At 71.9% G+C, this 100,318-nt stretch carries 82 protein-coding genes, 1 tRNA gene, 1 other RNA gene and 1 riboswitch; of the genes, 47 read left to right on the top strand and 37 right to left on the bottom strand.

What is annotated here, in order from left to right; all coding sequences use genetic code 11:
- The first annotated feature begins 310 nt into the window (after positions 1 to 310).
- Together A949_RS0104425 and A949_RS0104420 are read left to right on the top strand one after the other, a co-directional pair.
- Positions 311 to 1,609 carry an NAD(P)/FAD-dependent oxidoreductase gene (locus A949_RS0104425; RefSeq protein WP_019354802.1) on the top strand — a complete coding sequence of 433 codons (1,299 nt, stop codon included), beginning with the start codon at positions 311 to 313 and terminating at the stop codon, positions 1,607 to 1,609.
- A gap of 639 nt (positions 1,610 to 2,248) precedes the next feature.
- Positions 2,249 to 3,754 (top strand): NAD-binding protein, encoded by a 1,506-nt coding sequence (locus tag A949_RS0104420; protein ID WP_106428733.1) that lies wholly within the window; start codon positions 2,249 to 2,251, stop codon positions 3,752 to 3,754.
- A 58-nt stretch (positions 3,755 to 3,812) separates the two neighbouring features.
- Here A949_RS0104420 and A949_RS0104415 read toward each other — a convergent pair whose 3' ends face one another.
- Positions 3,813 to 5,447 (bottom strand): PH domain-containing protein, encoded by a 1,635-nt coding sequence (locus A949_RS0104415; protein ID WP_019354800.1) that lies wholly within the window; start codon positions 5,445 to 5,447, stop codon positions 3,813 to 3,815.
- 291 nt (positions 5,448 to 5,738) lie between these two features.
- On the opposite strand from A949_RS0104415, the gene A949_RS0104410 reads away from it, so the two are divergent.
- Positions 5,739 to 6,296, top strand: coding sequence for a DUF4232 domain-containing protein (locus A949_RS0104410; RefSeq protein ID WP_019354799.1), 558 nt, complete (start codon positions 5,739 to 5,741; stop codon positions 6,294 to 6,296).
- Between the two features lie 91 nt (positions 6,297 to 6,387).
- Here the strand turns inward: A949_RS0104410 and A949_RS32465 are convergent, their stop codons facing one another.
- The 5 genes from A949_RS32465 to A949_RS0104385 form a co-directional block, all read right to left on the bottom strand.
- Positions 6,388 to 7,239 carry a YihY/virulence factor BrkB family protein gene (locus tag A949_RS32465; RefSeq protein ID WP_019354798.1) on the bottom strand — a complete coding sequence of 284 codons (852 nt, stop codon included), beginning with the start codon at positions 7,237 to 7,239 and terminating at the stop codon, positions 6,388 to 6,390.
- Between the two features lie 358 nt (positions 7,240 to 7,597).
- Complete coding sequence (locus A949_RS0104400; RefSeq protein ID WP_019354797.1) at positions 7,598 to 8,206, bottom strand: hypothetical protein; 609 nt, start codon at positions 8,204 to 8,206, stop codon at positions 7,598 to 7,600.
- Entirely contained in the window at positions 8,206 to 9,522 is a 1,317-nt protein-coding gene (locus A949_RS35365; RefSeq protein WP_019354796.1) for a DUF6286 domain-containing Asp23/Gls24 family envelope stress response protein, read from the bottom strand. The genes A949_RS0104400 and A949_RS35365 overlap by 1 nt, the downstream gene beginning before the upstream one ends.
- Complete coding sequence (locus tag A949_RS0104390; protein ID WP_019354795.1) at positions 9,519 to 9,704, bottom strand: hypothetical protein; 186 nt, start codon at positions 9,702 to 9,704, stop codon at positions 9,519 to 9,521. Before A949_RS0104390 ends, A949_RS35365 begins: the two co-directional genes overlap by 4 nt.
- 156 nt (positions 9,705 to 9,860) lie before the next feature.
- Positions 9,861 to 10,400 carry an Asp23/Gls24 family envelope stress response protein gene (locus A949_RS0104385; protein ID WP_019354794.1) on the bottom strand — a complete coding sequence of 180 codons (540 nt, stop codon included), beginning with the start codon at positions 10,398 to 10,400 and terminating at the stop codon, positions 9,861 to 9,863.
- Between the two features lie 330 nt (positions 10,401 to 10,730).
- Between A949_RS0104385 and A949_RS0104380 the strand changes: the two genes are divergently transcribed.
- From A949_RS0104380 to A949_RS0104370, 3 genes are read left to right on the top strand one after another with little or no spacing between them, the layout of a single operon-like run.
- Positions 10,731 to 11,315 (top strand): RNA polymerase sigma factor, encoded by a 585-nt coding sequence (locus A949_RS0104380; RefSeq protein WP_019354793.1) that lies wholly within the window; start codon positions 10,731 to 10,733, stop codon positions 11,313 to 11,315.
- The gene (locus A949_RS0104375) at positions 11,312 to 12,124 is read left to right on the top strand and encodes a hypothetical protein (protein ID WP_019354792.1); all 813 of its coding nucleotides are present in this window, start codon (positions 11,312 to 11,314) and stop codon (positions 12,122 to 12,124) included. The genes A949_RS0104380 and A949_RS0104375 overlap by 4 nt, the downstream gene beginning before the upstream one ends.
- Positions 12,121 to 12,444, top strand: coding sequence for an Asp23/Gls24 family envelope stress response protein (locus A949_RS0104370; protein ID WP_019354791.1), 324 nt, complete (start codon positions 12,121 to 12,123; stop codon positions 12,442 to 12,444). The genes A949_RS0104375 and A949_RS0104370 overlap by 4 nt, the downstream gene beginning before the upstream one ends.
- Before the next feature lie 55 nt (positions 12,445 to 12,499).
- Here the strand turns inward: A949_RS0104370 and A949_RS0104365 are convergent, their stop codons facing one another.
- Positions 12,500 to 12,820 (bottom strand): hypothetical protein, encoded by a 321-nt coding sequence (locus tag A949_RS0104365; RefSeq protein WP_019354790.1) that lies wholly within the window; start codon positions 12,818 to 12,820, stop codon positions 12,500 to 12,502.
- Positions 12,821 to 13,187: 367 nt separating this feature from the next.
- Here A949_RS0104365 and A949_RS0104360 point away from each other — a divergent pair, with 367 nt between their 5' ends.
- The 4 genes from A949_RS0104360 to A949_RS0104345 all read left to right on the top strand — a co-directional run bounded on the left by A949_RS0104360 (position 13,188) and on the right by A949_RS0104345 (position 25,920).
- Complete coding sequence (locus A949_RS0104360; RefSeq protein ID WP_019354789.1) at positions 13,188 to 23,594, top strand: non-ribosomal peptide synthetase; 10,407 nt, start codon at positions 13,188 to 13,190, stop codon at positions 23,592 to 23,594.
- 84 nt (positions 23,595 to 23,678) lie between these two features.
- The gene (locus A949_RS0104355) at positions 23,679 to 23,882 is read left to right on the top strand and encodes an MbtH family protein (RefSeq protein WP_019354788.1); all 204 of its coding nucleotides are present in this window, start codon (positions 23,679 to 23,681) and stop codon (positions 23,880 to 23,882) included.
- 137 nt (positions 23,883 to 24,019) lie between these two features.
- Positions 24,020 to 25,102: an ATP-binding cassette domain-containing protein gene (locus A949_RS0104350; RefSeq protein WP_237735744.1), complete on the top strand. Its 1,083-nt coding sequence runs from the start codon at positions 24,020 to 24,022 to the stop codon at positions 25,100 to 25,102.
- Positions 25,090 to 25,920, top strand: a complete 831-nt coding sequence (locus A949_RS0104345) for an ABC transporter permease (RefSeq protein WP_019354786.1) — start codon at positions 25,090 to 25,092, stop codon at positions 25,918 to 25,920. Before A949_RS0104350 ends, A949_RS0104345 begins: the two co-directional genes overlap by 13 nt.
- Positions 25,921 to 26,110: 190 nt before the next feature.
- Here the strand turns inward: A949_RS0104345 and A949_RS0104340 are convergent, their stop codons facing one another.
- Positions 26,111 to 26,542: an arsenate reductase ArsC gene (locus A949_RS0104340; protein ID WP_019354785.1), complete on the bottom strand. Its 432-nt coding sequence runs from the start codon at positions 26,540 to 26,542 to the stop codon at positions 26,111 to 26,113.
- Between the two features lie 117 nt (positions 26,543 to 26,659).
- On the opposite strand from A949_RS0104340, the gene A949_RS0104335 reads away from it, so the two are divergent.
- Together A949_RS0104335 and arsB are read left to right on the top strand one after the other, a co-directional pair.
- Positions 26,660 to 26,974 (top strand): ArsR/SmtB family transcription factor, encoded by a 315-nt coding sequence (locus tag A949_RS0104335; protein ID WP_019354784.1) that lies wholly within the window; start codon positions 26,660 to 26,662, stop codon positions 26,972 to 26,974.
- Positions 26,971 to 28,071 (top strand): ACR3 family arsenite efflux transporter, encoded by a 1,101-nt coding sequence (arsB, locus tag A949_RS0104330; RefSeq protein WP_019354783.1) that lies wholly within the window; start codon positions 26,971 to 26,973, stop codon positions 28,069 to 28,071. Before A949_RS0104335 ends, arsB begins: the two co-directional genes overlap by 4 nt.
- Before the next feature lie 52 nt (positions 28,072 to 28,123).
- On the opposite strand, the gene A949_RS0104325 is transcribed toward arsB, so the two are convergent.
- Positions 28,124 to 28,480, bottom strand: a complete 357-nt coding sequence (locus A949_RS0104325; RefSeq protein ID WP_019354782.1) for an ArsR/SmtB family transcription factor — start codon at positions 28,478 to 28,480, stop codon at positions 28,124 to 28,126.
- 182 nt (positions 28,481 to 28,662) lie between these two features.
- Between A949_RS0104325 and A949_RS32455 the strand changes: the two genes are divergently transcribed.
- Entirely contained in the window at positions 28,663 to 29,973 is a 1,311-nt protein-coding gene (locus A949_RS32455; RefSeq protein ID WP_019354781.1) for an NAD(P)-binding domain-containing protein, read from the top strand.
- Positions 29,974 to 30,071: 98 nt separating this feature from the next.
- Here A949_RS32455 and A949_RS0104315 read toward each other — a convergent pair whose 3' ends face one another.
- The 8 genes from A949_RS0104315 to A949_RS32445 all read right to left on the bottom strand — a co-directional run bounded on the left by A949_RS0104315 (position 30,072) and on the right by A949_RS32445 (position 37,551).
- A complete protein-coding gene (locus tag A949_RS0104315; RefSeq protein WP_019354780.1) occupies positions 30,072 to 30,296 on the bottom strand; it encodes a helix-turn-helix domain-containing protein in 225 nt (74 codons plus the stop codon).
- Positions 30,296 to 30,919, bottom strand: coding sequence for a DUF2975 domain-containing protein (locus tag A949_RS0104310; RefSeq protein WP_019354779.1), 624 nt, complete (start codon positions 30,917 to 30,919; stop codon positions 30,296 to 30,298). Before A949_RS0104310 ends, A949_RS0104315 begins: the two co-directional genes overlap by 1 nt.
- Before the next feature lie 161 nt (positions 30,920 to 31,080).
- Positions 31,081 to 32,400: a hypothetical protein gene (locus tag A949_RS0104305; RefSeq protein WP_237735741.1), complete on the bottom strand. Its 1,320-nt coding sequence runs from the start codon at positions 32,398 to 32,400 to the stop codon at positions 31,081 to 31,083.
- 237 nt (positions 32,401 to 32,637) lie between these two features.
- Positions 32,638 to 33,639, bottom strand: a complete 1,002-nt coding sequence (locus tag A949_RS0104300) for a sporulation protein (RefSeq protein WP_019354777.1) — start codon at positions 33,637 to 33,639, stop codon at positions 32,638 to 32,640.
- 276 nt (positions 33,640 to 33,915) lie between these two features.
- Complete coding sequence (locus tag A949_RS0104295; RefSeq protein WP_019354776.1) at positions 33,916 to 34,497, bottom strand: TerD family protein; 582 nt, start codon at positions 34,495 to 34,497, stop codon at positions 33,916 to 33,918.
- Between the two features lie 139 nt (positions 34,498 to 34,636).
- Complete coding sequence (locus A949_RS0104290) at positions 34,637 to 35,212, bottom strand: TerD family protein (RefSeq protein ID WP_019354775.1); 576 nt, start codon at positions 35,210 to 35,212, stop codon at positions 34,637 to 34,639.
- A gap of 173 nt (positions 35,213 to 35,385) precedes the next feature.
- Positions 35,386 to 36,489: an acyltransferase family protein gene (locus tag A949_RS32450; protein WP_019354774.1), complete on the bottom strand. Its 1,104-nt coding sequence runs from the start codon at positions 36,487 to 36,489 to the stop codon at positions 35,386 to 35,388.
- A gap of 603 nt (positions 36,490 to 37,092) precedes the next feature.
- Entirely contained in the window at positions 37,093 to 37,551 is a 459-nt protein-coding gene (locus tag A949_RS32445) for a DUF4913 domain-containing protein (protein WP_026004331.1), read from the bottom strand.
- A 191-nt stretch (positions 37,552 to 37,742) separates the two neighbouring features.
- Between A949_RS32445 and A949_RS0104275 the strand changes: the two genes are divergently transcribed.
- From A949_RS0104275 to A949_RS0104255, 5 genes are all read left to right on the top strand, one after another.
- Complete coding sequence (locus A949_RS0104275) at positions 37,743 to 38,789, top strand: hypothetical protein (RefSeq protein ID WP_019354772.1); 1,047 nt, start codon at positions 37,743 to 37,745, stop codon at positions 38,787 to 38,789.
- Positions 38,790 to 39,016: 227 nt separating this feature from the next.
- On the top strand, positions 39,017 to 40,237 hold the full coding sequence (locus A949_RS0104270) for a hypothetical protein (protein ID WP_158687538.1): 1,221 nt from the start codon (positions 39,017 to 39,019) through the stop codon (positions 40,235 to 40,237).
- Positions 40,238 to 40,933: 696 nt separating this feature from the next.
- A complete protein-coding gene (locus A949_RS0104265) occupies positions 40,934 to 42,055 on the top strand; it encodes an endonuclease NucS domain-containing protein (RefSeq protein ID WP_019354770.1) in 1,122 nt (373 codons plus the stop codon).
- A gap of 465 nt (positions 42,056 to 42,520) precedes the next feature.
- Positions 42,521 to 43,207 carry a restriction endonuclease gene (locus tag A949_RS0104260; RefSeq protein ID WP_237735739.1) on the top strand — a complete coding sequence of 229 codons (687 nt, stop codon included), beginning with the start codon at positions 42,521 to 42,523 and terminating at the stop codon, positions 43,205 to 43,207.
- Positions 43,208 to 43,228: 21 nt separating this feature from the next.
- Entirely contained in the window at positions 43,229 to 43,444 is a 216-nt protein-coding gene (locus tag A949_RS0104255; protein ID WP_019354768.1) for a hypothetical protein, read from the top strand.
- A 151-nt stretch (positions 43,445 to 43,595) separates the two neighbouring features.
- On the opposite strand, the gene A949_RS0104250 is transcribed toward A949_RS0104255, so the two are convergent.
- Together A949_RS0104250 and A949_RS0104245 are read right to left on the bottom strand one after the other, a co-directional pair.
- Positions 43,596 to 44,195, bottom strand: coding sequence for a hypothetical protein (locus A949_RS0104250; protein ID WP_019354767.1), 600 nt, complete (start codon positions 44,193 to 44,195; stop codon positions 43,596 to 43,598).
- Between the two features lie 507 nt (positions 44,196 to 44,702).
- Positions 44,703 to 44,787, bottom strand: a tRNA-Ser gene (locus A949_RS0104245).
- Between the two features lie 119 nt (positions 44,788 to 44,906).
- On the opposite strand from A949_RS0104245, the gene ffs reads away from it, so the two are divergent.
- The 11 genes from ffs (at position 44,907) to A949_RS0104195 (ending at position 56,915) form a co-directional block, all read left to right on the top strand.
- An RNA gene (gene ffs, locus A949_RS35865) (signal recognition particle sRNA small type) lies at positions 44,907 to 45,001 on the top strand.
- 66 nt (positions 45,002 to 45,067) lie between these two features.
- Positions 45,068 to 47,497 carry a DNA polymerase III subunit gamma and tau gene (locus tag A949_RS0104240; RefSeq protein ID WP_019354766.1) on the top strand — a complete coding sequence of 810 codons (2,430 nt, stop codon included), beginning with the start codon at positions 45,068 to 45,070 and terminating at the stop codon, positions 47,495 to 47,497.
- Between the two features lie 180 nt (positions 47,498 to 47,677).
- The gene (locus A949_RS0104235; RefSeq protein ID WP_074998858.1) at positions 47,678 to 48,013 is read left to right on the top strand and encodes a YbaB/EbfC family nucleoid-associated protein; all 336 of its coding nucleotides are present in this window, start codon (positions 47,678 to 47,680) and stop codon (positions 48,011 to 48,013) included.
- Between the two features lie 341 nt (positions 48,014 to 48,354).
- A complete protein-coding gene (gene recR, locus A949_RS0104230) occupies positions 48,355 to 48,954 on the top strand; it encodes a recombination mediator RecR (RefSeq protein ID WP_019354764.1) in 600 nt (199 codons plus the stop codon).
- 59 nt (positions 48,955 to 49,013) lie between these two features.
- Positions 49,014 to 49,682: a DUF5063 domain-containing protein gene (locus A949_RS0104225; protein WP_019354763.1), complete on the top strand. Its 669-nt coding sequence runs from the start codon at positions 49,014 to 49,016 to the stop codon at positions 49,680 to 49,682.
- Between the two features lie 371 nt (positions 49,683 to 50,053).
- Positions 50,054 to 51,091, top strand: a complete 1,038-nt coding sequence (locus A949_RS37945; protein WP_019354762.1) for a hypothetical protein — start codon at positions 50,054 to 50,056, stop codon at positions 51,089 to 51,091.
- Between the two features lie 56 nt (positions 51,092 to 51,147).
- Complete coding sequence (locus tag A949_RS0104215; RefSeq protein ID WP_019354761.1) at positions 51,148 to 51,726, top strand: Uma2 family endonuclease; 579 nt, start codon at positions 51,148 to 51,150, stop codon at positions 51,724 to 51,726.
- Positions 51,727 to 52,397: 671 nt separating this feature from the next.
- The gene (locus A949_RS0104210) at positions 52,398 to 53,678 is read left to right on the top strand and encodes an aspartate kinase (protein WP_019354760.1); all 1,281 of its coding nucleotides are present in this window, start codon (positions 52,398 to 52,400) and stop codon (positions 53,676 to 53,678) included.
- 293 nt (positions 53,679 to 53,971) lie between these two features.
- Positions 53,972 to 54,601, top strand: coding sequence for a SigE family RNA polymerase sigma factor (locus A949_RS0104205; protein WP_237735742.1), 630 nt, complete (start codon positions 53,972 to 53,974; stop codon positions 54,599 to 54,601).
- Entirely contained in the window at positions 54,598 to 55,947 is a 1,350-nt protein-coding gene (locus A949_RS32435) for a hypothetical protein (RefSeq protein ID WP_019354758.1), read from the top strand. The genes A949_RS0104205 and A949_RS32435 overlap by 4 nt, the downstream gene beginning before the upstream one ends.
- 122 nt (positions 55,948 to 56,069) lie before the next feature.
- Positions 56,070 to 56,915: an SURF1 family protein gene (locus A949_RS0104195; RefSeq protein ID WP_019354757.1), complete on the top strand. Its 846-nt coding sequence runs from the start codon at positions 56,070 to 56,072 to the stop codon at positions 56,913 to 56,915.
- On the opposite strand, the gene A949_RS32430 is transcribed toward A949_RS0104195, so the two are convergent.
- A complete protein-coding gene (locus A949_RS32430; RefSeq protein WP_019354756.1) occupies positions 56,821 to 58,662 on the bottom strand; it encodes a S9 family peptidase in 1,842 nt (613 codons plus the stop codon). The two genes, A949_RS0104195 and A949_RS32430, sit on opposite strands and share 95 nt — an antisense overlap.
- A 261-nt stretch (positions 58,663 to 58,923) precedes the next feature.
- Here A949_RS32430 and cbiE point away from each other — a divergent pair, with 261 nt between their 5' ends.
- Both cbiE and cobM read left to right on the top strand, forming a co-directional pair.
- Complete coding sequence (gene cbiE, locus A949_RS0104185; RefSeq protein WP_019354755.1) at positions 58,924 to 60,231, top strand: precorrin-6y C5,15-methyltransferase (decarboxylating) subunit CbiE; 1,308 nt, start codon at positions 58,924 to 58,926, stop codon at positions 60,229 to 60,231.
- Positions 60,228 to 60,977 (top strand): precorrin-4 C(11)-methyltransferase, encoded by a 750-nt coding sequence (gene cobM, locus A949_RS0104180; protein WP_019354754.1) that lies wholly within the window; start codon positions 60,228 to 60,230, stop codon positions 60,975 to 60,977. Before cbiE ends, cobM begins: the two co-directional genes overlap by 4 nt.
- A gap of 38 nt (positions 60,978 to 61,015) precedes the next feature.
- Here the strand turns inward: cobM and A949_RS0104175 are convergent, their stop codons facing one another.
- Complete coding sequence (locus A949_RS0104175; RefSeq protein WP_019354753.1) at positions 61,016 to 62,167, bottom strand: cobalt-precorrin-5B (C(1))-methyltransferase; 1,152 nt, start codon at positions 62,165 to 62,167, stop codon at positions 61,016 to 61,018.
- A gap of 17 nt (positions 62,168 to 62,184) precedes the next feature.
- On the opposite strand from A949_RS0104175, the gene A949_RS0104170 reads away from it, so the two are divergent.
- Positions 62,185 to 62,931, top strand: coding sequence for a cobalt-precorrin-6A reductase (locus A949_RS0104170; protein WP_019354752.1), 747 nt, complete (start codon positions 62,185 to 62,187; stop codon positions 62,929 to 62,931).
- 117 nt (positions 62,932 to 63,048) lie between these two features.
- Here the strand turns inward: A949_RS0104170 and A949_RS0104165 are convergent, their stop codons facing one another.
- Positions 63,049 to 63,738 carry an aspartate/glutamate racemase family protein gene (locus A949_RS0104165; RefSeq protein ID WP_019354751.1) on the bottom strand — a complete coding sequence of 230 codons (690 nt, stop codon included), beginning with the start codon at positions 63,736 to 63,738 and terminating at the stop codon, positions 63,049 to 63,051.
- 537 nt (positions 63,739 to 64,275) lie between these two features.
- Here A949_RS0104165 and A949_RS0104160 point away from each other — a divergent pair.
- The gene (locus tag A949_RS0104160; protein WP_019354750.1) at positions 64,276 to 64,596 is read left to right on the top strand and encodes a DMT family transporter; all 321 of its coding nucleotides are present in this window, start codon (positions 64,276 to 64,278) and stop codon (positions 64,594 to 64,596) included.
- Between the two features lie 281 nt (positions 64,597 to 64,877).
- Positions 64,878 to 65,219, top strand: a complete 342-nt coding sequence (locus tag A949_RS32425; protein WP_051019384.1) for a DMT family transporter — start codon at positions 64,878 to 64,880, stop codon at positions 65,217 to 65,219.
- Positions 65,220 to 65,278: 59 nt separating this feature from the next.
- Here A949_RS32425 and cobJ read toward each other — a convergent pair whose 3' ends face one another.
- The 3 genes from cobJ to cobG all read right to left on the bottom strand — a co-directional run bounded on the left by cobJ (position 65,279) and on the right by cobG (position 69,182).
- The gene (gene cobJ, locus A949_RS0104150; protein ID WP_051019383.1) at positions 65,279 to 66,724 is read right to left on the bottom strand and encodes a precorrin-3B C(17)-methyltransferase; all 1,446 of its coding nucleotides are present in this window, start codon (positions 66,722 to 66,724) and stop codon (positions 65,279 to 65,281) included.
- A 254-nt stretch (positions 66,725 to 66,978) separates the two neighbouring features.
- Entirely contained in the window at positions 66,979 to 67,605 is a 627-nt protein-coding gene (locus A949_RS0104145; protein WP_019354747.1) for a precorrin-8X methylmutase, read from the bottom strand.
- Positions 67,606 to 67,622: 17 nt separating this feature from the next.
- Positions 67,623 to 69,182 (bottom strand): precorrin-3B synthase, encoded by a 1,560-nt coding sequence (gene cobG, locus A949_RS0104140; protein WP_019354746.1) that lies wholly within the window; start codon positions 69,180 to 69,182, stop codon positions 67,623 to 67,625.
- A 255-nt stretch (positions 69,183 to 69,437) separates the two neighbouring features.
- Positions 69,438 to 69,513: riboswitch (cobalamin riboswitch) on the top strand.
- 124 nt (positions 69,514 to 69,637) lie between these two features.
- On the opposite strand from cobG, the gene cobN reads away from it, so the two are divergent.
- On the top strand, positions 69,638 to 73,477 hold the full coding sequence (gene cobN / locus A949_RS0104135; protein WP_026004328.1) for a cobaltochelatase subunit CobN: 3,840 nt from the start codon (positions 69,638 to 69,640) through the stop codon (positions 73,475 to 73,477).
- Positions 73,478 to 73,595: 118 nt separating this feature from the next.
- On the opposite strand, the gene A949_RS0104130 is transcribed toward cobN, so the two are convergent.
- On the bottom strand, positions 73,596 to 74,306 hold the full coding sequence (locus tag A949_RS0104130) for a hypothetical protein (protein WP_019354744.1): 711 nt from the start codon (positions 74,304 to 74,306) through the stop codon (positions 73,596 to 73,598).
- Between the two features lie 46 nt (positions 74,307 to 74,352).
- A complete protein-coding gene (gene metG, locus A949_RS0104125) occupies positions 74,353 to 76,086 on the bottom strand; it encodes a methionine--tRNA ligase (protein ID WP_019354743.1) in 1,734 nt (577 codons plus the stop codon).
- Between the two features lie 371 nt (positions 76,087 to 76,457).
- On the opposite strand from metG, the gene A949_RS0104120 reads away from it, so the two are divergent.
- Positions 76,458 to 80,093 (top strand): DUF4132 domain-containing protein, encoded by a 3,636-nt coding sequence (locus A949_RS0104120; protein WP_019354742.1) that lies wholly within the window; start codon positions 76,458 to 76,460, stop codon positions 80,091 to 80,093.
- 156 nt (positions 80,094 to 80,249) lie between these two features.
- On the opposite strand, the gene A949_RS0104115 is transcribed toward A949_RS0104120, so the two are convergent.
- Both A949_RS0104115 and A949_RS0104110 read right to left on the bottom strand, forming a co-directional pair.
- Positions 80,250 to 82,019, bottom strand: coding sequence for a hypothetical protein (locus A949_RS0104115; protein ID WP_019354741.1), 1,770 nt, complete (start codon positions 82,017 to 82,019; stop codon positions 80,250 to 80,252).
- Between the two features lie 163 nt (positions 82,020 to 82,182).
- On the bottom strand, positions 82,183 to 83,016 hold the full coding sequence (locus A949_RS0104110; RefSeq protein WP_026004327.1) for a PIG-L family deacetylase: 834 nt from the start codon (positions 83,014 to 83,016) through the stop codon (positions 82,183 to 82,185).
- A gap of 1,573 nt (positions 83,017 to 84,589) precedes the next feature.
- On the opposite strand from A949_RS0104110, the gene A949_RS35860 reads away from it, so the two are divergent.
- The gene (locus A949_RS35860) at positions 84,590 to 86,326 is read left to right on the top strand and encodes an AIPR family protein (RefSeq protein WP_037705859.1); all 1,737 of its coding nucleotides are present in this window, start codon (positions 84,590 to 84,592) and stop codon (positions 86,324 to 86,326) included.
- 168 nt (positions 86,327 to 86,494) lie between these two features.
- Here the strand turns inward: A949_RS35860 and A949_RS32415 are convergent, their stop codons facing one another.
- The 5 genes from A949_RS32415 to A949_RS32400 all read right to left on the bottom strand — a co-directional run bounded on the left by A949_RS32415 (position 86,495) and on the right by A949_RS32400 (position 89,428).
- Entirely contained in the window at positions 86,495 to 87,823 is a 1,329-nt protein-coding gene (locus A949_RS32415) for a hypothetical protein (protein ID WP_037705858.1), read from the bottom strand.
- 327 nt (positions 87,824 to 88,150) lie between these two features.
- Positions 88,151 to 88,351 carry a hypothetical protein gene (locus tag A949_RS32410; protein ID WP_158687537.1) on the bottom strand — a complete coding sequence of 67 codons (201 nt, stop codon included), beginning with the start codon at positions 88,349 to 88,351 and terminating at the stop codon, positions 88,151 to 88,153.
- Positions 88,348 to 88,575 carry a hypothetical protein gene (locus A949_RS0104100; RefSeq protein WP_019354738.1) on the bottom strand — a complete coding sequence of 76 codons (228 nt, stop codon included), beginning with the start codon at positions 88,573 to 88,575 and terminating at the stop codon, positions 88,348 to 88,350. The genes A949_RS32410 and A949_RS0104100 overlap by 4 nt, the downstream gene beginning before the upstream one ends.
- A 159-nt stretch (positions 88,576 to 88,734) precedes the next feature.
- A complete protein-coding gene (locus A949_RS35360; RefSeq protein WP_019354737.1) occupies positions 88,735 to 89,190 on the bottom strand; it encodes a hypothetical protein in 456 nt (151 codons plus the stop codon).
- A 10-nt stretch (positions 89,191 to 89,200) separates the two neighbouring features.
- The gene (locus tag A949_RS32400; RefSeq protein ID WP_019354736.1) at positions 89,201 to 89,428 is read right to left on the bottom strand and encodes a hypothetical protein; all 228 of its coding nucleotides are present in this window, start codon (positions 89,426 to 89,428) and stop codon (positions 89,201 to 89,203) included.
- 149 nt (positions 89,429 to 89,577) lie between these two features.
- Here A949_RS32400 and A949_RS0104085 point away from each other — a divergent pair, with 149 nt between their 5' ends.
- Positions 89,578 to 90,345, top strand: a complete 768-nt coding sequence (locus tag A949_RS0104085; RefSeq protein WP_019354735.1) for a GntR family transcriptional regulator — start codon at positions 89,578 to 89,580, stop codon at positions 90,343 to 90,345.
- 13 nt (positions 90,346 to 90,358) lie between these two features.
- Here the strand turns inward: A949_RS0104085 and A949_RS35855 are convergent, their stop codons facing one another.
- From A949_RS35855 to A949_RS32385, 3 genes are read right to left on the bottom strand one after another with little or no spacing between them, the layout of a single operon-like run.
- A complete protein-coding gene (locus tag A949_RS35855; protein ID WP_158687536.1) occupies positions 90,359 to 90,802 on the bottom strand; it encodes an HAD family hydrolase in 444 nt (147 codons plus the stop codon).
- Positions 90,697 to 91,920 carry a DUF1932 domain-containing protein gene (locus tag A949_RS36110; RefSeq protein ID WP_019354733.1) on the bottom strand — a complete coding sequence of 408 codons (1,224 nt, stop codon included), beginning with the start codon at positions 91,918 to 91,920 and terminating at the stop codon, positions 90,697 to 90,699. Before A949_RS36110 ends, A949_RS35855 begins: the two co-directional genes overlap by 106 nt.
- Positions 91,917 to 92,222 (bottom strand): hypothetical protein, encoded by a 306-nt coding sequence (locus tag A949_RS32385; protein WP_019354732.1) that lies wholly within the window; start codon positions 92,220 to 92,222, stop codon positions 91,917 to 91,919. Before A949_RS32385 ends, A949_RS36110 begins: the two co-directional genes overlap by 4 nt.
- 55 nt (positions 92,223 to 92,277) lie before the next feature.
- Between A949_RS32385 and A949_RS37940 the strand changes: the two genes are divergently transcribed.
- The 9 genes from A949_RS37940 to A949_RS0104025 form a co-directional block, all read left to right on the top strand.
- Positions 92,278 to 92,424: a hypothetical protein gene (locus A949_RS37940; RefSeq protein WP_019354731.1), complete on the top strand. Its 147-nt coding sequence runs from the start codon at positions 92,278 to 92,280 to the stop codon at positions 92,422 to 92,424.
- Positions 92,425 to 92,590: 166 nt separating this feature from the next.
- Positions 92,591 to 94,804: a hypothetical protein gene (locus tag A949_RS0104060; RefSeq protein ID WP_019354730.1), complete on the top strand. Its 2,214-nt coding sequence runs from the start codon at positions 92,591 to 92,593 to the stop codon at positions 94,802 to 94,804.
- 140 nt (positions 94,805 to 94,944) lie between these two features.
- Positions 94,945 to 95,196: a hypothetical protein gene (locus tag A949_RS0104055; protein ID WP_026004325.1), complete on the top strand. Its 252-nt coding sequence runs from the start codon at positions 94,945 to 94,947 to the stop codon at positions 95,194 to 95,196.
- 17 nt (positions 95,197 to 95,213) lie between these two features.
- On the top strand, positions 95,214 to 95,408 hold the full coding sequence (locus A949_RS0104050; protein ID WP_019354728.1) for a hypothetical protein: 195 nt from the start codon (positions 95,214 to 95,216) through the stop codon (positions 95,406 to 95,408).
- A 17-nt stretch (positions 95,409 to 95,425) separates the two neighbouring features.
- Positions 95,426 to 95,896 carry a hypothetical protein gene (locus A949_RS0104045; RefSeq protein WP_106428730.1) on the top strand — a complete coding sequence of 157 codons (471 nt, stop codon included), beginning with the start codon at positions 95,426 to 95,428 and terminating at the stop codon, positions 95,894 to 95,896.
- 15 nt (positions 95,897 to 95,911) lie between these two features.
- Entirely contained in the window at positions 95,912 to 96,070 is a 159-nt protein-coding gene (locus A949_RS38445; protein ID WP_019354726.1) for a hypothetical protein, read from the top strand.
- A gap of 125 nt (positions 96,071 to 96,195) precedes the next feature.
- Positions 96,196 to 98,166 (top strand): DUF3987 domain-containing protein, encoded by a 1,971-nt coding sequence (locus tag A949_RS32380; RefSeq protein WP_019354725.1) that lies wholly within the window; start codon positions 96,196 to 96,198, stop codon positions 98,164 to 98,166.
- A gap of 372 nt (positions 98,167 to 98,538) precedes the next feature.
- Positions 98,539 to 98,853: a DNA-binding protein gene (locus A949_RS0104030; RefSeq protein WP_019354724.1), complete on the top strand. Its 315-nt coding sequence runs from the start codon at positions 98,539 to 98,541 to the stop codon at positions 98,851 to 98,853.
- 36 nt (positions 98,854 to 98,889) lie between these two features.
- Positions 98,890 to 100,318 (top strand): tyrosine-type recombinase/integrase (locus A949_RS0104025; RefSeq protein ID WP_019354723.1); only part of this gene is annotated, 1,429 nt, incomplete at its 3' end.

The following is a 100,318-nucleotide window of genomic DNA, read 5'->3' as shown; positions in this document are numbered from 1 at the left end:
CGCCCTCACGGAGCTCGGCACCGCGCTGACGGCGTCTTCCGCACCGGCCGCCTCCGGGGCTCCTCTCGTGGGGGCCACCGGACGGACCGTGTTCAAGAGCGTCGGAGTGGCCGTGCAGGACTGGGCCGTCGCCCGGCTTCTGGCCGGCAAGTTCCTCCGCTGATGGGCCCGTCGGCCGGTCACCGGCCACCGGGCCACCCTGGGCGCAGAGCCGCAGAGCCGCAGAGCCGCAGAGCCGCAGAGCCGCAGAGCCCGTGAGTCGAAGCAGCACACCCCCGCAGGACCGTCCCGATCGGCAGGAAGGACAGCAATGGCAGACAACGCAGTGATCGTCGGCGCGGGTGTCATCGGACTCGCCACCGCCTACCGCCTCGCACAGGACGGCCTCGCGGTCACCGTGGTGGACGGCGCCGACGGGGAGAGCGGAGCGTCCGTCCACAACGCCGGGTGGATCGTTCCGGTCCTGTCGGCGCCCGTACCCGCGCCGGGAATGGTCGGGCAGGCGTTGCGGTGGATGACCCGGAGGGACAGCCCCCTCTACATCCGGCCCACGCCGCGCCCGGAGCATGTCCGCTTCATGGCGAGCATGCTGCGGTACTGCCGCCCCGGACCGTTCCAGCACGGGGTGGCGGCCCTGGCCTCCTTGAGCGAGCGCGCCGTCCCGCTGTTCGACCGGTACGCGGCCGACGGCGTGCGGTTCGAGTACCACCGCACAGGCCAACTCATGGCCTTCCAGACGCTCGAGGCCATGCGCCGGTACCAGGCGGCCACGGCGCCGATGGAGCGGATCGGGCACCCGGCCGTCCCGCTGTCCGGTGACGAGCTGCGGGATCTCGAACCGGCCCTCGGCAGGCAGGTGCGGGCCGGCCTGCGCTGCCCCCAGGAGCGGCATCTGGACCCGGTCGACCTGGTCAGGGGGTTGCGGGACCGCTGCCGGGAACTCGGGGTGCGCTTCCTGCAGAACAGTCCGGTCACCGACATCCGGCTCCGCGGCCGGGCGGTCGCCTCGGTGCTCGCCGGTGGTGAGGAGCTCGGCGGCGATCTGTTCGTGCTGACCGCAGGGGCGCACACCGGTCGCCTCGCGCGGCTGGCAGGCTGCCCCCTGCCCGTTCAGCCCGGGAAGGGACACGGGTTCGACGACACCGGCGGCACGGTGGCACTGCGGCACTCGGTCTATCTCGGCGAGGCGAAGGTCGCCGTCTCACCGCTGTCCGACCGGCTCCGGTTCGCCGGGACGATGGAGTTCGGCAGCTTCGACACCGCCGTCGACCGGCGTCGCCTCGCCGGCATCGTGCGCTCCGCGCAGGAGTTCCTGCCCGGCTTCTCCCCCGGCTCGGCACCGCGCGGCTGGACGGGACTGCGGCCGATGACCCCCGACGGGCTGCCGGTCATCGGGCCGCTGCCGGGCAAGGACAACGTGCTCGTCGCGAGCGGGCACTGCATGCTCGGGGTGACCCTGGCCCCGGTGACAGCGGACGTCGTCTCGGCGTACGTCGCAGGTGGTCGGCAGCTCTCGGAGATCGCCGGTGCGGTGCGTCCCTTCGCGCCGCGACGCTTCCTCTCCGGACGCTCCGCCGCGACCGCCGGGAGCCCGGCCGCTTCCCGGTGAAGTCGGACCGGGCCGCGCCGGGTGGTCCGTGCCGCACTCGCCGACCCGGTCCACCGGCGCCGCGCTTCTTGAGCATCTGTCGTACCGGGAGCGTCAGGGGTGTGACATCTGTCCATGGTGCGGTGGCGCGGCCCGTCCTACGGTCGGAACGCGAGCCCCCGTCGGCCGACCCCGGCGTCCCGTGCTCCCCGTTCCGCGTTCGTCGTTCACCGTCTCTCGTTCGTCGTTTCCCGTCGTCCGACGCACTCCTGCCGCGCCTCTCGCGCGCACCGGAAGGAACCGGCCCCACCCCGCCGGTCCGGCCCCCTTCCCGCCCTCGACCGAGGTGCGGTGATGCCCGACGGCCGCCCCGACACGAGGGCGTCGCCGTGCCCCTGTGACCGGACGCCCGGACCCTCCGCCGATTCCGCCGGCGTGCTGCGCCGCCGAGCGGTCCCCCGATCCCCTGGAGCAGAGCCATGTGTGTGGCAAGCGGACGCCCCCTGCCCGGCGCCGTCCCGGTCCGCCGCCGACCGGACTCCGACCCCGGCGCCGACGGTGACCCCCTCGTCGAGGCCCGATGCCACTGCGGCGGTCCGTTCACCCCGTGTGCCGGCTGCCGGTCCCCGCGTTGCCTCGACTGCGACCCATACCGTTCCGATGACTGTGCCTTCCCCCTCTGAACCGCCCCGCGACACCGCCACCTCGGCAGCGCCGGAGGCGACAGACGCAACGGAAGGCCCGGAGAGAGAGCTGCCGCGGGCGTACTACGTCGTGATCGGCAGCGATGCCGCACGCAGAGTCTGCGGTTCGCTGCGGTCCGCCGGGCACCTCGTACGCCACCTGCGGCAGCCCTCGGACGAGGAGCTGCGCCCGGCACTGGACGGCGAGGTGGCGGGCGTCGCGGTGCTGTTCGACGACGACGTCGAGTCCCTGCGCTACGCGCTCGCGGTGGAGCACGTCCGCCCCCGGGTCCCGCTCGTGGTGACGGTCTTCGACCGGACCGTCGCCGAGCAACTGGCGCGCATGGTCCCCAACTGCCGGGTCACCTCGTCCGCCGACGTCGCCGCGCCCGTCCTGCTCGCCGCCTGCGTGCAGCCCGACCTGCTGGCGCTCCGGCAGACCCCGGACGGCCCCGTCGGCGCGCGCTGGGAGCAGGGCGCCGTCCGGCTGGCGGCGTACCGGGCGCCGCGCTCCCTGCGCTACCGGGCCCGACTGGGCAAGATCCGCGGCCAGTTGCGCCCGCACGACGGCAGTTCCCGGATCATGCTGGCCGGACTGGCCGGGCTCTTCGGGGTGCTGCTGGCGGACTGGACCTGGGCCGTGACCCTCCACCACCGGCCGCCCGTGGAAGCCCTTCTCGAAGCCGCCCGCACCCTGGCCACGGTCGGCCCCGCGGCCGCGCACGGTTCGACCGCCTACCTGGTGTTCGCCAGCGTCGCCATGCTGGTCACCATCGTCCTCACCGCCGTCTTCACCGCCGGGATGGTCGACCGGCTGCTGGCCCCGCGCGCGATCGGCATGGTCGGCTCCCGGGCACTGCCGCGAGCCGGCCACGTCGTGGTCGTCGGGCTGGGGCAGGTCGGTCTGCGGCTGTGCACCGGGGTGCAGGCGCTCGGCTTCGGTGTGATCGCGGTCGAGCGCGATCCGGCCGCCCCGAACCTCCGGCTGGCGAAGGCGCTCGGGATCCCCGTCGTCGTGGCCGACGCGCGGGACCGGTTCGTGCTGCGCAAGCTGCGCCTCCACACGGCCCAGGCGATGGCGGCGGTCGCCTCCGACGACCTGGACAACATCGCCGTGGCCGTGGCCGCGCGGGCGGTCGACCCCGAGCTGCGGGTCGTGGTCCGGGCGGGCGACCACGAGGCCATCGCGGAGACCCGCTCCCTGTTCAGCATCGGTATCGTGCGCGACCTCGCCAGCCTGAGCGCCGCCTACACCACCGCGAGCCTGACCGGACTGCGGCCGCACGGGGTGCTCGCGCAGGACTCCCGGCTGCTCGTGGAGGGACCGAGCGGATCGTTCAGCCCATGGCCGTACACGGGCCGCTGCGCGCACCACCAGGACGGCGTCCGGAGCGATGACGCGAACAGCCGTGGGGGCGTCGGCCGGAGCGGTGACGGGGACGGCGACCGGGGCGGACCGCCGACCGCGGACCCCGGCGGGTGATGCGGCCGCCGAAGCCGCCGGGCGCCGCCGGGTCCCGGCCCGTCGCCCCCGCAGATGGTCACACCCCGGAGTCCGCCGGAGCGCCCGCGTGGCGGCGCAGTTCCGCGACGATGCGGGCCAGGTCGGCCGGGGCGGCCGCGAGGCGGACCGGTGTGCCCGCGTCGTCGATCTCGGCGATGTGCCACTTCCTGGGGACCGCTTCGCCGTCGCCGCCCCGCGGACGCCGCACGTTCCGCACCGTCAGCCGTTCCACCGGCAGCGGCTTCACCGCGAACCGGCCCGGGCCGCCGTGCGGAGCCACCGCGGGCGGGCCGTCGCCGAGGACGACGTGGGTGCCGAAGCCGGTCGGGTTGTAGTCGGTGTGTTCCAGGAAGCGTGCGGACAGGAAGACGTCACCGCGTGCCGCGGACTCGCGGGGCGGGGAGGTCCCGGCCGGTGAGGTCCCGGCCGGTGCGGCAGCCGTCCCGGACTCCGTGCCCGTTCCGGTGCCCGCACCCGTTGCCGCGTCGGGCCGGCGGATGCGGCTGGCGTACCAGGCCCAGGCGAACAGGCCCGCGCTGACCGCCGAGCCGCCCGCCGTCCAGGCCGTCACCGCGGGCGAGGCCAGGAAGTCCAGCGGGTGGAGGTAGCAGAGCGGCAGCAGCCACCCGGCGGTGCCGGCCAGCGCGCCCGCGAACGGCAGTGCCGAGGGGATGACCTCGTCCTCCGGCAGCCGGCGCCCGCGCAGCCGCATCAGGATCCGCGCCCCGGGCAGGCCCGCCACCAGCACGCATCCGGCCGCCACCATCAGCACGTCCCCCGCGCCGGGGAAGTGCTCGCGCCATATGTGTCCCGCCCCCGAGACCTCGCGCACCTGGCGCCGCCAGACGGTCAGTTCGACCCGGTCACCGGCCTCGAAGTCGAGCGCGGCCTCCCGTGAGACGCCGAGCCGCTCCAGCGGACGGCCCTCGGTGAAGTACAGCCAGCTGCGCTGCTTGGGCTGGTTGGCGTCGGTGCGCTCGATCTCGGCCCGCAGCGTGGTGAGGCACTCGGTGCGCTCCGCGGCGGGCGTCGCCGCGGTGCAGGGGACGGCCGCCTCCCAGGCGCTCTTCTCCGTCTCGGCCGCCGGTACGAAGGCGAGCGCGGTGCCCGCGCCCGTCAGCAGCAGTACGCACAGGGCCAGTGACCCGGCCCAGGTGCGTCCGGCGGTCCGGGCCGAGATGACGGGAACGCGGTCGGTGCGTGGGGCCGAGGCGGGCGCGTGGCGGCGGTGCAGTGCGCGCAGTGCCGCCAGCTTGGCCTCGAAGTCGGGCAGCTCGGCCGCCGAGCGGCACATGGGCAGGGGCAGGAGGCGCTTGCGCCGACCGCGCAGCACCACCATGATGCGGTGGGTCTCCGGGACGCGCCAATTGTCCGTGTGCATGCGCCGGATTCGAAGATCGGAGATGTCGCTCCACGGTATGTGCCGCCGGCGCAGCAGCGAGCGGAGGTGCACACCGTCCGCGTCCGCGGTCACCCGGTGGCTGACCGCGTGGAGCAGCGCACAGCTGATCAGCGCGACGAGCAGACCGATCCCCGTCCAGGGGTTCGGAGGTGTCCCCAGGTGGATCGCGCGGGCCGCCTCCAGACCGGTCACGGCGGTGCCGAGCCCGGCGGAGAGCCACAGGGCGCGCCGCCACGGCGCGGGGCACGGCACTTCCCACGTTTCGGTCATGGCGGCGATTCTTCCTTGCCCCGGCCGGGGGCGCTGCTGCCCCCTGCGGCAGCCTCCGGCCGGGCCACGCTGCCGGTGCCTGGAAGGGAGCGCGAGCCGGCAGGGCCGGGTGCGGCGAGCGGGGGGCCTGCGTGCTTCCCCTGCCGCCCGTCGGCTCGTCGCGGGGGCGGCTCGTCGGCTCGTCGACGGCGGCTCGTCGGAAAAACTTCCGGGAGGTGTGAACTTTCCCCGCGGAGGCGGCATCCCACTCTGCGTATCCGCCAACGTGATCAGCAGCAGAGGGAGTTTCCGATGCTTTCGCGCCTTTCCTTCCGTTCTTCCCGTCTTGCCCTGGCTGTCGTCGGCGCGGCGGTCCTCGCGGCCTCCGGGGCGGCGACGGCTTCCGCTGCCGCCGCCCCGGACGCCGGTGCGCGCGCCGGGGCCGGTCAGCAGGACGGGTGGGGGCAGGCGTGCGGTACCGACGACCTGGACTTCACGGTCAGCACGGAGACCCAGGCCGGCGGCTACTACCTCGTCACCGCCAAGGCGAAGCCCGGTATCACGTGCTACCTGGAGGGCACCATCCCCTCCGCCTCCTTCGGCTCGGCCGCCGACACCCATGCGTCGCCCGCCGAGCAGGCGGTCACGGACACCGTCGAGCTCTCCGGCTCCACCGCCGCCTACGCCGGTATCAGCCCCAAGTCGGCCAACAGCAACGGCGGCAGGGAGTTCGGCCGGCTCATCCTCGCTGTCGCGGGTGACGAGACCCACCCCGTCGGCTTCCAGCTCCCCGAGACCGTCGAGGTCGACCGGCCCATCACCACCAACTGGCACGCCGACCCCGCAGACGCCGTCCCCTTCGCCGCCTGACCGCGCACCGGGCACCGGCCGACAGCCGACAGCCGAGAGCCGACAGCGACTCCGGCTCCGGGGCACGGGGGGTTCCGGAGCGGGGCACGGGTCAGGCGCGGACCCCAGGAGGGGAGGGGTCCGCGCCCGGACCCGGGGGCCGGCCCGGGGAGGGGGAGGGGGCCGGGACGCCGCCCCGGAGCTCGGCGGTGAACTGGGCTCCGGCCAGCAGTGCGAGGTTGGACAGCCACAGCCAGATCAGGAAGACCACGATCCCGGCGAGCGAGCCGTAGAGCCTGCTGTAGGCGCCCAGCAGCGAGGTGTAGAAGGCGAAGCCCGCCGAGACCGTCAGCCACAGCCCGGCGGCGAGCACACCGCCGGGCAGGCTGTCGCGGCGCCGGCGTGCGGGCGGGGGGCCGGTACGGAAGACGACCAGCACGGTCAGGGCCACCAGGCACAGCAGCAGCGGCCAGCGCACCAGGCCCCAGACCAGCGGTGCGGTGCCGCCCAGGTGCAGCAGTCGGCCGAGGAGCCGCGCGACCGGCCCGCTCAGCAGCAGCACGAGAGCGCTGACGAGGAGCAGCACGAGCAGGCTCAGCGCGGTCGCCACGATCCGGGGGAGCTTGCGCAGCGGGGAGCGGCTGTCCGGGATGCGATGCATGCGGTGCAGTGCGCGGCGGAAGACGGCGAGGTAGCTGCATGCCGACCACAGCGCGCTGCCCCCGCCCGCCGCCAGCAGCGTCCACGTTCCGGAGCGCGGCGTGAGGATGTGGGTGAGCAGGTTGTGCAGCTCGGTGCCGGACTGGCCGGGCGCGTACCGGGTGACGTGGGTGACGAACAGCTCGGCGGCGTCCGGGCTGATGAGGGTGAAGGACAGCACGGTGACGAGCAGCGCCGGCAGCACGGTGAGTATGGCGTAGTACGTCAGGGCCGCCGCGTAGTCGTTGATGTCGTCGTTCCACATCCGCACCGGGATCCGGCGCAGGGCCGGCCACCACGCGCGGGCGGGACGCCCGCCGGCGGGCGCGGGGCCTGTGGTGTAGGTGGGCCCTGGTGCGGTGTCTGCGGTGCTTGCGGTGTCTGCGGTGCTTGCAGTGCTTGTGGGGGTGAAGGTGCTTGTGGGGCCTGCGGTGTCAGCGAGGTCTGCGGAAGCGAACGGGTCTGCGGGGTCGGCGGGTTCCGCGGGGTCCGCAGGGTCCGCGGGGTCGCTGACCGTGTGCGCCGCCCCGCCCGTCGGCGCCGGCACCCGCGCAGGGGCCGGTGTCGGCGGGGGAACCGGCACCGGCCCCGGGGCCGCGGCGTCCCGGGGGACGGCCGCGGAGTCAGCGGACATGCGGCGTCCGGTGCGTGCGGTGGCTGAGGCGCACACGAGTGGTGACGGTGTGGGGGGCGACCGCGGCCCCGGCCTCCGTGCCGACCGCGGTCAGCGCGTCGAGCACGGCCAGCGGCGTGGTGTCCGGCTCCAGCCATACGTGCACATACGCACGCAGCCGCCGACGGCGGGCGTGGACGCGCACCCGGGCGCGGGCGACTCCGCCGACGGACGCCGCGCGCCGGGTCAGCGCCTCCTCCAGCGCCTGCGTGCGCAGCACCCCGCCCGGCGTGGCCAGCGGCAGCCGGGAGCGCGCCCGCAGCCGGAGCTGCCCGAGGAACCACCAGGTCAGCAGCGCCGTGAGCAGGGCGCCGACAGCGATGACGGCGGGCGTCCACCCGTCGTGCGCACGCAACTCGGCCAGGCCCGGGCGGTCCAGCAGCACGCTGCCATCGGCGGGCGGACGCACCCAGCCCATCCCGGGCACGGACGACAGCCGGGCGGTCAGCCGCTCCACGGGCTCGGTGCGCAGGCCGGCCGACCACCCGCCGCCGAGCAGCAGCAGTCCGCCGGTCACCGCCAACACCGTCCGGTTGACGGCGGTACGGGGTTCGGCCATCAGCGCTCACCTCCCGGGGGCGCGGTGCTGCTGTCGGTGTCGGTGTCGGTGTCGGTGTCGGTTCCGGTGCTGGTGCCGGTGGCATCCATGATGCCGGTGCCGTCGGACGGTTCGGACGAGGGCGCCGGGGCGGCAGGCGTTGTCGGGTCGGAGGGTGTCGCGGGGCCGGGGCCGGGGCCGGGGCGGGAGTCGGGGCGGGAGTCGGGGCCGGGGGGTGCTGCTGCCGAGGGCACGTACGACGAGGGCGGGGGCGCGGAGTCCGGTGGCTGCCAGGTGGGTTCGAGGGTGAGCCGCACCCGCAGGCGCGGGGTGCGGCGCAGCAGGCAGTCCGCCAGCACCGCGTGGGCGGCGGAAGCGGCCTGCTCGCGGGCCTGTTCGCGGTCGCCGAAGGCCAGCGAGGCCCGGACGGTGGCGCGGTGGCGCCCGACCCGCACCCGTACCGCCGCCACACCTTCGACGTCCCCGACGGTGTCGCGGAGCAGCGCCGCGACGGTCGACCGGTCGACCGCCACGTTCCCTACGGGTGTGGCCGCGGCCAGCGTGAACCGGTGGCGACGGCCGGGGGTGAGCGCGAGCACCAGCATCCAGAGGCCCAGCACCGCCACGACCGCACTCCCGACGACGACCGGCATCTCATCCGGACCGTGTACGGACAGCCACTCGACCGTCCGTGTCCGCCAGGCGGCGGCCGGACGGTGCGCGACGTGGACGCGCACGACATCGGCGGTCACCGCCGCACATCCGGCGGCGGCCGACAGGGCCAGGACCGCGGCCGGGGCACGCCTGGCCGACCACCAGCGGCGCGGCGCCCGCCGCGCCGCGGCCGACGGCCCGCGCGTCGCCACCTCGCCGGCCGACGGCCCGCCCGTCGTCAGCTCGTCCGCCGGCACCTCGCCCGTCGTCACCTCGTCCGCCGGCGGACCGGGCGTCGTGGCCGTACCGGCCGTCGCAGCCGAGCCGCTCGCCGTGCCCGAGCCGGATGTCGGGGCCGGGTCCGACACTCCGGGGGCCGCCGGTTCCGACGGCACCGTCAGGCGGGTCACGGTCAGCCGTGCGGGGGCGACGCCCAGTCCGGTCAACTCGCGGGTCCGGTCGGTCACATGGCTCTGCACCCGCCTTGCGGTGTCCGACAGCGGCGCCGGATAGGGCAGCGGCAGGCGCAGCGCCACGGAGGCCCGCCGCCCGTGGACGGACGCCGAGCCGCTGGCGCGGCCCGCCGCCGGACCGGGCAGCGCCTCCCCGGCGGCCCGCTCGGCGATCTTGCGTACGGCCTTGTCCGCGACGGTGGTGGTGCCCCGCCGGGCGGCAGCGGTCATCGGCGGTTCCGCTCGAACAGCGCCCGCAGCTCCTGCGCCCGGCCGCCGCCGTCGAGCCAGGCACCCGCGCCGTAGCCGAGCGCGCCCAGCGCCGCGACCAGCAGGAAGGCACCGAAGCCGCCGAAGTAGGCGGCGAACGCCAGCGCCATCCCCGCGATCATGCCGATGAGCCCTCTGTCCATCTTCCTTCCCCGCCTTCCCCACGAGCCCCCGGCGGAGCCCGACCTGTCCCGTCCCCTGGTGGTGCCCGGCGCTCTCCGCGCCGTCGGCCGCGTGCCGCCCTGCCGTCCCCGGCGGTCCACGGCCGTCCGGGGCCTGGACGTGCGGACGGCATCGGATCACTCGACGCGGGAGTCGGCCGATCCGTCCTCGGTGTCGTCCTCGGGCAGGTGAACGTCTATGACGGCGATGTTGACCTCGACGACCTCCAGGCCGGTGATCCGCTCGACGGCGCCGATGACGTTCTCGCGCACGTCGGCGGCCACGTCCGTGATGGACACGCCGTAGTCGACGACCAGTTCCAGGTCGATGGCGGTCTGCCGCTCGCCGACCTCGACCTTCACGCCGCGGCCCACGTTCGGCCGCCCGCCGGGCACCCGGTCCCGGACGGCGCCGATGGTGCGGGACAGCCCGCCGCCCATGTCGAACACGCCGGGGATCTCCCGCGCCGCGATCCCGGCGATCTTGACCACCACGACGTCGGCGATGGAGGTCTTGCCGCGCGTCGCCGCCGGCTGGTCCACGCCGGATGCGCCCTGGGCGACCTCGGTCGTCCCCGTCGCGGGCTTCTCCGGCTGCTGTGCCCGGGACGCCTTCTGGGACACCGGCGTGTTCCGCTGCTGCGGCTGCTCGGTCTGTTCGGTCTGCTGCGTGGTCATCGCTGCTCCCTCTCCTTCTGGTGGTCTCTCTTCGGACCCGGACCGGACGTCGGGCCGGACCGGTCATCCGGCCCGGTTCGGTCATCCGGCCGGTGCGGCCGGCGGACCCGGGTCCGGCACCTGAGCCCTGGCCGGGCGCGGTTCCGCGGTCCCGTTCCGATGGACGGTCCCACTGCGTTGGACACCGGCGGGCGGCAGTTGTGACGCACCGTTCCGAAAAATCTTCGGACGGTGTCCCGCGGGCAGGTGAGGGTCAGGTCACAGGCACCCGTGCGTCACACAGGGCCGGTGATGTTGTCCAACGAGCAGACCGAACGAGAGGAGCGCCCTGTGACGGGGGACCGCACATCCGCCGGACCACCGGGCGGCGGGGACGGGCCCGACGACGCCCTGCTGACCGTCCGCGCGGTCGAGGGCGACGAGGAGGCGTTCGCCGTCCTGGTACGTCGGCACGCTCCGGCGCTGGTCCGGCTGGCCACCCGGCTGCTCGGCGGCCGGGCCGAGGCGGAGGACGCGGTGCAGGACGCGTTCCTCAGCGCCTGGCGGAAGCTGCCCGAGTTCCGCGGGGACTCCGCCTTCGGCACCTGGCTCTACCGCATCGTCACCAACCGGTGCCTGAACACCCTGCGTGCCCGCAGGCCGCAGGATCCGCTGGACGCGGCGCAGGAGCCGGCCGCACCCGCCCACACCGTCGCGCCCGACCGGATCGCCGAAGGCCGCGCGGCCGTGGGCGACCTGCACCGCGCGCTCGCGGAACTCTCGGCCGAGCAGCGGACCTGCTGGATCCTGCGAGAATGGGACGGCCAGTCCTACGCCTTCATCGCGGACACCGTCGGCATCACTCAACAGGCCGTCCGCGCCCGCGTCTTCCGCGCCCGACGCCATCTCACCAACGCTCTGGGGGCCTGGCGATGACCAGTCGTATCCACCCGCCCGCTTCCCCGCCGCCGCCCGAGCCGCCCGGCGCGTCCGACCCGGACGACGAACTGCTGCCCTGCGGGCGGCTGCTGTCGCAGGTGTGGGCCGACTGGGAGGAGGGCACCTCCGACGGCCACGAGCGCACCTGCCCGCACTGCCGCCGCGCGGTCGAGGAGTTGGACCACCTGGAGACGGCCGTACGCGGGCTGCACGACGAGGCGGACGACCCGGGGGCCTACGACGCGGCGCCGCTGACGCAGCGCGTCATGGACATCGTCCGCGTGGAACTGCGCCCCGGGCGCCCGCTGCCCCTGGCCCCGCCACCCGAAGACCTGTGGATCATGGAGACGGCGGCGGCCCGTACGCTGCGCGCCGCCGCCGAACAGGTGCCGGGCGTCCGGGCCGGCTCCTGCCGCATCGCCCCGGAACCGGACTCCGCGGAGCGGGACTCCGCCGGGAAGCCCGATTCCGCGGAGCCGGACTCCGCCGTGGGCCGGGTGTCCGTGCGTCTCGGCATCCAGGTGCTGATGTCCGTGTCCGAACCATCCGAACCATCCGAAACTTTGGAACCGTCCGACCTGCCGGGCCTCGCCGACGCGGTGCGGCTGCGGGTGGAGCGGGCCGCCGACCGGCACCTGGGGCTGCGGACCGCCGCGGTCGACGTCCGCGTCACGGACCTGGTCGACGCCGACGCCGAGGTGCCGGTCTCGGACCCGGCGAACACGAACGCGCCGGACCGATCCGCGAGGAACGTGCCGGGCGGAGCCGAATCGGGGATCAGCACCGAGAAGGGTACGGGCCGATGAGTCAGTACGCCGTCCTCAGCGAGGACCTCGCCGCGGCCGTCCGGGACGTGCCCGGCGTCGCCTTCCTCACGCCCGGCATCACCCGGCGGCTGCGGTCCGCGCTCACCGGCTCCGAGAGCGCGTCCCCCGCGGGCCTGCGCGTCAGCCGCCCCGCGGAACCGGGTGCCCTGTGGCGGATCGAGGTACGGATCGTCATCTCCGCCGAGGCGCGTGCGGTGGATGTCGCCCGCGCGGCGAGCGCCGCCGTCACGGCCCGCCTGACCCGGACCCACCCGGCCGACACCGCCCGGGTGACCGTCACCGTCACCGGCATCGTCTGACGCCCCGGGCCCCGGAACACCGCTTCGGCCCGGGGCCCTGGTCGGCGCGTCCTTGTTACGGCCTCACTTCGCAGGTCGACAGCAGGCACAGGTTTCCGCCCTGCACCAGTCCGATGCCGCTGCCCACTCCGTCGTCCGACCCGATCGAGCAGCGGGAGAGCAGGCAGAGGTTGAATCCCTGGGTTCCGCGGTAGCCGGCTTCGCGGTCCGGGAGGGAGCGCGTGCCGAGGGGCGAACGCGCGTGGGATTCGGTGCCGGCGGGCCGCGCGGTGGTGGTCGAGGCGGCTGCGGCCGTGCTGCCGGCCAGGCTCATGGCGGCCACGCTGCCGACCACGGCTATGCCCCCGAGGGCCTTCCTGAACGCCGAGCGGTACATGTGTGGGCTCCTTCGGCTGAGGTCGCTATCGGTATTCCGCGCGTCCTGGGCATTCGGCACGCGCGCCGGGGCGGATTGGTGTGCAGAGGGGCGGTCGGCGGGCCGTCCACCGCCGAGTGGTGCGGGGTCGAACGAGGGGCAGGGGGCAGGGGGCAGTAAATGTGCATTACATGCGAGCAGGGATGTATGTCATGCATCCCATAGCAAGCCGCAGCCCCTTCGGCCCCGAAGCAACAGTGACGGAATGGCGTGCGCGGTGTGATCACCCCGCGCACCCATGAGACGCAGGAACTGAAGGAGTCGGGCTTGCTGGCAGTCCTGGCCTTCTCGCGAGGGTGGATACGTGACTGAGACGGACGCGGTCCGCATGCCGTTGACGGCGGCACAAGAAGCCCTGTGGTTCGCGCACCAGCGCGACCCGGACAGCACCGCCCACACCATCGCCGAGTACGTCGACGTGCAGGGCGACTTCGACCCCGCGCTCCTGCGGAGAGCGGTGGCCCACGTGACGGACGACGCGGAGGCCGTACGGGCCACCGTCGTCGGCGACGGAGCGGCGGGGCGGAGCCAGTCGGTCCACGTCGGGCTCCGCATCGACGTGGACCTGACCGACCTGTCGGGGCGGCGGGACGCCCACGAGAGGGCCCTGTACCTCATGCGCGCGGAGGTGGCCTCGCCGGTGGACCCCTCTTCCGGGCCGGTCACCGGGATGGCGCTCTTCCGGCTCGCGCCGAACCGCCACCTCCTCTTCCTGAAGACCCACCACCTGCTCCTCGACGGATACAGTGCGGCTCTTCTCCTCAGCCGGATCGCGGAGACCTACAGCCTGCTCTCGGCTGGTTCCTCCGTTCCGTCGGACCCTCTCCCGCTCGCCCCTCTCGTCGAGGACGAACTGCGCTATGCGGGGTCGTCCGAGCGTGTCGCGGACCAGGAGTACTGGCGCGAACAGCTCGCTGACGCGCCGTCCGCGGTGCGGCTCACCGACCGTGCTCTCGCGCCCGGCCGTGAGGTACTGCGCTCCGGCATCGAACTGCCGCCGGAGCGTTGGCGCCGGATGCGTGAGCAGGCACGAGCGGCCCGCATCGGCTGGCCCGCCCTCTTCGTGGCCGGTACGGCGCTCTACTCGCACCGGGTGTGCGCCGCCGACGACCTGTTGCTGGGGATGCCGGTGACAGGACGGCGCGGACCGACTGCCCGCGCGACACCCGGCATGATGTCGCAGGTCCTGCCGTTGCGCCTGCGCCTGTCCCCGAACGATTCAGGGGGCGATCTGCTGCGCCGGGTGACCCGTGCGATGCGCGGAGCGCTGCGGCACCAGCGGTTCCCGGCCGAGGAACTGCGGCGCGACCACGGACTGCTGCCCGGGCAGCCGCTGACCGGCCCGTCGGTCAACGTGCTGGCCTTCGACGGGAATCTGCGGTTCGGTCCGGCCACCGGGGCACTGCACAACCTGTCCGTCGGGCCGGTGGACGACCTCACCCTGGCTGTCCACCCTCGCACCGGGGATGCCGGGGCGAGGGTGGACGTGCTGGCCAACGCGGCGCTCTACGACCGCGGGGCCGTGGAGAGCCATCTGGAGCGGATCCTGCGGCTGACCGAGGCGCTCGGTGAGGACCCGGCACGGCCCGTCGGCGGTCTGCGGCTCACCGACGCGGGAGAACGCCGTGGTGTGCTGGCCCTGGGGACGGGCCCGCACCATGCAGACGGCCCTCCCGATTCCTCCCCGGGGACGCTCCCCACCCTGCCGGAAGAACTCGCGCGGCTGGCACGGGAAATACCCGAGGAGACCGCCGTCGACGACGGCACCCGGCGTCTGACGTTCGCCGAGTTGGACCGCGCGGTCGACAGCGGCGCGTCCGCTCTGCACGCCGACGGCGCGGGTCCCGGTACGACGGTCGCCGTGGCACTGCCCCGGTCCGTGGACACGGTCGTCGCGCTGATGTCCGTCCTGCGGTCCGGTGCGGTCTACCTGCCGGTGGACGTGGCGTACCCCGCCGAGCGGATCGGATACCTGCTCGCGGACGCCGAGCCCGTGATCCTGCTCTGCGACCCCGACGGGCCGACGGCCGACATGGCGCCGGCGGGGGCAGTGGTACGCGGCGTTCCGCGCGACGGGGAACCGCACGGGTACGGCCCCGTCCGGGGTCCGAACCCCGAAGATGCCGCCTACCTCATCTACACCTCGGGCTCGACCGGCCGCCCCAAGGGCGTTCTCGTCGAGCACCGTTCGATCAGCAACCTGCTGGCTCATCACCGGAAGGAGTCGCACGAAAGTGCCATGCTGGCCGAGCGGCGCCGGATGCGCGTCGCGCTCACCGCGGCCATCTCGTTCGACGCCTCGTGGGATCCGCTGCTGTGGATGCTGGGCGGGCACGAACTGCACATCGTCGACGACGGGACGCGGCGTGACCCGGAGGCGCTGGTCGCGTTCCTGCACGCTCGGCGGATCGACGTCATCGAGATCACCCCCAGCTTCCTGCGGGAGCTCCTGGCGGCCGGGCTGACGGCAGAACCGGAGGCGGGCGGGGGAGCCCCGGCCCACCGGCCGACCGTGATCGCGCTGGGCGGGGAGGCCCTCAACGACGACCTGTGGCAGCGGCTCTCGGGCGAGCGGGGCGTTCTGGTCTACAACTACTACGGCCCGACCGAGACCGCTGTGGACGCCGTCACCGCCAGGGTCGCCGGCGAGGCGCCGGTCATCGGCCGACCGGTGCACGGCACCCGCGCCTACGTTCTGGACGCCGCGCTGCACCTGTTGCCCTCCGGGGTGGTGGGCGAACTGTATCTGGCCGGAGAGGGCGTGGCGCGCGGATACACCGGCCAGTCGGGACTGACCGCCGACCGGTTCCTCGCGGACCCCTTCGGAGGGCCCGGCGAGCGCATGTACCGGACCGGGGATCTGGTGCGCTGGCGGCAGAACGGTTCGCTGGAATTCGTGGGGCGCAGCGACGACCAGATCAAGGTCCGAGGGCACCGGGTGGAGACCGGGGAGGTCGAGTCGGTACTCATGGCGCTCCCGGGCATCGCCCGGGCGGCGGTCCTCGTGCGGAGCGGCGAGCGGCTCGCCGCCTACCTCGTCCCGGCTTCCGACGAGGACGGTGCCGCCGTGCGGCGGGACCAGCGGCCGGTCCTGGACGCCCTGGCCGGCACCCTGCCCGCGCACATGGTGCCGACGGCCTACGCCGTGGTCGACCGGCTGCCCCTGACGCCCAACGGGAAGCTCGACACCACCGCGTTGCCCGAGGCCGGGATTCCGGCGGCGGGACCCCGGTCGAGGCCCCGGACAGCCGCCGAGGAGGCGGTGTGCGCGGCGATGGCGGCGGTTCTGGGAACCGAAGAGGTCGGACGGGACGACGACTTCTTCGCCCTCGGGGGCCACTCACTCCTGGCGACCGCCCTGCTGGGGCGGTTGGCCGAGGCGACCGGAGTGCGGCTTCCGGTGCGCTCGCTCTTCCGCGCGCCCACGGTCTCCGGCCTGGCCGCCCTCGTGGAGGAACACGGAGTCGACCCCGGCACCCGGGTCGGCGCGGTGCCGGTGCGCCGTCCCCGGCGGTTGCCGCTGTCGGCGCCGCAGCAGCGGCTGTGGCTGCTGGAGCGCATGGGCGAGGGCGGCGAGCGGTACCACCTGCCCCTTGCCGTCCGGCTGGACGGAGAACTGGACGTCCCCGCGCTGCGGGCGGCCTTCACGGATCTGCTCGGTCGCCACGAGAGTCTGCGCACGGTCTACCGGGAGGACGCCGAGGGCGCCTACCAGGTGGTGCTGCCGGTGGACGAGTGCGGTATCGCCCTGGAGACCGCCCCGGCCGTGCGTGAGGCCGCACCGGACCGGTTCCCCACCCCCGCCTTCGACCTGACCCGGCGTCCGCCGGTGCACGCGCTCCTCGTGCCGGAGGACCAGGTGTCCGGCGGAACCTCGCACCTGCTGATGATCACCTTGCACCACATCGTCGCCGACGGCTGGTCCATGGCTCCGCTCGTGCGGGACCTGTCCGAGGCGTACGCGGCACGTATCTCGGGGCGCGCACCCGCATGGCGGCCCCTGCCCGTCCAGTACGCCGACCATGCGCTGCGCCGGCGGGCCTGGCTCGGGGCGCAGGAGGACCCCGCCTCACCTGCCGCACAGCAACTCGCCGAGTGGCGCGAGGCGCTGGCCGGCCTGCCGCCGGAGATGCCGCTTCCGCTCGACCGCCCCCGTCCGGCCCGTGCCGGCTCCCGGGGGAACCGGGTGCCGCTGCGGCTCGACGCGGCGACGCACCATTCCCTCGCCGCGCTCGCGCGGGAGGCGGGCACCAGCCCGTTCATGGTGCTGCACGCCGCGCTCGCCGCGCTGCTGCACCGGCTCGGCGCCGGGGACGACATCGTTCTGGGCACGCCCGTGGCCGGCCGGGACGAGGAGGAGTTCCATGCGGTGGTCGGCTTCTTCGTCAACACCCTGGTGCTGCGCGTCGACGCCGGTGGGGACCCGGATTTCCGCGAACTGCTGCGCCGGGTGAAGGAGGCGGACCTGGCGGCCTACGCCCGGCAGGACCTGCCCTTCGAACAGCTCGTGGAGACCATGGCGCCGCCCCGGTCCCTCGCGCGGCACCCGCTCTTCCAGGTCATGCTCGCCTTGAACAACACCACCGCGCCGTCACTGGAACTGCCCGGTCTGCGGGCCACCGTGGTGGAGGCGGAGCGGCCGACGGCCAAGTTCGACCTCACCTGGGACCTGACCGAGGAACACGACGAGGCGGGTCGACCGGCCGGGCTGACGGGCGCGGTCGAGTACAGCAGCGACCTGTTCGAGGCTGCGACCGTGCGACGTTTCTGCGGACACTTCGGCCGCCTGGTGCGGGCCGCCCTCGCCGGCCCCGACCGGCCGATCGGCGCCCTGGAGATCCTCACCGAGGACGAACACCGGGCAGCGGTGGACACCCACGCGCGCACCGAAGCCCCGGACCTGCCCGGGCAGGTTCCGCTGCAGAGCGTCTGCGACGTCCTGGCCACCCAGGCTGCGGTCACTCCGGCGCGCACCGCGCTGGTGGGTGCGGACGAGGACGTGACCTTCGGGGATCTCGTGGCGCGGGTCGACTCCGTGGCCCTGCGGCTCGCCGCTGCCGGGGTGCGGCCCGGGGACCGGGTGGCCGTGGCGCTACCCCGGTCCGCGGGGCAGATCAGCGCCGTCTTCGGGGTGCTGCGCGCGGGCGGCGTCTATGTTCCGCTCGACCCGTCCCATCCGACGGAGCGCAACGCGCGCATACTCGAGTCCGCGCGCCCCGCCGCGCTGCTGACCGAACGCACGTGCGCATCGGCCCTGCCCGCCTCCCGCACGCCGGCGCTGTTCCTCGACGAGACCCCCGGTGCGCCGGACAGCTCCGCCCCGCGGTTGCCCGGAGACGGACCGCGCGGGACGGACCCCGCCTACGTGCTGTACACCTCGGGCTCGACCGGCCGCCCCAAGGGCGTCGTCGTCGAGCACCGGGCCCTGGCCAACCTGCTCCGGCACCACGGTGGCCAGATGATCGAATCGGCGGAACGCGCCGCCGACGGCCGCCCGCTCCGGGTGGCCCTGACCGCGGCGGCGACGTTCGACGCCTCCTGGGACCCGCTGTTGTGGATGGTCGCCGGACACGAGCTGCATCTGGTGGACGACGCGACCCGGCGGGATCCCGAGGCACTGGTGGCCTTCCTGCACGAGCGCCGGGTCGACGTGATCGAGACCACCCCGTCCTTCCTCGAACAGCTCTGGACCTGCGGCCTCTTCGCCCCCGGCCGCCCCTGGCCGCGGGTGGTGGCGCTGGGCGGCGAACCGGTGAACGAGGCGCTGTGGCGGAAGTCGTCCGCGCTGCCCGGGGTGGACGTATGGAACCTCTACGGCCCGACCGAGGCCACGGTCGACAGCGTCGTGGCACCGGTGACCCCGAGCGAGAAGCCCAACATCGGCCGCGCGGTCGGCGGCATGCGGGCCAGGGTGCTGGACCCGCGGCTGGGGCCCACGCCGCCGGGCGTCACCGGCGAGCTGTACCTCGCCGGTGACGGGCTGGCCCGCGGCTATGACGGGGCGACCGGAATGACCTCCGAACGCTTCCTGGCCGACCCGTACGGCGCCCCCGGGAGCCGGATGTACCGCACGGGAGACCTGGTGCGCCGACTGCCGGACGGGACGCTGGCCTTCGTCGGACGCACCGACACCCAGGTCAAGGTCCGCGGCTTCCGCGTCGAGACCGGCGAGGTGGAGGCGGCCCTGACCGCCCATCCCGCCGTCCGGCGGGCGGCGGTGGCCGTCCAGGAGGGGCCCGGCGGAGCCCGGCTGACGGCCTGGGCCGTTCCGGGCACCGACGCCGGCCTGTCCGCTGCTGGGCTGCGCGAGTTCGTCGCCACCCGGCTGCCCGGCTACATGGTTCCCGGTCGGATGAGCCTCGTGCCGGAGATTCCGTTGACAGCCCACGGCAAGACGGACTTCGCCCGCCTTCCGGAGCCCGAGCCGGCCGCCGCGGCGGCCGACGAACCGCCGCGTACACCGCGGGAGGAGATCCTGTGCGAGCTGTTCGCCGGCTGCCTCGGAATCGACTCGGTCGGCCGGGACGGGGACTTCTTCGCGCTGGGCGGCCACTCGCTGCTGGCCACCCGGATCGTCAACAGCGTCCGTACGGCCTTCGGCGTGGAGCTTCCCGTCCGCGCACTGTTCGAGAACCCCACACCGGCCGGGCTTGCGGGGCTCCTCGACAGCGCAGGGGCGGCCCGTCCCGCACTGCGAGCCCGCACGGACCGGCCTGTGGAGATACCTCTGTCCTTCGCGCAGCGCCGACTGTGGTTCCTCAACCGGATGCGGCCGTACGACGCCTCCTACAACCTGCCCATGGCCGTGCGCCTGCGCGGACGCCTGGACGTCCCGGCGCTCCGTGCGGCGCTGTGCGATGTCGTGGAACGGCACGAGAGCCTGCGTACCGTCTTCCACGATTCGTCCACGGAGCCGGGCAGCCCCGTACAGCTGGTGCTCGCGCCGGGTGACGCGCAACCGTCCCTGACGGTGACGACCTGCCCGTCCGACGAAGCCGAAGCCCTGCTGCAGGCCGCGGCCCGGCGTGGCTTCGACCTGGAGCACGAACTTCCGGTGCGGGCCGAGCTGCTGGCGACAGGCGCGGAGGAGCATCTCCTGCTGCTGACCGTGCACCACATCGCCGCCGACGGCTGGTCGATGGGACCGCTGGCGCAGGATCTCGCGGCCGCCTACGCGGCGCGCGGCGCGGGCCGGGCACCGGACTGGGAGCCGTTGCCCGTGCAGTACGCCGACTACGCGCTCTGGCAGCGGGAACTGCTCGGTGCCCCCGAGGATCCGGACGGAATCCAGGCACGCCAACTCGCCCACTGGAAGAACGCGCTCTCCGGCGCACCGGCAGAGCTCGCGCTCCCGGCCGACCGGCCGCGCCCCGAGAACGGATCGCAGAGCGGCGGCAGCGTTCCGGTGCCGCTGCTCGCCGAGGACGGCAGGCGGCTGGCCGCGCTCGCCAAGAAGGAGGGCGCCAGCACGTTCATGGCGCTCCACGCGTTGCTGGCCGCGCTCCTCGACCGGTTCGGCGCCGGGGAGGACCTCGTGGTCGGCAGCCCGGTCGCGGGCCGTACCGACGAGGCGCTGGGCGGCCTGGTGGGGTTCTTCGTCAACACGCTCGTCCTTCGGGTGAGCACCGGCGGCGACCCGAACTTCCGGGAACTGCTGGAGCGGGCACGGCAGACCGATCTGACGGCCTTCGCGCACCAGGACCTGCCCTTCGAATCGCTCGTCGAGCATGTGGCGCCGCCGAGGTCGCTCTCCCGGCATCCGCTTTTCCAGGTGATGCTCTCCCTCAACAACGCCGGACGCCCGGAGCTGGAGCTTCCGGGGCTGCGCGCGGAGGTGGAAGGGGTGGACACCGGAGGGGCGAAGTTCGATCTGTCGTTCAGCTTCTCCGAGCAGTCCGCCGACGGAGCACTCAGCGGTGTGCTGGACTTCAGCCGCGACCTCTTCGAGCAGGGAACGGCGGAGCGGCTGGCGGCTGCCTTCGCCACCCTGCTGCGGCTCGTGGTGGCCGAACCCGACACACCCCTGTCCGCGCACGACCCGCTCGACCAGGAGGAGCGGGCCGGGCTGCTGGCCCAGGGGCGGGGTGCGCCCGCCGTTCCCACCCACTCGACGGCGGTGGCGGGATTCCACGCCAGCGTGCTGGCAGCCCGCGGCGGCGACATCGCGGTCCGGAGCGGTGAAGAGACCCTGTCCTTTGCGGAACTCGCGCAGCAGAGCGCCCGGTTGGCCCGGCTCCTGACGGCGCGAGGTGTGCGTTCCGGAGACACCGTGGCCGTGCTGCTCCCCCGCTCCACCACCACACTCACCGCGCTGCTGGGCGTGCTGGCGGCCGGCGCGGTCTACGCACCGGTCGATGACGCGCTGCCCGCGGCGCGGGTCGCGGCCGTCCTCGACGACGCGCGTCCGGCGGTGGTGCTGGCGACGGAGGTGACAGCGGGCCGGGTGACCGACGGCGCCTGGGAGGTGCTCCGGCTCGATGCGCCGCAGACGACGGCCGCCCTCGCCGCCGTGTCGGCGGAGCCGCTGGCCGACGGCGGCCCCCGGCCCGGCGACGCGGCCTATGTCCTCCACACCTCCGGGACCTCCGGCCGCCCCAAGGGCGTGGTGGTGGAGCACGGTTCGCTCATGCGCCTGTGGGAGCACCACCGGCGGGAGTTGTTCGTTCCCGTCCGGACGGGTGCCGGGGGCCGGCGGCTGCGGGTGGCGCTGACCGCTTCCGTCTCCTTCGACGCCTCCTGGGATCCGGTCCTGTGGATGTTCGAGGGAAACGAACTCCTGGTCGTCGACTCCGACACGCGGCGCGATCCCGCAGCGCTGGTGGCGCTGGTGCGGGAAGAGCGCGTCGACGTCCTGGAGACCACTCCCACGCACGTGGCGGCGCTGCTGGACGCGGGACTGTGCGATCCGGGCGGGTCGGGACACCGGCCGCTGGTACTGGCTCTCGGCGGCGAAGCCGTCCCGCCGGGGCTGTGGCGACGGCTCCGCGACATACCGGGGCTGACCGTCTACAACCTGTACGGGCCGACCGAGGCCACCGTCGACACCCTGTACGCACCACTCGACCGCAGTCCGGAGCCGGTCCTGGGCCGTCCGGTGGCGGGGACCCGCGCCTACGTGCTCGACCGCTTCCTGCGTCTCGCGCCCGCGGGCACGACCGGGGAGCTGTATCTGGCAGGCGCGAGCGTGGCGCGCGGCTATCTGGGACGGCCCGCGGAGACCGCCGCCCGTTTCGTGGCCGATCCGTTCGGCGCCGCCGGTGAGCGCATGTACCGGACCGGGGACCTCGCCCGCTGGTCGGCGGACGGCCACCTGGAGTTCCGGGGACGGGCCGACGGACAGCTCAAGGTGCGCGGCTTCCGGGTGGAACCCGGCGAGATCACCTCCGTGCTGGAACAGCGGACGGAGATATCACGGGCCGCAGTCGCACTCCGCACCGTGGGTGCCGAAGGGACCCGGGGCAGCGAGCAACTCGTCGCCTACGTGGTTCCCGCGGGCCCGGAAGCGGGACAGGAGCCCGGGGTGCCGGACCGCGACCTGCTCCGCAGGGCGCTGGCCGACGCGCTGCCGTCCTACATGGTCCCCGCGGCCTTCGTCGTGCTGGATGCGCTGCCGCTCACCTCCAGCGGCAAGCTCGACACCGCCGCGCTCCCGGACCCGAGCACCGAGCAACTGACCCGACAGACCGGGCAGCCGCCCGCAAGCCCGCGCGAGGATCTGCTGTGCGCGCTGTTCGCCGAGGTGCTCGACGTCGAATGCCCCTGGGCCGACGACGACTTCTTCGCGCTGGGCGGCCATTCCCTCCTCGCCGCCCGACTGCTGTCCCGCGTCCGGGACGCCACCGGCATCGACCTCGGCATCCGCATCCTGTTCGAGGCTCCGACCCCCGCGGCTCTCGCCGCCGGCCTCGACAGCCAGGAAGCCGCGGAGGGCAGCAGCGGGCCGGGCTCCGACCTCGCGACCCTGCTGCCGCTGCGGACCCGCGGCAGCCGGGCGCCGCTCTTCTGCGTGCACCCGGCCGGCGGCCTGGCCTGGACGTACGCCGGACTGCTGCAACACCTGGCGGACCACCCGGTCTACGGCCTCCAGACTCCCAACCTCGACGGCAGCAGCCCCTTCCCCGACAGCCTCGAGGCCATGGCCGCCGCATACGTCGAACAGCTCCGATCCGTGCGGCCCCACGGGCCCTACCACCTGCTGGGCTGGTCCTTCGGCGGCAACGTCGTCCAGGAAGTGGCCGTCCAGCTCCAGGAAGCGGGAGAGGAGGTGGCCCTGCTCGCCATCCTGGACGCGTTCCCGGTGCCGCCCGCCGACGGCTTGGAGGACGCCGACCACGACACCGTCTTCCGCGCGCTGCTGACCAACCTGGGCCTCGACCTGTCGGCCTGGGACACCGACGCCCCGCTCGACGCGGCCGACGTCCGGGACGCGCTCCGTGACGCGGGCAGCCCTCTGGGGGGCCTGACGCCGGAAACGATCGAGACGATGGTCGGCAACTTCGCCGCCCAGGCCAGGCTCATGCGTCACTACACGCCGCGTACCTTCCACGGCGATGTCCTCTTCTTCCGTGCGACGGAGGAGGACCCCGCCGCCGGGCTCGTCCCCGACATGTGGACGCCGTACCTCGCCGGTCACGTGCGCGTGCATGACGTGCCCTGTGCCCACGCACAGATGATGCGCCCCGAGTCCCGGGCCCTGATCGGCCCCGTCCTCGCCGAGGAACTCCGGCACACCTGACCTGGTCCGGCGGTTCGTCGCGCACGGCACGCCGACCGGTATCGCCTGTCCGTCACCACACCGAGAGATGAGTGAACGAGAGAGATGACCAACCCCTTCGACAATCCCGCTGTTCAGCATCGCGTCCTCGTCAACGACGAGGGCCAGCACTCCCTGTGGCCCGAGTTCGCGGACATACCCGCAGGGTGGCACGCCGTGCACGGCCCGGTCTCGCGTCAGGAGTGCCTCGCCTACGTGGATGCACACTGGACCGATCTGACGCCGTTGAGCGCCCTGGCCTCCCGGTGAACGAGCCGACCGTGCGCTTCCCGGGGCCGGGGCGGGAGCCGCTGCCCCCGCCCCGGCCCGCGGACCCCGACGGGGGCCGGGCGACCGTTCGCCCGGCGCCGGCCCCGACTCCCGCTGCCGTACCGGGCGATGCCGCGATCCGTGCCGAGGGCCTCACCCGCAGTTTTGGCGACCACCAGGCGCTGCGCGGGGTCGACCTGTGCGTCGCCGCCGGCAGCGTGCTGGGCCTTCTCGGTCCCAACGGTGCGGGCAAGACCACCACGGTGCGCATCCTCACCACGTTGCTGCGGCCGGACGGGGGCCGGGCCACGGTCGCCGGACGGGACGTGCGGGACGAGGCCGAGGCGGTGCGCGCCCGCATCGGCCTGTCCGGTCAGTACGCGGCCGTCGACGAGCGGCTGACCGCCCGCGAGAACCTGTACCTGGTCTGCCGGCTGCATGGACTGAGCCGCGGGCCGGCCCGTCGGCACGCCGCGGAGCTCCTGGAGCGGTTCGCCCTCGGCGAGGCCGCCGACCGCCCCAGCGGAGGCTTCTCCGGCGGAATGCGCCGCCGCCTCGACCTCGCCGGCGCCCTGGTCTCGCGGCCGGCCGTCGTCTTCCTCGACGAGCCCACCACCGGCCTCGACCCCCGGGGCAGGGCCGACACCTGGCGTGCCGTGGAGGAACTGGTGGCGGACGGCACCACCGTTCTGCTGACCACGCAATATCTGGAGGAGGCGGATCACTTGGCCGACTCCATCGCCGTCATCGACCACGGACGGGTGATCGCGCGGGGTACTTCCGGCGAGCTGAAGACCGCCGTCGGCGGCGAACGCATCACCGTCACCCTCACCGACCCCGAGACGCACCAGACCGCGGCCGGTGCCATGGCCGCGGTCGGCCCGCACCGGCCGGATGTCGACGTGCGCGCCGGCACGGTGACCGTCGCCACTGACCGAGGGGCGCACGCGCTGCGCGAGGCGCTCGACGCCCTGGACGCCGTCGATGTCGGGGTCCGGGATGCGGCGTTGGCCCCACCCAGTCTGGACGATGTGTTTCTGTCCTTGACGGGCAGCTCCCGGCAGCGGCCGGAGCCGCCCGCCACCGTCGAACCGGCGGCTTCGAACGCCGCTCCCGCGCGGGGCGGGGACGGCGCTCGGAAGACCGGCACCGGCACCGGCACCGGCTTCAGGCAGCCGTTCCGGGCACGCAGGAAGGGGGCGCACGCATGGCGACCCTGACCCTCGCGCCGCGCCCGGCCTCGGGCCCGCTGCGCACCCTGCGCGACGGGCTGATCATCGCCTGGCGGAACCTCGTCAACCTCCGCCGCACACCGGGAGCCGTCATCGCGGCCCTGGTACAGCCGCTGATGTTCGTGCTGCTGCTGGCCTACGTGTTCGGTGGCAGTCTGGGGGGCGCCGCATACCGGACCTTTCTGATGGGCGGCATCTTCGCCCAGGCCGTCACCTTCAACGCCTCGTTCACCGCCATCGGACTCGCGGGTGACATGGACAGGGGCATGGTGGACCGGTTTCGGGCACTCCCCATGCCGCGCGGCTCCGTCATCCTCGGCCGCACCCTCTCCGACTTGGCGATGAGCGCGGTCACCCTCACGGTCACCTCGCTGTGCGGCCTGGTGGTGGGCTGGCGGGTGGAGGGCACCGTCGCCGCTGCCGCGGCCGGCTATGCCCTGGTATTGCTCTTCGCCTTCGCGATGTCCTGGGTGGGCGCGACCATCGGGCTGATGGCCCGGAGCGTGGAGGTCGCGCAGAGCGCCGGACTGATCTGGCTTTTTCCCGTCACGTTCGTCTCGGGTGCCTTCGTCTCCGTCACCTCCATGCCCGGTCCGCTGCGTGTCGTCGCCGAGTGGAACCCTGTTTCGGCCACGGCCACCGCGGCGCGTTCGCTCTTCGGCAACGAGGCTCCCACCGCGGTCGCGCCTCCCGGATCGTGGCCGGTCGAGCACGCCGTGCTGTACGCCCCTCTGTCCGCACTCGCCGTCATCGCCGTGTTCATGCCGCTCGCGGTGAGCCGGTATCGGCGCATCGCCCGCGGTTGACGGAAGCGGCTCCTCGGGCCTTTCCGCGGGACCGGAGGTCCTGGACTGCAGGGGCGTACGTGATCCGCAGGGTGTGCCCGCGGCGGAAGGCCCCGCCAGGACGACGCGACGGTCTTCGCGTTCCCTTGCCACCGTTCCGGACGGCGTCTGCGGCTGCCGTACCCGGAGCGGGGGCTTCTGGCTGCCCGGCTCAGCCCTCGGCCGGCGGGGGGCCTGCCGCGTCGATCTCGGCGACGAGTGCCTCGATGCGGGTCCTGATCTCGTCGCGGATGGGGCGCACGGACTCGACGCCCTTTCCCGCCGGGTCCGCCAGCGCCCAGTCGAGATAGGTCCGGCCGGGGAAGACCGGGCAGGCGTCGCCGCAGCCCATGGTGATGACGTAGTCGGACGCCTGGACGGCCCCGGGGGTGAGCGCCTTCGGCCTTTGGCCGGAGAGGTCGATGCCCACCTCCCTCATCGCTTCGACCGCTGCCGGGTTGACCTGGTCGCCGGGGAGCGAGCCCGCGGAGCGGACCTCGACGCGGTCGCCCGCGAGGTGGCGGAGGAAGCCGGCGGCCATCTGCGAGCGCCCGGCGTTGTGGACGCAGACGAACAGCACGGACGCGGCGGGGGTGGAGGGCATCGGTTCATCCTTCGCGGGTCCCTGGCGAGCGCCGGACCGCCTCCGGGGAGCCCCCCGGAGAGCGGCGGCTGCGGACCGGTCTGGCATCAGCTTCGAGTGATGTGACAGTATCAGCACATGCTGACGTCAGTCGAGACTGATCTGATCCGCGTCCTGGCCGACCCGCTCCGGATGACGATCGTGCATCTGCTCGCCCGGGAGACCCTGTGCACCACGCACCTGGTCGAGGAGACCGGCGCGCGCCAGACGAATCTCTCCAACCACCTGCGGGTGCTGCGCGACGCCGGAGTGGTGGACACCGAGCCGTGCGGCCGGTTCACCTACTACCGGCTGCGGCCCGATGTCCTCACCGCCCTCGCCGGGCAGTTCGCCGAACTGGCCGCGACCGCCCGCACCACCGCCGCCGCCGACATCAAGAGGGCCTGCCCGTGAGCGCCACCGAAGAGACCACCGAAGCGCCCGCGCCCGACACCCGCGCCGCGGACGGAGGCGTCGTCCGCGGGCTCTCCACCCTCGACCGCTTCCTGGCCGTGTGGATCCTGGCCGCCATGGCCGTCGGCCTGGGGCTGGGCCGGGCGGTGCCCGGCCTCGACGACGCGCTGTCCAGGGTCGAGGTCGGCGGCATCTCGCTGCCGATCGCCCTCGGTCTGCTGATCATGATGTATCCGGTGCTGGCCAAGGTCCGCTACGACCGGCTCGACGCGGTCACCGGCGACCGCAGGCTGATGGCCTCGTCGCTGGCCCTGAACTGGATCCTCGGCCCGGCCGTGATGTTCGCCCTCGCATGGCTCTTCCTGCCCGATCTGCCCGAGTACCGCACCGGGCTGATCGTCGTCGGACTGGCCCGCTGCATCGCCATGGTGATCATCTGGAACGACCTGGCCTGCGGCGACCGCGAGGCCGCCGCCGTGCTCGTCGCCCTCAACTCCGTCTTCCAGGTCCTCGCGTTCGGCCTGCTCGGCTGGTTCTACCTCGACCTGCTGCCCCGGTGGCTGGACCTCGGCGACGGGCAGGGGCTGGACGTCCCCGTCTGGCACATCGCGCTGAACGTCGTCGTCTTCCTCGGCATCCCGCTGCTGGCCGGATTCCTCACCCGCCGCCTCGGCGAGAAGAAGCTGGGCCGCGGACCGTACGAGCGGAACTTCCTGCCCCGGATCGGGCCGTGGGCGCTCTACGGGCTGCTCTTCACGATCGTGCTGCTCTTCGCGCTCCAGGGGAGGACGATCACGTCGCAGCCCCTGGACGTGGCCCGGATCGCGCTGCCGCTCCTGGTGTACTTCGCGCTGATGTGGTTCGGCGCCTTCGCACTCGGCAAGGCGATCGGCCTGGCCTACGACCGCACGGCCACCCTGGCCTTCACCGCCGCCGGGAACAACTTCGAGCTGGCCATCGCGGTCGCCATCGCCACCTTCGGCGTCACCTCGGGCCAGGCCCTCTCCGGGGTCGTCGGCCCGCTCATCGAGGTCCCGGTGCTGGTGGCGCTGGTCTACGTGTCCCTGGCCTGGCGCGGGAAGTTCCCCGCACGGTGACGCGCCGGGCCCGCCGGCCCGGTTCCGCGGGGTTCCGGGTGCTGGTCCGGCCTCAGGCGGCCGCCGGTCCGGTCGTCAGGATCTGTCCCATCGCGGCGAGCACGGACGGGGCCACCCGGTAGTAGACCCAGGTGCCGCGCCGCTCGGAGAGCAGCAGTCCGGCTTCCTTGAGCTTCTTCAGATGGTGGGAGACGGTCGGCTGGGAGACCCCGACGTCGGAGATGTCGCACACGCACGCCTCGCCGCCCGGATGGGAGGCGACCGTCGAGAACAGCCGCAGCCGCACCGGGTCGCCGAGCGCCTTGAACATCCGCGCGGCGGTCTCGGCCTCCTCGGCCGTCATGGGGCGCTCGGTCAGCGGCGGGCAGCACGGCACCACCTCGGCGGACGGGGTACTGGGCTTCGGCATGACTCTATTTTGACACAAATCGAAACAGCGCTCCGAGGGTGCGGAAGGTCTGATTAGATATTTGTCTATGTTGACGGGTGTCGAACCAGGTGTCACGCTGGTGAGGGCAAGACATAGACAATCATCGAATCAGCCGGCGGCCCGGCCGCCACTCCGCCCACGCCCGTGAGGAGCCCCTTGTCATGAGCAACCAGCAGTTGCCCGTCGTGGTGATCGGAGCCGGACCGGTCGGCCTGGCCGCCGCGGCGCACCTCCTCGAGCAGGACATCGAGCCCCTCGTCCTGGAGGCCGGCCCGTCCGCCGGGACGGCCGTGCGCGAGTGGTCCCACGTGCGGCTGTTCTCCCCCTGGGGCGAGGTGACCGACCCCGCGGCGGAGAAACTGCTCGCCCCGACCGGCTGGGCCGAGCCCGACGCGGCCGCCTACCCCTCGGGCGGCGACTGGGCGGAGCAGTACCTCCAGCCGCTCGCCGAGGCACTCGGGGACCGGGTCCGCTTCGGCGCCACCGTCACCGGTGTCGCCCGGGCCGGGCGCGACCGCGTCGTGGACGCCGACCGCGGGACCCGGCCCTACGCCGTCCACGTCCGGTGCGCGGACGGACACGAGGAACGGATCACCGCCCGCGCCGTCGTCGACGCCTCCGGCACCTGGAACGTCCCCGGCCCCGCAGGCGGCAGCGGTCTGCCGGCCCTCGGCGAGCAGGCCGCGGCCGACCGCATCACCTACCGCGTCCCCGACCTCGGAGACCCGGCGGTACGGGCCCGCTACGCGGGCAAGCGCACCGCCGTCCTCGGCTCGGGCGCCTCCGCCTTCACCGCCCTCGCCCACCTGGCCGCCCTCGCCGGGACGGACGACGGTGCCGGCACGAAGGCGGTCTGGCTCCTGCGGCGGGGCCTCTCCGATGCCACCTTCGGCGGTGGCGAGGCCGACCAACTCCCCGCCCGCGGCGCCCTCGGTCTCGCGGCCAAGGCCGCCGTCGACGGCGGACACGCAGCAGCGGTCACCGGCTTCCGCACCCACACGGTCGAGCGGGCGGCCGACGGCCGTCTGGTGCCGGTCTCCGAGGACGGACGGCGTCTCGAACCGGTGGACGAGATGATCGTCCTCACCGGCCTCCGCCCGGACCTGTCCTTCCTGTCCGAGATCCGCCTCCGGCTGGACGAGCGCCTCCAGGCGCCGGCCGAACTCGCCCCGCTGATCGACCCGAACGTCCACTCCTGCGGCACCGTCCACCCGCACGGCCACCGCGAACTGTCCCACCCCGACCGGGACATCTACCTCGTCGGCATGAAGTCCTACGGCCGCGCCCCCACGTTCCTCGCGCTCACCGGCTACGAGCAGGTCCGCTCCGTGGCCGCCGCCCTCGCCGGAGACCTCGAATCCGCGGACCGCGTCGAACTCACCCTGCCCGAGACCGGCGTGTGCGGCGGCACCGGTCTCCTCGCCACCCCCGAAGCCGGACAGCCCACCGAGGGCGGCTGCTGCGGATCCTGACCGGCCCGGTTCCGCCAGGCATCGGCCCGGTTCCGCCGGGCACCGGGAGAGCGCTGCCGGTGCCCGGCCGCCGCGGAGGACGGGTGGCGTCCGGGCGGTCAGTCCGGGCGGACGCTGAGCAGGTCGCCGGGCTGGCAGTCCAGTTCGCGGCAGAGCGCGGTGAGAGTGGAGAAGCGGATCGCCTTCGCCCGGTCGTTCTTGAGAACGGAGAGGTTGACCACGGTCACCCCGACCCTGGCCGCCAGTTCGGACAGGGTCATGCCCCGCTCGGCCAGCAGCCGGTCCAGATGGATCCGTACCCGGTGCTCCTCTTCCGGTGGCATCAGACCAGTCCCTCGGTATCGGCGCGCAGCGTCGTTCCGCGCCGGAAGACCTCTCCCAGCGCCAGGACGAGGAAGGCCAGCAGGACATGTTCTCCGGTGAAGGTGACCGAGAACGGTATCTGCTCGGCCATGGGGGAGCCGTGCACCAGCATCTCCGTGGTGAGCGCCGGCAGCACCGGGGTGAGAACGGCCTGCACCAGCACCGTGAGTCCGATGGCGCTCAGGCGCCGGGCGTTCGCCGGTACGAAGATGTCGCCGCCGCTGAGGGGTCGGGCCACCTTGAAGAGCAGCACCAGGACGAGGAGCAGGAGCAGGCTGCCGACGACCTCCGGAAGGGCGAGCAGCAGCCGCTGCCCCGGGCCGGGGTCGGCGAGGACGAGCTCTGCCTGCCGCGTGCCGGTGAGGGTCATGCCGTGGCCCGTCGCCGCGGCGGACACCTTCTCCGGTATGCGGGCCGCCGTCCCGGGCTCGACCTCGACGGTGTTCACGCGTCCGTCCCCCAGCCCGACCACGCCGAGCGCCGGAAGCAGCACCCCGAAGACGCCGACCAGGACAACAGCCAGGCCCAGAGCCGCTTCCAGGAGCCGGCTGTCGGTCCGGCTCCACCAGGACGTGGTGCTCATGTTCTCCCCCTGCCCGCAGTGGCATATCGTTTCTCGATAGTATCGACAAACGATATGCCAGTCGCCTCAAGGGCTCCACGGACCGGCCACCACCGGGACGGGTCCGTCGAGGCCGCGCCCCGCGGACCTGTCCGAGGAACCGTGGGGTCCACCGGCCGGGCTCACTCCGTCGGTGCCGCACACGACCGGACCTCCTCCAGCAACTCCGGGTAGTGCACGCCGTACGTGCCCACCGCGTGCCACACAGCGTCCAGCGCCGCCTTCAGCGGATCGGGGTCGGCAGCGGCGAGCACGGCAGGAAGAGCGAAGTGCGGCTGGGAGATCCGCTCGGGGCCATTCGAAGTGCCGGAAGTGCCGGAACTGCCGGAGGCGCCGGAGGCGCATACCACCGCGACGAGAGGTGGCACCTCTCCGAGGGAGACCGGCCTGTCACCGGCCGGCGTGGACGGGAGCCTGCCCGGCGAGCGGCCGAGGCCTGCTTTCCGTTCGACGTCCCCCGGCTCCGAGGCCGCGTCCCACGTCGGCCCGGCCGCTGACCGAGACGGCAGCGGACGGTAGGGCGGCCGCTCGGGAGGCTCCGCCCTGCGCACCGACCGGCTCGGGACCTGCGGGTCGGAGCACAGCGTCTCCCACATCCGGTCCGCGTCGTCGAAGGGCGGTGGCAGGGGACGTCTTTCCGCCACCGCGGTGAGTGCCCGAGCGACCCAGGAAATGTCCAGGAGGCCCGCCGCCTCGCAGGCCCGCCGGGCGGCCAGCGCCGCCACCGCGCGCTGCACCTCGGAAGGCGCGGCGCCCAGCGTGTGCACCAACTCGCTGTCGAAACGGAGCAGCCCGCGGACGTTGCCACGGACGTCGCGCAGCCGCCCGCTCGGCGACCGACCGCCCCACTCCCATCGCTCGAAGTGCAGGCGCCGCTCCTCGGCTGCCCGCTCCGCTGCCCGACGGGCCAGGCGTTCGGCTTCGGCGCGCTGTTCCGGTGTGGGCGGTGGGGGGAGTTGCCGCGCGAAGCGGTTCCAGTAGGCGGCCGCTCGTGAGGCCTGGCGGACCACACGGTCCGCCTGCGGCGGTGCGGGCCAGAATTGCAGGAGGTAGCTGTCCGCCGCCGGCTCGCCGGACAGTCTGGTGTCGAGTTCCCGCCCCTCGTCCATCCCCCGGCCGCAGTACCGCACCCGGTAGTCGGTCCGGGCGAGACCGAGGTCCCATGCGGCCTGACCCGCCCACGACACCAGGCAGGTGTCCTCCGACTCCGGGTGGAAGGACACCTCCACGACGTCCTCCCAGCCCGGGTCCAGCGGGGGTTCCTCGTCGTGGACTTCCACGGCGAAGCCGACGTCTCCCGTGTGCAGCCCGGTGTTCAGCCAGAGCGCCCCCGGGACCGCCGCCCCGCACAGGCCCCCGCTCTGGCCTGCGAACGCCTCGCAAAGATCCGGATTCAGGCTGCCCGGAGCGTGCACGTAGATCTGACCGTAGTGAACCTGCACCTCACCTGCGACCGGCCTGCGCACAGCAGCACCCCTCCCCCTTCGTGACGACAGCCGTGACGGCCCTCGGCCGACGGGCCGTCACCTGCCGTGCATCGTGCCGCAGGCCACTGACAACGGGTCCACGGCGAGGCGGACATCGGCGCAGAGCCCGCCTGCGGAGCAGCAGGGGGAAGGGGCCGCAGGGGGCCGGCCGGCACGGCCGGGGACACGCCCCCGCGGCCGGCCGCCCGGCGCTCAGTCCTCGTCGTCTCCCTCGTCCTCGTCGTCGTCGAAGACCTCGTCGATGACCTCGGCGGCCACGAATCCCCCGACCACGCCGACGGCGACGCCCGCCGCCGCACCGGCGACGACGGCACCGGTGCTCGGCCCGGAGCGGTGGTGACCGTCGTGAGAGGTGTCGTGGTGGTGGAGTCCATGGCCCGGGTGCGGTACGTACCCGGAGTGGCCTGCTGCGTGGCCGCCGCCGTGGTGCTCGACCAGCTGCCGGACCCAGGCGTCGACTTCGGCGTTCCAGTCGACGTGCTCGGCGCCTTCGTGGCCGACCGCGAAGCGGTTGACGGCGTCGTGTCCCTCGGAGAAGAGCCCGCCGCGCTTGTCGGCCTCCAGGACGACCTCCATACCGCCCGGGGCGGCGAGGAAGGTCACCTCCACCTCGTTGACGGCGTGGGCGTACTGCGGGGCGGGGGAGAGTTCGATCTCCTGGTAGAAGGGCAGGGTCTGTCCCGTGCCGTGGATGTGGCCCAGTTCCAGGTCCGCGGACGTGAAGCCGAACCCGAGCTGTCCCAGGGCCTCCAGCACGCCTTCCTGCGCGGGAAGCGGTGCCACCCGGAGCGGGTCGAGGTCGCCCTTGTCCTTGGCTCCCGCGACCGCGAGCTCCGTCCGGATTCCGAGGACCACGCCGAGGGGCTGGCCGTGCAGCTCGGTGATCGGCGTCTCCCACGGAAGGGTGACGGTGAAGGGCACGCTGCGCCGCTCACCCTCGGTGAGCCGGAACCCGCCGCCCACCGTGAGGCGGTCGAAAGCGACCACGCCCTCGTGCTCCTCGTCACCGTGTTCCGCCTCGACGCGGGCGACGAGTTCGAGAGTGATCTGCTCGATCTCGCAGTCGGCGGAGCCACCTTCGAGATGCACCTGGCCGCTGAGCGGGCCACCCGGTCGCGCCGGCCCGTCGTCCAGGACCGTGTCCACCGAGGGGCCGCCCACCCCGAGAGCTCCGAGAAGCCGTTTGAACACCATCGCGGGCGTTCTCCTTCACTTGTCTGCCGACGCTTGAGTGCGGGCGGTCCCGCCCCGGTCACGGGACGTGTCCGCCGCAGGGCCCCACGCTACGGCAGGCCTCTACAGCACTGTAGTTTTCAAGTCGCCGCCGACAGCGGTGTTCCCGTCGGCCGGCTCAGGGGTGCACCGGTGGGCCCGGTGCAGTGAACGGGCTCCGCGGGAACACCGCGCCCGGCGCCGGAGTCCGGGCGGCCCGACCGTGCGGCCGGCCGCGACCGGCCGCACGGCGGAGGGTCACAGGTGACGGGCGATGACAGGCAGCAGGTCCTGGAAGGTGCGGCCCTGTGCCGGCTCCCCGATGGCGGCCATCTGCCATCCTCCGCCGGAGCGGTGCACCTTGGCCATGATCTGCGCCGTGTGCGGACCGCCTCCGGTCAGGGTGTAGCGCGCGAGCTCCTCACCGGACGTCTCGTCGATCAGGCGGCAGTACGCGTCCTGCACTTCCTCGAAGGTCTGACCGGTGAAGGAGTTCACCGTGAAGATGATCTGGTCCACCTGCGGCGGGACACCTTCGAGGGACACGCTGATGGACTCGTCGTCGCCCGCACCGGTGCCGCCGACGAGGTTGTCACCACTGTGCTGTACGGAACCGTCGTCGCTGACCAGATGCTGGAAGAACACGACATCGGCGGGCTCGCCGGCCGCGAACAGTACCGCGGAGGCGTCCAGATCGATCTCGCGGGTTCCGGCGAGTTTGGCGAGGAATCCCTTGCGGGGCGCGGCCTGCCAGCCCAGCCCCATGCGCACCTTGGTGAGCGAGCCACCGCCGGATTTGGTCAGGCTGATCTGCTGGCCTTTGGAGAGGTTCACGGACATCTCAGGTACCTCGGTTCGCGTGGCGGGGGATGGCTGGGGGCGGCAGTGGAGGGCAGCGGACGGCAGGGAGGAGGTGTCCAGGTCGGGAAGAATGCCGCCCTGTGGTGCACGGCGGGGGCAATGATGCTGTCCGCCGGTGTCAGACGTTGACGCCGAAGTCGGCCGCGATTCCGGCCAGCCCGGAGGCGTAGCCCTGGCCGACGGCGCGGAACTTCCACTCGGCGCCGTGCCGGTACAGCTCTCCGAAGACCATCGCGGTCTCCGCCGCGGCGTCCTCGGTCAGGTCGTAGCGGGCGATCTCCTGGTTGTCCGCCTGGTTGACGACCCGGATGAAGGCGTTGCGCACCTGCCCGAAGTTCTGCGAGCGCGCTTCGGCGTCGTGAATGGAGACGGGGAAGACGATCTTCGCGACGTCAGTGGGAACGGCGGCCAGATTCACCTTGACGACCTCGTCGTCGCCTTCTCCCTCGCCGGTGAGGTTGTCGCCGGTGTGCTCGACGGAACCGTCCGGGCTCTTGAGGTTGTTGTAGAAGACGAAGTGCTGGTCGGAGACGACCTTGCCGCTCTCGTCGCACAGCAGGGCCGAGGCGTCGAGGTCGTGGTCGGTGCCGGTGGTGGTCCGCACGTCCCAGCCCAGGCCGACCAGGACGGCGCTGAGCCCCGGTGCCTCCTTGCTGAGCGAGACGTTGCCACCCTTGGCCAGGGAAACTCCCATGTTCTTCTCCTTCCGTGCCGTCGGACCCGGAGCCCTCGGTTCGAGGCCTCCGATGAAAAACTACAGCACTGTAGAAGAACGGGGGTGGGTAGCCGGACAACCACGTCACCGGCCGCGCCGGGCATCCCTGGCGACGACCGTCCGTCGACGGTGCGGTGAACCGATCGAACCGATCAGGCTGCCCGGTGGCCCCGCCGCGGCCGCTTGCCGTGTGTCGCGACCCCTGTCCGCCGGCCGCCCCGGAAGAACCACGGCATGTCCGGCTCCATCAGAGGGCGGAACAGTTTTCGCACGGGAGACGTGCACAGCAGCGTCATCATCGCTGCCACCAGCACCGTCAGGGCGACACGGCCCGCCGGGTGACCCACCCAGTCCAGGCTGTACCAGTCCAGTTCGCGGGAGAGCTTGATCGGATACACATGCAGCAGATAGGCGTACAGCGTGCCCGCGCCCAGCGTGGTGAACCACATGTGCCGACGGGGAACCCAGGCCAGGAAGCACGCCGTCAGCACCAGGCCGCAGCCGAAGACGGCCAGGACCATGGTCGCGCCGACCCAGGCGGGGACCCCCATCTCCGCCGCCGACTTCTCCCGCAGGAACCAGCCCGAGGACATCCGCGGCACCGCCCAGTAGGCCAGCAGCAGCGCACAGGCCGTCACCGGCACCGCGAGCCACCGTGCCGCACGCTGCTGCACGAGCGCGAAGTGCTCCGGCCGCAGTTGCAGCCCCAGCACGAAGAAGGGCAGGAACTGGGCGATGCGCATCAGGTCCAGATCGTTGCCGACGCTCGGCGTGACACTCGCACCGACGGCGATCGCCAGCGCCACAGGCACCGGCCAGCGCAGGTTCTTCCACACCGGCGTGGTCAGCCGCCACACGAACAGGGCGACGAGGAACCAGAGCGCGAACCCCGGCTCCTGGTAGTGGAACTCCCGCTGCGGATTGTCGAGCCACCGCATGAAGAGCGTGTAGACCGTCTGGAACGCCAGATACGGCACCAGGACGCCCGTCACCAGTCGCACGATCTGGCGCGGTGTGCCCTCGTAACTCCGGGAGAGATAGCCGGAGATCACGATGAAGGCCGGCATGTGGAAGGCGTAGACCGTGGCGTACAGGGCACCGGCGGCGCGGCTGTCGCCCTGCATGGGCGCCCACAGATGCCCGACCCCGACCAGCACGATGGTGAGGTACTTCGCGTTGTCCAGAAACGGATCGCGGCGGCCGGCCGGGCGGCCGGCGGCCTTCGCGGATGCAGGTAGCGCTGACGGTCTCTCCACCGGCGCAGCGGGAGGTGCCGGGCGGGCGGAGGGCAGCGGTGCTCGCGTATAACCAGCCTGCAACATTATGAGCACGATAGCGGTCAAGCCTGTGTAAGCACACGGCCGGTGGGGCAAGCGGGCTGGTTCGGCGGATATGTCCGTGTGCTCGCGCCGCCAACCGGCTGGGGCCGCGAGGCGTCGGCTCGCCGCCCTGTCCTCGCTTCCTCGTCGAGGTCGGCAGGCAGCAGGCCAGGCAACCCCGTCCATGCGGAGTCGGCCGCCGACGAGTCGGCCGTCAGCCACACCGACAAGCGCTGGAACGGGGACTCGGACGCCCGCTTTGCCCTACGGATCCGGGTGAGCGGCGCCAGGTGAGATGAACCGCCTCGCGGCCCGCTCCGTAGCAGGGATGGACCGCTGTACCCCGCGTCGGCCCCAGGTCGCCGGACCCGTCCGCATCGCGGGGGGCCGGGCCCGGCCCCCCGCTGACCAGTGGAACGTCAGGAAGTGGTGCACATGAGCGAGGCCGGAGAAGCACGGTCGTCAGGTGAATCGCCCGATCATCACCGGCGCCGGCCGCGCAGAGCAGCCTGCGCCCGCCCTGGTGAACCGGACGGCCGCTCAAGCGCCGGCGGCCACGAAGGCCGGCTCCACCTGCGGGACTTCCTTCGGCCGGTGGTTGCCCGGCTTGCATCCGGCGAAGGGCCCCATGGGGTCGCGCAGGGTGGCCATCACGGGGCCCAGGAAGTCGCGGTGCCACGCGGCCGGACCCGTCATGTCCCGCGCCGGGTCGGAAAGTTCCGCCCAGGCCAGCCACAGACCGTGGAGCTGTGCGACCGCCTCCGGGTGCTCCCACCAGCGCGAGCACCACAGCGCTGTGGAGGTGGTCTCCCTGCCGTAGACGGGCAGCAGCACGTTGTGCGTCCACTCCACCAGCTGGAAGAGCGCCTCTTCGTAGTCCTGCCCGCCCAGATAGAGGATGAACTCGGGCTGGGGGGCGGACGATGCGCCCTCTTCCGTACCGGAGTTCTCTTCGGGCCCGGGCTCGATCATCGCCTGTTCTCCTGCCGCTGTCGTCATGGAGGTCCCCACACCACCACCACGTGCGCGCGGTGGGCTCGGTTCACTGTCGGCCCCGCCCCGCCCCGGGCGGGGACACCGGGACGCAGGGCCGCCACGCAGCCCTGTTCGGGCCCTCCGCCGGTCACCGCCCAGCCGCCGTGGCCTCCGCCGTCCGCTGTGCACGCCGCACCCGACCGAAGGACGCGACCATGTCCGAACCCACCGGCCGGCTCGACCCCTACGAGCTGGCCCATGAACTCGCCGTGGCCGACCAGCTCGCGGCCCAGCAGATCAGTGCCGACCGCGACGGGGCGCGCGCCATGGCCGCACGGGACCAGGCGGCGGCCGGACGGCAGGGCCGCCCCGCCCCGCCGCGGGCCGGTACCGAACGCCGGCGCAGCGGCGCCGCGAGCCGGATGGTCCGCGCCGTGCGCGAGCTGCGGGTCATGCTGCGCGGCGCCGCCGGCGACGAGCACCATCCCGGGCCGCCCGAGCAGGGGCACGGGCAGCAGCCGGGCCGGCACCTCGGGCAGCAGCACGACCCGCGCTACGAACAGCAGACGGCCCGGCTGCGGTACGCGCAACGGACTGCGCACCGGCCCGACCAGCGGTCCGCATTCGAGCGGTACCGGCGACTCGGCGCGTTCGAGAAGCAACTGGTCGAGGTGGCCGCGCTTCAGATGATCACCCAGAATCCGCAGTACGCCGCGGCCTACGACCGCGGGGAGCTGCCCGTGACGGGGGCGATCGCGGGCGAGGCGCAGGCCCGGCACCTGCAGGCGGTCGAGGAGGCGGCGCGGCGCGCCGCCCCGGCGCAGGGCGCGCAGTCGGGCCTGGGACGGGAGACCGACCCCACCCTGTTCCGGGATGCCGCACCCGTACAGGCCCGTAACGCCGCGCCTGCTCAGGCTTTTGGCACCGCGCCCGTCCAGAGCCGGGAGGCCCGGGGCGCCGAAGCGTCGCCGGAGCGCTTCCGGCGACCCGCCCTGGCCGGACGGGCCGGCGAGGCGACATCGAAGCACGGCTTGGAGAGCGAACCGAACGCGCGCCGCACCTCGTCGGCGAGCACGGACGCGCTCGGGGCCGTCCGATCCGGCACGCCGGGTTTCGACCAGAACGCCGTCTCGGCCGCCGCACGGGAGTCCCGCGCGGCAGGACCGACGCCCAACGGCAACCCTCCACGCGGCCGGCCCCCGAAGCAGCACTGGGAGGCGGCGGCCTCGCAGAAGCAGACCCGGTCCAGAGGGATGAAGTGACAGCGCGCCGGCTCCGGAACCGGGCAGCACCGTGAACCGCCGGGGTCCAACCCCCGTAGTAAGGAGGTGAACCTCATACAGAGGACGGAGAGCACACCATGACAACCCCTCCGGACCGACGCGGCCGACGCCGTCGGGAGCCCGACCCCGAACGTGGTGAATCCCGATCGCCCTCACCCCCGCCTGAGGAATACCAGTCGCAAACGTGGTACAACACCGTGTACAACGTGGCGCACCAGATCCGCGGATCCGAGCTGGTGACCTCCGCACTCGACCGTGCGGGACGGACGGGGCAGTGGGTGGTCGACAGGACGCCCGCCGTCGTGGACACGGCCGTCGACTCGCTGGAATCCGCCGGGCTGGCCCTGCAGGCCACCGGCACCGCCCGCAACGATGCGGACCAGGGCTGGACCTCCACCTACAACTGGGGCGTCGCTTTCACCGGCGCCTCGGGAGCGCGGACGGTCTTCCTGGAGGGCCGCAGGGCGCTGCGGCCTCACCCCAACGATCCGCCGGACATCTTCGCCGCCGCACTCGGTGCCGCAAGGGCCGCCGGTGCTGGGATGTACGGCTTCGGCGCCGACCCCGCCACCAGGACGGCCGGTGCCGCGCTGCAAGGCGCGGGAATGGCCGGCGACTACTTCAGGAATCGTTACGCCGCCAATCAGGCCCGTGCGGCGGAGGCCGAGCGCGCGCAGCGCGCGGCGCAGCGTGCGGCGGAGCCGGCGCCGCAGCTCGAACGCCCGAGCTTCGGTGACCCGTTCAGCGCTTCTGACGGGATGTCCGTGCGGGAACGCGCCAGCGGCTCCGAGCGGGGCCGGGGCTCCGCGGGCAGCGAGTTGCGCAGGCGGACTTCCAGCCGTGCGCCGGAGGAGGGCGAGCGGCGTTCCCGGCGGGAGGGAAGCCGGGCTCCTGAGGGCGAGCGGCGCAGGCGGGATTCGAGCGCGACTCCGCAGGAGCGGCCCCGCGCGGTGCGGCCTCCCCGTGCGGAGCGCGACCGCCGCCCGCCGCCGAGTTGGAACGGTACTCTTCCGCAGTCCGCGGCTCCCCGATCGACGAGTGGTTCCAGCAGTTCGTCCGAGGAACGGCGTTCCCGGCGTGAGTCCAGTCGTGCGCCGGAGGGTGAGCGGCGTTCCCGGCGTGAGTCCAGTCGTGCCCCGGAGGGTGAGCGGCGTTCGCGGCGTGAGGCCAGCCGTGCGCCGGAGGGTGAGCGGCGTGAGCGGCGTTCCAGCCGGGCTCCCGAGGCGCGGCCGGCCCGCCCCGAGCCGGTCGCGAACCCGACCGTGAGCATCCCCGTCCGCTCGCGGCAACCCGTCGGCGAGGGGCCGCCGCGGACCAGCGACAGCCGCCCGGCCGTGCGCCGCTCCAACACGAGCGGTATGACGCCCTACACCCAGGAGAACACCACCCGCAGGCGTGGCGGCGGCCAGGGCGGTGGTGGCAGGTAGCGAGCGCCCCGCGGAGGTGACCCGTTGCCTCCGCGCCGCCTGCCGGTACGCGGCGCTCGCCGGACGAGTGCCGCTGAGATCAGCTGCCCCGGGCCGCCGGCCGCCTCCGCTGAAGGAGGCGGCCGACGGCCCGGACGGCGTTCCGTGTCCGGACCGTCGGCCCGAGTCGGACGCGTCCGTCCAGCCCCCCACCGCCCCCGCACGAGACAGGCGGAGAGGGAGTATCGGCGTGCCCTGAGCTCGTGGCGTGCGAGACGGGGTGTAGCGGTGCTCCAGGAGCCGGTGTCTCGGCCCACCGCGATCGTGGCCCAGGAGCTCACGCCATGTGGTGCCAACCGGATACGCGCCGTCCGCAGGGATGCCGGTGCCCTGGGGCCAGGGCTGGTGGGCCGAGGCCACCAGCACCGGAGTGGGCCGCGGCGCGGGTGCAAGCGGTGAGCTACGCCGGAGGAACACGGGGACATCGAAGGCGTCGGGCGCGGATGGCGGGGTATCCACGGTCCCCGCCCAGGCAGGCGGCTGCATGCGCCCGCTGTGCCACTGGCACCCTCGGCCGAGGGGGTAGGGCGGGCGCGACTCCATTGGCCGCCGCACGGTGTGAAACACCGACGACGCACTCATGGGCGGGGCATGGAGGCTGACTTGAAGAACTCGCCGTCCGCAAGGTCTGCTTGTCCCCCTGAGTGTGTCGGATCGGTGGGGGAGTACACGGTGCCGCTGGAGTTCGGGTTGTGGCGGGTGGATGAAGAGCCGGTGCGCGTGGTCACGCGGCCGATGCCACTGGAGTCGAGGCTGGAAGAACTGATAGAGGCCGATCCAAAGATCTTGGGGAGACCGCTCCTGTTGATCGGCCGACAGGTGCAGACGGACCACGGTAAGGTCGTCGACCTGCTCGGCATGGATGCCGAGGGCGGCCTGCATGTGCTGGAACTCAAACGGGACCGCACGCCCCGGGAGGTCGTGGCGCAGCTGCTCGACTACGGCTCGTGGGTCCAGGAGCTCACCAACGAGCAGGTGCGGGAGATCTACGCGGCGTACGCCCGTGGCCGGGGCCTGGCGGAGGAACTGGACGAGGCGTTCGCGCTGCGGTTCGGCGGCAGCATTCCGGAAGCGCTGAACAGCACCCATGCCCTCACCGTGGTGGCGAGCGAGATGGACGCCGCCACCGAGCGGATCGTCACCTACCTGGCTTCCGGTTACGGGGTTCCCGTCAATGTGCTGTTCTTCCGCTACTTCGAGGACGAGGGACGCTCCTATCTGGCGCGTACCTGGCTGCTGGACGACGCCGAGGACGCGGTACCGGCTCCGGGAAAGAAGGGGCGGGGCAAACAGGAGCCGTGGAACGGCACGGACTGGTTCGTCTCCTTCGGCGACGAGTCGGGCCACCGGAGCTGGGAGGACGCGCTGCGCTATGGCTTTGTGTCGGCCGGCGGGGGTGACTGGTTCTCCCGCACGCTCCGTTCCCTGCCGCTGGGGGCGAGGGTCTTCACCCACGTTCCCAAAGCTGGATACGTCGGCGTGGGCACGGTGTCCGGCGAGCCGCAGCCCTTCGAGACGGCCGCCCTCACCGTCGACGGCGAGAGCCGGCGGATGACCGACCTCCCCCTCAAGGGCAGCTACCGAGCGGAGGACGGTACGGCGGCCGAGGAAGACGGGGAGGACCGTCGTGAGTGGATCGTGCCGGTCGACTGGGAAAAGGCTGTGCCGCGCGCGGAAGCACTGTGGCGGACCGGATTCTTCGCCAACCAGAACTCCGCCTGCAAGCTCCGCGCCCGCTTCACGATCGACGAGGTATCTCGCCACTTCGGCATCACCTGACGACTGTGGAACACCGCCTACGCGGCCGTCACCTCGATCGCGAGCATGGGCCTGCTACATCGCGTACGTGATCCCAATCCTCCTGCGATTGCGGCAGGGTAGCGGTTCGAGCGCAATCCGGGAATTGTCCGCTTGAGTTCGGCACGCCGCGATGCGCGGAAACGGCTGAAACCTGACGTGATGTGCCGCTGAACGCGCGGATCGTCTTCATCCGGTGGATCGAACCGGTGCGTCGTGCTGGCCGAAACCCTATCGCTTCGCGTGATCGCCTCCTTACGTACTGTCAGCAGTGCGTGCTGTCCTATGACCTGTGCAGGGATGTGTCAACGCAACTGCCCAGAGGGGGATGTCGATCATGACGGCATGGATGACGAGGGCCACACGCGGTGGAGCGAGGTCCGGTGGTGACGCCAGTTCCTGGCCGCGGATCGCCGATGTCGCTCCGGTCCCACCGGGGGCGGCCCGGTGAGCCGCCGTCGGCCGGTGCGGCGGCGCCGCTCAGTCCGCCGTTCCAAGAAGCAGGACGAGCAGCTCGCTCTGTTGGCCGGTGCCGTGGTAGCCGCCGGCCTGGTGATCGCCGCGGTGCAGTGGCTGCTCGCTCACTGGTGGCTCCTCGTCCTCGCGGCCGTGGTCGCCTCGGTCGGGGGCGGCTGCTGGCTCCAGCAGGCCCGACAGCGAGCCGAGTGGAAACGCGTCCGGACGCAGGCCCTGCGGCTGCGCATCGCAGAAATCGACGCACTGGAACACCGCGCATTCGAGTTCTGCATAAGGGACTTGATGCGCCGCGACGGCTGCACGGCAGAGCGGATCGGCGGGGCAGGCGACGACGCCTGCGACGTACGGGCCACCGACCCGGCAGGCCGCGTCTGGGCGATCCAGTGCAAGCACCGTCGTGACGGCGATCGCGGTTCGGCTGTCGGAGTGGGCGTGCTGCAGCAGGTCAACGGCACCGCCCGGCAGGTTCACGGCGCGGACATCGCGGTCGTGCTCACCAACGGTCGTTTCTCCTCGAAGGCGATCCCCTGGGGCAGGGAACACCGGATCCACCTCGTCGACCGCCGCGTCCTGGGCGAATGGGCTGCTGGATCACGGCCGCTGTGGGACCTGCTCGACCGCATCCCACCGCCACGTCGCCCAACGGCACTGTCCTGATCAGGAAGGGGAGTCGGTCCGGTGATCCTGACGCTCAACGTGGCGGTCCTGCTGGCCGTGATCATCTACTTCCGCATAGGCCGCAAAGGCCAGTTCCAGAGCAAGGCCAACCAGTGGCTGACCGTGTCGATCGTGCTGGTCTTCGGCGTACTGATCGCACCGACCGACGTCGGCCAGGAAATCGTCAGGGTACTGGGCGACATCGTGAACAACATCTCCGCCTCCGGCAGCCCGTGAGATCACCCGCCCGCACCCGTCCCGGCTCACCGAGAAATCCGCCGGGCTCTGTTCTCGGTGCCTTGTGTCGGGGTGTCGCAGCGATGGCCGGTACGGGGCGAACGGCCTCGTCCTGAGAGTCATCTCGGCGGAACTGCATATCCCTTGAGGGCTATGCAGTTCCGCCGGCGCACGCGGCGACTGCCTTCCGCAGGCCGGAGAAGTCGGTCTCCAGTGGGTCGAGGCGGCGGAGGCCGGCGAGGCTGATGGTTCGCTGGCTCGGGCAGTGTTCGTCCAGGGCGCGGGTGGCCAGGACGTAGAAGGTCCACTGGTCGAGGTCCAGGGGATTGAGGGTTTGCTTGTCCTGGTGGTGCAGCAGGCAGAAGACGTACACGTCCGAGCGGCGTAGTACTTCGGTCGAGCTCGTGCCGGTCTGGGCATCCCACCCGGAGGCCGATGCGATGGAGAACAAGACCTTCGACAACTTGGACTGCGCCCAGGACTGCAGGTAAGCCGATGACTTCACCTCCACCCGCCACCGCTCGGGCGTACGGATGTCGATGCTGTCCCACTCGGTACGGGTTTCGGTCGCGGAGCTGAGGGCCAGCGCGACAAGGTACTCGGCCAGGACGCCTCGCATGGTGTTGCCGGCCAGGTCGGAGCATGCCCAGCTCCAGAAGCCACCGAGGCTGCCCACCGTTTCACCATTGGCCAGTATCGGCTCGCTGCCGCTGCGGCGCGTGACGGTCAGCTTGCCAAGATCGGCGCTCATGCGGCCCTCCGGATGACGGTGGTTCAGGTGCACTCAGCCTGTCAGCCATCACCGACAACGTAGTGGGGTGACTGGCCACGACGGGAGCCGGCGGCCGGGTGGTTTCCGGCCGCGGCCTCTGCCATGCAGCGGTCTGTGGCGGGCGCGCCTGTGGAAGGTGTACGGGGTCAAGGTACGAGTCGGTTCTCTTCTCGCCCCGGGGAGGTGGTCGAGACCGGCCCGGCCTTCCTTCCCACGACCTCGGCGGCGTTGTCGAGGGTCTTTCCGGTGAGCCGTTCCAGGACCGGGTCCAGGAGGAGCACCAAGGCGTCGGCGGCCTTGTGCTTCGTACGCCGGTACTCGGCGGGCCACCATGCCTGATCCTCAGTGGAGGGTGGTGGCCGAAGTCTGTCCGCGGAGGTTCGGAGCCGTCCGCTCCGCGTAACTGCAACCACGAACAACCAGGAACTACGTAGGGCCCCACCGCCGAGGCGGTGGGGCCCTACGTTCAGCCCGGTGAGAGCTGGGCGGAGGATACGAGATTCGAACTCGTGAGGGGTTGCCCCCAACACGCTTTCCAAGCGTGCGCCCTAGGCCACTAGGCGAATCCTCCGCCGCAAAGTGTACAAGACCATGGGGGGTGCTCGCGAACCCGGATTCCGATCATGGATCCGAGGGCGGGGCGGCGGGGCAGGAGGTCGAACGGGAGGCGGGGGATCGGGTAGTGTGGCGGCAGCCCCTCACGTGGCGCTATCTGACTGAACTCCCCCAGGGCCGGAAGGCAGCAAGGGTAGGTTGGCTCTGGCGGGTGCGTGGGGGGCGTTTGCGTGCCCGGGCTCCGGGGTTGCCGCGGCGTGGGCCAGTTGTCGGTGTCGGCCTATATCGTCGGGGGTGTGTCGTCCCTCGCCCTGTACCGCCGCTATCGCCCCGAGACCTTCGCCGAGGTCATCGGGCAACAGCATGTGACCGACCCGCTGCAGCAGGCGCTGCGCAACAACCGGGTCAACCACGCGTACCTCTTCAGCGGCCCGCGCGGCTGCGGCAAGACGACCAGTGCGCGCATTCTGGCCCGGTGTCTGAACTGCGAGCAGGGCCCCACGCCCTCGCCCTGCGGGGAGTGCCAGTCGTGCCGTGACCTGGCGCGGAACGGGCCCGGGTCGATCGACGTCATCGAGATCGACGCCGCCTCGCACGGCGGTGTGGACGATGCCCGCGAGCTGCGGGAGAAGGCGTTCTTCGGGCCCGCCTCCAGCCGGTACAAGATCTACATCGTCGACGAGGCGCACATGGTGACCCCCGCGGGGTTCAACGCGCTGCTCAAGGTCGTCGAGGAGCCGCCCGAGCATCTGAAGTTCATCTTCGCGACGACGGAGCCCGAGAAGGTCATCGGGACGATCCGTTCGCGTACGCACCACTATCCGTTCCGCCTCGTCCCGCCCGGCACGCTCCGTGACTACCTGGACGAGGTGTGCGGTCGCGAGCAGATCTCCGTCGAGGACGCGGTGCTGCCGCTGGCCGTACGGGCGGGCGCCGGCTCGGTGCGGGACTCGATGTCGGTGATGGACCAGCTCCTCGCCGGTGCGGGTGAGGACGGTGTGACGTATGCCATGGCGACCTCCCTGCTCGGCTACACCGACAGCGCGCTGCTGGACGACGTCGTCGACGCGTTCGCCGCCGGTGACGGAGCCCGGGCGTTCGAGATCGTCGACCGCGTCATCGAGGGCGGGCACGACCCGCGCCGGTTCGTCACCGACCTGCTGGAGCGGCTGCGGGATCTGGTGATCCTGGCCGCGGTGCCCGACGCCGTCGAGAAGACGCTGATCGACGCGCCCGGGGACGTGGTCGAGCGGATGCAGGCCCAGGCGTCCGTCTTCGGCGCGGCCGAGCTGAGCCGCGCAGCGGACATCGTCAACACGGGGCTGACGGAGATGCGCGGGGCGACCTCCCCACGGCTGCAGCTCGAACTGATCTGCGCACGCGTGCTGCTGCCCGCCACCTACGGGGACGAGCGTTCGGTGCAGGCCCGGCTGGACCGGCTGGAGCGCGGCGCCGCGGCGGCTGCGCTGAGCGCTCCCGGTGCCGGTGCGCCTGGTGCCGGTGCGCCTGGTCCGGGTGTCGGCGGTGGTGCGGCTCCCGCTGCCGCCGGTCCCGGGGCTGCTTCCGGTGGAGCGCCGGGGTACGGGGCTTCCGGGGCCGGTGCCCCTGGCGCTCCCGCGGCCGGTGCCGGAGCGGCCGGCGGTCCTCCCGGCGCCGTGCCCGCGGGGCCGCCCGCCGCCGCTGCCACCGGTCCTTCCGGCGCCCCGGACGGAGCCGCCCCCGCGGAGCAGCCGGCCGCGGAGCCCGCGCGGCGGCCCGGTGCCTGGCCCGGCGGAACCGGACCCGGCGGCGGTGGCGGAGCACCCGGCGGCGGCACGGGTGAGCCCGCGCGGCGCCCCGGCGCCTGGCCCGGTACGGCGGGCCCGCCGAGCGGCGGCTCGGCGGCATCCGCGCCGGCCGACTCCGCTCCGGCAGCTCCGGCGCCCGCTCAGACTTCCGCGGCCCCGGACCAACCTGGTCCGCCCGCGTCCGCGCCGTCCGGTCCCACGGGCTCCGCGCCTGCGGGCGGGTCCGTACAGGGTGGCGGCGATCCCGCGCAGATCCGGCAGATGTGGCCGCAGATCCTGGAGGCCGTCAAGAACCGGCGGCGCTTCACCTGGATCCTGCTCAGTCAGAACGCGCAGGTCGTCGGCTTCGACGGCAAGACCCTCCAGGTCGGCTTCCCGAACGCGGGCGCCCGGGACAGCTTCGCCAACGGCGGCAGTGACGAGGTGCTGCGGCAGGCGCTCGGCGACGCGCTGGGCGTGCAGTGGCAGGTCGAGGCCATCGTCGATCCGTCGGGCGGCGGCGGTGGTGCCGGGGGCCCTAGCGGGCCGGGCTCCGGGTACGGCGCGGGGTCCGGGACGACGGGAGGCGGCGGCGCCGGTACGCGGAGCGCGATGGCGGCGCCCGCTCCCGCCCCGGCGCCGCCCCAGCAGTGGTCGGCGGCGCCCCCGGCGTCCGGCGCCGCCGCTTCGGGGCCTGCCGCGTCCGCGTCCCCGCCCGCGCCCGGCGGGCCGGGTCACTCTTCGGCGGTCTCGGCGGCAGAATCCGGGGCGGTGCCGCCCCAGGCGTCCGCACCGGCTCCGGAGGCGCCGCGTGCGGCATCCGCGCCGTCCGGCTATGCGCCGGAGGAGGACATGCCCGCCGAGGACGATCCCGACCTGGACGAGTCCGCGCTCTCCGGGCACGACCTCATCGTCCGGGAGCTCGGAGCGACGGTCCTGGAGGAGCTCCGGCACGACTGACGGCCGGGCGGTGCCCGGGCGGTGCGGTGTCCGGGCCGTGCGGCTGTCGTCGTCCGGGGCGGGGCGGCTGTCGTTCCCGCCGTCGCCGTCGCCGTCGCCGTCGCCGTCGCCGTCGCCGGTACAGGGCGGAGCACGTAGGCTCGGGGCGTTGAAGAGGCGTCTAGTGAGCCAGGAGCAATCGTGATTCCCGGTGGTGGGCAGCCTGACATGCAGCAGTTGCTGCAGCAGGCGCAGAAGATGCAGCAGGATCTGGCCGCGGCGCAGCAGGAGCTGGCCGAAACCTCCGTCGAGGGCTCGGCGGGCGGCGGTCTGGTGAAGGCGACCGTCAACGGTTCCGGTGAGCTCCAGGGGCTGGTCATCGATCCGAAGGCGGTGGACCCGGAGGACACCGAGACTCTCGCGGACATGGTGCTCGCCGCGGTCCGTGACGCGAACGGCGCCGCTGCCGAACTCCAGCAGCAGAAGCTCGGCCCGCTCGCGCAGGGCATGGGCGGAATGCCCGGCCTGCCGTTCTGAAGCGACCCGACCGGTTCGACCGGTTCAGCTGGTGCGACTGGTCCGGCCGGTTCCCCCGGTGCGGCGGGTTCCCATCGGCCGGTTCGGTCGGCCAGACGGTCGGCCGGCCGGTCCGGTCGGACCGGCCGCAGGCTGCCGGGTCCGGGTGAGTCCTCGGCTCCTGCGGCTCGCGGTACCGAGCAGCCGGGCAGGCCGGCACGCGTACCGCCCCGGCGACAGGGCGGAGCCGGAGGTCGAACGGCCGTTCAGCCGGGGGCCGGCTCCCGGTCAGCGGCTAGTGGTGGCCCGTACGGACCACTAACGTACTCAGAGGACGAACAGAGAGCAGGCGGGAGCCATCCGTGTACGAAGGCGTGGTCCAGGACCTGATCGACGAACTGGGCAGACTGCCCGGCGTCGGTCCCAAGAGCGCGCAGCGGATCGCTTTCCACATCCTGCAGGCCGAGCCCGCCGATGTCCGCCGGCTCGCCGGTGCGCTGACCGAGGTCAAGGAGAAGGTCAGGTTCTGCGCGGTGTGCGGCAACGTCGCGCAGGAGGAGCAGTGCCGGGTCTGTGCCGATCCGCGCCGTGACGTGTCGGTCATCTGCGTGGTCGAGGAGCCCAAGGACGTCGTGGCGATCGAGCGCACCCGCGAGTTCCGGGGGCGATACCACGTGCTGGGTGGCGCGATCAGTCCCATCGAGGGGGTCGGCCCCGATGATCTGCGGATCAGGGAGTTGCTCTCCCGCCTCGCCGACGGGACGGTCACCGAGTTGATCCTCGCCACGGATCCCAACCTGGAGGGCGAGGCGACGGCCACGTATCTCGCGCGGATGGTCTCCGCCATGGGGTTGAAGGTGACGCGGCTGGCGAGCGGGCTCCCGGTCGGAGGAGACCTGGAGTACGCGGACGAGGTCACGCTGGGGCGGGCCTTCGAAGGAAGGCGGCTCCTGGATGTGTGAGCCCGTGCGAGCTTGTGCGAGCCAGGGCCCTGAAGAGCCCACAGGGGAGAGGTTGCCCGATGTCTGATGCGACGCTGAACTCCATCAAGAACAGTCCCGACGACTTCGCCGTGCAGATCGGCGACCAGATCGAGAGCTTCGTGGTCGCCGTCACCGAGGTCGCCAAGGGCGACGATCCGGACAGCGCGGTCCCCTATCTCCTGCTGGAGGTCTCCCAGCTGCTCCTCGCGGGCGGGCGGCTGGGCGCGCACGAGGACTTCCTCCCGGACGAGCGGTACGAGCCGGACGTGGGCCCGGAGCCGGACGCGGACGAGCTGCGCGAGCGTCTCGCGGCACTGCTGGATCCGGTCGACGTCTACTCCGAGGTCTTCGACCCGTATGTGCCGCGCTCCGCGCCGGTCGCCTGCCGGATCTCGGACGATCTCTCGGACGTCCTCACCGATCTGCGGCACGGCATGGCCCACTACCGTGCGGGCCGGGTGAGCGAAGCGCTGTGGTGGTGGCAGTTCTCCTATCTCTCGAACTGGGGGCCGACCGCTTCGGCGTCGCTGCGTGCTCTCCAGTCGCTGGTGGCGCACGTCCGGCTGGACAAGCCGCTCGACGAGCTCGACGGGCTGGACACCGACAGCAACGCCGCGGACGAGGACGGCTCGCTGGAGGCCGAGGCCGGTGCGGTGATGGCCGCCGAGATCGGCGGCCCGCTGGGAATGCGGCAGAGCGAGGCGTAGCCACCGCCCGCGGCGGCGCGGCCGGACGCCGGACCTCGGGCGGTACGCGGTCCGGCAGTCCCGGGGCGGGTACGTCGTGGCGGCTGTCGGCTGCTGCGCGCCGCGATCCCGCCCGGGCGTCGGGCCCCGGGTCCCGAGCGCCGGGTGGCGGACGCCGGGCTCCGAGCCCTCTTTCTGAGGAATGGGCGGTGGGTCTCTCCCCGCCCACCCGCCCCTGAAACCGAGCACGGCAGGGGGGCGCGACGGAACGTGCCGCGCGCCGTTGCAGAGGGTGACAGGGTGTGGTTAGCGTTCACACCGACAACAACAACCCCGGCGCGGTGCTACCAACACCGGCCGGGGTCTCACCACCAGACCAGGAACTTGATCTGATGGCTTACGCCGACTTTAACGCTCCCTTCTCCGCCTCCGCACATCCCATGGCCAAGCCGGGATTCGGGAAGCGGACCCCCGATTCCGCCCAGCCGGAAGGCCCGTCGTCCCGGGCGGACTTCGCTCATCTGCCGGAGCGTGCCGCCTGCCTCGCGTCCTTCATCGACCGGCTGCCCGAGGGCGCCGCCATCGACGTGAAGACCCTCGCCAAGTCCCAGCCCCGCTACGGCCAGCAGGCGTGCCGTTCCGCGCTCCGCGAGCTGTCCCGGGCGGGGCATCTGCGCCGGGTCGGCGGACTGGTGGGGGAGGGGTGCCCGCAGCATGTGACGCGGACGTACTTCTCGCGTGCGGCGCGGGACGAGGACTGGTGGACGGCGTTCCTCGACGGCCGGGTCTCCTCGGCTGCGGACCAGCGCCCCCTTCCGGGCCCCGGCCGCGTCCCCGGCCCTGTCTCCGGTCCCGCCCCGGATCCCGTCCCCGTCCCCGTTCCCGTCCCCGTTCCCGTCACCGCTCCGGATGTGAGCCCGGCCCCGGAACCGCCACGCCGCACGGAGGCGTACAGGGCGCTCGCGGCGCTCGGCCGGCGCGATCCCCGGCTCGTCCTGTCGGCGGCGGAGTGCGCGGAACTGGCGGCACCGGCAGCCGAGTGGCTGGCCCGCGACACGGACGCGGAACGGTTCGCGTCCGCGCTGACAGCGGGGCTGCCGCCCGTCGTCCACAGCCCTGCGGGGCTGGTGCGGAGCCGTCTCACGGCCAAACTCCCGCCCGTACCGGCGGCGACTGGACGCCGTGCGCCCGCACGGCTCCGCCCGGAGTGCACCGACGGCGGCCGGCCCGGAAGCCCCGAATCCCTGCGCGGTGGTCTCTGCCGCGCCTGCCGAGCCGAACCCGCCCCACCGCGGGACGGCCTGCCCGGCGAGGACGTCCGCCGCTGGGCGGCCCTGGTGCGCGGCGGCCTGGCCGCGGCCCGACCACCCATCCGGCCACGGCCGGCCCGGCCTCGCCCGACCCGCTTCGCAGCAGGGCACGACGCATGACCCTGCACGACGTGGATCCCGGGCCCGGGGCAGCATGGAGGGGAGGAGGCGACGCCATGACCCCCAGCACTGCCGACCACCCCCAGATGCCTGTCGAGGACTTCGAGGCGCTGGCCCGGACCGCGCCCGAAACCGTGTCGCTGGAATTCATCAACGGGAAACTAGAGGTCAAACCGGTGCCGGACGGGGATCACGGAGCCATTGTGATGTGGCTCCTCAAGAAGTGCCTCCAGCAGCGTCCTGACCTGACTCTCTATCCCGAGCAGGGACTGAAGGTGGGCGGCTACCGCAAGGGCCGTGCCCGGCCGGATGGCGCGCTGGTGCCCGAGGACCACTTCGTGGGACAGGGCGAATGGGCCGACCCTGACGGTGTCCTGATGGCTGTCGAGGTGACCTCTCACGATCCGGACACCGACCGGCGGGATCGCCGGGAGAAGCGGGACGGCTATGCGGCCGTCGGCATCCCGGTCTACCTGCTCGTCGACCGGGACGCCTGCACTCTCATCTGCTACAGCGAGCCGGAGAACGGGACGTACCGGAGCCGCACGTCTCACCCTTACGGGGCTGTCGTCCGGTTGCCGGCCCCGGTGGGGGTCACGCTGGAGACGGAGAAGCTGCAGGACTACGTCCACTGAGCCGCGGGAGGCAACGGTTCGGACGGTCCCGCAGCCGTCGCCCTCACCGGCCCCGAACCGGTTCCCGGCGCCGTCCCCCGACCGCCGGGCCTCTCCCGGCGGGGCTCGCGCCCGCCGCGGGCCGGTCCGGCTGTCCCGGCCGGTCCGGCTGTCCCGACTGCCCCGGTGCCCGCTTCACGTAGTCGATGGCCATGCCGGCCTCCTCGCTTCTCGTCCCTCGCCCCTCGTACCGCAGCGGGCTCCTCCGGCCGCCCCGTGCACCGGGGCGGCCGGAGGGCCGGGCCGGTTCCGTTCCGCCAGGTCACGGTCATGCCCCACCGTGCGCCGGCCGTGCGTCGGCCCTGCCGAGCTGCTGTCCGGCACAGTACGGAGTGCGCGGCGGCCGGGAGCGGCAAAGCGGAAAAGCGGGGGATGCGAAAAAAGAGAAAGCACAAAAGAGACTGATACGGCACGATATGCCGGAGTGGGGTCCTTCGTCCGGGGTGTGCCGCGGGGGATCGTGAACAGACTCACGTTTCCGTGTCATTTCGGCCCTGGTGGGCAGGGGCCTCCGCGGACGGGACCGGGTTCCGTCCGGTCGATACACTGAGCCGACCAGCGGATCCCATCCTTCCGGGCAGCGTCGCACGGAGCGCCGGGGTCCCGGGAAATGATTCGAGGAGCGAGCACACGTGGGCCTTGTCGTGCAGAAGTACGGCGGCTCCTCCGTTGCCGATGCCGAAGGCATCAAGCGCGTTGCCAAGCGGATCGTCGAAGCCAAGAAGAACGGCAACCAGGTTGTCGTCGTGGTCTCGGCGATGGGTGACACGACGGACGAGCTGATCGATCTTGCCTCAGAGGTGTCTCCGGTCGCCTCCGGCCGCGAGTTCGACATGCTGCTGACCGCAGGAGAGCGGATCTCCATGGCCCTGCTGGCGATGGCGATCAAATCCCTCGGTCACGAGGCGCAGTCGTTCACCGGCAGCCAGGCGGGTCTGATCACCGACTCCGCGCACAACAAGGCGCGGATCATCGACGTCACCCCCGGCCGGATCAAGGATTCGGTCGACGAGGGCAACATCGCGATCGTCGCCGGATTCCAGGGCGTCTCGCAGGACAGCAAGGACATCACCACCCTGGGCCGAGGCGGTTCGGACACCACCGCGGTCGCGCTGGCCGCCGCGCTCAACGCCGAGGTCTGCGAGATCTACACCGACGTCGACGGTGTCTTCACCGCCGACCCGCGCGTGGTGAAGAAGGCGCGGAAGATCGACCGGATCTCCTTCGAGGACATGCTGGAGCTGGCCTCGTCCGGCTCCAAGGTGCTGCTGCACCGCTGCGTCGAGTACGCGCGCCGCTACAACATCCCGATCCACGTGCGGTCGTCCTTCTCCGGCCTGAGGGGTACGTGGGTCACGAACGAGCAGCCGGACGGGCAAGGGGAAGAGTCGATGGAGCAGGCGATCATCTCGGGTGTGGCGCACGACACGTCCGAGGCCAAGGTGACGGTCGTCGGGGTGCCGGACAAGCCGGGCGAGGCCGCCGCGCTCTTCCGCGCGGTCGCGGCCGCCGAGATCAACCTGGACATGGTGGTCCAGAACGTCTCCGCCGCCTCCACCGGGCTCACCGACATCTCCTTCACGCTGCCCAAGTCCGAGGGCAAGAAGGCCATCGCCGCGCTGGAGAAGGTGCAGGGCACGGTCGGCTTCGACTCGCTGCGCTACGACGACCAGATCGCGAAGATCTCCCTCGTCGGCGCGGGCATGAAGACCAACCCGGGCGTGACGGCGACCTTCTTCGAGGCGCTGTCCGACGCCGAGGTCAACATCGAGCTGATCTCCACCTCGGAGATCCGCATCTCGGTCGTCACCCGCGAGGAGGCCGTGCAGGACGCGGTCCGTGCCGTCCACTCCGCCTTCGGGCTGGACAGCGACACCGACGAGGCCGTGGTCTACGGCGGCACCGGCCGCTGACCGGCGCGTTCCGCCGGTCGGTCGGACCCACTGGCCACGGTGGTGTGCACTGACGGACAATGGCGCTCCCCGCCCCTGCAACCGGCAGGCAGGCGGGGAGCGTCTTTGTGTCCCTGGAGCCTGACGCGCACGGGGAGCGCGGTAGAGGGCCTGGGAGACACGGGGCGTTCACGGAGACTGAGAGATGTGTGTATGACGGCATGTGGTGTGTTTTCGCGCACAGTGCCTGCCGCGTACAACCCTGACGGGGGGAAACGTGTCAAACAGGCGTGGCAGAGGTACTCGGAATCGCAATGGCCCCTGGTCGCCCCAGCGCTGGTGCTGGAGGGCTCCCAGTGGCGGGAGGCATGTCTGTGATCGCGCCGTGGCCCGCCGCGCGCCCTTCGCGTCCGCTCACACCGCATGGGGACGCTGACGAGGCGATGGCACATGGCACCACAGTCGATCACCTGACCGAGACCTACCGCGCCCACTACAAGTCCCTGCTCGGGCTCGCGGCGCTGCTGCTCGACGACACCGCCTCGTGCGAGGACGTCGTCCAGGAGGCGTTCATCCGCGTCCACTCGGCGCGCAAGCGCGTGCGCGACCCCGAGAAGACCCTCGCCTACCTCAGGCAGACGGTCGTGAACCTCTCCCGCTCCGCGCTGCGCCGCCGCATCCTCGGGCTCAAGCTGCTCTCCAAGCCGATGCCCGACATGGCGAGCGCCGAGGAGGGGGCGTACGAGCAGCTCGAACGGGATCAGTTGATCAAGGCGATGCGCGGCCTGCAGCGGCGCCAGCGCGAAGTGCTGGTGCTGCGGTATTTCGCCGATATGACGGAGGCTCAGGTGGCGGAGGTGCTCGGTCTCTCCCTGGGTTCGGTGAAGGCCTATGGGTCGCGCGGGATCGCCGCGCTGCGTACCGCCATGGAGGCGGCGTCATGAGTGACGGACTGGGTCTCCCCGACGGCGAGGAGCCGCGCGGGTCGCACGAGGTGCCGGGGGGCTCCCCCGAGGCGCCGGGCGCGCCTGAAACGCCGGGCTCCCCCGAGGCGCGGGACGAGGTCGGCGGGCCGCGCGAGCGGGCGATGCCGCCCGGCGCCGCCGAACCGGGCACCCCTCCGGACGGCCCGGCAGGGCCCGCGGACCAGCGCCCCGCGGCGGCTGCGGGCGCCGGGGAAGCGGGCTCGGCGGGTGAAGCCGGCGCGCGGGGGTCCCGAGCCCCCGAGGAGATGTCGCTGGACCTGTTCGACGAGTCCGCACTCAGTTCCGAGGAGGAGACCCTCCGGGACCTCATGCGGCACAGCGTCCGGGGCATCGAACCGCCCGCCGAGAGCTTCGACCGCACCCTCGACCACCTCCAGCGGGCGGTGCCCGCGCGGCGTGCGCATCGCCGCCAGGCGATGGTCGGCGGCGTCGCGGCGGCCCTCGTGGCCCTCGTCGGCGTGCCCGCGCTCGTCTACGGCGGCGTACCCGGCGTCGGCGGGGACCACCACCCGGTGACCGCGGGGAGCGTCCACGGCCAGACCCGCGGCCCCGACGCCGGTGCCGGCGGGAACGGCGGCAAGGGCGAGGAGGACCGGGACGGCGGCAAGGACAAGGACAAGGACAAGAAGCACAAGGGCGACGGGAGAACCCACCCGGCGCCCACCGGCGGCCCCGGCGACAGTGCCGACCCGAACGAGAGCCTCAGCGCCAGCGCCCCCACCTGCGGCAGCACCCAGCTCGGCGGGGGCTCCGCGGAGTCCGGGGTGCCCGACAGCAAGGGCACCGTCTACGGCAGCTTCCGGGTCGCCAACGTCTCCGGCGACCCCTGCACGGTCCAGGGCGAAGGGCTGGTCGGCGCCTCCGTGCAGGGCCGGGCCGGCGGCGGGCAGGTCCTGGTCGTCGACCACACCGCGGGTGACCCGGCGCCCGGCCTCGGCGATCCGGCCGCCGCACGGGACGAGGTCGTACTGCGCCCCGGCCAGGCGTACGTGGTGAAGTTCGCCTGGGTGCCCAGCGGCGGGTGCAGTTCACCCACCCCGCAGGGCGGCCGCAACGACGGCGAGACCGCCGGCTCCGGTACCGGGAGCGGCGACGGCTCGGCGGACGGCGGCGGGGAGAGCTCCGGCGGCAGCACCGGGACGCCCGGCGAGGGCGACGGCGGGGGCGGTGACCCGGGCGGCGGCGATGCCGCGGTCGTGGTCTCGCACACCCCGGAGGGCGGCGCCCCCGCGGCGGGCACGAAGGTGTCCGGAGCGTGCAGCAGCGGAACGGTCTACCGCACGGGCGTGATCCCGCAGAGCTGACCCGGCCGCGCGGTCCCCGTGGGCCGGGCCCGCGAGGCGGTGGCCGCGAGGGGCGCGCGCCCGCAGCGGTGCGAGCGGGCCCTCCTGGCGGCGCCGGTGAGGTGTGGCCGTACTGTGGGAGTGTGTACCGGTTCCTGCTGACGCCGCGATGGTGGGCGATCAACCTCTTCGCCCTGGTGGCGATTCCGGTCTGCGTCCTGATGGGCAGTTGGCAGCTCAGCCGCTTCGACGACCGCGTCGACCGGCATCAGGAGCAGCGCGAGCAGTCGAGCGCGGAGGCGCGTGCCGAGGCGCGGCCGCTGCGGGAGCTGCTTCCGGTGACCCAGGACACGGTGGGCCGCACGGCCACGGTGACGGGCCGGTTCGACGCGGCGCACCCGCTGCTCGTCCCCGGCCGGACGGTCGAGGAGAAGCGGGGTTTCTACGTGCTGTCCCTGCTGCGTCCCGAGGGCGGCGGCAAGGCGCTGCCCGTGGTGCGCGGATGGCTGCCCGGCACGGCAGATCCGGACCGGGTGCCCGCGGCGCCCGCGGGGAAGGTCACGGTCACAGGAGTGCTCCAGGCGCCGGAGTCGCAGCACGACGCCGGTGCTCCGGGCGCGCTGCCGGAGGGGCAGCTGGGTTTCGTGAGTGCCGCGCCGCTCGTCAACGTCGTCCCGTACGGGGTGCGGGACGCCTGGATCACCGAGCAGCACACCCAGCGGCCGCTGAGGCCGGTGCCGCCGGTCGCGCCCGACAACACCGGCCTCGACATGAAGGCGTTCCAGAACCTGGGCTACACGGCGCAGTGGTTCGTCTTCGCCGGGTTCGTGGTGTTCATGTGGTTCCGCTTCTTCCGCCGGGAGGCGGAGACGGCCGCGGACGCCGCGCTGGGGCTCACGCCGGACGGTCCGGAAGCGGATGCCGACCTTCCGCGTCCGTCCGCGGAAGATGCCGCAACGCGAAGTCGATCTCCAGCCGGATCTGCTTGATCCGCTCCTCCACGACGAGGGAGCCGTGCCCCGCGTCGTAGCGGTACACCTCGTGCGGGTGGCCGCGCTCCTCCAGCCTGGTGACGTAGTTCTCGACCTGCCGGATCGGGCAGCGGGGGTCGTTGACCCCGGCCGATACGTAGACGGGCGCGCGCACCTTCTCGACGTACGTCAGCGGCGAGGACGCCTCGAACCGCTCGGGCACCTCCTCCGGCGTGCCGCCGAGCAGGGTGCGGTCCAGGGACTTCAGCGCCTCCATCTCGTCGTGGTAGGCGGTGACATAGTCCGCGACGGGCACCGCGGCCAGTCCCACCGCCCACACCTCCGGCTGGACGCCGAGCCCGAGAAGGGTGAGGTAGCCGCCCCAGGAGCCGCCCGCCAGCACCAGCCGGTCCGGATCGGCGAGACCGGAGCCGACGGCCCAGGCGCGGACGGCGTCGATGTCCTCCAGCTCGATCAGGCCGACCCGGTGCTTGAGGGCGTCCGTCCAGGCGCGGCCGTATCCGGTGGAGCCGCGGTAGTTGACCCGCACGACGGCGAAGCCGTGGTCGACCCAGGCGGCGGGCTGTCCGGCGAAGGCGTCGCTGTCGTGGTGGGTGGGGCCGCCGTGCACCTCGAAGACGGTGGGGAAGGGGCCCTTCCCGGCCGGCTTCTGCACCAGCGCGTGCACGGTTCCGCCGGGCCCCTCGACCCAGGCGTCCTCGACGGGCACCGAGCCCGGAGCCGTCATGCCGGGCGGGTCGAGCACGGTGGCGCCGCCCGCGGAGCGCACCTGGGGCGGCTCGGCGGCGGACGACCACAGATACTCCACGCTGCCGTCCGGCCGCGCCGTCACGCCCATGACGGACCCGGCGGGTGTCTCGATCCGGGTGCGCGTGCCGCTCGCCAGGTCGTAGCGGAAGAGCTCGTCGCGGGCCCGGTGGCTGTGGGCGATCAGCAGGGCCGAGGCGTCCGGATACCACTCGGCGGCGACATCGCCGGGCAGGTCCAGCTCCAGTTCCGTGGTCGTGCCCGCGACCGGGTCCCAGAGCATCGGCTCCCACCGGCCGTGCCGCTGGTGGCCGACCAGGAGCCGGGGGTCGCCGTCGACCGGGGCGAAGCCCAGCACGGTCAGGCCCAGTTCCTCGGTGCCGCCCTCGCTGTCGTCCAGCTCCGCGACGGTCGAGCCGTCGGGGCGTACGACGCGGAGCGCCGCGTGCATGGCGTCTCCGTGCTCGGTGTGCTCGATCACCAGCAGGCTGCTGTCGTGCGAGAGGTCGCCCACCCCCGCCGACTCGCTGTGCCGGTAGATCTCGACGGGCGCGGGCGAGCCGGGGCGCAGCACATGGACGGTGGAGCCGTCCTCGTCCGTGGAGCGGCCGAGCACCACGGTGCTGTCCCGGCCGAGCGCCAGGCCGGCCGGGTAGGAGGGGTCCAGCCCCTCGACGGCGCGGGCGTCGGGACCGCCGCCGAAGGGCTGCCGCATCCAGACACCGAACTCGTCGCCGTCGGTGTCCGAGAACCACCAGATCCACTCGCCGTCGGGCGAAAGGGTGCCGTCCGTGGTCCCGTTGGGCCGGTCGGTCACCTGCCGCTGCTCGCCGGTCGTCCGGTCCCAGGCGTACAGCTCGAACGTGCCCGTCGCGTTCGAGACGAACAGCGACCGGGCGGGTGCGTCCTCGGCCCACTCGGGCAGTGAGACGCGCGGCGCCCTGAACCGCTTCTCCCAGTCGGGCATGGCGTGGTCGGGCAGTGCGTTCTGATCCATGCGCCCCATTGTGGCCCGGGGGCCGCATCCGGCGGAGCGGGGACCGGATGACGGGGGTCGGCGGGCCGGGAAGGCTGCGGGACCGGCGGCGGGGACCGGCGGCGGGGACCGGCGGCGGGGACCGGCGGTGCGGGGACCGGCGGTGGGGGCGCGGGATCCCGAACAGTACAGTTCGAGCCGTCCCTGTTCGAGCACTGTGCGATCTCCGAGGCGAGATGCGTCTCCAAGGTGAAGGTGGCTGCGATCTCCGACGTGTCTGCGATGTCCCCGTCCGCCGCGGTACCGCCCGAGGTGACGGTCGTCGGTGTCGGAGCCGACGGCTGGCCGGGGCTGGCCGAGCCCGCCCGGGAGGCGCTGCGCGCCGCCGAGGTGGTCCTCGGTGGCGCCCGGCAGCTCGCTCTGCTGCCCGCCGGGGAGTGCGCGGCGGAGCGGGTGGCCTGGCCGTCCCCGCTGCGGCCCGCCGTGCCGGGGCTGTTCGCGGCGCACGCGGGGCGCCGGATCGCGGTGCTGGCCAGCGGTGACCCGTACTTCTACGGCATCGGCCGCACCCTGGCCGAGCTGCTGCCGGAGCTGCCCCTCCGGGTGCTGCCGCACCCCTCGTCCGTGAGCCACGCGTGCGCGCGGCTCGGCTGGGCGCTGGAGGAGTGCGAAGTCGTCAGCGTGGTCGGACGGCCGCTCGCCCGGATCGCCGCCGCGCTGCACGACGGGCGGCGGCTGCTGGTGCTCAGCGCCGGGGCCGACACCCCGGCCCGGGTCGCCGGACTGCTGCGCGAGCACGGCTTCGGACCGAGCCGGATACGGGTGCTGGAGCAGCTCGGCGGCCCGCGCGAGCGCTCCTGCGAAGGGACGGCACAGGAGTGGCGGCACCCGCCGGGCGACCCGCTGAACATCGTCGCCGTGGCCTGTGCGGCCGACCCGGACGCCGGCCCGGTGCGGCCGGGCGCGGTACCCGGGCTGCCGGACGCCGCGTACGAGCACGACGGGCAGCTCACCAAGCGCCATGTGCGGGCCGCGACACTGGCCGCGCTGGCGCCCGCGCCCGGCGAGCTGCTGTGGGACGTGGGAGGCGGCGCCGGGTCGATCGCGGTGGAGTGGCTGCGGGCCCATCCGGCCTGCCGGGCGGTGACCGTGGAGCGCAGCGGTGAGCGTGCCGCGCGGATCACGCGCAACGCCGACCGGCTGGGGGTGCCGGGGCTGCGGGTGGTCACCGGCACGGCGCCGGAGGCGCTGTCCGGACTGCCCGCACCGGACGCGGTGTTCGTCGGCGGCGGGCTGACGGCGCCCGGCCTGCTGGCCGCCTGCTGGGCGGCGCTGCCGGTGGGCGGGCGGCTGGTCGCCAACACCGTCACGCTGGAGTCGGAGGCGCTGCTGGTGCGCTGGTACCGCAGGTACGGGGGTGAACTGGTGCGGCTGTCGGTGGCGCACGGGGTGCCGGTGGGCGGGTTCACCGGCTGGCGGCAGGCGATGCCGGTGACCCAGTGGGCGGTGTGCAAGGGCGCCGCCGACGGGACGGGCGAGCCGCCCGAAGACGCACGGGGACCCGAAGACGCATGGGGAGACGAGAGATGACGGTGTACTTCATCGGCGCCGGACCCGGCGCCGCCGACCTGATCACGGTGCGCGGCGCCCGGACGCTGGCCGCCTGCCGGGTCTGCCTGTACGCGGGCAGCCTGGTGCCCCGGGAACTGCTCGCCGAGTGCCCGCCCGACGCCCGGCTGGTCGACACCGCGCAGCTCGACCTGGACGCCATCACCGGGGAACTGGTCCGCGCACACCGGGAGGGGCACGACGTGGCGCGGCTGCACTCCGGCGACCCGTCCGTCTTCAGCGCCGTGGCCGAGCAGATGCGGCGGCTGACGGCCGCGGGCGTGCCCTACGAGGTCGTGCCCGGCGTCCCCGCGTTCGCGGCGGCCGCCGCCGCGCTGAAGCGGGAGCTGACGGTGCCGACCGTCGGCCAGACCGTCGTGCTGACCCGGGTCGCCCGGCAGGCCACCCCCATGCCGGACGGCGAGGACCTGGCCACGCTGGGCCGCAGCGGCGCCCTGCTCGTGCTGCACCTCGCGGTGCGGTACGTGGACGAGGTGGTGGCCGAACTCCTCCCGCACTACGGGGGCGACTGCCCGGCAGCCGTCGTCGCGTTCGCCAGCCGTCCCGACGAGGTCGTGCTGCGGGGCACCCTGGAGGAGATCGCGGGGCAGGTGAAGGCGGCCGGGCTCAGCCGGACGGCCGTCATCCTGGTCGGCCGCACCCTCGCCGCCGAGCACTTCCGCGACAGCCACCTCTACTCCGCGGAACGCGACCGCCACACCTGCTGAGGCGACCGGCACACCTGCCGGAGGGGGCGCCGGGGCGGCTAGCGCACGGCGCTGCGCCCGACGACCGTCCCCGCGCGGTCGATGCAGATGACGTCCACCCGCACGGGCGCCCCGCGCAGGACGGCGAGCGCCTCGTCGCGCGCCGCCTCGGCGACGAGATCGCCGAGCGGGACGTGCGCCGCGGCGCACAGTTGGAGCGCGGCGAGACCGGTGTTGGCCGCCCGGATCCGGTCCGCCAGCTCCTCGTCGGCGCCGCCGGTCCCGGCCAGTCCGGCGAGGAAGCCCTTGTCGACCTGGGAGCGCTTGGAGTGCAGGTCCAGGTGCCCGGCCGCCAGCTTGGACAGCTTGGCGAAGCCGCCGCAGACGGTGAGCCGGTCCACGGGGTGGCGGCGCACGTACTTGAGGACGGCGCCCGCGAAATCCCCCATGTCCAGCAGCGCGTCCTCGGGGAGCCGGTACTCGGCGACGACGGTCCGCTCCGAGGTCGACCCCGTGCAGCCGGCCACATGCGTCCGCCCCGCGGCACGGGCCACGTCCACCCCGCGCCGGATCGAGTCGATCCACGCGGAGCACGAGTAGGGGACGACGACGCCGGTCGTCCCCAGGATCGACAGCCCGCCGACGATCCCCAGCCGCGGGTTCCAGGTGGAGCGTGCGATCTCCGCGCCGTCGTCGACGGACAGGGTGATCTCCACGTCGGCACCGGCACCGGCACCGGCGTGCTCGTCCGCCACCCGGGCGACGTGCTCGCGCATCATCTGCCGCGGCACCGGATTGACGGCCGGTTCGCCCACGTCGAGCGGCAGGCCGGGACGGGTGACGGTGCCCACGCCGGGCCCGGCCCGGAACACGACGCCCGCACCCGGCGCCAGCGGGCGCACGGTGGCCCGCACCAAGGCGCCGTGGGTGACGTCGGGGTCGTCGCCCGCGTCCTTCACCACCGCGGCCGTCGCCTCGGTGCCCGGCCGCAGGTCCTCGTACGCGAGGGCGAAGGCGGGGGTCTGGCCCTTGGGCAGGGTGATCGTCACCGGATCGGGGAAGTCGCCGGTCAGCAGCGCGGTGTACGCGGCGGTCGTGGCCGCCGTCGCACAGGCACCGGTCGTCCAGCCCGGCCGCAGCCCGGTGTGCTTGAGTTGGGCATCGCGCCCGCCCTTGGCCTCGTCCGCCGCGGCCTCGCCCGCCTCAGACATGAGAGGAACCGGATCCCGTGCACACACTGATTCTCGGCGGGACGACGGAGGGCCGCCGCCTGGCGGAACTGCTGGCGGGCGCCCCCGGCCTCCGGGTCACCAGTTCGCTGGCCGGACGTGTCGCGGGCCCCCGGCTGCCGGTGGGGGAGGTGCGGGTCGGTGGCTTCGGAGGTGTGCCGGGGCTGACGGAATGGCTGCGTACACACCATGTGGACGTTCTCATCGATGCCACCCATCCCTTCGCCGAGAAGATCAGTTTCCATGCCGCCGAAGCCGCCGCCGACGCCCATGTTCCCCTGCTCGCCCTCCGCCGCCCCGGCTGGGTGCCCGGTGCGGGGGACGACTGGCACCTGGCGGAGTCGCTGCCGGAGGCGGCGCGGCTGCTGCCGCGGCTGGGACAGCGGATCTTCCTGACGACCGGACGCCTGGGACTGGCCGCGTTCGCCGGTCCCGCGAGCGCCGGGCTGTGGTTCCTCTCCCGCTCGGTCGACCCGCCGGAGCCGGGCACGCCCGTTCCCGCCCTGATGGAGCTGCTGCTCAGCCGGGGCCCGTTCGCGCTGGACGACGAGCGTGAGCTGCTGCGCAGCCACCGTATCGAGGTGCTGGTGACGAAGGACAGCGGCGGTGCGGCCACCGCGCCCAAGCTCGCGGCGGCGCGAGAGGCCGGACTGCCCGTCGTGGTCGTCCGCCGCCCGCCGGTCCCGCCGGGAGTGCGGGAGGTGTCGAGCCCCGAGGAGGCGGCCGGGGCACTCCGCGGACTGTGACCGGCACCCCCTCCCCGGCCGCCCGCGCCGTCCTTCGGGCCGTCCTTCGGGCCGACCGCTCGAAGGACGGTCGCCGAGCCGGCCGGCGCCGAGTCGCCTGGAGTCGAGCCCCTCGGATCACTGGTTCGCCGCTTCGAAGGCGGCTTCCGCGTGCAGCCGGGCGGTGGGGAAGACGGGCACCGGGCTGTCCTGCGGCCCGATGAGCAACTCGATCTCCGTGCACCCCAGCACGATGCCCTCCGCCCCGTCCGCCACCAGCTCGTCGATGACGCGCCGGTACGCGGCACGGGACGCGTCCAGCACGGTTCCCCGGCACAGTTCCTCGTAGATCACGCGGTGCACCAGCTCCCGGTCGGCGGGGGCGGGGACCAGCACCGACAGGCCGCCGGCCGCCAGCCGTCCGCGGTAGAAGTCCTGCTCCATGGTGAACGCGGTCCCCAGCAGGCCGACGCGCCGCAGCCCCGCCGCCCGCACCGCGCCCGCCGTCGCATCGGCCAGGTGCAGCAGCGGCACCTCCACGGCCTCCTCGATGTGCTCGGCGACCCGGTGCATGGTGTTCGTGCACAGCACCAGCAGATCGGCGCCCGCCGCCTCCAGGGCCCGGGCGGCGGCCGCGAGGATGCCGCCCGCCTCGTCCCAGCGCCCCTGCGCCTGCAACACCTCGATCTCGGCGAAGTCGACGGAGTACAGCACCAGCCGCGCCGAGTGCAGCCCGCCGTTCCGGTCCCTGGCCAGTTCGTTGAGCATCCGGTAGTACTCCGCCGAGGATTCCCAGCTCATTCCGCCGATCAGCCCGATGGTTCGCACCGCTGCCGCCGCCCTTCCTCGTCCCGTCCCGTCGCCCCGTGCGTGCTGCCGCTCATGCCGTCGCTGCCGTCGCGCCGTGGACCGCCCGCCGTGGCACCTCCGCACGGCAGCTCACCACATAAGGCGGCCTTTGACGTGTTGCGGGCAGCAGCGCAGAGGCGTCGGCGGCCGAGGGGGACGCCGGCGGGGTCACCGGGCGCCGGGAGCGGATGAGTCCGTGCTCCTCGTGGTACCGCAGCGACCGGGCGCGGACGCCGCCGGCGTCCGCCGGCTCACCGATACGCAGGAGACCTCCCGAGGCCGTCCGTGGGACTCCGGTGTTGCAGTTGACACCGGTGTGAGGTTCCACGCTCTGGGAGCCGCACCCACCGGGGGTGCCCGGAGGAATCGGAGGTCGTCATGACCACGCGGGGATCCATCTGTGGTCGGACTGCGTCCGCCCGCTTCTGACTCCGCGCGCCTTCTCGCGCCGCTCGAATCCCTTCATGCCCTCTCCCGTTCGCGCTCTTTCGCGCCCTTTCGACCCAAGGACCTCTCATGCACTGGCTCTACCTCGGCGCCGCAGTCGTCTTCGAGATCGCCGTCGCCCTCTCCGCCGGCAAGGCCCAGGGCTTCACCCGGCCCGCCTGGACCGCGGCCACCCTGGCCAGCGGCGGCATCGCCACCTATCTGCTCAGCCTGGCGCTGCTGACCTTCGACGTCGGCGTCGGCTACGCGATCTGGACCTCCGCCGCGGGGGTCGGGATCGTCGTCCTCGGCGCCCTCCTCTTCGGCCAGCGCCTCGACTGGCGGAAGCTCCTGGGCATCGCCGCGGTCATCGTCGGCGTCGTCGGCCTCCAGCTCAGCGGAGCGGCCTGACCGTCCGCCGCCCAGCCGGCCGGCCAGGCCGCCCGCGGTCCGCCGTCCGCTGTTCCGCCGCTTCCCCCGCTGCCTCGTTCACCCGTTCCCGCATTCTTGAGAAGGGCCCGCACATGTCCCACCACACCGCCGCCGTCGGCAACAACGAGACCCTCGGCAACGACGAGACCCCCGGCAACGACGAGACTTTCGGTAACAACGACACCGTCCGCCACGGCGACACCAGCGGCGGTGGCGCCGCCGCCCGCAGCGGCCGGGCGCGAGCCTGGCTCGTACTCCTCCTGGCCGGAGCGTTCGAGGTCGGCTACGCGCTCTCCGTGGGAGGGAGCCACGGCTTCACCGTGCTGTCCTGGTCGCTCGTCGCGGTCGTCTTCTTCCTGCTGACGCTCTTCTCCCTGAGCCTCGCCCTGCGCACCCTCGACGTCGGCCTCGGCTACGCGGTCTGGGCCGGTATCGGCGCCGTCGGAGCCGCGCTGCTCGGCCCCGTCTTCTTCGACGAGACCCTCACCCCGGTCAAGGCCCTGTGGCTGACCGTCATCATCGCCGGGGTGGTCTGGCTCAAGCTCTCCGACCGGCCCCAGCACCCCCCGGCCGACGAGCTGCCCGCCCGACCGGACCGGTGAGCAGCTGCCCACCGGCCCGGGGCCGCCGCCCGCTGTCTCCGCAGCGGGCGGCGGCCGGTTCAGTCCTCCGGATACCGGCGCGGGGTCCACACCCGCGCCGGGCCGTCCGCTCCGCCGAAGGCCCGGGTCTGCGAGGAGCCGACGAGCAGCAGGGTGCGCATGTCCACCTGGTCCGGGTCCAGTTCGGCCAGCGGGACGGTGCGCACGCGCTCGCCGTCGCCGCCGACGTCCCGGGCCACCACCACGGGGGTGTCCGGCGCCCGGTGCTCCAGCAGCACCTCGCGGGCCTTGCCGACCTGCCAGGTGCGGCTGCGGGAACCGGGGTTGTAGAGGGCGAGCACCAGGTCCGCCGCCGCCGCGGCGCGCAGTCGGCCGGCGATGACCTCCCAGGGCTTGAGGCGGTCGGAGAGGGAGAGCACGGCGTAGTCGTGGCCCAGCGGCGCCCCCACGCGTGCGGCCGCCGCGTTGGCGGCCGTCACCCCGGGCAGCACCCGTACCGGCACCTCCGCGTACGCGTCCTGCTCGGCCGCCTCCAGCACGGCCGTCGCCATGGCGAACACGCCGGGGTCCCCGCCGGAGACGACGGCCACCCGCCGCCCGCGCCGTGCCAGTTCCAGGGCGAACTCCGCGCGCTCGGCCTCCACCCGGTTGTCCGATCCGTGCCGCCGCTGCCCGTCCCGGCGCGGCACCCGGTCCAGATAGGTCGTGTACCCGACCACGTCGTCGGCGGCGGCCAGCGCGCCGCGCGTCTCGGGGGTGAGCCACAGCGGCCCGGCGGGGCCGGTGCCCACGACGACGACCTCGCCGGGGGAGTCCTCGCGGCACTCGCGGGCCGCCGCGCCGACCTTGCTCGGCAGCACGGCGACGGAGAAGTACGGCACGGACTCCGGGTCCACGTCCGCGACCCGCCCGGTGCGCTCGCCCTGCATCGTGGCGCGCTCCACGTAGCGGGCCTCGGCCAGCCGTCCCGACCGCTCCAGCGCCCGGCGCACCTTGGGGAACGTGCGCCCCAGCTTCATCACGGCCACCGCGTCGCTGGAGGCGAGCCGGGCGGTCAACTCCTCCTCGGGCAGGGTGCCGGGCAGCACCGTCAGCGCCTCCTCGGCCTCCGACAGCGGGGTGCCGAGCCGGGCGGCTGCCGCGCTCACGGAGGTGACACCGGGGACGACCTCGGTCGGATACCGGTGCGCCAGCCGCTTGTGCATGTGCATGTACGAGCCGTAGAAGAACGGGTCGCCCTCGGCGAGCACGGCCACGGTCCGCCCCGCGTCCAGATGTGCGGCCAGCCGCGCCGACGCCTCGGCGTAGAAGTCCTCCAGCGCGCCGCGGTAGCCGCCCGGGTGGTCGGTGGACTCGGTGGTGACGGGATAGACCAGCGCCTCCTCCACGTGGTCGGCCCGCAAATGGCGCTCCGCGATGGAGCGTGCGATCGACCGGCCGTGCCGGGCACTGTGGTACGCGACGACGTCCGCCTCCGCGATGGCCTCCACCGCCCGCACCGTCATCAGCGACGGGTCACCGGGCCCCAGCCCCACGCCGATCAGCCGCCCGGCGCCGCCGGTGTCCCCGGCTCCGGTCGCTCCGGTCGCGCCGGAGGCCCGGGCTTCGGCCGCCACGGGGCCGCCGGTCGCCGGGCCGCCGGTCGCCGGATTGGCGTGCGCCGCCGCGCCGCTCGCGGGTGTGCCGCTCCCGCCGTTCGCCGCCGCATCGTCGGACACGGTGTTCACCTGCTCCTCCTCCGCGCTGCCGGTCACCTGCCTCATTCCTCCTCGCTCGCAATGGCGTTGAGCGCGGAGACGGCCATGGCGCTGCCGCCCCTGCGGCCGTGGACGATCAAGTGCTCCAGCCCGGAGGCGTGCTCGGCCAGCGCCTGCTTGGACTCCACGGCTCCGACGAACCCGACCGGCACCCCGATCACGGCAGCCGGCCGCGGCGCCCCCTCCTCGATCATCTCCAGCAGCCGGAACAGCGCCGTGGGCGCGTTGCCGATCGCCACCACCGAGCCCGCCAGCCGGTCGCGCCACAGTTCGAGGGCGGCAGCGGTGCGCGTCGTCCCCAGTTCGGCCGCGAGCCGGGGCACCTCCGGGTCGGCGAGAGTGCACACCACCTCGTTGTCGGCCGGGAGCCGCCTGCGGGTGACACCGCTGGCGATCATGGCGACGTCGCAGAGCACGGGCGCACCCGCGCGGAGAGCCGCGCGGGCCTCCGCGACGACCCGCGGGGTGTGGGCGAGGTCCCGGACGAGATCGACCATGCCGCACGCGTGGATCATCCGTACCGCGACCTGGCCGACATCGGCGGGCAGCCCCGCCAGGTCCGCCTCGGCGCGGATGGTGGCAAAGGACTGCCGGTAGATGGCAGCGCCGTCCTTCTCGTACTCGAACACTGTGTTCCCGCTCGTCGTCATGGGCCTGCCGTCGCTGAGTCCTCGCGCGCGGGCGCACGGCCCCCGCTGCGCTCGGACGGTCGGTTGCTCTCCCGGGCCGCGGCGCCCGCAAGCGCGCCGCCGCCGTGCCCGGTTCCGTCGTCCCGGTGCGGTCCGCCGTCCTCCGGTACGCGGGCCGCCGCGGCGGCCGCGCCCGGGTCGGAGCCGGCGGGGACCGGGACGGGGAGTTCTTCGCCGGTGCCGCGCACCACCGCCACCCGGTAGCCGTCGGCCCCGGCGACGACCTCCACCCGGTCGCCGCGCGGATGCCCGCACCTGCGCTCGCACCCGGACCAGTACACGGGCAGCGCGAACGAGCCGCTGCCGGGACCGGGAACAGGACCGGGGCGGGCCAGGGCGGCGGCGGCGTCGGCGCGCACGTCCGTCAGGGACTTGGCGCAGCCCGGGCGCCCCGCGCAGGCGCCCGCTCCCCGCCAGGGCGAGGCGGGATCGGTCACCAGCCCCGCGGCGCCGAGCGCCGTGCGGACGCCGGATGCACGTGAGCGCGTGAGGCCGGGGACGACGACGCCCCGCCACGGAGTCATCCGCAGCGTGCCGTCGCCCTCGCGTTCGGCGGTACGGGTCAGCAGCTCCCACTGCCGGCCGGTCAACCGGCCGAGCGGGGCGAGCACGGAGAGCGCCACCGCCCCGGAAGGGCCGGTGACCGGGCCGGGCACGGGAGCCTCGGTGATCTGCGCAGTCCGGATCTGTTCAGCGCGGGGGCCGAGCGCCGGGGCCGCCGGGAGGGAGCCGAGCGGCGCCTCCCGCACTCCGGCTCCCAGCCGGAGTGCGGTCCTGCGGGCCAACTCGGCGCCCGTCACCGCGAGGTCGGCGACCCGCCAGGCGCGGAGTCCCGACTCCCGTGCGGCGTCCAGGAAGGTCTCCGCGGCCACCACGGCCGCGGCTGCGGCGTGTTCGTCCGCGACGCGGAGCACCCCGGCGTCCCGGTCGGCGCCGAAGTACAGCAGTGCCGTGCCGTCCGGCTCGGCGAGCAGGGTCACATCCGCTCCGAGCGCGGCGACGTCGCCGCGGCCGTCGTCCACGGCGAACAGGAAGCGCCCCGAGAGTTCGCGCAGTGCTTCGCTTTCGCACAGGAGTTGATCCAGTTCGGTGAGCTGCCCGGCCACGTCCCGGTGCCCGGAACCGTCCAGGCCGGACAGCGGCGAGGCCACGATGTTGCGGACGCGCTCGTGTGCGGGCGAGGGCAGCAGTCCCGCGCTGCTCAGCAGCTCGGCCAGGTCGGGTCCCGCGTCCTCCCGGAGGCCCCGGAGTTGGACGTTTCCCCGGGAGGTCAGATGCAGTTCGCCGGAGCCGAGCCGGGTCGCCGCCGCGTGCAGGGCCGCCGCCTGGGCGACGTCGAGCACGCCGCCGGGTACCCGTACGCGCGCCAGCCCGCCGTCGTCCGCCCGGTGCAGCCGCAGCGCTCCCGGGCAGGCGTCGGCTCGCTCACGCGGGGCCGCGCAACTGGTTGCTTCAGCAACCGGCGTGGTGCCGTGCGCGGACGGACGACTGGAGGGCATGACCATGTCGGCGAGCATACCGACCCCCGTCGACCCCTCCCCGGAGCACCGGACCGCCCCTCCACCCCCCGCCGTCACAGGCGTCCGCCGACGAGCGGCCGACGAGCGGTGGGCGGGAGGCGGACGGCCGGCGGACGGGCGGGCGGCCACCGGGCCGGGTGGCCGGCGCGCGAGCCGCCCCCGACGGGTGCCCTCCCGCCACGCGGCGGGTCCCCGTACGATGCTGTGGGCGGACCACCCGGTCCGCCCACATCGCCAGCGACGGCGACAGGGGAGGAAGCCCGGTGCGAATCCGGCGCGGTCCCGCCACTGTGAGCCCGGCCACCACGGCCGGGTGAGCCAGGAACTCCCGCCGTCCGAGACCGCCCGGGGCGCGGACACCCCGAGGAAGGGCCGACAGCAGCATGCCGCTTTCGTCACGCGACAACGCCGACTCCGACGCGACCGTCGCCACCCCCGACGACGCCCCCCGGGTGATCCTGCTCCTGTCGACCTCCGACACGGACCTCCTCAGCGCCCGTGCCGCCTCCGCCGAGGTCACCGCGCCGGCCCCGGGCGACGGCGCCGACAGTCCCGCCGCCGCCCCGCTCACCTACCGCTACGCCAACCCGAGCCGCATACCCGAGGACACCCTCGGTACCGAACTCGAAGCGCTGCTGGACGGAGTCGACCTCGTCGTCGTCCGGCTGCTCGGCGGCGTGCGGGCCTGGCAGCAGGGCATCGACCTGCTGCGCGGCTCCGGCGTCCCCCTCGTCGTCCTGACCGGCGAACAGGCCCCCGACGCCCAGCTCATGGCGGCCTCCACGGTCCCCATCGGAGTGGCGGCCGAAGCGCACGCCTACCTCGCGCACGGCGGCCCCGCCAACCTCGTGCAGCTGGCCCGCTTCCTGTCCGACACCGTGCTGCTCACCGGCCACGGCTTCGAGCCCCCGGCACCCGCCCCGGCCTGGGGCCACCTGGACCGCGAACCGGCCACCCGCGAACCCTCCGCGGGCGAGCCCGGCCGTGACGCCTCGTCCGGGGACCCGGCGTCGGCGGGGACGGCTCCCACCATCGCCGTCCTCTACTACCGGGCCCACCACATGAGCGGCAACACCGCCTTCGCCGCGGCGCTCTGCGACGCCGTCGAAGCGGCCGGCGGCAGGGCGCTCCCCCTCTACGTGGCCTCGCTCCGCGCCCCCGAACCCGAGCTCGTCGAGGAACTCCGCGCCGCCGACGCCATCGTGACGACGGTGCTCGCGGCGGGCGGCACCAAACCCGCCGAGGCCGGAGCGGGCGGCGACGACGAGGCATGGGACGCGGGCGCCCTCACCAGCCTGGACGTACCGATCATCCAGGCGCTGTGCCTCACCGCGCCCCGCACCGACTGGGAGCAGAACGACGAGGGGGTCTCCCCGCTCGACGCCGCGAGCCAGATCGCCGTGCCCGAGTTCGACGGCCGGCTCATCACGGTGCCGTTCTCCTTCAAGGAGATCGACGCCGACGGTCTGCCGTCCTACGTGGCCGACCCGGAGCGTGCCGCGCGGGTCGCGGGCATCGCCGTTCGCCACGCCCGGCTGCGCCACATACCGGCAGCCGAGAAGCGGTTGGCGCTCGTCCTGTCCGCGTACCCGACCAAGCACTCCCGGATCGGCAACGCGGTCGGCCTCGACACCCCGGCCAGCGCGGTCGCGCTGCTCCAGCGGCTCCGCGCGGAGGGCTACGACTTCGGCGACGAGGACATCCCCGGCCTGCCCCGGACCGGAACCCCGGCGACCGGCACCGCACCGGCGCACGCACCCGCCTCCGCGGAAGGCGGCCCGGCCCACGCCGACTCGGACGCAGAAGCCGACTCGGACGCCGCCGGCGAACCGGAGGAACACACCGGCGACGCGCTCATCCGCGCGCTCATCGAAGCCGGCGGCCACGACCAGGACTGGCTCACCGAGGAACAGCTGGCCCGCAACCCGGTCCGCATCCCGGCGGCCGACTACCGCCGCTGGTACGCCACGCTCCCGCAGGAGCTGCGCGACGCCGTGGAGGAGCACTGGGGCCCGCCGCCGGGCGAGATGTTCGTCGACCGCACCCACAACCCGGACGGCGACATCGTCCTGGCCGCCCTGCGCCACGGCAACCTGCTGATCCTCATCCAGCCGCCCCGCGGCTTCGGCGAGAACCCCATCGCCATCTACCACGATCCGGACCTGCCGCCCTCGCACCACTACCTGGCGGCCTACCGCTGGATCGCCGCGCCGCAGGCCGACGGCGGATTCGGCGCGGACGCGATGATCCACCTGGGCAAGCACGGCAACCTGGAGTGGCTGCCCGGCAAGAACGCAGGCCTCTCGGCGGCATGCGCACCCGACGCCGCGCTCGGCGACCTGCCGCTCGTCTACCCGTTCCTGGTCAACGACCCGGGCGAGGGCACCCAGGCCAAACGCCGGGTGCACGCCACGCTCGTCGACCACCTGGTGCCACCGATGGCCCGCGCCGACTCCTACGGGGACATCGCCCGGCTCGAACAACTCCTGGACGAGTACGCGCAGATCAGCTCCATGGACCCGGCCAAGCTGCCGGCGATCCGGGCCCAGATCTGGACCCTCATCCAGGCGGCCCGGCTCGACCACGACCTCGGCCTGGAGCAGCGGCCCGACGACGACGGCTTCGACGACTTCCTCCTGCACGTCGACGGCTGGCTGTGCGAGGTCAAGGACGCGCAGATCCGGGACGGCCTGCATGTCCTGGGCGCCGCACCGGCCGGCGCCGACCGCGTCAACCTGGTCCTCGCCATCCTCCGCGCCCGGCAGATCTGGGGCGGCACCAACAGCCTGCCCGGCCTCCGCGAGGCCCTCGGCCTGGACGAGTCCGCGGCCACCCGCACCACCTCCGACGAAGCCGAGGAACAGGCCCGCGCCCTGGTCGAGGCGATGGAGGCCGCGGACTGGGACCCCGCCGCCGTGCCCCGCGCAGCCGCCGGGCATCCGCAGCAGGTCGCCGACATCCTCGACTTCGCGGCCCGCGAGGTCGTCCCCCGGCTGGCGGCCACCACCGCCGAACTCGACCACGCCGTCCACGCGCTCGTCGGCGGCTTCATCCCCGCCGGGCCGTCCGGCTCGCCGCTCCGCGGGCTGGTCAACGTCCTCCCGACCGGCCGCAACTTCTACTCCGTCGACCCCAAGGCCGTCCCCTCCCGCCTCGCGTGGGAGACGGGCCAGGCCCTCGCCGACTCCCTCCTGGAGCGCTACCGCGCCGACAACGGCAGTTGGCCCACCTCCGTCGGCCTCTCCCTGTGGGGCACCAGCGCCATGCGCACGGCGGGCGACGACATCGCCGAGGCCCTCGCCCTGCTCGGCGTCCGCCCGGTGTGGGACGACGCCTCCCGCCGTGTCACCGGCCTGGAGCCGATCCCCGCCGACGAGCTGGGCCGCCCCCGGATCGACGTCACCCTGCGGATATCCGGCTTCTTCCGCGACGCGTTCCCGCACGCCGTGGCCCTGCTGGACGACGCGGTGCGGCTGGCCGCCTCCCTGGAGGAGCCGGACGACGTCAACCACGTACGCGCCCACACCCAGCAGGACCTGCGCGAACACGGCGACGAACGGCGCGCCACCACCCGCATCTTCGGCTCCCGCCCCGGCACCTACGGCGCGGGCCTCCTCCAGCTGATCGACTCGCGCGACTGGCGCACCGACGCCGACCTCGCCGAGGTCTACACCGTCTGGGGCGGCTACGCCTACGGCCGGGACCTGGCCGGCCGCCCGGCCCGCGACGAGATGGAGACCGCCTACAAGCGGATCGCCGTCGCCGCCAAGAACACCGACACCCGCGAACACGACATCGCCGACTCCGACGACTACTTCCAGTACCACGGCGGCATGGTCGCCACCGTGCGCGCGCTGCGCGGCTCCGCGCCCGAGGCGTACATCGGCGACTCCACCCGCCCCGAGACGGTGCGCACCCGCACCCTCGTCGAGGAGACCTCCCGCGTCTTCCGCGCCCGGGTGGTCAACCCCAAGTGGATCGAGGCGATGCGCCGCCACGGCTACAAGGGCGCCTTCGAACTGGCCGCCACCGTCGACTACCTCTTCGGCTACGACGCCACCACCGGTGTGGTGGCCGACTGGATGTACGACAAACTCACCGAGACCTACGTCCTGGACGAGACCAACCGCACCTTCCTCCAGGAGTCCAACCCCTGGGCCCTGCACGGCATCGCCGAACGCCTCCTGGAGGCCGAGTCCCGCGGCATGTGGTCCAAGCCCGACCCCACAGCCCTCGATGCCCTCCGCCAGATCTACCTGGAGACGGAAGGCGAACTGGAACAGGACGAATAGCGGCTCCGCGGCCGGTCCGGCAGATCCCCGGGTCTGCCGGACCCGTGCGCCCCTGCGGGCCGCTGTCGGCCCCGCCGACCGGCCCGCCGGCCGAGGCCGTTGCGGCATCGGCGGCGCGCTACTCCATGAGCCGCAGGACGTCCGCGGCCGACCACTCCCGCTCGGCCCCCGGCGCCCCGGCGAGGTACTCCGCGACCGCCGCCGCGCTCCACCCGCTGCCCGCGCCCGATCCCGCGCCCGATCCCGCGCCCGCGCCCGCGCCCGCTCCCGATCCCGCCGCGAGCAGCCCGGTGGCCAGGAAGCGCAGATACGCGGCCGCCGGAGGCAGGTGCGGCACCTCCTCCACGCGCCACGGCGCGGTGCACGTCAGCACCGGGCGACCCGCCAACTCCCCGGCGTACACAAGGGTCTCGTACCGCCCGGCGCCGATCCGGTGCCGTCCTCGCGCCAGGACCGGGGACAGCTCGAGATCCGTCCCCGGCTCCCGGTACATCTCCTGCGCCGCGATGTCCGAGAACTGCCCCGCCGTCACCAGGTGCGCCACCGCGAGCGTGCGCCCTTCGGCGTCCGGATCGTAGAAGGCCCGCCCGCCGCCCCACACCGGCGACGTGGTCGCGAAGTACAGCACCCCGGGCAACTCCACCGGCACCGACTCCGCGGGCATCGTCCGGTCCCGGCACCCCGGATACCACCGGTCCGCACCCCGCGGCCGCCCTCCGGCGAGGTAGGCCCGCAACCGCTCCGGATGGACGTTGGAACCGTAGGCGGCGTACCAGAGCTGCCGCGGCGTCTCCGTACGATCCGTGGCCCTCCGTTCCACCTGCCGCACGGGACTCACGCCCTTCCCGCCGGCCCCGGACGTCCCGGCAACGCCGCTACTGGGCGTCCGCGCCCGCTTCCGGCTCGCCGCCGAAGCGCTCGCGGTAGCCCTCCAGGTCGTCCTCGGTGATCTTCTGGAAGAGCACCGGCGGCACCGTGAAGCCCGTACCGGCGGGCACCGAGGACAGGGACCGGGCCTCGTCCGCGCCCACCCAGGCCGCGGTGTCGTCCGGCAGCGTGAAGGCGCTCCGCATGGCCTCGGCGGAGCTGGGGATGAAGGGCTCGGAGACGACGGAGTAGAGGTGGATCAGGTTCATGGCCGTCCGCAGGGTCAGCGCGGCGGCGTCCTGGTCGGTCTTGATCTCCAGCCAGGGGGCCTTCTCCTCCAGATAGGCGTTCCCGGCACTCCACAGCGCACGCAGCGCGGCGGCGGCCTTGCGGAACCGGAGCGCGTCCATGTGCTCCTCGTACTCCGCCAGGAGCCCCGCGATCTCCCGGCCGAGCTTCTCCTCCGCCTCGCCCGCCTCCGCGCCCGCCGGGACGGCGTCGCCGAAGCGCTTGCGGGAGAAGGACAGCACGCGGTTGACGAAGTTCCCGAGCGTGTCCGCGAGGTCCTTGTTGACGACGGAGGAGAAGAACTCCCACGAGAAGGAGGCGTCGTCCGACTCCGGGGCGGCCGCCAGCAGGAAGTACCGCCAGTAGTCGGCGGGCAGCAGCTCCAGCGCCGCGTCGGTGAAGATGCCGCGGTTCTGCGAGGTGGAGAACTTGCCCCCGTAGTAGTTGAGCCAGTTGAAGGACTTGACGAAGTCGACCTTCTTCCACGGCTCGCGGGTGCCCAGCTGCGTCGCCGGGAACATCACCGTGTGGAAGGGGACGTTGTCCTTGGCCATGAACTCGGTGTAGCGCACGGACTCGTCCGCCTCGTACCACCAGGACTTCCAGTCCCGGCTGTCCGGCTGCGCGTCCGCCCACTCCTTGGTGGCGCCGATGTACTCGATGGGCGCGTCGAACCAGACGTAGAAGACCTTGCCCTCGGCCGCCAGTTCCGGCCAGGTGTCCGCGGGCACCGGCACGCCCCAGTCCAGGTCGCGGGTGATGGAACGGTCCTGGAGGCCTTCGGTGAGCCACTTGTGGGCGATCGAGGAGGAGAGCACCGGCCACTCGTCGGTGTGAGCGTCGACGAACTTCTTGACCTCGCCCTCCAGCTTCGACTGGAGCAGGAAGAGGTGCTTGGTCTCCCGCACCTCCAGTTCGGTGCTGCCGCTGATCGCCGAACGCGGTTCGATCAGGTCGGTGGGGTCGAGCACGCGGGTGCAGTTCTCGCACTGGTCGCCGCGGGCCTTGTCGTAGCCGCAGTGCGGGCAGGTGCCGATGATGTACCGGTCCGGCAGGAAGCGGTTGTCCGCCGCCGAGTACATCTGCCGGATGGCGCGCTCCTCGATGAACCCGTTCCGGTGCAGCTGCCGTGCGAAGCGCTGGGTGATCTCGACGTTCTGCGGCGAGGAGCTGCGGCCGAAGTAGTCGAAGGCCAGGTCGAAGCCCTCGTAGATGCCCCGCTGGACCTCGTGCTGCTGGGCGCAGAAGTCGGCCACCGGCAGTCCCGCCTCCGCCGCCGCGAGCTCGGCGGGCGTGCCGTGCTCGTCCGTCGCGCAGATGTACAGCACCTCGTGGCCGCGCTGCCGCAGGTAGCGGGCGTACACGTCGGCCGGGAGCATCGACCCGACCATGTTCCCCAGGTGCTTGATCCCGTTGATGTACGGCAGCGCGCTGGTGATGAGGTGTCGAGCCATCCCGGGATGCTCCAATTGATCTTGCGGCCCCCACGGGTGCCACTTACGGGTGCAGACAGACGGGCCGCGCGGGCCACCACCACCCACGGCACCGGCACGTACGCCATGTACGCCACGTCCATGAGCCGTCCACACTCGGTGACGGCACCCCACTACGGGCCGCGACCATCCTAACGACTGGCCGCCGCCCCTCGGAATCAGGATTCCCCCGGCCCGGAGCCCCGGGCCCGGTCCGGGAGGGCGTCGGGCGGGCACCGACCGCCGTTGTCAGTGCCCGGACCTACTGTGAGGCCCGTCGATCACCTGTGGCGTGAACAGCTCGTCACAGGGCGCCGGCCTGGGTCGGTGCGGTTCCGAGGAGGGGAGCGGCCATGCGGCGCTGGGAGACGGCCGGCGGGGGAGAAGACGGCCCGAGCACGTTCTGGGAGATCGAGTCGGACGGCGCGGTGGTGAAGACCCGTCATGGAGAGGCCGGCGCCCCGGCGCGCACGCGGGTCGAGGACTGCGGTTCGGCGACGGCTGCGGAGGCGTACGTGGCCGACGCCGTGCGGGAGAAGGAACGCGAGGGATACGTGCCCGTGGGCACCGGTCACCCGCCGGAGCAAGGCGGTGCCACCGACGCCGCGGCGGCAGCCGACGAGGACTCCTTCACCCTGCCCGAGGCCTGGCGGGCGAGCCTCCGGCCGCGCCGGGGCGGCTGCACCCCGTACCTCTACGCCCCCCACGCGTCGGCCCTCGACTCCTGGGACCGCCGGCTCGCGACGGCCGGACAGGAGGCGTGGACCGGAGCGAACCCCGGCGGGGACGTCGCCGGCATCGACCCGGAGCTCGCGGCCGCCGCACGCCGCTGTCTGGAGGGGGCGGCGGATCCGGTCGGCGCCGCGGTCGTGGCCGTCGTCACCGACCGCCGGAAGCTGATGTACGAGTACGTCGTCGACGCCTGGACCCTCCGGCACGGCCTGGCCTTCGCGGCCCGTGCCACGGTCGAGCTGTTCGGGATCCACCGCGAGGACCCGATCCACGACCTGACCACGCGACTGGCCGTCCTGCCCGAGGGCGAAGCGAAGTACCAGCTGTGGCTGCGCCGGGGCGCCGCCGACCGGGTGCGGACGCTGCTGTACATGGCCGACGAGGACACGTACCGCGAGGTGGTGGCCGCCCTGGCCGCGCACCGTGGCGATGCGCGGCGCCGCATCGTGGTCTCGTACCTGGTGCCGACCGAGACCGACTGGGTCGCGGAGTGCTGCGCCGACCCGGGGGAGAGCGGCCGGGAGGACCGCGTCGTACGCGCCATGCTGTTCGAGTCGCTGAACGACGAGGAGCAGCTGCGGACCCTGCTGCGGGAGGGCGGCGTGCCCGCCTACGACGGCAGCCTCGCCGCGACGGCCACCGTCGCCGAGGGCGTCGGCCCGGCCGTCGCCGTGCTGATCGCCCAGATCTGGCGGCACCGGACGCCGTCCCGTGGGGCATCGGCCGAAGAACTGGCCGGATTCCTGGCCCGGTTGCCGACGGACGAGGCGTTCGAGCTGCTGATGACCCACGCGGACGACAAGCAGGTGCATCCGGCGCTGCTGGAGGCGGCGCACCGGTATCCGATGCGCGCGGCACGTCTCCTGGCCGGCCGGGCGGCGCCGGCCCCGGGGCGCAACGCCCACCTGCTGGGCCAGTTGCTCACCGCACATGTCGCCGCCCACCGTGCGCTGCTCGACTCCCGGCTCGCCCAGTTCCCGCCCCGGGCCGCCGAGGCGGTACGGGAACTGCTGCGCCCGTCCCCGGCCGCGTCCGCCGACGCGCTGCCCGAGCTGCTGGTGAGCCCGCCGTGGACCCGCGAGCGGACGGCCCCGGAACCGAGAACCGTCAAGGGCCTCGTCGCGGACGAGGAGACCCGCATGCTGTGGCAGTCCGGCGAGCGCGCGGTGTGGGAGGCCGCCGACGAGGAAGCCGAGCTGCGCCGACGCCGGCGGAACGAGCCGTATCCCGACATCGAGGCCGTGCGGCAGCAGTTCCCGGACCTCGACAACTTCCAGCTGGCCGAGCTGTTCACCGACGGCCCGGCCGCGTACCGCCCGTTGCTGGCGCAGTGGACGCCCGAAGGGGTGTGGGTGGAGATACTGAAACCGGTGGCCGCCCGGTGGGAGGAACATGCCCTGCCGCCGCTGCTGCACGCCGCGGAGCGGGAGCCCGCAGCGGCCGGCGAACTGCTCCTGCCCTACCGTCGGCAGGCCGTCGCGCGGCTGATGGCCGACTGGTTCGTACGGCTGAGATCCGTCGCGCCCACGGCCCGTGCGTGGTTCGCGCGGCACGGCACGGACAGCGTCCCGCTGCTGGTGCCCGACGCCGTCGGCCCCGCGGGCCCCGCCCGCCGCAATGCCGAGCAGGCGCTGCGGTCCGTCGCCGCCACCCACGGCCAGGACGCCGTGCTCGAGGCGGCGGGCTGCCACGGCCCCGAGGCGGTAGCGGCCGTCCGTGACCTGCTGTCGGCCGACAGCAGGGAACTCGCGCTGCCGCCGAAGATGCCGGAGCCGGCCGCCTGGGCCGACCCCCGGCTGCTGCCGCGCGTGCTGCTGCGTGACCGAACCTCGCCGCTGCCGGACGAGTCGGTCGGCCATCTGCTGACCATGCTGGCCATCTCCCGGCCGGGCGCCGTCTACACGGGCGTGGAAGTGGTGAAGGAGGCGTGCGATCCCGAGTCGCTGGCCGACTTCGTCTGGTCCGTCTTCGAGCAGTGGCGGATGGCCGGTATGCCGCCCAAGGAGAGCTGGGCGCTGCACGCCCTGGGGTGGCTCGGCGACGACGACACGGTGCGCCGGCTGACACCGGTCCTGCGCAACTGGCCCGGCGAGGGGGCGCACAAGCGTGCCGTGGAGGGCCTGGACGTCCTGGCGGCCCTCGGCAGCGACGTCGCCCTGATGCATCTGCACGGGATGGCCCAGCGGGTGAAGTTCAAGGCGCTCAAGGCGCGCGCCGAAGAGAAGCTCCGACAACTGGCAGCCGATCGGGGGCTGTCCGGTGAGGAGCTCGCCGACCGGCTGGTGCCGGACTTCGGGCTGGACGCCGACGGCTCGACCGTCGTCGACTACGGGCCCCGGCACTTCACCGTGGGCTTCGACGAGCAGTTGCGGCCATACGTCCTGGACCAGCACGGGAAGCGGCGCAAGAGCCTGCCCCAACCGGGTGCCCACGACGACGCCGAACTGGCGGCAGCGGAACGCAAGCGGTTCATGGCGCTGAAGAAGGACGTGCGGACGGTGGCCTCGGACCAGGTGCGCCGACTCGAAGCCGCGATGGTCGCCGGCCGCAGCTGGACGGCCGGTGAGTTCCGCGAGCTGTTCGCCTCCCACCCGCTGCTGTGGCATCTGGTGCGGCGGCTGGTGTGGCTGTCCGTCCCGGCCGGGACACCGGAGAGCGCCCTGTACGGCACCCCTGTCGTCGGCGGCGCCGACGCGGCGACGGCGTTCCGGGTCACGGAGGACCGCAGCCTCGCCGACGCACGCGACGAGAAGTTCACGCTGCCCGAGGACGCCTCCGTACGGCTGGCACACCCGCTCCACCTGGGCGAGAAGCTGACCGCGTGGCAGCGGGTCATCACCGACCACGAGATCCAGCAGCCCTTCCCGCAACTCGACCGCGCTGTCCACCGGCTCACCGAGGACGAGGCAGCCGGCGACCACCTGGAGCGGTTCGAGAACATCACCGTGTCGACCGCCAAACTGCTCGGCCTGGAACGCCGCGGCTGGCAGCGCGACGAGCCGATGTTCGCCGGCTACCAGGGACAACTGTCCAAACCCGTCGGGAAGAACCGCTGGATCGTCGTCAGTCCGTCGGAGGGGTTCATCATCGGCGCCGTCGACGCCTCCACCGAGCAGTCACTGGAATACATAGGGCTCACCGACCAGCCCACCGCGTGGACCCCGTCCGGAGAGCCGTCCCGGCCCGCCTTCGCCGAGCTCGACCCGGTGACCACATCGGAGCTGCTCGCCGACCTCACGGAGCTGGTCACGAGGTAACCCCCGGACACAACGTCCCGACTCCCCCCCCACGGAACTGCTCTCGTAGGCCTTGATCAAGGGCGCGTCTGAACGACGGCGTGCTCCGGCTTTGGAAAGGCGCGGTGGCTGCTTCGCTGTCGGTCCCAGTCACGGACTGGACAATCGGCTCGGGGGCTACTCGACATCGCAGGGCGCGGTCTCGGATCCAGCCGCTTCGATAGAGCTCGTGGCAGTGCCCTCGCTCTTCTTGCCCGCCTCGATGGGGGCGTAGCGTCGCCGTTGCAGCTCATCGCGTTCACTGGCCGGGACCGTCATCGACTCGGCCAGCACGGCCGCGAGCGCGTCCACTTGAGCGTTGTCGATGTCGGTGTGGAAGAGCCACGGGATGTTCTCGTCGCGTGTGATGAGGTCGATCGCCAAGCGCGCGCTGCCGTCCTGTGTGGTCGTCGCCCGGACGTATCGCACGTGGCCGATCGGGATGTCGTGCCGGATCTCGGCCTGCTCGAGGAAGGCGTTCGACTTGGCCGTGATGATGCGGCGATCCGTGACGGCGACCAGGGTCTTTGCCGCAGCTTTGTCCCTCGCTGCCGCCAACTTCTCCTTCGCTCCGCCGAGGATCGCAGAAAGGGGACCGAGGGCGTCGAGCTGGTCGGGGAAGCCGAGGACACGGAGGGTCTCACCGTCCTCGAGGAACCATCGCAGGATGCGAAGGTACGGCTTGGGATCCAGCGATTCGGGTGCGCAGACGACGTCCGGGGCCTTGAGCGGAGGGGCCGGCGGATGGAGAGCGTCCGCAAGAGGCCCGATCGCCTTCAGCAGCCGGGCGGAGGTTTCGCGGGCTGCCTTCACGTCCTTCCGCTTCCCCGGCATCGGCCATGCGTCGGGTCCGGGGAGTTCGGCGGTGATCCGCAGCTCCCGTGTCAGCGCGTCGACGAGACGCGTCGACTCGGCGAGTGTCGAGTCGAACTCCGCGCGGGTGTCGCGCGCGATGACCTCGGCGTACTGCGCCTCGGCGGCGTCTTCGCGTCCAGCGGCTCTCGCTCTTGCGGCGCGGAGCGCGTGATACCCGGTCCATGCCTTGAGGGAGGACAGGAGGGCATAGGCGTCGAAGGCGATCGCCTCGGCATTCGTCTGCAGATACTCACGGTGGCTGCGTGCGTCGGCCCGATCGATCTGCCTGATGTGGTCGCGGACGTTCCCTTCATAGAGCTCGAGCTGCTTCTGCAGCAGTGCTCCACTGCCCGCGACGTCCTCCCACAAGGACGTCGGAACCGATTCGATCTCTCGCGCCTGGTCGAGCGCGCGATCGATGGCGGCGACGAGCCCCGTCAGTTCGGCCCACTGATCCTTGCGGATGGTGGTGAGGACCTGACCGGTCACCGCGAGGTTGGTCCTGACGAGGCCCGAGACCTCATTCAGCATCATTTGCAGGCCGACCATGGCCAGCGCCGGCCCGATCGAGGCCGCGGTCTGCGCCTTGCTCACCGCATTCACGGAGTAGAGGCGGGCCTGACGCAGGATGCGGCCACGAACCATCACCGTTCCGAGGTTCCCGCCGTCCTTGGCGGCGAGCGTCGCGCCGCTGTTCAGCAGGGCCTGTGACGTGGCGTCGATCCTGTAGAGCCCCTGCACGCCGGCGAACGCGTTTCCGAGATTGCCGACCACGGTCGCCGCGTTCCCGAGCGAGGCGAGGATCGCTGAGATCTGCTTGCGATCGACAGCCGGCACGATCCCGAAGTCGATCAGGTCGGGCTTCAGTTCCGACGGAACCTCACCGACGACGACAGCCACCCCCGGGAGCACCTCCACCAGGGCCGTCGACCCTGTCGTCGAGTCGAGGTCCGAGTCGGACGCCGACTCGTCCACAACAGACGAGTCGGCGGTCTCGCTCCGGCCGTTCTCCTCAGGCTCTGCGATCTCCATCGAGTTCGAAGGGTCCTGCATGCGATCTCCTCCCCCGCGGGCGCGTGCAACGGCCGGACCTCTTCGGCGTTGACTGGCGAAGTCTATGGCTCAGCGCCTGCGGTTCAGCCCGAATCCGCCGGACTGCTCCGGCACGTGCCGGGGTCGGCTGAGCTCTCCAGGGGCTCTGCTCCGGACGAGTGGGTCAGCGCAGTCCGGCGAAGAGATCGTTCTCGGGTACGGCGGCGCCGGTGGCGTCCTGGACACGTACGAAGGTCTCCATGCCCATCAACTCGCCGAACTTCTCCTTGCCCATCCTGAGGAAGAAGATGTTCTCGCCCTGACTGGCGTGCGCGGCCAGCGCGTCGAACTTCTGGCCGCTGAACGCGGTGGTGTCCACCCACGTGGTGATCTCGTCGTCGGGGAGGCCGATCTCGGCCATCGCAGCGGCCTCGGCAGGATCCGGCTCCGGCATGTCCGGATCGAACTCGCGCATGATCTCCCCGAACCGCTGCATCCCCGAGCGCGGCATCGTGGTCCAGTACACCTTCGGCGTCAGCCCGGTCATCTCCAGCGCCGCCATCGTGATGCGGTGGGCCTGGATGTGATCGGGATGGCCGTAGAAGCCGTTCTCGTCGTAGGTGACGACCACATCAGGCTGGTAGTGCCGCATGAGCTCCGCGAGCCGGGTCGCGCCTTCCTCCACCGGGGTCTGCCAGAAGGCTCCGGGAGCGTCATTGCTCGGCCAGCCCATCATCCCGGAGTCGGCATACTCCAGCATCTCCAGATCACTGATCTTCAGGACGCCGCAGCTCTCCTGGAGTTCCTGACGGCGCATCGAAGCGACGGCCGCCGGATCGTGCCCGGGGTCGCCCGGCTTGACCCCCTCCGGTCCGTCACCGCAACCGCCGTCGGTACAGGTCACGAGAACCGTGCGGATGCCTTCCGCCGCGTACCGCGCGAGGACCCCGCCTGTTCCGGTGGCCTCGTCGTCGGGGTGGGCGTGCACCGCCATGAGCGTCAACGGCCGGTCAATCATCAAGCAGTCCTCCTGCAGAAATACGTCTTGGTCCGAGTGCGCGGCGGGCCAACCGCGATCCCGCGGCCCGAGTCCTGTCGGCGCAGCCGACCTTGTGGTCTCCGAGGTCCCGCCCGTGCGGTGCCGGCCCCTCGGACAATGCAACAGCGCCGGCCGGACCCGCTGTTCCCGGCGCAGCGGCACCTCTTCGCGCCAGATCGGATCCGACGTCCATCCGGCACCAGGCGTGAGATCCCGATGCGAACCCTGAGACCCCGTATGCCCATATATCCACCGGTTCGCCGCAGGCAGGCAAGATCCCGAAACTACTGGTGAGCAACTGTGCAGCCACATCAACCTGCAACACCTTGCCGGAGGACCTGGTCAACGAGGCGATGCCAGTGACCCTGGAGCCAGTGTTCCACCTTGCGAGCCCACGGAGGCGCCCCTGCTTCCGCACCATTCAAGCGACCGTTCCCGACTGCATCTGCCGGACCCGGTGCACTGGGTCACCCCGCGTCATCTGACCGGTGACGACCGTGGGCTCACCGGACGGATCGGGGACACCTTGTCCGACCTCGGCTGACGCATGTGGCCCACCTCCCGTCGCCCCCTTCTCTGCGTAAGCCCGGACGGGCTGCTTGGGGCCGGGCCGGTGTCGTCGTGCTCTCCGACAGCCCCAGCCTGGTCGCCGCCCGCTTGCACAAGGCGGTCGCCAGGACCCACGACGGTCAGGCTCACGGGGGTGATGAGGCGGGATCGGTAGGCACGGCCCGAGACCGAGGCCGGTTCCCATACCGCCAGATCCCCGTCGTGGTCATGGTCGTGCCTGACGCTCCCCGCGTGCCGCGGGGATCCAGGCCCCGAGTTCGGCTCCCAAAACGGCCCCCATAACCACTCAGGGGCCCGACCCGCTCTCGCGGATCAGGCCCCTGACCTGGTGTTTCCTCTGTCGGGGTGGCGGGATTTGAACCCACGACCTCTTCGTCCCGAATGAGGTCCGGCTACGCCTTCCACCTGCGATCTTTCCAAAAAGACCAGGTCACGGCTTTGGTTTGACTTGGTGTGACAGCGACGCGGTGAGGCGGTCTCCCAAGATCTTCTCCCAGGATTCTCCCAACGTACGAGCAGCTTCAGCCGACGGATCTCCCCTGCCGACGACTCTCCACTCTTCTTCACCTTGCGGCGCATAGGGAGCAGATCTGCGGTGCAGATCGTTCCTTGAATGAGACCTCGCGTCTGTGGGGAGCACTGGCCCGTCGGTCGTCCAGTTCAGTGGGACCTGTGCGGGGGAGTTCCTGAGCGTAGTCCAGGCCGCCGGCGGGTTCGGCTGTTACACCGACCGTTGTCTGCCGAGCCTTTGACGGATCAGATCCGACGAGGCCAGCTACTAGGGGGAACAGGTACCACTTTCAGTACAGATTCCAAGATAAACTGCGAACATTGCGGACAAAATGGGTGATCAGATCGTAAGTAGATTACCTCTGGGTATTGCCTCCCAGTGCACCCGAATCCACTATTCTGCTCAGTGGTAGACGCAGCCACACAACATTACTTTGTACCCAAGTGAAGACATTAGAAGCCGGAGTGGAGTATGGATCGCATTACCGAAGGGCTGGTTAAGCAGTTTCAGCAGGAGAGGGGACTCAAGAATCTAACGCAGTCCGAGGCATTCGAGGATTTTGCAGGGTTCTGCGTGATCAGCAGTTACTTTGAAGACGAGTTCGATCCGGAAGAATTCCGCATGGGTGCTGGAGGTGATCTCGGGGTAGACGTCGCTGCGATCATTATCAATGGTGACCTTCTTTTGGATGCCGCCGATGTCAGGGCTGCTGTAGCCCAGGCGAGAACGCTCGACGTTAGATTTATCATTTCCCAAGCGAAAACGAGTCCGCGGTTCGAGGCGAAGGTATTCACTGACCTAGCGGATAATCTGGTGGATCTTTTTACGTCTGACACTCTCAACTATCCTACTTCTCCGGAAATCCGCAATTTGCGAGAATGTATCGACGTGATTTATGCAGATCTCGGTAAGCTGTCACGCGCGTTGCCTGCTCTGTCGATTCGTTACGCATCGACGGGTGTAGTGGGCGATAGCATGCTAGAAGCGAAGCGAAAGGCGGCAGTCAAGCGTCTGGATCAGACTAACTATTTCGGCGAGATTAGTTCGGAACCACTGGGCGCCCGAGAGCTACGTGACCTGTATCAGCGCGCCACTTCAGCAGTGTCCGCAGAGTTCACAATGCCTAAGCGTATTACTCTTCCTCGAATGCCACTCGTGGAGCAGGCGTTCCTGGGTATTCTCTCGGCATCGGACCTAGTGAGGGTTATCACTGACCCGGGTGGCGGAATCCGGAAGACGCTTTTTTTCGAGAACGTGAGAGACTTCCAAGACTACAATCCTGTGAACTTGGAGATCCAGCAGACAGTTAAAGATGTCGACAATAGGGATCGTTTTGCTGTCCTCAATAACGGGATCACTATTGTGGCGCGCGAATTGACGCTGGCTGGAGACGATATCCGTATCCGAGATTTTCAGATCGTGAACGGCTGTCAAACGTGTCATGTCCTCTTTGATGAAAAGGCCAACCTTACCGAAGGGATCCACGTAAACGTACGTCTCATTCAAACGCGTGAAGAGAATGTGATCACTGGGATCACGACAGCCACCAATAGACAGACAGCCGTTACGGATGAGGACCTGCAGGCGCGAGACGCGTTCCACAAGGAGCTTGAAGGGATCTTTCAATCATTCCCAGAAAGCGAGCGCCTATATTACGAGAGGCGCTCTCGTCAGTACAGCTCTCAGCAGTCCATCGAGAAGACCCGGATCGTAACTAGGTCTCTTCTCACAAGGACATTCGCCTCCATGTTTCTGCATGAGCCTTCACGCGCGGGTAGGTACTATAAAGAACTCAAGGAAGCCCGCGAAGAAGACCTGTTTCGCCCAGATCAGAGTGCTCTCGCCTACTATGCGAGTGCAGCTACCGCCTGGCGAATCGAGTGGCTTTTCCGAAATAAGAGGATCGATCGAAAATACACGCCCGCCAAATACCAGCTTCTGATGGCCGTCAAAATCTACCTGCTGGGAACAGGTGATTTGCCAAAGGGGAACAGGCTTGCTAGCCGGGAATGTCAGAAGATTCTTGATGTTATCTGGGATCCAATCGCAGCAGAGGGGCTGATTCAGAAGCTCCTCCCTGCCGTGGATGTTGCAGCCGCGCAGGAGGATGCGAGCGGAGTAATCACTCGTGACACGGTCCGAACTCAACGTTTCGCCGAAAACCTACGTCGCGAGGTTCAGGGTCTAGGCGGTGCCAAACGAGAATAGGTAGTTTCGGGTATGGCTGGGGCTCAGATGCTCGATCTCGCAGGCTGATAGGTTCGTCCTAGAGACGAGGTAGGGGCGGCTGGACTGCCCGTAGCGGTTCTGATAAGTCACCGCTACGGGTAGACCTCGCGAAAGCGACTTCCTGCCGCCCAGCCATTGGCCTTAGTGCTATAGCACGTCTTGTTCGCGACCGGGCCAGGAAAGTTCGATCCCCACGCGCTTACACAAGCCAATCCACCTGGCCTCTGCCGGTTCGTGCTCAACCCACAGCAGGGCACGTACTTCCGAGGCGCGATCCCGGAGTCGGTCGTGATAGTCGAGGAGCTGTCCGATGCCGGCCCGAAGCTGACGTGTCTCGTTCGCCCGTGTAAGGGACTTCACCTCGCAGACTGTAAGAGTTCCACTCTCGTCGCGCCAGCCGAGATCGAAGTCAGGATCTGCGGCGGCAGGCGAGAAGACTTCAAGGCCGCGTGCGTGAGCAGTTGATGCCAACTCGTTCTGAAGCCTGCGATGAGCTCGAAGGTTGCGCCCGGAAAGGTCTGGATCCGGAGGGCTGGGCTGTCCCGATGCAGGTTCCACCTCCTCATCAACTACCCGATAGCTGTTGCCCACAGGAACGTTGGGGGGCTGGGATGTCGCTCCGACAGGTGCCAGATGGAAGCGGATGACTTGGCGCATTGGACCGCCACCCGTCTCTGGAGCACGGTCATAGGAGAACGGCTGCACCGGGTCAACCGCGAACTCTCCGACGTAGCGGATGATCCCGCGGGAACCCTCGAAGAGACGCAGCGATAGGTCGTGCTGCATGTGATCACGAATCGCAGCGTTGCCCGTACTGGCGAAGCTCTGATCGCCGACCTGTCCGTCGCCGGTGTAGTGGAATGTGCCGTCCTCTGCCCATTCGTCGTAGTAGCCGTGTTGGTGGCCGGTTCGTGGGTCGGTGAACACAAGCACGTTCGGAGACTTCGCGCACTTGCTGATGCCCCCTTGTCGGCTCCCGCCGTATCGGTCGTGAAGCTCTTTGCGTCGAATCGTGTCGCCAGGGCGGAGGTGCCACTCCGATTCCCTGTCAGTGGTGAATCCGTGGAAGGCTTCGTTGAACGCCTGCCACTGTTCCTCGTTGAGGCGATGGGGGTTGCCCGCAAAGAGCGTTCGTAGCGTGTTCGTGTCCCCGAAACGTGGATCCGAAGTGAACTGCGAACGTGGGACTGGCTGCTGAAGCCACTCATCGATCCTGAGCGGGGCATACCAGCGGGTCCCTGGATCCTGGCGCCAGTACTCTGATGCCGACGGCGACTCTTGTGCAGGAGCACCTGTCAGACGACCGCGCCCGACGAGACCACCGTGAGGGCCTGTGAGCCACATGGCGATGTTGTCGCCTTCCGCCATCTCGCTTCTGTAGCGCACGACGCTCCAAGACCGCAGCTCATGACCATCTTTGAGAAACGACTCCAAGTCGAACACTTCTGAGTTGCAGGTAAGAAGCCAAGCGTTCATGGGCCCTCCATCGGAGTGGTCGTGAGCGCCCTGGAGACTACGCCAAGGCTCTGACAGAGAGCGCAGGTGACAAAGGGCTGCCGAGTGTAGACGCTCCGCGCGCGAACGCGCGTCCGCTCGACTACGGTGGTCAAGGTCCCACCGACGCGCGGGTCCCTCGGGAGGGCCCTGCACCGCGATATGGCGGAAATGTGTGACGAGTTACCGTCCCCGAGACCTGCCCCTGCCGCAGTGACTGACGTTGGCAAGCTGCGCGTGATTCGCGGCCAGCAAACCGAAGCGTCACTGTCCGCGATCACGCGAGTCCGATTAGTGCCAACTGGACAGCTAAAAGCTGTGGTTGTCGAGCACCTCGTGGAGCCAGGCCGGTGCGTACGGACTCTTGGCGAACTTACCGGCACATGGGGTGGGGCAGGCGTACAGGCCCGGACTTGGGCCGGAGAGGGTTTCGATGATGAAGACGAGGATGAGTTCGTCCGGCTCTTGGCCGCAGACGATGCACTTCGCGGTCATCGGCCAGCGGGTCATGAGCATGGTTCGGCCCAGCCGGGGGCCGCGCGGTAGGCGGTGAGCCTGGTTTTCGGGTGCATTGTGAGGGTCTCGCCGGTGGTGAACGCGAGTCGCTTCGCTCCGCCGGAGAGGTTGAGGACGTTACGCACCTTCATGCGGTGACCGCCCACGTCGATCTCGTCGCTGATCCGGACTGTTCCGCGGGTGACTTCGAGGGCGAACCGTCGCTTCGTGCGTGGCATTGCTGTCTTCCTGGGGGTGGGGCAAGCCGCCGGGCGGTGAGGGGTGGCAAGGGCAGTCGCACGGCTCGTAGGAGACGGGGATGCCGGCGGGTGCCGGTTGCGGGTGGCCGTGGCGACATTGGGTGTGCAGGCCGAGGCGGTATGGCGGGGAGCAGTAGCTCACGAACGCTCCCCCGTCGGGGCGTTGTCTCCGGACCTCGGCGATTCGCTGTCGGCTGAGATGACGGCGACGAGCGCCGCTCGTAGCGCGTCGGGTTCCGTCAGCGCTCCTACGTCGTCCACGCTGACGTGCCACCGGCACCGCAAGGTGGCGTCAGGGCCGGGGACTCCGACCCATGAGTCCGTGCTGAGTACCTCGATCCCGGGGAGGTTCCATTCCGTGCCGGCCCTCGGCGGGATCAGCCAATACAGCTTCTCCGCGGATACGTCTTCGATGACCGCGCCCGTGAATTCCCCGAGTTCGTCGAGGAGTTGGCGGCCGAGAGTTCCCGGCACCACGACCGCGTTCCAGAAGACGCCGGCGGGTACGGCTTCGATGGTGCTGCCGATCGGCAGCCAGTTCATGTAGCGCGTGCGGTTGCTGATGCCCGCACATTCGATGGGCCCTGCGTCCACGTCGGTGACCTCACGCTTTCGGTTTCTTGAGCGTGGCCCAGACGTGCGCACGGCCATCAACCCGCTCGAAGCCGAAGTGGTCGGCGGTACGGAGCGCGGTGAGCAGCGCGGTGTGTGCGGTCTCGCTCAGGGGTTCGGATATGGCGACCTCGATACGGATCAGCTCTGCTTCGTCCGTGGTGAGCGCCTGGTGTCCGGTGGTTTTCGAGAGCAGGGCAGCGAGGCGCGCAGCTCGCACAGCAGGGGACCGCACGAATCTCGTTCGTGAGGGCGTGATCACATAACGTGGTTCTAATGCATCAGACTGCATCTGATGCATTAACTTGTCAACGCAGTCCAAGAACCTCGTCAACACCCGTCCGGGACCACTCACGGAGAAGCGGCAATATGGGTTACGAGCAGCAGCCGCCGTATGTGCGGGTCGCAGATGCGCTCAGGTGGCGGATCCAGGCCGGTGAGTGGCAGGTCGGCGAACGGCTGCCGTCCCGCGCCAAGCTCGCCGAGGAGTACGGCGTCGGCGCGAACGTGACGCAGCGAGCCCAAGAGCGGCTGATCATCGAAGGGCTTCTTGAAGGCCGCGCGGGCTCGGGGACGTTCGTACGGCAGCCCCGGAAGCGGGGCCGCATGGTGCGCTCCCGTCATCGCGAGACGCGAGGCGGCAGCCCTTTCCGCGCCGACATGGATGAACTCGGTAAGCGGGGCACCTGGGATTGCCACAGTGAGGCGCGCGTACCCGCGCCGGAGGACATCGCGCAACGCCTGGGCATCGCCGCGGGCGACCCCTGCGTACGTACGAGCTACGAGTTCCTGGCGGACGGCCAACCCGCGCAGTTGTCTACGTCGTGGGAGCCGATGGCCATCACGGACGGGACGCCGATCCTGTTGCCGGAGATGGGACCGATGGCGGGCAGCGGGGTCGTAGAGCGGATGCGCTCGATCGACGTCGACATTGAACGGGCGATCGAGATCCCGCGGCCCGGCCGGGCAACACGGGAGCAGGCCGGCCTTCTCGGCATCGCGCCGGGTGAGCTGGTCCTCTGCATCGAGCGGACGTACATCGACACGAGCGGCCGTCCCGTGGAGGCGGCCGACATCGTCGTGCCCGACTCCCGCTGGGAAGTCGCCTACGAGGTCCCGGTCGCCCCGAAGCAGTGACGGCCGACGGCGGTCACTGAGCGACTTCGGTGAGCAGCTCGGTGATGGCTCCGCGTACGTCCGGCGAGCTGCGGTCGCTGGAGGGCAGATGTGATGGCCATTCCGCCGTGTCGCCGACCCAAATCGTGCTGAGGCCGGCCTCCAGTGCTCCGACGATGTCGGTCTCGGGGTTGTCGCCGATGAACCAGACGTCGCGTGACGGCGTCGAGCCGCAGCGAGCAGCGGCCACTTCGAAGGCGACCCGTTCGGGTTTCCTGACGCCGATCTCCTCGGAGATCGTGACCGCGTCCACCCTGCGGGCGAGCCCTGTTCGTTCGATCTTCGCTTGCTGAATGTCGACGGCGCCGTTGGTCAGAATGCCGAGCGTCCACCCGGCGGCTCGCAGTTGTTCCAGCCCGGTGAGCGCCCCCGGGTGCGTGCCGCGAGGGTCGCGATGGTGTCGACGTACTCGGCCCACAGTTGAGCGGCCGGCGCGTCCAGCGCCAGTTCGTGCCGCAACTGCTCGAAGCTCTGGCGAGTGGCGCGGGCTCGCAGTTTGCCCGCGAGGTGACGTTCGGTCCCGGGGGCCAGGCCGTGAGCGCGGGCGAAGGCGGAGGCCCAGCCCCTCACGGCCTGGTCCCGGTCGATGAGCGTGTTGTCGAGGTCGAAGAGAGCCGTGGGCACGCCGCGCTCCTGCGGCTGCGCGGGATCGACCCGGGGGGAGCGCTGCTCAGCATTGCTCCCGGCTTCGGAACGGCCGTCCGCGTGGAGATGCCGCAGAGCTTCTGACAGCTCTGGCGGGCTGTCCTTGTCCGGCTCCCAACGGCTCATCACGGCCGCCGCGGCTTCGACCAGCTCGGGTGGGAGCCCAGCGGACGACAGGGCATCCGCTGCCTCCAGCATCTCCGGCCCCCAGCGCCAGGAGCGCGCCGCGGTCTTGGGGATGTAGGAGGTCTCCTCCAGATAGTTCGTCGTACGCAGGCCGGCGATGTCGAGGAGTTCGTCCTCGACCTGGTGGTCCTGGGCGAGCGCGTACGCCACCGCCGCCAGTACGCGGCTGGTCTTCTGATAGCTGCTGTAGGCCAACTTCAGCGCGGACGCCTGCCCCACACCGCCCGCCAACGGCCGGACGTCGACAGCCGTTCCGGCGAAGAGCGCGGCGAGTTGCCGTACGGATTCGTCGCTCCCGGAGGCGTACAGCCGGGGCGTCTTCGCGCGTGACGGTGGCGAGCCCACCACCGCCCCATCCACGAAACCGGACCCACCGAAGTGGGCTTCGTGGATGCCGGCGACGGCGTCGGGGGCGATGGCGTTGCACTCCACGTAGGTGCCGACGAAGTCCTCGGCGGCAACCTGCGCGGCAAGCTCCTGGGCGTGGGCCGGGGGACACAGGCTGATGATCAGCGCACTCCGGTCGCACAGCTCCCGCAGCGTTCGTACGGACGTGAGCCCTGCGGCTTCCGCGCGTTGTCGCGTCGCCGAACTGCGGCCGGCAGCGCACCACAGCACCTCGGCGCCGTCGCGCGCGGCTTGTGCGGCGATGGCCGCCCCCATGCTGCCCGGGTGGAGGACTCCGACGTTGGTGGGGCCGTTCACCCGAGTACCTGTCTCACGTCGTACGTCGCTTCGACGGTGTCCGAGACGGCCTGCGCATCGATGGCCTTCGCGCTCGCGTCGGGCTCCACCCGGTCCGTTTCGAGGAGGAGGGACCAGCGGAGATCCGCGTGGGCGAGCAGGTCTCGCCGTGTCTCGTCCCAGACGGCGAGACGCGTCTCCACATCCTTGCTCCCGCGCGAGGTGCAGCGCTCGCGGGTGACCTCACGTGGGCACCACAGGAGTACGCGGAGCCACCGGGCCGGGTACGCCTCGACCGCGCTGACCCCCTCGGCCTGTCCCATGTGAACGACCGGGATTCGGCCCGCTTCGAAGAGCGCGGTGAGGCCATCACGATCGATGGCGTATTCCGCGTGGTCGTTCGAGCGGCTGGAGGCCGCGCCGATCCGCGAGGCGGTCGGTTGCGGCCAGGCCCGGTCGCGGGAGCTGCGCGAGGCGTTGAAGGCGGAGCGTCGGGAGCAGGGGCCGACGGCTGTGGCGGCGTGAGTGAGGCGACGGCGTTCAGTTCGCCGGAACTGTGCAAACTCTTGTGCAAACCATTGGGCTCTGCAGGCCCCATCATTCTCACCATCTACCTGTGCGGGGCCCGGCCGCTTGCTTGGCGGCTACGGGCCGGGCCCCGCGCTCCCTCCGCATCAGGAAGGAACTTTCAGTGAATCACGACGACGAGAACGAACTGTTCTCCCGACTGGAGTCGGAGATGGCCGACGACGGACCGGCGGCCGAGGTGCTTGACCTGTCCAAGGAACGGTCGTCCCGCACCACCCCGACCGAGTCGGGCGACGGCGGTGCCGCCCCGGGGCCGACCGAGGCGGCTGAGGGGTCGGGCGACCCGTCGGCGCTGCGGTTGGTCGACCGGGTCGGGAAGGAGTCGGGCGCGGGTTTCCTCGACCGCGTCCGGGGCGCAAAGCGCCGACCGGTGTTGCCGGGGTGGGCGGTCTCGAAGCCGGAGCTCGTGGCGGCGGCCGGGTGGACGGCTGGCCATCTGTGGCACTCCACGGCGTATCACGGGGTGCGCGCTCCCTGGTACGCGCTGCGGCTGACCACGCAGGCCCCGCGCGGGGCCGCGCGGTTCGTCGGTGGTTCGCTGCGGTGGATGACGGACCGCGAGGGTGAGCCGCTGCGGGCGGCTGCCGCGCGCCGGGAGGACGCGGGGGAGTACCTGAAGCTCTCCCGTCAGCGTGACCACCGCGTGCGCTGGCGGACCGTCGTCTCCCTCGTCGCGGCGATCGTCGGTTTCTCCACGGCGCTGGCGATGTACGTGCTGGCCCCGGGCTGGTTGCTGGCGCTGTCCGGGGCTTCGGTCGCGGTGGCGCTGGGGTGGCTCGGGCAGCCGGCCGACGCGCCGGTCATCCACCGGGCGGTGGAGCTGGGCAAGGCGCCGAAGCTCACCAGTGATGTCGTCCTCCGTGCTCTGGGCGCGCTCGGTATCCCCGCGATCAATCAGGCGCAGGCCAAGGGTGGGGACGGGTTCACCTTCACCGCGCCGATCGCCCGCGATGGTCGGGGCTGGCGCGCGGAGGGCGATCTCCCGTACGGCGTGACCGTGACGGACGTGATCGACCGTCGGGACAAGCTGGCGTCCGGGCTGCGCCGTCCGCTGGGGTGTGTGTGGCCCGAGGCGGTCGGGGAGGAGCACACCGGCCGGCTGGTGCTGTGGGTCGGGGACGAGGACATGTCCAAAGCCCGTCAGCCCGCGTGGCCGCTGCTCAAGTCGGGGAGCGTCGACCTGTTCCGGCCGGTCGCGTTCGGCACCGACCCGCGTGGGCGGTGGGTGGAGATCACGCTCATGTACATCGCGGCGGTCATCGGCGCGATCCCGCGCATGGGCAAGACGTTCCTGTTGCGCCTCCTGCTGTTGATCGCCGCGTTGGACCCGCGTGCGGAGCTGCACACGTACGACCTGAAGGGCACCGGCGACCTGGACCCGGTCGGCGACCGCGTCTCGCACCGGCACCGTGCCGGTGACGAGGAGGAGGACATCGAATACGCGCTGCACGATCTGCGGGAGCTGCGTACCGAGCTGCGCAGGCGTACGAAGGTGATCCGCTTGCTGCCCCGGGACGTGTGCCCGGAGTCCAAGGTCACCTCCGAACTGGCCTCGAAGAAGTCGCTGGGGCTCCACCCGATCGTGGTCGGGGTGGACGAGTGCCAGGTGTGGTTCGAGCACGAGCGGCACGGCAAGGAGTTCGAGGAGATCTGCACCGACCTGGTCAAGCGCGGTCCGGCGACCGGCATCGTGCTGGCACTGGCCACCCAGCGGCCGGACGCCAAGGCGTTGCCGACCGGGATCTCCGCGAACGCCTCGGCGCGCTTCTGCCTGAAGGTCATGGGCCAGTTGGAGAACGACATGGTCCTGGGCACCTCCGCCTACAAGCGCGGGGTGCGGGCCACGATGTTCTCGTGGGCGGACAAGGGCATCCACTACTTCGTGGGTGAGGGCGCCGACGCCAGGATCGTCCAGGCTGTGTTCGCCGACGCGGTCGCCGCGGACACGATCGCGCTGCGCGCCCGGAAGCTGCGCGAGAGCGCCGGCCTGCTGTCCGGGCACGCGCTGGGGGAGGAGCCGCAGGCTGATCCGGCAGCCTCCTTCGACCTGCTCGCCGACATCCTCGCCGTACTGCCGGCCGAGGAGCCCAAGGCGTGGAACGAGACCGTCGTTTCCCGCCTCGCCGAGCTGCGGCCCGAGGTCTACGGCGAGTGGAGCGGCGAGCAGTTGACTGCCGCGCTCAAGCCCTACGGCGTCCGGACCGGACAGGTCTGGAGCCAGACCGAGAGCGGCAAGGGCGCCAACCGGCGCGGCATCAAGCGCGCCGACATCCTCAGTGCCGTCGCGGAGCGTGACGGAAACAGCGACGCTGCCTGACGGCCGTACGCCGCTAGACCTAGCGGGGAGCCCTGCTAGGTCTAGCGGCGCCACTAGCGCCCCACTAGTCCCCTGATCAGGCCGCTAGTCCCTAGCGGCTCTGGTTTCGCATGCCCTGAAACCCGCCCCGGGAGGGCTCGATGACCCCTGTAGTGGCCGCTATACCCGGCCTCCTCTTCCTCACCTTGTGTTACGCCGTGCTGTGCGCGGTCTCGCCGTTCGGCAACTGCCGCAAGTGCCGCGGCTTCGGGTTCCAGCTCACGACCGACCGGCGCGGCCGGCTCAAGCGCGGCAAGCACTGCCGCCGCTGCGACGGTCACGGCAAACGCATCCGCACCGGCCGCTGGCTCTACAACCGCGCTGCCCGGCTCCGCCAGAACGGCACTAGCTGACCGGAAGGACGACACCCATGTCCGTGACCGTCTCCGCCGTACTCATCCTCGGCATCGCCGTCGCCGCCGCCCTCAAGTTCCGCTCCCTGACGGTCGGCGGCTTCCTCCTCGCGGCGCTCTTCGGCTTCTACCTCGCCTCCACCGACGCCGCCCCCTCCGTGAACCAGTTCGTCACCGCGATCGTCAACGCCGCCGCCGGCATCGGCAGGTAGCCGAGAGGAGCACCCCTGTGAATCAGCACCCCAATCTCCCGGACCGATGCCGCGCCGTTGACGTGCCCGGCATCGAGGTCCACCGCCCCATCCCGGTGGAGTCCAGCCCGCCGCCCGCGCCGCTCGCGGTACCGCTCCCGCCTCACGCCGGAACCCCGGCGGTCCAGAGCGTGCAGCTCCCGGACGGCCGCATCGTGACCGGTTACGCGCTTGCCACCCCGCAGGAGCCCACCCGCGCCGCCCCGGCCGTGAACCGTACGGCCATCAACCTGGCGTTGGGCGGCATCGGCTTCGCGGCGGTGTGCGGCGGCCTGGTCCTGCTGACCGGCTTCATCGCGGCGCTCGCCGCGTTCGTCCACCAGCTCATCATCCTCGCGGCCGTCATCTTCGGCGGCTGGGTCGCCGTGCAGGGCCTCGGCAGCGGGAGCGGCCGGACCACGGTCAACATCCGCAAGGCCGTCATCAAGCGCAACCACTTCCACGGCTGATCGCGGACGGCCCACATGTGTGACGACCACCGCGACGAGTTCGCGAACTCCGGTTATGACGGCGGCGAACTGTGCGGCGATCGCCTCGGCGAGATCTGCGCCGAGTGCGGCGGCTGCGACTGCCCGGACCACGCGTGCCCCGGCTGGGCCGCCCACTGCACCGGCACCGACTGAGAGATACGCGCGACAGCACACAGCACGATTCCCGGTTCAACCCGGAGGCGGCGCACTCCCAACCACGGACAGCCGCCGCCTCCGGCCTCCCATCCGCCCATCAGACAGATCAGGAGGGCACCAGCATGACAGCTCTGCCCACCGGAGCGCAGTACGACAACGTACGTCCCCTCTCCAGCTCCATCGACCGTACGCAGCCCGCCGACCTGGAGGCCGAACAGGCCGCCCTTGGCGCCATGATGCTCACCGCCGAGGCCATCGCCGAGGTGACCGCGACGTTGCGTCCGGAGGACTACTACCGCCCCGCCCACGAGACCGTCCACCGTGCGGTTCTGACCCTGCGCGAGAAGGGCAGCCCGGTCGATCCCATCACTCTCACCCACCACCTCGACCGGCTCGGCGAGCTGGGCCGCGTCGGCGGGCCCGGCTACATCCAAAGCCTCGTCCAGGCGGTGCCCACCGCCGCGAACGGCGGCTACTACGCGGAGATCGTTCACGAGCTGGCCGAGCGCCGCCGCCTGATCGAAGCGGGTACGCGGCTGGTTCAGGCAGCGTCCACGCCGGACGCCTCGGCGGCCGAGGTACGCGAGGCGCTCGCTCTCGGCGAGGAGAAGCTCCCCGAGACGTGGCACGAACCCATCCCGCTCAACTCCCGCCCCGCACTGCCCGCCTTCCCTCTCCACACGTTCCCCGGCTGGCTCGCGGACTTCTGCGCGGCGCTCGCCGAGGAGACGCAGACGCCGGCCGATCTGGCGGGTTCGATCGCGCTGAGCGTGCTGGCGACGGCCGCCGGCGGCCGGAGCGTCGTGCACGTACGCGGTCGTTGGCGGGAGCCGACGAACCTGTTCGTGGTCGTCGCGCTTCCGCCCGCGAACCGTAAAAGCGCGGTCTTCTCCGCGATGACCGGCCCGCTGTACGAGGCGGAGAAGAAGCTCATGGAAGAATCCGCCGGCCGCATCGTCGAGGCGGAGCTGACGGCGAAGATGGCGCGCGAGGCGGCGGACAAGGCGGCGAGCAAGGCTGCGAACGCCGAGGGGCCCGAGCACGACACCCTCGCCGCCGAGGCCATCGACCTCGCACAGATCGCCGCCTCCCTCACAGTCCCCGTCCGTCCCCGCCTCCTGGCGGACGACGCGACACCGGAGGTCGTCTCCTCCCTGCTGGCCGAGCAGAACGGCCGCCTGGCGGTGATGTCCGCCGAGGGCGGCATCTTCGACATCATCGCGGGCCGCTACTCCGGCACCCCGAACATGGAGGTCTTCCTCAAGGGCCACGCCGGCGACCGACTCCGTGTCGACCGCCGCAGCCGCGAGGAGTTCATCGAGTCGCCCGCGCTCACGATGGGCCTCGCCGTACAGCCGTCCGTTCTGGAGGACATCGGCAAGCACCGTGGCTTCGACGGCCGCGGCCTGCTCGCCCGTTTCCTGTACGCGCTGCCCGAATCCCTCGTCGGCTACCGCAAGATCAACCCCGACCCGGTCCCGGAATCCGTCGCCGCCCGCTACGAGCGCAGCGTCACCGCGCTCACTCTCTCCCTCGCGGAGTGGACGGACCCGGCGGTCCTCCAGCTCACGGCCGCGGCCAACGCCGTGCTCGTCGCGTACGAGGAGCGGATCGAACCGCACCTGCGGGTCAAGGGCGGCAAGCTTGGCCATGTCGGCAAGTGGGCGGGCAAGCTCGTCGGGACCGCGGCGCGTATCGCGGGCCTGCTGCACCTGGCCGCGCACCTGGAGGACGGCTACGCGAAGCCGGTCGACGGCGACACCATGAAGGCCGCCGTGGAGATCGCCGACTACTTCGCCGCGCACGCGCTGACGGTCTTCGACCAGATGGGTGCCGACGCCACCCAGGCGCGGGCGCACACGCTGCTGGAGGTGCTGGCCGCCAACGGCTGGGAGAGCGTCAGCCGCCGCGACCTGTTCGCCAAGCTGTCGCGCTCGGAGTTCCCCACGGTCGCCGACCTGGAACCGGCCGCAGCGCTCCTCGAAGAGCACGGCTACCTCCGCACCCACACCCCGCCCCGCAACGGCAAGCGTGGCCGCCCGCCGGCCCCGCGCTACCTCATCCACCCCCAGGTGCGGGAGGGCCGCGCATGACCACCCTCCCCACCCCGCGCAAACCGCAGAAACAACAGAAACCCCACCCCACCCACCCCGACCAGCACCGCAACACCCCCGCACCCCTGTCGGCCCCCACGCCGCACAAACACGCGGAACCGCCGCAGAAATACCCCGCCCCCACCGCCACCCACCGGGCCGACCCGACGGCCCCGTATTTCTGCGGAGCTTCCGCCGATTTCTGCGGCGCTCACCCCCGCCACCCCATCACCGCAGCTCAGCCCACAAGTCCCGGCATTTTTGCGGGTTCTGCGGCTTCTGCGGCGGGAGATACCGCCGATGGGGCACGGCGTCAGCCGGTCGCCGCACAGCAAGTCCTCACGAAGTCCGTCATGGAAAAGGCAGGAGCCCATGCCTCGCACGACGCCGTCGGTACTGCCGCAGCTCTTCCGGCCGGAGGAAGTGGCGACCGCCTTCGGTGTATCCGAATGGTGGGTCAAGGAACAGGCCCTGCGTCGTCGCATCCCCTTCACGCGGGTAGGGAACGCCTACCGGTTCACCGCGGAGCACCACGCGGAGATCGTCCGCCTCTTCGAGCAGCGGCCCGAGCGACAGCCGGACGAGGTACCGGAGGGGACTCCGATCCGCCGATCTCCCGCCTCGCTTCCCGCCGCCGCCACGCGTCTTCGCGCACGTCCTCCCCGCCGGAGCCTGCGCGCCGCGTAGCTGCCCAGCTTGCTGCCTTTGAGGAAGGAACGATTCTTGGGCTTCGCAGAGAAGCGCGGAAGCTACTGGCGCGGTCGATACAAGATCGAGCTGGGCAAGTACGGCACGGTGTCCGACGAGGCCGGCGTCACCATCAGGTTCACCACCAAACGCCTGGCGAAACAGGCCGCCGACGAGGCGGAGAGCACAGTACGGCAGGGCACTTGGAGAGACCTGTCGTTGGGACGGATGACTTTCGGCGAGTACGCGAGCCGTTGGTACGCCGCTCAAGATCTCGCCGCGTCGACCATGCAGAACTACCGCAGGCACATCGAGGAGCATCTGCTCCCCACCTTCGAGACGACCGCGGTCGCCGACATCCGCCGTGACGACATCAACGCTTGGGAGAGGAGAGAGAAGGAGCATTACGCGATCTCCAGCGTCAAGACGTGGCGGAGCACGCTGCACCTCATCTTCGAGGACGCCATAGACGAGGGCCTGATCACCACGAACCCCGCTGCGAAGCGGCGGGGCAGAGGGAAGCGAGCGGGACGCTCAGCAAACCGCGGCCCGGAAAAGGTCGTGACCGATCCGCTGGGGGTTCTCCTCATCGCTGAGCGCGCCGCGCTGCTGTCCGGCCGTGACGACGAGTTCGTGGCCAGCGTGCTCAAGGGCTACACAGGGATTCGCTGGGGCGAAATTGTGGGCCTTGAGACGAAGTTCGTCCGGCCGACCACCTTTCGGATCGAGTGGCAGCTCTACGAACTGGACTCGGGCGAGTTCGTTCGCTGCCCACCCAAGGACGACAGCTACCGCACCGTCGACTCAACTCCGTGGCTGTCCGGACTGGTGAAGGACCACGTGGCCCGCACCCAGCCGGAGCCGTGTCCCTGCCACGGAAGGACATACGTGTTCCACGGCCACGGTGACGCTCGGGCCGTGCAGCAGGGCGCGAGCCTGAAGGACGTCGCGCGTCGCGCGGACGTATCGACCGGCACCGTGTCCAACGTCCTCAACCGACCGCACCTGGTGCGGGAGGAGACACGGGTACGAGTCGAAGCGGCGGCTGCGGAACTCGGCTACGCGCGGGCAACGCCCCAGTCCCAGGCCGCTCCGCACTGGAGACGGAACGGGTTCTCAACCTGGCTCTTCGGGCCGGCGGTCTCCGGCTGGTACCCGAAGAAAGCACCGCAGGAAGCGCGCCCGGTGCCGGTGCTGTCCGAACCGTGGCCGGGAATCCCTGTGCGCGGCAGGAACTCGCAGGGGCGCGCAGAGGCGTGCTGGGCCCCGATCCAAGCGGGCCTCACCCCGCACGGACTGCGCCACTCGCACAAGACACACATGGACGAGCTGAAGACGCCCAAGGTGCTCAAGGACGAGCGCATGGGGCACGTCGACGGCTCCGTCTCCGCGCGGTACTCACACGTGACCGCAGGAATGAGAGAGGAACTGATCGCTGGACTAACCGTGCTGTGGAACGAGTCAC

The organism is Streptomyces sp. AA1529, from assembly GCF_000280905.1.
Classification (GTDB): Bacteria; Actinomycetota; Actinomycetes; order Streptomycetales; family Streptomycetaceae; genus Streptomyces.
Note: the sequence above shows the minus strand (reverse complement) of the source record. Positions and strands in the feature narration are given on the sequence as shown.

Excerpts from the sequence above, each read along its gene's own strand:
- A949_RS0104425 (WP_019354802.1), top strand. The coding sequence starts at position 311 with ATGGCAGACAACGCAGTGATCGTCGGCGCGGGTGTCATCGGACTCGCC.
- A949_RS0104420 (WP_106428733.1), top strand. The coding sequence starts at position 2,249 with ATGACTGTGCCTTCCCCCTCTGAACCGCCCCGCGACACCGCCACCTCG.
- A949_RS0104415 (WP_019354800.1), bottom strand. The coding sequence starts at position 5,447 with ATGACCGAAACGTGGGAAGTGCCGTGCCCCGCGCCGTGGCGGCGCGCC.
- A949_RS0104410 (WP_019354799.1), top strand. The coding sequence starts at position 5,739 with ATGCTTTCGCGCCTTTCCTTCCGTTCTTCCCGTCTTGCCCTGGCTGTC.
- A949_RS32465 (WP_019354798.1), bottom strand. The coding sequence starts at position 7,239 with ATGTGGAACGACGACATCAACGACTACGCGGCGGCCCTGACGTACTAC.
- A949_RS0104400 (WP_019354797.1), bottom strand. The coding sequence starts at position 8,206 with ATGGCCGAACCCCGTACCGCCGTCAACCGGACGGTGTTGGCGGTGACC.
- A949_RS35365 (WP_019354796.1), bottom strand. The coding sequence starts at position 9,522 with ATGACCGCTGCCGCCCGGCGGGGCACCACCACCGTCGCGGACAAGGCC.
- A949_RS0104390 (WP_019354795.1), bottom strand. The coding sequence starts at position 9,704 with ATGGACAGAGGGCTCATCGGCATGATCGCGGGGATGGCGCTGGCGTTC.
- A949_RS0104385 (WP_019354794.1), bottom strand. The coding sequence starts at position 10,400 with ATGACCACGCAGCAGACCGAACAGACCGAGCAGCCGCAGCAGCGGAAC.
- A949_RS0104375 (WP_019354792.1), top strand. The coding sequence starts at position 11,312 with ATGACCAGTCGTATCCACCCGCCCGCTTCCCCGCCGCCGCCCGAGCCG.
- A949_RS0104370 (WP_019354791.1), top strand. The coding sequence starts at position 12,121 with ATGAGTCAGTACGCCGTCCTCAGCGAGGACCTCGCCGCGGCCGTCCGG.
- A949_RS0104365 (WP_019354790.1), bottom strand. The coding sequence starts at position 12,820 with ATGTACCGCTCGGCGTTCAGGAAGGCCCTCGGGGGCATAGCCGTGGTC.
- A949_RS0104360 (WP_019354789.1), top strand. The coding sequence starts at position 13,188 with ATGCCGTTGACGGCGGCACAAGAAGCCCTGTGGTTCGCGCACCAGCGC.
- A949_RS0104355 (WP_019354788.1), top strand. The coding sequence starts at position 23,679 with ATGACCAACCCCTTCGACAATCCCGCTGTTCAGCATCGCGTCCTCGTC.
- A949_RS0104345 (WP_019354786.1), top strand. The coding sequence starts at position 25,090 with ATGGCGACCCTGACCCTCGCGCCGCGCCCGGCCTCGGGCCCGCTGCGC.
- A949_RS0104340 (WP_019354785.1), bottom strand. The coding sequence starts at position 26,542 with ATGCCCTCCACCCCCGCCGCGTCCGTGCTGTTCGTCTGCGTCCACAAC.
- A949_RS0104335 (WP_019354784.1), top strand. The coding sequence starts at position 26,660 with ATGCTGACGTCAGTCGAGACTGATCTGATCCGCGTCCTGGCCGACCCG.
- A949_RS0104325 (WP_019354782.1), bottom strand. The coding sequence starts at position 28,480 with ATGCCGAAGCCCAGTACCCCGTCCGCCGAGGTGGTGCCGTGCTGCCCG.
- A949_RS32455 (WP_019354781.1), top strand. The coding sequence starts at position 28,663 with ATGAGCAACCAGCAGTTGCCCGTCGTGGTGATCGGAGCCGGACCGGTC.
- A949_RS0104315 (WP_019354780.1), bottom strand. The coding sequence starts at position 30,296 with ATGCCACCGGAAGAGGAGCACCGGGTACGGATCCATCTGGACCGGCTG.
- A949_RS0104310 (WP_019354779.1), bottom strand. The coding sequence starts at position 30,919 with ATGAGCACCACGTCCTGGTGGAGCCGGACCGACAGCCGGCTCCTGGAA.
- A949_RS0104300 (WP_019354777.1), bottom strand. The coding sequence starts at position 33,639 with ATGGTGTTCAAACGGCTTCTCGGAGCTCTCGGGGTGGGCGGCCCCTCG.
- A949_RS0104295 (WP_019354776.1), bottom strand. The coding sequence starts at position 34,497 with ATGTCCGTGAACCTCTCCAAAGGCCAGCAGATCAGCCTGACCAAATCC.
- A949_RS0104290 (WP_019354775.1), bottom strand. The coding sequence starts at position 35,212 with ATGGGAGTTTCCCTGGCCAAGGGTGGCAACGTCTCGCTCAGCAAGGAG.
- A949_RS32445 (WP_026004331.1), bottom strand. The coding sequence starts at position 37,551 with ATGACGACAGCGGCAGGAGAACAGGCGATGATCGAGCCCGGGCCCGAA.
- A949_RS0104275 (WP_019354772.1), top strand. The coding sequence starts at position 37,743 with ATGTCCGAACCCACCGGCCGGCTCGACCCCTACGAGCTGGCCCATGAA.
- A949_RS0104250 (WP_019354767.1), bottom strand. The coding sequence starts at position 44,195 with ATGAGCGCCGATCTTGGCAAGCTGACCGTCACGCGCCGCAGCGGCAGC.
- A949_RS0104225 (WP_019354763.1), top strand. The coding sequence starts at position 49,014 with ATGTCTGATGCGACGCTGAACTCCATCAAGAACAGTCCCGACGACTTC.
- A949_RS37945 (WP_019354762.1), top strand. The coding sequence starts at position 50,054 with ATGGCTTACGCCGACTTTAACGCTCCCTTCTCCGCCTCCGCACATCCC.
- A949_RS0104215 (WP_019354761.1), top strand. The coding sequence starts at position 51,148 with ATGACCCCCAGCACTGCCGACCACCCCCAGATGCCTGTCGAGGACTTC.
- A949_RS0104205 (WP_237735742.1), top strand. The coding sequence starts at position 53,972 with ATGGCCCCTGGTCGCCCCAGCGCTGGTGCTGGAGGGCTCCCAGTGGCG.
- A949_RS32435 (WP_019354758.1), top strand. The coding sequence starts at position 54,598 with ATGAGTGACGGACTGGGTCTCCCCGACGGCGAGGAGCCGCGCGGGTCG.
- A949_RS32430 (WP_019354756.1), bottom strand. The coding sequence starts at position 58,662 with ATGGATCAGAACGCACTGCCCGACCACGCCATGCCCGACTGGGAGAAG.
- cbiE (WP_019354755.1), top strand. The coding sequence starts at position 58,924 with ATGTCCCCGTCCGCCGCGGTACCGCCCGAGGTGACGGTCGTCGGTGTC.
- cobM (WP_019354754.1), top strand. The coding sequence starts at position 60,228 with ATGACGGTGTACTTCATCGGCGCCGGACCCGGCGCCGCCGACCTGATC.
- A949_RS0104175 (WP_019354753.1), bottom strand. The coding sequence starts at position 62,167 with ATGTCTGAGGCGGGCGAGGCCGCGGCGGACGAGGCCAAGGGCGGGCGC.
- A949_RS0104160 (WP_019354750.1), top strand. The coding sequence starts at position 64,276 with ATGCACTGGCTCTACCTCGGCGCCGCAGTCGTCTTCGAGATCGCCGTC.
- cobJ (WP_051019383.1), bottom strand. The coding sequence starts at position 66,724 with ATGACGGTGCGGGCGGTGGAGGCCATCGCGGAGGCGGACGTCGTCGCG.
- cobG (WP_019354746.1), bottom strand. The coding sequence starts at position 69,182 with ATGCTCGCCGACATGGTCATGCCCTCCAGTCGTCCGTCCGCGCACGGC.
- metG (WP_019354743.1), bottom strand. The coding sequence starts at position 76,086 with ATGGCTCGACACCTCATCACCAGCGCGCTGCCGTACATCAACGGGATC.
- A949_RS0104120 (WP_019354742.1), top strand. The coding sequence starts at position 76,458 with ATGCGGCGCTGGGAGACGGCCGGCGGGGGAGAAGACGGCCCGAGCACG.
- A949_RS0104115 (WP_019354741.1), bottom strand. The coding sequence starts at position 82,019 with ATGCAGGACCCTTCGAACTCGATGGAGATCGCAGAGCCTGAGGAGAAC.
- A949_RS0104110 (WP_026004327.1), bottom strand. The coding sequence starts at position 83,016 with ATGATTGACCGGCCGTTGACGCTCATGGCGGTGCACGCCCACCCCGAC.
- A949_RS35860 (WP_037705859.1), top strand. The coding sequence starts at position 84,590 with ATGGATCGCATTACCGAAGGGCTGGTTAAGCAGTTTCAGCAGGAGAGG.
- A949_RS32415 (WP_037705858.1), bottom strand. The coding sequence starts at position 87,823 with ATGAACGCTTGGCTTCTTACCTGCAACTCAGAAGTGTTCGACTTGGAG.
- A949_RS32410 (WP_158687537.1), bottom strand. The coding sequence starts at position 88,351 with ATGACCCGCTGGCCGATGACCGCGAAGTGCATCGTCTGCGGCCAAGAG.
- A949_RS0104100 (WP_019354738.1), bottom strand. The coding sequence starts at position 88,575 with ATGCCACGCACGAAGCGACGGTTCGCCCTCGAAGTCACCCGCGGAACA.
- A949_RS0104085 (WP_019354735.1), top strand. The coding sequence starts at position 89,578 with ATGGGTTACGAGCAGCAGCCGCCGTATGTGCGGGTCGCAGATGCGCTC.
- A949_RS32385 (WP_019354732.1), bottom strand. The coding sequence starts at position 92,222 with ATGGGACAGGCCGAGGGGGTCAGCGCGGTCGAGGCGTACCCGGCCCGG.
- A949_RS37940 (WP_019354731.1), top strand. The coding sequence starts at position 92,278 with ATGGCGTATTCCGCGTGGTCGTTCGAGCGGCTGGAGGCCGCGCCGATC.
- A949_RS0104055 (WP_026004325.1), top strand. The coding sequence starts at position 94,945 with ATGACCCCTGTAGTGGCCGCTATACCCGGCCTCCTCTTCCTCACCTTG.
- A949_RS0104050 (WP_019354728.1), top strand. The coding sequence starts at position 95,214 with ATGTCCGTGACCGTCTCCGCCGTACTCATCCTCGGCATCGCCGTCGCC.
- A949_RS38445 (WP_019354726.1), top strand. The coding sequence starts at position 95,912 with ATGTGTGACGACCACCGCGACGAGTTCGCGAACTCCGGTTATGACGGC.
- A949_RS32380 (WP_019354725.1), top strand. The coding sequence starts at position 96,196 with ATGACAGCTCTGCCCACCGGAGCGCAGTACGACAACGTACGTCCCCTC.
- A949_RS0104030 (WP_019354724.1), top strand. The coding sequence starts at position 98,539 with ATGCCTCGCACGACGCCGTCGGTACTGCCGCAGCTCTTCCGGCCGGAG.